Source organism: Photobacterium sp. AWH4_225 (assembly GCF_056158405.1).
In genome coordinates this window covers 2,247,748-2,363,090 of the sequence record NZ_JBSWTF010000001.1, presented here as the reverse complement: position 1 = coordinate 2,363,090, position 115,343 = coordinate 2,247,748, and the positions used below count along the sequence as shown (strand labels likewise).

104 protein-coding genes and 1 pseudogene (2 of these 105 only partly in view) are annotated in these 115,343 nt (G+C 46.3%); 59 read left to right on the top strand and 46 right to left on the bottom strand.

Annotation, left to right across the window (positions count from 1 at the left end):
* The 4 genes in view from ACXAD4_RS11150 to ACXAD4_RS11135 are tightly spaced (at most 18 nt apart) and all read right to left on the bottom strand, a layout consistent with a single transcriptional unit that may run on beyond the window.
* Positions 1 to 364 carry the 5' end (the start) of a heme/hemin ABC transporter substrate-binding protein gene (locus ACXAD4_RS11150; RefSeq protein WP_475241365.1) on the bottom strand. The gene continues 473 nt to the left of window position 1, outside the view, so the window shows 364 of its 837 coding nt (coding positions 1-364); it begins with the start codon at positions 362 to 364; its stop codon lies off the left edge, out of view.
* Entirely contained in the window at positions 361 to 783 is a 423-nt protein-coding gene (locus ACXAD4_RS11145) for an ExbD/TolR family protein (protein WP_475241363.1), read from the bottom strand. Before ACXAD4_RS11145 ends, ACXAD4_RS11150 begins: the two co-directional genes overlap by 4 nt.
* Complete coding sequence (locus ACXAD4_RS11140; protein WP_475241361.1) at positions 780 to 1,454, bottom strand: MotA/TolQ/ExbB proton channel family protein; 675 nt, start codon at positions 1,452 to 1,454, stop codon at positions 780 to 782. The genes ACXAD4_RS11145 and ACXAD4_RS11140 overlap by 4 nt, the downstream gene beginning before the upstream one ends.
* Before the next feature lie 18 nt (positions 1,455 to 1,472).
* A complete protein-coding gene (locus ACXAD4_RS11135; RefSeq protein ID WP_475241360.1) occupies positions 1,473 to 2,219 on the bottom strand; it encodes an energy transducer TonB in 747 nt (248 codons plus the stop codon).
* Between the two features lie 358 nt (positions 2,220 to 2,577).
* Here ACXAD4_RS11135 and hutW point away from each other — a divergent pair, with 358 nt between their 5' ends.
* From hutW to ACXAD4_RS11110, 5 genes are all read left to right on the top strand, one after another.
* The gene (gene hutW / locus ACXAD4_RS11130; RefSeq protein ID WP_475241358.1) at positions 2,578 to 3,963 is read left to right on the top strand and encodes a heme anaerobic degradation radical SAM methyltransferase ChuW/HutW; all 1,386 of its coding nucleotides are present in this window, start codon (positions 2,578 to 2,580) and stop codon (positions 3,961 to 3,963) included.
* A 51-nt stretch (positions 3,964 to 4,014) separates the two neighbouring features.
* Positions 4,015 to 4,533, top strand: coding sequence for a heme utilization cystosolic carrier protein HutX (hutX, locus tag ACXAD4_RS11125; protein WP_317521834.1), 519 nt, complete (start codon positions 4,015 to 4,017; stop codon positions 4,531 to 4,533).
* A gap of 90 nt (positions 4,534 to 4,623) precedes the next feature.
* A complete protein-coding gene (hutZ, locus tag ACXAD4_RS11120) occupies positions 4,624 to 5,181 on the top strand; it encodes a heme utilization protein HutZ (protein ID WP_475241356.1) in 558 nt (185 codons plus the stop codon).
* A 193-nt stretch (positions 5,182 to 5,374) separates the two neighbouring features.
* Positions 5,375 to 5,770 carry a hypothetical protein gene (locus ACXAD4_RS11115; RefSeq protein WP_475241355.1) on the top strand — a complete coding sequence of 132 codons (396 nt, stop codon included), beginning with the start codon at positions 5,375 to 5,377 and terminating at the stop codon, positions 5,768 to 5,770.
* A gap of 166 nt (positions 5,771 to 5,936) precedes the next feature.
* On the top strand, positions 5,937 to 6,128 hold the full coding sequence (locus ACXAD4_RS11110) for a hypothetical protein (protein ID WP_475241353.1): 192 nt from the start codon (positions 5,937 to 5,939) through the stop codon (positions 6,126 to 6,128).
* Between the two features lie 55 nt (positions 6,129 to 6,183).
* Here ACXAD4_RS11110 and ACXAD4_RS11105 read toward each other — a convergent pair whose 3' ends face one another.
* From ACXAD4_RS11105 to torC, 4 genes are all read right to left on the bottom strand, one after another.
* Positions 6,184 to 6,750 carry a hypothetical protein gene (locus ACXAD4_RS11105; protein ID WP_475241351.1) on the bottom strand — a complete coding sequence of 189 codons (567 nt, stop codon included), beginning with the start codon at positions 6,748 to 6,750 and terminating at the stop codon, positions 6,184 to 6,186.
* Positions 6,751 to 6,975: 225 nt separating this feature from the next.
* Entirely contained in the window at positions 6,976 to 7,629 is a 654-nt protein-coding gene (torD, locus tag ACXAD4_RS11100; RefSeq protein WP_475241350.1) for a molecular chaperone TorD, read from the bottom strand.
* A gap of 178 nt (positions 7,630 to 7,807) precedes the next feature.
* Positions 7,808 to 10,339 carry a trimethylamine-N-oxide reductase TorA gene (torA, locus tag ACXAD4_RS11095; RefSeq protein ID WP_475241349.1) on the bottom strand — a complete coding sequence of 844 codons (2,532 nt, stop codon included), beginning with the start codon at positions 10,337 to 10,339 and terminating at the stop codon, positions 7,808 to 7,810.
* Positions 10,340 to 10,410: 71 nt separating this feature from the next.
* Positions 10,411 to 11,577: a pentaheme c-type cytochrome TorC gene (torC, locus tag ACXAD4_RS11090; protein ID WP_475241347.1), complete on the bottom strand. Its 1,167-nt coding sequence runs from the start codon at positions 11,575 to 11,577 to the stop codon at positions 10,411 to 10,413.
* 201 nt (positions 11,578 to 11,778) lie between these two features.
* On the opposite strand from torC, the gene torR reads away from it, so the two are divergent.
* A complete protein-coding gene (gene torR / locus ACXAD4_RS11085; protein WP_475241346.1) occupies positions 11,779 to 12,492 on the top strand; it encodes a two-component system response regulator TorR in 714 nt (237 codons plus the stop codon).
* A gap of 474 nt (positions 12,493 to 12,966) precedes the next feature.
* On the opposite strand, the gene panP is transcribed toward torR, so the two are convergent.
* The 6 genes from panP to ACXAD4_RS11055 form a co-directional block, all read right to left on the bottom strand.
* A complete protein-coding gene (panP, locus tag ACXAD4_RS11080; protein WP_475241345.1) occupies positions 12,967 to 14,628 on the bottom strand; it encodes a pyridoxal-dependent aspartate 1-decarboxylase PanP in 1,662 nt (553 codons plus the stop codon).
* 76 nt (positions 14,629 to 14,704) lie between these two features.
* Positions 14,705 to 15,706, bottom strand: a complete 1,002-nt coding sequence (locus ACXAD4_RS11075; RefSeq protein WP_475241343.1) for a DUF2860 domain-containing protein — start codon at positions 15,704 to 15,706, stop codon at positions 14,705 to 14,707.
* Between the two features lie 161 nt (positions 15,707 to 15,867).
* On the bottom strand, positions 15,868 to 16,380 hold the full coding sequence (locus tag ACXAD4_RS11070) for a hypothetical protein (RefSeq protein ID WP_475241342.1): 513 nt from the start codon (positions 16,378 to 16,380) through the stop codon (positions 15,868 to 15,870).
* Positions 16,381 to 16,618: 238 nt separating this feature from the next.
* Positions 16,619 to 16,714 (bottom strand): MetS family NSS transporter small subunit, encoded by a 96-nt coding sequence (locus ACXAD4_RS11065; RefSeq protein ID WP_107298394.1) that lies wholly within the window; start codon positions 16,712 to 16,714, stop codon positions 16,619 to 16,621.
* Positions 16,711 to 18,198 (bottom strand): sodium-dependent transporter, encoded by a 1,488-nt coding sequence (locus ACXAD4_RS11060; RefSeq protein WP_475241340.1) that lies wholly within the window; start codon positions 18,196 to 18,198, stop codon positions 16,711 to 16,713. Before ACXAD4_RS11060 ends, ACXAD4_RS11065 begins: the two co-directional genes overlap by 4 nt.
* A gap of 407 nt (positions 18,199 to 18,605) precedes the next feature.
* Positions 18,606 to 19,199, bottom strand: a complete 594-nt coding sequence (locus ACXAD4_RS11055; protein WP_475241338.1) for a hypothetical protein — start codon at positions 19,197 to 19,199, stop codon at positions 18,606 to 18,608.
* A gap of 141 nt (positions 19,200 to 19,340) precedes the next feature.
* Between ACXAD4_RS11055 and cydH the strand changes: the two genes are divergently transcribed.
* Complete coding sequence (gene cydH, locus ACXAD4_RS11050) at positions 19,341 to 19,430, top strand: cytochrome bd-I oxidase subunit CydH (RefSeq protein WP_475241336.1); 90 nt, start codon at positions 19,341 to 19,343, stop codon at positions 19,428 to 19,430.
* Positions 19,431 to 19,531: 101 nt separating this feature from the next.
* Positions 19,532 to 20,746, top strand: coding sequence for a patatin-like phospholipase family protein (locus tag ACXAD4_RS11045; RefSeq protein ID WP_475241334.1), 1,215 nt, complete (start codon positions 19,532 to 19,534; stop codon positions 20,744 to 20,746).
* A gap of 63 nt (positions 20,747 to 20,809) precedes the next feature.
* Here ACXAD4_RS11045 and ACXAD4_RS11040 read toward each other — a convergent pair whose 3' ends face one another.
* Both ACXAD4_RS11040 and ACXAD4_RS11035 read right to left on the bottom strand, forming a co-directional pair.
* Positions 20,810 to 21,715, bottom strand: a complete 906-nt coding sequence (locus tag ACXAD4_RS11040; protein WP_475241332.1) for a manganese-dependent inorganic pyrophosphatase — start codon at positions 21,713 to 21,715, stop codon at positions 20,810 to 20,812.
* Between the two features lie 177 nt (positions 21,716 to 21,892).
* Complete coding sequence (locus ACXAD4_RS11035) at positions 21,893 to 23,353, bottom strand: EAL domain-containing protein (RefSeq protein WP_475241331.1); 1,461 nt, start codon at positions 23,351 to 23,353, stop codon at positions 21,893 to 21,895.
* A gap of 277 nt (positions 23,354 to 23,630) precedes the next feature.
* Between ACXAD4_RS11035 and ACXAD4_RS11030 the strand changes: the two genes are divergently transcribed.
* The 3 genes from ACXAD4_RS11030 (at position 23,631) to emrD (ending at position 26,486) form a co-directional block, all read left to right on the top strand.
* Positions 23,631 to 23,978: a hypothetical protein gene (locus ACXAD4_RS11030; RefSeq protein ID WP_475241329.1), complete on the top strand. Its 348-nt coding sequence runs from the start codon at positions 23,631 to 23,633 to the stop codon at positions 23,976 to 23,978.
* 309 nt (positions 23,979 to 24,287) lie between these two features.
* Entirely contained in the window at positions 24,288 to 24,887 is a 600-nt protein-coding gene (locus tag ACXAD4_RS11025) for a GTP cyclohydrolase II (RefSeq protein WP_107298387.1), read from the top strand.
* A gap of 417 nt (positions 24,888 to 25,304) precedes the next feature.
* Positions 25,305 to 26,486: a multidrug efflux MFS transporter EmrD gene (emrD, locus tag ACXAD4_RS11020; protein WP_475242761.1), complete on the top strand. Its 1,182-nt coding sequence runs from the start codon at positions 25,305 to 25,307 to the stop codon at positions 26,484 to 26,486.
* 72 nt (positions 26,487 to 26,558) lie between these two features.
* Here the strand turns inward: emrD and ACXAD4_RS11015 are convergent, their stop codons facing one another.
* The 3 genes from ACXAD4_RS11015 to ACXAD4_RS11005 all read right to left on the bottom strand — a co-directional run bounded on the left by ACXAD4_RS11015 (position 26,559) and on the right by ACXAD4_RS11005 (position 29,214).
* A complete protein-coding gene (locus tag ACXAD4_RS11015; RefSeq protein WP_107298386.1) occupies positions 26,559 to 26,885 on the bottom strand; it encodes an HI1450 family dsDNA-mimic protein in 327 nt (108 codons plus the stop codon).
* Between the two features lie 142 nt (positions 26,886 to 27,027).
* Entirely contained in the window at positions 27,028 to 27,597 is a 570-nt protein-coding gene (gene efpL / locus ACXAD4_RS11010; protein WP_317521795.1) for an elongation factor P-like protein EfpL, read from the bottom strand.
* 48 nt (positions 27,598 to 27,645) lie between these two features.
* The gene (locus tag ACXAD4_RS11005; protein ID WP_475241328.1) at positions 27,646 to 29,214 is read right to left on the bottom strand and encodes an EAL domain-containing protein; all 1,569 of its coding nucleotides are present in this window, start codon (positions 29,212 to 29,214) and stop codon (positions 27,646 to 27,648) included.
* Between the two features lie 243 nt (positions 29,215 to 29,457).
* Here ACXAD4_RS11005 and ACXAD4_RS11000 point away from each other — a divergent pair, with 243 nt between their 5' ends.
* Genes ACXAD4_RS11000 through cobT form a run of 3 tightly spaced genes read left to right on the top strand, consistent with a single transcriptional unit; the run spans position 29,458 to position 33,685 of the window.
* Complete coding sequence (locus ACXAD4_RS11000) at positions 29,458 to 30,228, top strand: nucleotidyltransferase domain-containing protein (protein ID WP_475241327.1); 771 nt, start codon at positions 29,458 to 29,460, stop codon at positions 30,226 to 30,228.
* Positions 30,229 to 30,257: 29 nt separating this feature from the next.
* A complete protein-coding gene (locus ACXAD4_RS10995) occupies positions 30,258 to 32,636 on the top strand; it encodes a DNA polymerase II (RefSeq protein WP_475241325.1) in 2,379 nt (792 codons plus the stop codon).
* A gap of 20 nt (positions 32,637 to 32,656) precedes the next feature.
* On the top strand, positions 32,657 to 33,685 hold the full coding sequence (gene cobT, locus ACXAD4_RS10990) for a nicotinate-nucleotide--dimethylbenzimidazole phosphoribosyltransferase (protein WP_475241323.1): 1,029 nt from the start codon (positions 32,657 to 32,659) through the stop codon (positions 33,683 to 33,685).
* A gap of 57 nt (positions 33,686 to 33,742) precedes the next feature.
* On the opposite strand, the gene ACXAD4_RS10985 is transcribed toward cobT, so the two are convergent.
* Positions 33,743 to 34,054, bottom strand: coding sequence for a hypothetical protein (locus ACXAD4_RS10985; protein WP_475241321.1), 312 nt, complete (start codon positions 34,052 to 34,054; stop codon positions 33,743 to 33,745).
* 265 nt (positions 34,055 to 34,319) lie between these two features.
* On the opposite strand from ACXAD4_RS10985, the gene ACXAD4_RS10980 reads away from it, so the two are divergent.
* From ACXAD4_RS10980 to ACXAD4_RS10965, 4 genes and pseudogenes are all read left to right on the top strand, one after another.
* Positions 34,320 to 34,574 (top strand): DUF1289 domain-containing protein, encoded by a 255-nt coding sequence (locus ACXAD4_RS10980; protein WP_475241320.1) that lies wholly within the window; start codon positions 34,320 to 34,322, stop codon positions 34,572 to 34,574.
* 164 nt (positions 34,575 to 34,738) lie between these two features.
* A complete protein-coding gene (locus ACXAD4_RS10975) occupies positions 34,739 to 36,145 on the top strand; it encodes an efflux RND transporter periplasmic adaptor subunit (RefSeq protein ID WP_475241318.1) in 1,407 nt (468 codons plus the stop codon).
* A gap of 80 nt (positions 36,146 to 36,225) precedes the next feature.
* Positions 36,226 to 36,846, top strand: a pseudogene (locus tag ACXAD4_RS10970) (ABC transporter ATP-binding protein); the annotation flags it as partial.
* Positions 36,843 to 38,069, top strand: a complete 1,227-nt coding sequence (locus tag ACXAD4_RS10965) for an ABC transporter permease (RefSeq protein WP_475241317.1) — start codon at positions 36,843 to 36,845, stop codon at positions 38,067 to 38,069. The pseudogene ACXAD4_RS10970 and the gene ACXAD4_RS10965, both read left to right, overlap by 4 nt.
* Positions 38,070 to 38,138: 69 nt before the next feature.
* Here the strand turns inward: ACXAD4_RS10965 and rplY are convergent, their stop codons facing one another.
* Positions 38,139 to 38,417 carry a 50S ribosomal protein L25 gene (gene rplY, locus ACXAD4_RS10960; protein ID WP_107298375.1) on the bottom strand — a complete coding sequence of 93 codons (279 nt, stop codon included), beginning with the start codon at positions 38,415 to 38,417 and terminating at the stop codon, positions 38,139 to 38,141.
* 356 nt (positions 38,418 to 38,773) lie between these two features.
* Here rplY and ACXAD4_RS10955 point away from each other — a divergent pair, with 356 nt between their 5' ends.
* A complete protein-coding gene (locus ACXAD4_RS10955; RefSeq protein WP_475241316.1) occupies positions 38,774 to 40,912 on the top strand; it encodes a TonB-dependent hemoglobin/transferrin/lactoferrin family receptor in 2,139 nt (712 codons plus the stop codon).
* A gap of 76 nt (positions 40,913 to 40,988) precedes the next feature.
* On the opposite strand, the gene ACXAD4_RS10950 is transcribed toward ACXAD4_RS10955, so the two are convergent.
* The 3 genes from ACXAD4_RS10950 to ACXAD4_RS10940 form a co-directional block, all read right to left on the bottom strand.
* The gene (locus ACXAD4_RS10950; RefSeq protein ID WP_475241314.1) at positions 40,989 to 42,140 is read right to left on the bottom strand and encodes a conjugal transfer protein TraF; all 1,152 of its coding nucleotides are present in this window, start codon (positions 42,138 to 42,140) and stop codon (positions 40,989 to 40,991) included.
* Between the two features lie 202 nt (positions 42,141 to 42,342).
* Positions 42,343 to 44,088: a DNA repair helicase RadD gene (gene radD, locus ACXAD4_RS10945; RefSeq protein ID WP_475241313.1), complete on the bottom strand. Its 1,746-nt coding sequence runs from the start codon at positions 44,086 to 44,088 to the stop codon at positions 42,343 to 42,345.
* 115 nt (positions 44,089 to 44,203) lie between these two features.
* A complete protein-coding gene (locus ACXAD4_RS10940; protein ID WP_475241311.1) occupies positions 44,204 to 44,698 on the bottom strand; it encodes a GNAT family N-acetyltransferase in 495 nt (164 codons plus the stop codon).
* Between the two features lie 298 nt (positions 44,699 to 44,996).
* Between ACXAD4_RS10940 and rsuA the strand changes: the two genes are divergently transcribed.
* The 9 genes from rsuA (at position 44,997) to ACXAD4_RS10895 (ending at position 53,758) form a co-directional block, all read left to right on the top strand.
* Positions 44,997 to 45,692, top strand: a complete 696-nt coding sequence (rsuA, locus tag ACXAD4_RS10935; protein WP_475241309.1) for a 16S rRNA pseudouridine(516) synthase RsuA — start codon at positions 44,997 to 44,999, stop codon at positions 45,690 to 45,692.
* A gap of 207 nt (positions 45,693 to 45,899) precedes the next feature.
* Positions 45,900 to 47,090, top strand: a complete 1,191-nt coding sequence (locus ACXAD4_RS10930; protein WP_317521782.1) for a Bcr/CflA family multidrug efflux MFS transporter — start codon at positions 45,900 to 45,902, stop codon at positions 47,088 to 47,090.
* A 9-nt stretch (positions 47,091 to 47,099) separates the two neighbouring features.
* Positions 47,100 to 47,765 (top strand): DUF2913 family protein, encoded by a 666-nt coding sequence (locus ACXAD4_RS10925; protein WP_475241307.1) that lies wholly within the window; start codon positions 47,100 to 47,102, stop codon positions 47,763 to 47,765.
* Between the two features lie 223 nt (positions 47,766 to 47,988).
* Entirely contained in the window at positions 47,989 to 49,209 is a 1,221-nt protein-coding gene (locus tag ACXAD4_RS10920; protein WP_475241305.1) for an extracellular solute-binding protein, read from the top strand.
* A 63-nt stretch (positions 49,210 to 49,272) separates the two neighbouring features.
* Entirely contained in the window at positions 49,273 to 50,142 is an 870-nt protein-coding gene (locus tag ACXAD4_RS10915; RefSeq protein ID WP_475241304.1) for a carbohydrate ABC transporter permease, read from the top strand.
* Entirely contained in the window at positions 50,139 to 50,951 is an 813-nt protein-coding gene (locus tag ACXAD4_RS10910) for a carbohydrate ABC transporter permease (protein WP_187460865.1), read from the top strand. Before ACXAD4_RS10915 ends, ACXAD4_RS10910 begins: the two co-directional genes overlap by 4 nt.
* A 12-nt stretch (positions 50,952 to 50,963) precedes the next feature.
* Complete coding sequence (locus ACXAD4_RS10905; protein WP_475241303.1) at positions 50,964 to 52,004, top strand: ABC transporter ATP-binding protein; 1,041 nt, start codon at positions 50,964 to 50,966, stop codon at positions 52,002 to 52,004.
* Positions 51,994 to 52,761, top strand: a complete 768-nt coding sequence (locus ACXAD4_RS10900) for an MBL fold metallo-hydrolase (RefSeq protein ID WP_475241301.1) — start codon at positions 51,994 to 51,996, stop codon at positions 52,759 to 52,761. The genes ACXAD4_RS10905 and ACXAD4_RS10900 overlap by 11 nt, the downstream gene beginning before the upstream one ends.
* Positions 52,754 to 53,758, top strand: coding sequence for a LacI family DNA-binding transcriptional regulator (locus tag ACXAD4_RS10895; protein WP_475241299.1), 1,005 nt, complete (start codon positions 52,754 to 52,756; stop codon positions 53,756 to 53,758). Before ACXAD4_RS10900 ends, ACXAD4_RS10895 begins: the two co-directional genes overlap by 8 nt.
* A 55-nt stretch (positions 53,759 to 53,813) precedes the next feature.
* On the opposite strand, the gene ACXAD4_RS10890 is transcribed toward ACXAD4_RS10895, so the two are convergent.
* Complete coding sequence (locus tag ACXAD4_RS10890; RefSeq protein WP_475241298.1) at positions 53,814 to 55,277, bottom strand: SDR family oxidoreductase; 1,464 nt, start codon at positions 55,275 to 55,277, stop codon at positions 53,814 to 53,816.
* Positions 55,278 to 55,536: 259 nt separating this feature from the next.
* Here ACXAD4_RS10890 and ACXAD4_RS10885 point away from each other — a divergent pair, with 259 nt between their 5' ends.
* The 12 genes from ACXAD4_RS10885 (at position 55,537) to ACXAD4_RS10830 (ending at position 70,020) form a co-directional block, all read left to right on the top strand.
* Positions 55,537 to 56,208, top strand: a complete 672-nt coding sequence (locus tag ACXAD4_RS10885) for an ABC transporter ATP-binding protein (protein WP_107298360.1) — start codon at positions 55,537 to 55,539, stop codon at positions 56,206 to 56,208.
* Positions 56,189 to 58,654, top strand: a complete 2,466-nt coding sequence (locus ACXAD4_RS10880; RefSeq protein WP_317521779.1) for an ABC transporter permease — start codon at positions 56,189 to 56,191, stop codon at positions 58,652 to 58,654. Before ACXAD4_RS10885 ends, ACXAD4_RS10880 begins: the two co-directional genes overlap by 20 nt.
* Entirely contained in the window at positions 58,654 to 59,757 is a 1,104-nt protein-coding gene (locus ACXAD4_RS10875) for a lipocalin-like domain-containing protein (RefSeq protein WP_317521778.1), read from the top strand. The genes ACXAD4_RS10880 and ACXAD4_RS10875 overlap by 1 nt, the downstream gene beginning before the upstream one ends.
* A gap of 36 nt (positions 59,758 to 59,793) precedes the next feature.
* Positions 59,794 to 61,131 (top strand): amidohydrolase, encoded by a 1,338-nt coding sequence (locus ACXAD4_RS10870; RefSeq protein WP_317521777.1) that lies wholly within the window; start codon positions 59,794 to 59,796, stop codon positions 61,129 to 61,131.
* A 73-nt stretch (positions 61,132 to 61,204) separates the two neighbouring features.
* The gene (locus ACXAD4_RS10865; RefSeq protein ID WP_475241296.1) at positions 61,205 to 61,837 is read left to right on the top strand and encodes an HAD family hydrolase; all 633 of its coding nucleotides are present in this window, start codon (positions 61,205 to 61,207) and stop codon (positions 61,835 to 61,837) included.
* 295 nt (positions 61,838 to 62,132) lie between these two features.
* The gene (locus tag ACXAD4_RS10860; RefSeq protein WP_475242760.1) at positions 62,133 to 64,304 is read left to right on the top strand and encodes an FUSC family protein; all 2,172 of its coding nucleotides are present in this window, start codon (positions 62,133 to 62,135) and stop codon (positions 64,302 to 64,304) included.
* A 58-nt stretch (positions 64,305 to 64,362) separates the two neighbouring features.
* Positions 64,363 to 65,964: a TolC family protein gene (locus tag ACXAD4_RS10855; RefSeq protein ID WP_475242759.1), complete on the top strand. Its 1,602-nt coding sequence runs from the start codon at positions 64,363 to 64,365 to the stop codon at positions 65,962 to 65,964.
* A complete protein-coding gene (locus ACXAD4_RS10850) occupies positions 65,965 to 66,174 on the top strand; it encodes a DUF1656 domain-containing protein (RefSeq protein WP_222550521.1) in 210 nt (69 codons plus the stop codon).
* 17 nt (positions 66,175 to 66,191) lie between these two features.
* Complete coding sequence (locus ACXAD4_RS10845; protein ID WP_107298477.1) at positions 66,192 to 67,091, top strand: HlyD family secretion protein; 900 nt, start codon at positions 66,192 to 66,194, stop codon at positions 67,089 to 67,091.
* A 32-nt stretch (positions 67,092 to 67,123) separates the two neighbouring features.
* Positions 67,124 to 67,795, top strand: a complete 672-nt coding sequence (locus ACXAD4_RS10840; RefSeq protein WP_475241293.1) for a potassium channel family protein — start codon at positions 67,124 to 67,126, stop codon at positions 67,793 to 67,795.
* Positions 67,788 to 68,939: an AI-2E family transporter gene (locus ACXAD4_RS10835; RefSeq protein ID WP_475241291.1), complete on the top strand. Its 1,152-nt coding sequence runs from the start codon at positions 67,788 to 67,790 to the stop codon at positions 68,937 to 68,939. The genes ACXAD4_RS10840 and ACXAD4_RS10835 overlap by 8 nt, the downstream gene beginning before the upstream one ends.
* A gap of 130 nt (positions 68,940 to 69,069) precedes the next feature.
* Positions 69,070 to 70,020 carry an SDR family oxidoreductase gene (locus ACXAD4_RS10830; protein ID WP_475241289.1) on the top strand — a complete coding sequence of 317 codons (951 nt, stop codon included), beginning with the start codon at positions 69,070 to 69,072 and terminating at the stop codon, positions 70,018 to 70,020.
* 75 nt (positions 70,021 to 70,095) lie between these two features.
* Here the strand turns inward: ACXAD4_RS10830 and ACXAD4_RS10825 are convergent, their stop codons facing one another.
* From ACXAD4_RS10825 to ACXAD4_RS10800, 6 genes are all read right to left on the bottom strand, one after another.
* Positions 70,096 to 70,854, bottom strand: coding sequence for a hypothetical protein (locus ACXAD4_RS10825; RefSeq protein ID WP_475241287.1), 759 nt, complete (start codon positions 70,852 to 70,854; stop codon positions 70,096 to 70,098).
* A 20-nt stretch (positions 70,855 to 70,874) separates the two neighbouring features.
* Entirely contained in the window at positions 70,875 to 71,435 is a 561-nt protein-coding gene (locus ACXAD4_RS10820) for a hypothetical protein (RefSeq protein WP_475241286.1), read from the bottom strand.
* Positions 71,436 to 71,858: 423 nt separating this feature from the next.
* Entirely contained in the window at positions 71,859 to 72,695 is an 837-nt protein-coding gene (locus ACXAD4_RS10815; RefSeq protein ID WP_475241284.1) for a CsgG/HfaB family protein, read from the bottom strand.
* Positions 72,696 to 72,707: 12 nt separating this feature from the next.
* Positions 72,708 to 73,112 carry a curli assembly protein CsgF gene (locus ACXAD4_RS10810; protein ID WP_475241283.1) on the bottom strand — a complete coding sequence of 135 codons (405 nt, stop codon included), beginning with the start codon at positions 73,110 to 73,112 and terminating at the stop codon, positions 72,708 to 72,710.
* 10 nt (positions 73,113 to 73,122) lie between these two features.
* Positions 73,123 to 73,584, bottom strand: a complete 462-nt coding sequence (locus ACXAD4_RS10805; protein WP_475241282.1) for a CsgE family curli-type amyloid fiber assembly protein — start codon at positions 73,582 to 73,584, stop codon at positions 73,123 to 73,125.
* Positions 73,581 to 74,249, bottom strand: coding sequence for a LuxR C-terminal-related transcriptional regulator (locus ACXAD4_RS10800; protein WP_475241280.1), 669 nt, complete (start codon positions 74,247 to 74,249; stop codon positions 73,581 to 73,583). Before ACXAD4_RS10800 ends, ACXAD4_RS10805 begins: the two co-directional genes overlap by 4 nt.
* Before the next feature lie 311 nt (positions 74,250 to 74,560).
* Between ACXAD4_RS10800 and ACXAD4_RS10795 the strand changes: the two genes are divergently transcribed.
* Both ACXAD4_RS10795 and ACXAD4_RS10790 read left to right on the top strand, forming a co-directional pair.
* Positions 74,561 to 75,694, top strand: coding sequence for a YcjF family protein (locus tag ACXAD4_RS10795; RefSeq protein ID WP_475241278.1), 1,134 nt, complete (start codon positions 74,561 to 74,563; stop codon positions 75,692 to 75,694).
* A complete protein-coding gene (locus tag ACXAD4_RS10790) occupies positions 75,675 to 77,234 on the top strand; it encodes a GTPase family protein (RefSeq protein WP_475241276.1) in 1,560 nt (519 codons plus the stop codon). The genes ACXAD4_RS10795 and ACXAD4_RS10790 overlap by 20 nt, the downstream gene beginning before the upstream one ends.
* 96 nt (positions 77,235 to 77,330) lie before the next feature.
* On the opposite strand, the gene cra is transcribed toward ACXAD4_RS10790, so the two are convergent.
* Entirely contained in the window at positions 77,331 to 78,329 is a 999-nt protein-coding gene (gene cra / locus ACXAD4_RS10785) for a catabolite repressor/activator (RefSeq protein ID WP_475241275.1), read from the bottom strand.
* A gap of 385 nt (positions 78,330 to 78,714) precedes the next feature.
* Between cra and fruB the strand changes: the two genes are divergently transcribed.
* From fruB to fruA, 3 genes are read left to right on the top strand one after another with little or no spacing between them, the layout of a single operon-like run.
* On the top strand, positions 78,715 to 79,833 hold the full coding sequence (fruB, locus tag ACXAD4_RS10780) for a fused PTS fructose transporter subunit IIA/HPr protein (protein ID WP_475241273.1): 1,119 nt from the start codon (positions 78,715 to 78,717) through the stop codon (positions 79,831 to 79,833).
* A 2-nt stretch (positions 79,834 to 79,835) separates the two neighbouring features.
* Positions 79,836 to 80,795 carry a 1-phosphofructokinase gene (gene pfkB / locus ACXAD4_RS10775; protein WP_475241271.1) on the top strand — a complete coding sequence of 320 codons (960 nt, stop codon included), beginning with the start codon at positions 79,836 to 79,838 and terminating at the stop codon, positions 80,793 to 80,795.
* A 21-nt stretch (positions 80,796 to 80,816) separates the two neighbouring features.
* The gene (gene fruA, locus ACXAD4_RS10770) at positions 80,817 to 82,574 is read left to right on the top strand and encodes a PTS fructose transporter subunit IIBC (RefSeq protein WP_475241270.1); all 1,758 of its coding nucleotides are present in this window, start codon (positions 80,817 to 80,819) and stop codon (positions 82,572 to 82,574) included.
* Between the two features lie 257 nt (positions 82,575 to 82,831).
* Here the strand turns inward: fruA and ACXAD4_RS10765 are convergent, their stop codons facing one another.
* On the bottom strand, positions 82,832 to 83,512 hold the full coding sequence (locus ACXAD4_RS10765) for a hypothetical protein (protein WP_475241268.1): 681 nt from the start codon (positions 83,510 to 83,512) through the stop codon (positions 82,832 to 82,834).
* A 245-nt stretch (positions 83,513 to 83,757) separates the two neighbouring features.
* Complete coding sequence (gene ppsR / locus ACXAD4_RS10760; RefSeq protein ID WP_475241267.1) at positions 83,758 to 84,591, bottom strand: posphoenolpyruvate synthetase regulatory kinase/phosphorylase PpsR; 834 nt, start codon at positions 84,589 to 84,591, stop codon at positions 83,758 to 83,760.
* A gap of 713 nt (positions 84,592 to 85,304) precedes the next feature.
* On the opposite strand from ppsR, the gene ppsA reads away from it, so the two are divergent.
* Positions 85,305 to 87,671, top strand: coding sequence for a phosphoenolpyruvate synthase (gene ppsA, locus ACXAD4_RS10755; RefSeq protein WP_475241266.1), 2,367 nt, complete (start codon positions 85,305 to 85,307; stop codon positions 87,669 to 87,671).
* Positions 87,672 to 87,737: 66 nt separating this feature from the next.
* Here the strand turns inward: ppsA and ACXAD4_RS10750 are convergent, their stop codons facing one another.
* Complete coding sequence (locus ACXAD4_RS10750; protein ID WP_475241264.1) at positions 87,738 to 88,619, bottom strand: hypothetical protein; 882 nt, start codon at positions 88,617 to 88,619, stop codon at positions 87,738 to 87,740.
* Between the two features lie 552 nt (positions 88,620 to 89,171).
* On the opposite strand from ACXAD4_RS10750, the gene ACXAD4_RS10745 reads away from it, so the two are divergent.
* From ACXAD4_RS10745 to ACXAD4_RS10705, 9 genes are read left to right on the top strand one after another with little or no spacing between them, the layout of a single operon-like run.
* Entirely contained in the window at positions 89,172 to 89,570 is a 399-nt protein-coding gene (locus ACXAD4_RS10745) for an ATP synthase subunit I (protein ID WP_475241262.1), read from the top strand.
* Position 89,571: 1 nt separating this feature from the next.
* A complete protein-coding gene (gene atpB, locus ACXAD4_RS10740) occupies positions 89,572 to 90,342 on the top strand; it encodes a F0F1 ATP synthase subunit A (RefSeq protein ID WP_475241260.1) in 771 nt (256 codons plus the stop codon).
* Between the two features lie 48 nt (positions 90,343 to 90,390).
* Positions 90,391 to 90,627, top strand: a complete 237-nt coding sequence (gene atpE / locus ACXAD4_RS10735) for a F0F1 ATP synthase subunit C (RefSeq protein ID WP_004730405.1) — start codon at positions 90,391 to 90,393, stop codon at positions 90,625 to 90,627.
* Positions 90,628 to 90,679: 52 nt separating this feature from the next.
* The gene (gene atpF, locus ACXAD4_RS10730) at positions 90,680 to 91,150 is read left to right on the top strand and encodes a F0F1 ATP synthase subunit B (RefSeq protein ID WP_475241246.1); all 471 of its coding nucleotides are present in this window, start codon (positions 90,680 to 90,682) and stop codon (positions 91,148 to 91,150) included.
* Between the two features lie 13 nt (positions 91,151 to 91,163).
* The gene (locus ACXAD4_RS10725; protein WP_475241244.1) at positions 91,164 to 91,712 is read left to right on the top strand and encodes a F0F1 ATP synthase subunit delta; all 549 of its coding nucleotides are present in this window, start codon (positions 91,164 to 91,166) and stop codon (positions 91,710 to 91,712) included.
* A 13-nt stretch (positions 91,713 to 91,725) separates the two neighbouring features.
* Entirely contained in the window at positions 91,726 to 93,267 is a 1,542-nt protein-coding gene (gene atpA / locus ACXAD4_RS10720) for a F0F1 ATP synthase subunit alpha (protein WP_475241243.1), read from the top strand.
* A gap of 53 nt (positions 93,268 to 93,320) precedes the next feature.
* Positions 93,321 to 94,196, top strand: a complete 876-nt coding sequence (atpG, locus tag ACXAD4_RS10715; protein ID WP_475241242.1) for a F0F1 ATP synthase subunit gamma — start codon at positions 93,321 to 93,323, stop codon at positions 94,194 to 94,196.
* Between the two features lie 21 nt (positions 94,197 to 94,217).
* The gene (atpD, locus tag ACXAD4_RS10710) at positions 94,218 to 95,603 is read left to right on the top strand and encodes a F0F1 ATP synthase subunit beta (protein WP_475241240.1); all 1,386 of its coding nucleotides are present in this window, start codon (positions 94,218 to 94,220) and stop codon (positions 95,601 to 95,603) included.
* A gap of 11 nt (positions 95,604 to 95,614) precedes the next feature.
* Positions 95,615 to 96,058: a F0F1 ATP synthase subunit epsilon gene (locus ACXAD4_RS10705; RefSeq protein WP_475241239.1), complete on the top strand. Its 444-nt coding sequence runs from the start codon at positions 95,615 to 95,617 to the stop codon at positions 96,056 to 96,058.
* Positions 96,059 to 96,888: 830 nt separating this feature from the next.
* Here the strand turns inward: ACXAD4_RS10705 and folM are convergent.
* The 3 genes from folM to folX are packed head-to-tail and all read right to left on the bottom strand — an operon-like array spanning position 96,889 to position 98,622.
* The gene (gene folM, locus ACXAD4_RS10700; RefSeq protein ID WP_475241237.1) at positions 96,889 to 97,608 is read right to left on the bottom strand and encodes a dihydromonapterin reductase; all 720 of its coding nucleotides are present in this window, start codon (positions 97,606 to 97,608) and stop codon (positions 96,889 to 96,891) included.
* Positions 97,605 to 98,243 (bottom strand): GTP cyclohydrolase I FolE, encoded by a 639-nt coding sequence (folE, locus tag ACXAD4_RS10695; protein ID WP_475241236.1) that lies wholly within the window; start codon positions 98,241 to 98,243, stop codon positions 97,605 to 97,607. Before folE ends, folM begins: the two co-directional genes overlap by 4 nt.
* A 1-nt stretch (position 98,244) precedes the next feature.
* Positions 98,245 to 98,622, bottom strand: a complete 378-nt coding sequence (folX, locus tag ACXAD4_RS10690) for a dihydroneopterin triphosphate 2'-epimerase (RefSeq protein WP_475241234.1) — start codon at positions 98,620 to 98,622, stop codon at positions 98,245 to 98,247.
* A 215-nt stretch (positions 98,623 to 98,837) separates the two neighbouring features.
* Between folX and ACXAD4_RS10685 the strand changes: the two genes are divergently transcribed.
* Positions 98,838 to 99,404, top strand: a complete 567-nt coding sequence (locus tag ACXAD4_RS10685) for a CIA30 family protein (protein ID WP_475241233.1) — start codon at positions 98,838 to 98,840, stop codon at positions 99,402 to 99,404.
* A gap of 88 nt (positions 99,405 to 99,492) precedes the next feature.
* On the opposite strand, the gene ACXAD4_RS10680 is transcribed toward ACXAD4_RS10685, so the two are convergent.
* From ACXAD4_RS10680 to ACXAD4_RS10660, 5 genes are all read right to left on the bottom strand, one after another.
* On the bottom strand, positions 99,493 to 102,567 hold the full coding sequence (locus ACXAD4_RS10680) for an efflux RND transporter permease subunit (RefSeq protein WP_475241231.1): 3,075 nt from the start codon (positions 102,565 to 102,567) through the stop codon (positions 99,493 to 99,495).
* A complete protein-coding gene (locus ACXAD4_RS10675; protein ID WP_475241230.1) occupies positions 102,564 to 103,676 on the bottom strand; it encodes an efflux RND transporter periplasmic adaptor subunit in 1,113 nt (370 codons plus the stop codon). Before ACXAD4_RS10675 ends, ACXAD4_RS10680 begins: the two co-directional genes overlap by 4 nt.
* 295 nt (positions 103,677 to 103,971) lie before the next feature.
* Positions 103,972 to 104,607, bottom strand: a complete 636-nt coding sequence (locus tag ACXAD4_RS10670; protein ID WP_475241229.1) for a response regulator — start codon at positions 104,605 to 104,607, stop codon at positions 103,972 to 103,974.
* Between the two features lies 1 nt (position 104,608).
* Entirely contained in the window at positions 104,609 to 106,006 is a 1,398-nt protein-coding gene (locus ACXAD4_RS10665; protein ID WP_475241227.1) for an ATP-binding protein, read from the bottom strand.
* A 167-nt stretch (positions 106,007 to 106,173) separates the two neighbouring features.
* Positions 106,174 to 107,613, bottom strand: coding sequence for a glyceraldehyde-3-phosphate dehydrogenase (locus tag ACXAD4_RS10660; RefSeq protein ID WP_475241226.1), 1,440 nt, complete (start codon positions 107,611 to 107,613; stop codon positions 106,174 to 106,176).
* 400 nt (positions 107,614 to 108,013) lie between these two features.
* Between ACXAD4_RS10660 and ACXAD4_RS10655 the strand changes: the two genes are divergently transcribed.
* Complete coding sequence (locus ACXAD4_RS10655) at positions 108,014 to 109,630, top strand: response regulator (protein ID WP_475241225.1); 1,617 nt, start codon at positions 108,014 to 108,016, stop codon at positions 109,628 to 109,630.
* An 80-nt stretch (positions 109,631 to 109,710) separates the two neighbouring features.
* On the opposite strand, the gene malZ is transcribed toward ACXAD4_RS10655, so the two are convergent.
* The 3 genes from malZ to ACXAD4_RS10640 all read right to left on the bottom strand — a co-directional run bounded on the left by malZ (position 109,711) and on the right by ACXAD4_RS10640 (position 113,417).
* Positions 109,711 to 111,567, bottom strand: a complete 1,857-nt coding sequence (gene malZ, locus ACXAD4_RS10650) for a maltodextrin glucosidase (protein ID WP_475242757.1) — start codon at positions 111,565 to 111,567, stop codon at positions 109,711 to 109,713.
* A 155-nt stretch (positions 111,568 to 111,722) separates the two neighbouring features.
* A complete protein-coding gene (locus ACXAD4_RS10645; RefSeq protein ID WP_475241223.1) occupies positions 111,723 to 112,172 on the bottom strand; it encodes a DUF4174 domain-containing protein in 450 nt (149 codons plus the stop codon).
* Between the two features lie 321 nt (positions 112,173 to 112,493).
* Positions 112,494 to 113,417, bottom strand: a complete 924-nt coding sequence (locus ACXAD4_RS10640; RefSeq protein WP_475241222.1) for a LysR substrate-binding domain-containing protein — start codon at positions 113,415 to 113,417, stop codon at positions 112,494 to 112,496.
* Between the two features lie 214 nt (positions 113,418 to 113,631).
* Between ACXAD4_RS10640 and ACXAD4_RS10635 the strand changes: the two genes are divergently transcribed.
* Together ACXAD4_RS10635 and tdh are read left to right on the top strand one after the other, a co-directional pair.
* Entirely contained in the window at positions 113,632 to 114,825 is a 1,194-nt protein-coding gene (locus tag ACXAD4_RS10635) for a glycine C-acetyltransferase (RefSeq protein ID WP_475241220.1), read from the top strand.
* An 80-nt stretch (positions 114,826 to 114,905) separates the two neighbouring features.
* Positions 114,906 to 115,343, top strand: partial view of an L-threonine 3-dehydrogenase gene (tdh, locus tag ACXAD4_RS10630; protein WP_475241219.1) — the 5' portion only. It continues 594 nt past the right edge of the window; the window shows 438 of its 1,032 coding nt (coding positions 1-438); it begins with the start codon at positions 114,906 to 114,908; its stop codon lies off the right edge, out of view.

The following is a 115,343-nucleotide window of genomic DNA, read 5'->3' as shown; positions in this document are numbered from 1 at the left end:
CGACTTGTTCGATACGTGCCAGTAAATCATCGACGGTTTCACCCGAGTTGACCACGTCCACTTCGATACCTGCTTGCTTAATCAGATCCAAGGTTGTGTTAGGTCCCATTTCAATTGAGCCAACCAGTCGAGTAGGGTTCAGGGCGATCAAGCTTTCAGCTGAGAGCTGACGGTGATAGCCCAATACAGGCATGCTATCTTTAACCATTGTTTTACTGGTGACATCAACGGCAACAAGTTGCTGTTGTGCTCCCATTGCATTGATGAGCTCAGTAATAGCGGCCCCTGCACTGATGATGCGCTCACTGGCATAAGATGAGTTAGCAGCGAGTAGTAATGCGCTAGCCAGAGCAATACGCTTCATGATTTATCCTCTTCCATTAATAATTGAGTCGCCTTGATTTCATTTTGTTGAAGAAAAGCGAGGAGTTTTAGCATGTTTTCAACCGAGCCTGCCTTGTCGGCACCGATCACAACGGGCTTATCAGGATTGGCTTTTACTTCCTTGAGAAGTGCAGTTTTGAAGGCATCCCAACTGTCGATTTCTGTGCCTTGCAGTGCCCAGTAGGGCTCTGTAGAAGTAATGTTGACAGTAATAGGATCTGATTCTGTTTCTTGCAGTGCCTGTGTCTCTGTTTGCGGTAGTTCGACATCTAAAGATTGCAGCTTCACACTGGCAGTCAGAAGAAGGAACACCATGACGATAAAAATGATATCGAGCAGGGGGGTAAGGTCGGGCTTTAGCTCATCATCACCCGTGACGCCTTGATGCGTTCGAATCATGATATCGCCTCTACCTTTTCGGCTTTTGGCTGGCAGTTGGCATCTAGGGATAAACCTTCTAGCCATAGGTTGCAGTGATTGAGGCTATGCTCAAGCTTAGCTGTAACCTTATCAGCCCACAGGCCGAGTAGTTGTGAGCCTGTAATGGCCGGCAGTGCAATGATCAAGCCTGCCGCTGTTGTGCGCATGGCTAGACCCAAACCATCAGCAAGATCGTTTGGTGTGACGGCGCCTGAACTCATTGCAATGCCCTTGAACATTTCAATCAAGCCAAGCACGGTACCCAGTAGCCCTAGTAACGGGCTGATCACGCCAATCAGGCTCAATAGGCGTAGTCCTGAACGAAGCTGAGAACGCTTTTGTTGCAGCCAGATACCAGCAGCATCTTCACGTAACGGTTTAGCAAAATGACGGTGTGAAATAAGCATAGAAACGCCTTTGAACAGTAAAGGGCGTTTTTCTTTTAGCGATGTCGCTAACTGGTCGAGCCCAGCCTCGTCGGTTCGGCTTTGTTTAGCCAATAGCGCATCAATTTTACTTCTGCCTACACCAGTGCATAGCAATACCTGGATACAGCGTTCGATGAGGATCATCAGCGTCAGTGCTGAACACAGCAGCAAGGGTGCTGTCATTAGGCCAAATTGGTTTTGTAGGGAGTGAAACATTTCCATGGGTGATTCCAATAATTGCTAGTCCAGCTTAAAGCGGACAGGAACTTGTACGCGATGGGCAATGGCTTGACCATCAACAATATGGGAAGAAAAACGCCAGCGCTTGATGGCTTCCAGCGCAGCATCATCAAGGATCTCTGTGCCCGATGATTTCAATAGATTCTGTTTTACCTGCTTGCCAGACTCATCAATCCAAATTTCAACCAAGACTTGGCCTTCAATACCGCGACGCTTAGCAATGCGAGGGTATTTAACAGGGCTCGGCCTTGTGGCGAAGGTTGGCTTGGTCACGAGCTGAGGCTCACTGTTCACCCCAGAAGCGGCTTGTGCCGGGGTAGGTGCAGCTGTCTTCGCCACTTCTTCAATAGCTTTAGGCTTATCGTTCTCAATGGGCTTCTTAACAGGTGTTGGTTTCTTTACGACCTTTTGTTCGACCTTCTTCTCAACTGTTTTTTTCGGTGCAGGTTTAGTGACCTTTTTTACCTCGGGTTTAGGCTCAGGCTGCTTTTTCTTTACCAGCTTTTTAACTGCTGTTTCTTCTTTGACAACTTTTTTAGGCGCTTCGACCGGCGCTGGAGGTGGTGGCTTGGCTGCAACGGGCTCAGTTGGCTGAGGAGCCGGTGCCGAGACGAGATTCAGCGAGACTTTGGTTGAGTCTGTACCAACCGGCATCGCCATCACCATTTTGTTAGGCACAGCTGAAAGCAATAGGCTGTGGGCAAGCACTGATACAACACCCGCTATGGCATATCTCTTTGCGTTCACTGTTTAACTCCAACCATGCAAAATAATGCTTTATGTGTTTGTAACTATTGATAAATTGTATAAACAGTAATTTATCAATTAGCCCCTCGAATCAAGAATGGTTATCATTATCCATGTAATCGAAATAATATCAATTATCATTTGCAATATTATTTAGGGGTGCTTATGATTGCCTGCAAATAAGAGTGGTTCTCATTCCATTTGATAAGTAGGGCTTAGCCCAAAAGAAAGTAGTCATGCACGTTTGCTCAACGTGGTGCTAGAAGTAAACAGCAAAGAACTGTTGCTCTAGTGAGTAAAACTGACAGGTATCAGCCTGTTGAGGAGGGGCTAGGTATCTAGCTCGACGAAGAAGTAGATGATTGAAGAACAAGCATTACAATCTGCTGTGTTGGCGCCGGAACTACTGACTGAAGCGGTGGTAGGAAAGCACACGCCTGACCCGCTTCGCTATGCATTTGCCAATAAGCGTTCAGCGCATGCCGGTGGTATGTCGGCAATGATCGCAGAGGAAGAGCGACAGGGTTTAGCGCTCAAGGTGCTAGCGACTGTGCCAGAAAGTCCTAACAGTCGATGCCTTTATATTCATATTCCATTCTGCCGTGTGCGTTGCACGTACTGTAATTTCTTCCAGTATGCTTCCAGCCAGTCTCTAATTGATGATTATTTCGATGCACTGATGGTTGAGCTGAAAGCAAAAGCGGCAATGCCTTGGACACAAGCAGCCCCGTTTCGGGCGGTCTATGTTGGTGGGGGTACGCCAACCGACTTAACGGCAGAGCAAGTGACGCGTCTGGGTAAAATGGTAAAAGCTCACTTTCCATTGACCACAGATTGCGAAATTACCCTTGAAGGCCGTATTAACCGCTTCGATGATCAAATGTTCGAAGGGGCATTAGAAGGTGGCTTCAACCGTTTTTCCTTTGGTGTGCAAAGCTTTGACACAACGGTACGTCGAAAAGCCAAACGTCTGGATGACCGCGAGCCAGTTATGGAGCGGATCCAATCTTTGAGTGCAACCAATGAAGCCCCCATTGTCATCGACTTGTTGTTTGGCCTTCCTTATCAAGATATGGATGTTTGGCAGCAAGATTTGAGTGATTTCTTGGACAGCGGCGCACACGGTGTCGATCTCTATCAGCTGATTGAGATGGGCGGCACACCAATGAAAGGCATGATTGAGAAAGGGCGCCTGCCAGAGCCTGCCGACACGCCGACCAAAGCATCTATGTTTGAATATGGCGTAAACTTTATGGCAGAGCACCACTTGCGTCGACTCAGCGGAAACCATTGGGCTCGCGACAATCGCGAACGCAGTATATACAACAGCCTAGCGAAAACCTCTGCTGAGGTATTGCCTCTAGGGGCTGGTGCTGGCGGTAACGTAGGCGGATTTGGGTTCATGCAGCACAGAACCTTGGAAGCTTACATTGAAGCTATCAAAGCCGAGCAACTACCTCTGGCGATGATGACTAAATCAAGCCCTCAAGCCGCATTGCATGCAGAGATCAAAGCGAGCTTTGATCGTGGTTTCTTGTCTGCAAGAGATTTTAAGCAGAAGTTCTCACAAGACATCTTTGCACTATGCAAGCCGCTGTTTGAAGCGTGGCAAAAGAATGGTTTAGTGAAGTTGGAAGGGCAGTACCTTTCATTAACGCTAGCCGGAACGTTCTGGTCTGTGACCTTGGCTCAGTCGATGATTCAAGTTTTACAACAGCATGTGATGCCAAAAGTCGCTACATAAACAAATATAACTAATTAACACTCGTACATTGAAGTACCTGGAGAGAAAAACGTGTTTGAGAAAATTTCCTTTGAATCGCTAAAAGCTCAGGTTGCAGAACAACTAGCTGCTGAACCTAAACTTCATGCAATGGCGATTGCCGAAACCCTAGGTGTCACTGAAGGTGAAGTTGTGATGGCTTTTCCTGAAGAGTTGGTGGTTGCATTGCCAGGTGAACATGCACAAACGATTCTTGAAGAACTGCCTACTTGGGGCCCAGTTACCACCATTGTTCACTCAATGGCTTCAATTTTTGAAGTAAAAGCGCCTTTCCCTAAAGGTAAAGAAGCACGTGGTTACTACAATCTAATGGGTAAAGAAGGTGAATTGCATGGCCACCTACGTCTTGATCTCGTGACTGACATTGCTTTGGTAAGCAAGCCATTTATGGGGCAGGAAAGCTACTTCATCGGCTTCTTCGCTAAAGGCGGTGAGTGTGTATTCAAAGTTTACCTGGGGCGCGACAAGAAACGTCAGCTGTTCCCAGAGCAAATTGAAAAATTCCAAGAATTAAAAACAAAGTTTAAATAATTAAAACAAAATCGATCAGACAAGCTGTTGGTATAAACCTTATTGACCATTTAGTTTGTCTTGATTGGGTAAAAAACGGAGAAAGTCAGAATGAATGCTGTAAAGCAAGAGCGCCTTCAAAACCGCCTAGGCCCAGAAATTAAAGAATTCCGCCAGTCTTGCCAGACTATTCAGTTGGCGACCGTTGATGCAGACGGTAAGCCAAACGTGAGCTATGCACCATTTGCCTTGCTTGATGACGGTTACTATGTGCTTATCAGCCAGATTGCCAAGCATGCGCGTAACTTGCTGGCTAACCCACAGGTTTCATTGATGATGATTGAGGATGAAGCATCATCAAAAACCATCTATGCACGTAAACGCCTCACTTTCGAAGCCAATGTGGTTGTCGTTGAACGCGAAACCGAAAAATGGCTGGCGGCGGTAGAAGAGTTGAAGTCACGTTTTGGTGAGATTATCGATGGTCTTAGTGGCTTGGAAGACTTCAAGTTGTTCCGCTTTGAACCGACTCAAGGTTTATTCGTGAAAGGTTTTGGTCAAGCATTCCAGGTTAGTGGTGATGATTTGGTTGATTTTGTTCACTTGCAAGAAGGCCATCGTCGTATCAAAGACGGTAGCGAAGTGACCCAACCGACCGAAGAGCTTTAATTCAAAGTAAAGTATTAACTTCCAACAGCCTAGGCCGCTCAACCTAGGCTGTTTTTTTATCTGTCATTATAAAGGACTATAACAGACAATAGCGGATAGGCTTGATCGTGATCAGCGTCTTGATTATCCAAACTTGATAGCGCAAAAATACGTGTGATAATTAGCATAAAGATAATTATCAACGGATAAAGTCATGTCTACTGATCCTCGCCGCGAAGTGCGCTTTGCCTATATTGCCAGCTTCCTCACCCCCCTGACTTTGATGATTTCAGGCATCATTGCTGTGATCTACTCAGCTTACAAGCTGAACAAGGGGACAGATGAGCTGAGCTACAGCCATTACTACACCATCATCCGAACTTTCTTTTACTTCTTTACCTTCTTTGTAGTGTTGGGTGTAACCGCAGCAACCACCACGGGTATCCTTGCTGGGGCTGAGTACTGGGTCTATAGTCCTGTACTGCACAAGATCTTACAGGCTATACCTGTTGTCGGTCTTGTTATCGCGCTGCTTGCCATCGTGAAGTGGTTTATCCAACATATCCAAGGTATGAAATTGCTTAAGGCAAATCAGCCGATGGAGCTGTAATAGCTAGTAGGACTTAGTGATTTCATTGAAAACCCGCCAGATAACGGCGGGTTTTTTTATGTATTACATTTATGTTTCGCGGCCCGGTTGGCAAGTTAATCTGTAGGGTATTAATCGTGCTTCTCTATAATATTAAGGATAAGAACGGTAACGAAGGAGCCTTGTTATGGCGGAAAAAATGCAAGCCCCAACTCATTCCCAAACAGAAAAAGACCTGTCGACACCGCAAGATAAAATGAGCATGCACGAAGGCATTGCCAACTGGTGTGACTGCTGTGTATGCGAAGCTGAGCCTTATTGGTCGGAAGTGGCTGAACAGATGGGAATCAACATGAGCGACTATGAAGACGGTCGATAAATAAATACCGCAGCGAAATGGCTGCGGTATTTGTTATGAATATGAGGAATGTTTCTTACTGAAGTGATTCAAGTAGACCATTTAGCTCCTGGATCAAGCTTTCAGTTTCTGGGTTGTTTGCTTTCATTGCAGCAAACGTATCAGCCTGCAGCTTTTCCTGCATTGCCATTAGCTTTTCATCTGCAAGGATACTCTCACGTTGTTCGGCTAGCTGACGCTTAGCGGCAGCGAATTCTTGAATCAACGCTTCACGCTCTTCTTCGCTGGTTTCAGCATTGCGTACTTTGTCTTGGATCTCTTGAGCCTGGCTGACGAACTCATCAGGGTTGTAACCAATTTCTTTGGCCTTCTCTTTGTAGGCCGCTTCAAAGGCTTTGGCTTGTTCGATCAGCTCTGGATTTGCCTGTAGCGTTTGCTGGCGGATGCTGGTCAAATCACGCTGAATTGCATTGATACGGTGTGTGACTTCTTTCTGGCTAGCAACTGTATCGGTTGCCGCATCACTGGCCTTCGATGCAGGGCTGAATGCGAACAAAGTCACAAGCATCAAAGGAAGGGCGTATTTCATTAGGTTGAATACTGAATTTGATTGTTGCAGGGTACGCGTTTTGCTGTTTTGCATAGTTTAACCTTTGTTGGTGGTTATCATCGCTATGACTGCAATGTATAAAAGCACCCAAAGCGGATTGTCAGTATTGTGTCATGTATGCTGGATACGAACTGAACAAGCAGAAGGCTGCCTTTGAAAGTGGGCGTTGCATGGAAGGCGAAGTATAAAAAAGCCGGCAATCCATGTGCCGGCAAATGAAGATAGTGTTTTTGAGTCGCTGGCTACTGCCAGTCAGGATTATTGTTCTTCGCCATTTAGGAACTGGGCGTCCAAATGGCAGAATGCGATTAGCACTTGTGCTGCTGCTGCATAAAAACCAAACTGGTCTCGCTGTTTGGCTTCAGCGGCAAAGGCAGGCAGCCAGTTAAGCAGCATGGTGTTGATGAAATCGAGCTGCGCCTGCATAACCGGCTCAGCCTGCTCCGGTGAACCTTGTTGGTTGGCCATGATGATCAGGTTGCCCATGAAGTCGAGCTCGACAGCCAAATGGTCGGCAGGCTCGTTGAACTCTTTGCGCTGGGCAATGCCATACTCTTCCATCAGCTTATTCATGTCTTGCGCTGGCTTGTCATTCATCAGGCCGCTTTCGCCGACATACATAGACGCATAGGGTAGGGCACCGGATTTTGGTGTGCTCAGGAACAGGCCACAGAAATCAGCAGCAAGCTCTAGCTGGGCATCTTCACGACTTTCCAAACGGTTTAGGGCATCACGGAAGGCTTCCACTGGCTGCTTTAGTTCCGGTGTCATTGCCAAGCCTGACAAGAAAGTGACCATATCGCCACCACGGTACTGTTCGATGTCCTGCTCGGTTAGCTCACGAGCGAAAAGGGATGACATCCACCAATAAATTTCTGCGCGCTGTTCGTTGAAAGCAATAAACTCTTTCATGATCACTCCAAATCAAGGCATACGGTGCTGTGCTCACCGTATTAAAAACATATTCAGGTAGAATATTGATGTATTTAATCTACTTATTATACGTGAATAGGTTCTTTAAACACACTGTTATAGAAGTAAAAATCAGTCAGGGACCGAAGCCCCTGACTGGGTATTAGCTGATATTAACTTAGTCTAGATCCATCGCTGGGAATAGTGGGTTAATGTCAGTTACGGCGGTTGGGCCATGGAAACCGGTCACCGCAGGTACTGTACCTGTATACTTCTCGATCTCTACCTGCGCCGCCGCCGCTGTTGTTGCCTGGGCAAGCTTTGATGAGCCAATATCCTGAGTCAGTACGTTCGGATCACCGTAAGTACAAATGGTACCTGGCTTACCACCTTCTAGCGGGCTGTACCATGCACCTTCGTGGATACGGCAAACCCCCGTCATGTAGTCGTCAGAAACTACGGCACCAGCCAATACTTCACCACGATCATTGAAAACGCGGACAATATCGCCAGACTTGATGCCACGTGCTTTGGCATCTTCGGTGCTCATATATACCGGCTCACGGTCAGCAACCGCATAAGTTGCACGGTGCTCAGTAGAAGAACATAGCTGCGAGTGCAGGCGATGTTTCGGGTGAGTACTTTGCATATTCAGCGGGAACTTGTCTGAACGAGGACCACCATGGCTACGTTCTTTCTTTTCGAACCACATTGGGTGGCCCTGACAATCGTCGTAATTCATATCGGCGATAGTCTTACAGTAAATCTCGATAAGACCTGTTGCAGTGCCTAGTGGCTCTAGATCTGGCTCATTACGGAATGACTCGTGACGGACCCACTCAGTACCCGCAGGGAACTCGATGAAACCTTCTTCTTCCCAGAACTTCTTGAAGTTGGACATACGCACACCGATACCACGGCCTTGCAGGCGGGCACCGTTGTAGAACTGCTCAATCCATTCCATTTGCGACTTACCTTCGGTGAAGGCTTCTTCACGATCATAGCGGCGGCATAGCTCACGGAAGATGTCGAAATCATCTTTTGCTTCGTACATTGGCTCTACCACTTTCGGCAGGGCAATGATACCGGCGTTGGAGTGGTTACCGTACTGCTCGATATCGTTACGCTCGTGCGTGGTGGTCGCAGGTAGAACGATATCGGCAAAGCGACAGGTTGCTGTCCACTGGTGGTCAACAGAAACAACCGTTTCCAGCTTGCGCCATGTCTTGATCATCTTGTTACGATCTTGGTGGTGGTGGAACGGGTTGTTACCACAGAAGATCGCCATTTTCATTTCTGGGAACTTAACTGGGTGACCGTTCCAGTCGATGGTTTTACCTGGGTTTTCGATACAGTCTACGAAACGTGCTACAGGGATAAAGTTAGAGTAACCCTTGTATGAGCCGTTGTGGATTGGGTCGACACCGGTTACACCGCTAAAGCCAGACATCAGAGGGCCTGCAGACGTTACCGAGCCGGCATCGTTGTAGTGCCAGCCGAAGCCAAAGCCACCACCTGGTAGACCAATTTGGCCCAGCATTGCGGCAACAACAACCAGCATCCATGCGTACTGCTCACCGTGCTGCATACGCTGTAGACACCAACCACCGATGATCTGGGTACGGCCAGAAGCCATCTGGCGAGCAAGTTCACGAATAGTATCAGCATCAATGCCACAGATTTTCGCTGCCCACTCAGGTGTTTTTGGCGTGCCGTCTTTCTCGCCCAATAGGTAAGGCAGGAATTTGTCGAAACCTGTGGTGTAGTCAGCAAGGAATTCTTTGTTGTATAGGTCCTCAGTGTATAGCGTGTGCGCAATCGCCAGCATCAAAGGAACGTCAGTTTGCGGGTTTACTTTAACCTGCTCACCACCAACAAATTTTTGGGTATCTGAAACAACTGGATCAACGTAGATAACTTTGATTTCGTTGTTTTTAACTTTCTCTGCAAGCTGATCAAAGTAAGCGTATGGGCTATGGTCTGGAACCAACCAACCTACTTGCAAGTTCTTAATTGGATCAGAACCCCAGATTACGATGGTATCTGAGTGCTCAAGAACCAGCGGCCAAGATGTCTGCTGCTCGTATACTTCCATTGCGCCGGCAACGTAAGGTAGTACCACCTGCGCCGCACCTGTTGAGTAGTCACCCATCTTGGCAAGGAAAGTACCGTGCAGGCCGATTGCACGCATCATCATGGTACCTGCAGAGTGCAGTTTACCTACTGACTGCCAACCGGTATGGCCGGCGTAAAGTGCGCTAGGGCCGTAGTTGTTCTGGATACGCTCCATCTCATGGTAGAAAAAGTCCAAAGCCTGAGACCAAGGCACACGAACGAAGCGGTTGTCACCACGCTGTGTGGTGTCTGACTTATAGCCGTGCTTCAGCCAATCTAGGCGAACCATCGGGTATTTAACACGTGCAGGGTTGTATACCACCTCACGCACACCATCGATCATTGTTGTTGGGTGCTTGTCTTTTTCGAACGGTACGGTATCAACCCATACACCGTTTTCTACTTTGGCGCGGAATGCACCCCAGTGTGAGCCAGACAGCACTTCACCCGAGAAGTTAGCTTTGGTATCAGTTGCAGCCATGGCGCTACGTGGTGCAAGTAGGCTAGTACCCACCACTGATGCAGCACTTGCTGCCACCATGCCAGACAGGAAGCGGCGGCGTGAAACGCCTTTATTTAGAATTTGAGTTGCCATTTAGCAATTCCTTTAATTTGAATTCTTTTGCTTGGGAGGGGGGAGTGCAATCCCCCCTCTGCTAATAGGAATTAATGTGCGCCAGCGCCGCCGGTGTCACTACCGTGGTTCTGAAGGTATTTCAGAAGGGTGCGCTCTTCAGTTTTGCTTAGACGGTAGTAGGCGCTCATGCCGTTCAGGCTTGAGATCCAACCGTTTGCAGTAAAATGGCCTGGTGCTGGGGCTGCGTGACAAGCGGTACAGGTTGAACCGTACATACCTTCTGCGTAGTTCCAGATTGGTTGGATGTCATCAATCATGTCATCTTTGGTGATCCAGCCTTCAACAGAAACGTGTTGCCATACAATGTTGGTTGATGCATCTGTCTGCTCTTCGATAAGCTGCTCAGACTCTTTCACGTCGCCGCGAATTGTCGCTTTGAATACACGTTTGCCCATGTATTCTGTCAGCACTCGACCACGGCCTTCCTTCTCAAGCCAGCCGTCAATCTTCACTTTCATCATGTCACCGTCGCGCTCAAGCACGGTCACTTCTGATGCCGGTAGAAGGCTGCCTGATACGGTGCTGTTTGCATCAGCAACGGCAAAGATATTCTTCTCGCTTAGTGAGTACAGGGTCTCTGCAACCGCACCTTGTGAGTTAGCCGTTGCCTGAAGTTCTTCGAAGTCTTTCTGGAAGCCGCCAGCCATGTTTGGCAATTCGTGGGCAATACCTTTGTGACACTCGATACAGTTCATGTCTTCAGCGGCTGCTTTGTTCATCTCGAATGCAGCTTGAGCAGACTGTTTGCTGTGATCCATAGCATCGTATGAGTGACAGCTCTTACAGGTCTTGGAGTTCTGGCTCTTCATTCGATCCCAAACGGCAGTTGCCAGTTCGAGACGGTGTTCTTCCAGAAGCTCAGGGGTATCAATTTTCTTAGTGATGAAGTGGTTGTATACGTCTTTCCACGCGCCCAGTTTACGCTGAAGCTTGCCTGGCAAATCTTTTGGCTGGTGACAGTCTACACACTCGGCACGAACACCAGAGGCATTTTTGAAGTGGATGCTTTGTTTGTACTCTTCGTAGTTCTGTTCCATGGTGTGGCAAGAAGTACAGAATTCTGTCGTTGAAGCGAATTCAAAACTCTTGTGAACGGTCAATACGCCCGCCAAGGTAATACCAATACCAACCAAGACCAGCGCAAGAATCGAGTACTTGCTGCTAGGCTTAGTCAACATTTGCCAAAGTTTTTTCATAGTGGAAGATTCCAATTTAGAATGAATGCCTGCCGTAAACTACGGTGACGTATAAATTTTTATGGGGTAATCTTAATTCCACGATGTGAATAAGGTTAATGGCGGCGGTGAACAGGATTTGCTGGATTATGACAAATTGTGAATAGCTGCCTCCTGTGCTAACGTTTTATAGAACAGTAAATAAGACATAAAGAGAAAGAAATGAGTCATCACGTACTTGTAGTAGAGGATGAAATTGTTACCCGTACCAAATTGGTTGGGTACTTTGAAAATGAGGGATATAAAGTTAGTCAGGCCGAAAGTGGCGCCCAGATGCGCGAAGTGATGGCCAGTGAAAAGATCGATCTGGTTATGCTCGATATCAACCTGCCAGGTGAAGACGGCCTGATGCTGGCTCGTGAGCTGAGAAGCCGTTCAGAAGTCGGCATCATCCTGGTAACAGGGCGTACAGACAGCATTGATCGTATCGTCGGATTAGAGATGGGTGCCGACGACTACGTGACTAAACCGTTTGAATTGCGAGAACTTTTGGTTAGGGTTAAAAACCTGCTGTGGCGTATCTCTCTCGTCGAAAAAGCACGTGATGAAACTATAGTTGAGATGCAAGAGGATAGCATTATTCGCTTTGGTGATTGGCAGTTTGATATTAACAAGCGTGCGTTAACGCACAATGGGGTACCGGTTAAACTGACCAAGGCGGAGTACGAGTTGCTGGTGGCGTTTTCTTCTCACCCGAACGTGGTTCTGAGCCGTGAGCGTATTTTGAATATGCTGAGCCATCGTGTTGAAGCGCCAAACGATCGTACCATTGATGTACTGATCCGCCGTATGCGCTCCAAGATGGAAGTTGACCCGAAAAACCCGCAGATTTTTGTTACGGTGCACGGTGAAGGATACATGTTTGCGGGTGACTAATTCCCCGGCATTGATGTACTGAAGCGCTGAAATAATTTGTAATAAATAGGCCGATATCCACTGGGTATCGGCCTTTTTTGTCTGTTTCAATCGGTGCTTTTGTTGATCTTGATCAATTATTATTACGTGATGTGAATGGTTGGAATAGTATCAATAATAAGACATTCACTTTTCATTTTGCATTTAGTAGCTAAAAGTTAAAGTTTGGTTGCTGTTGTGAGGTTTGTTTGTTGTTTTTTCAATGCTCTGCATTGGTAGTTATGTCTAGATGAAATGACTGTTCGGTCGTAATTTGAGCGGTCATGAGGTGTTTTATCGAGCGGTTAATTGCTTTGTGAAAATTATTTTGAGGTAATCGATGGTTTTTAAAGCAAGCTGTGAAGAAATATGAAATCAGCTCTCGCTGCTTTAGATGCAAAAAAGCCTGGCTTTCACCAGGCTTTCAAACTGTTTATCCACTTATCGCATGTTAATTTAGAGTGCAACTTGCTGATTAAGAATACTGTCAGTGAGCGTGTTGATTTTAGGGAAACTGATCAAGCTCTGCTTGGCAATGTCTTTTTGCTCTTGCAGTACATCTTTGAGTATCTGCTCTGTGGTTAGTGGGTTGGCTAGCACGACGCGGAAAACGGTTGTTAGCCTGCGGTCCCAAGCCTCAGGGGTTATACGGGTACGAGAAACAAACGACTTACCTGATTCACGCTGGCGCTTCTGGATGAACTTGGTCATATCATCAAGAGCTGCCAACAACTCTTCACGTTGAGCCGGATCGGCAAGGCGCAGCGCTTCTTGGGTTCGAGCAGGCGCATAGCGATAGGTCAACAAGCACAGCTCAGGTTCTGAAATTAATTCAAAATCCGGATCTTGATTAATCAATGAGGCAAAGTACTGGGCCTTCTCGATACTGGTGTTGATCAGCATTTCATAGCCCGGGCGGCTGATGATGTTAAGGCTGGCATACAGCAGCATCGCCATACCGCTTCTTGAGCCTTCAAGAGTATGGCTACCAAGGTCTTTGGAGCCCTTACGCAGAATATACTCAGCATGGTGCTCAATGGCCGTCATCAGGGCTGGGTTTTTGAAAATGACCATACCAGCCCCCATCGGTACATAGAGCTGTTTGTGGGCATCAATGGTGACAGAGTCAGCACGTTCGATCCCCTTCAATAGTGGGCGATAGGTGTTGGACATCAGTGTCGCACCACCCCAAGCCGCATCGACATGGAAATGGCAATCATATTCCTGAGCCAGATCAGCCAGCTCTTCAAGCGGATCAATATTGCCGGTTTCCGTAGTTCCGGCTACACCGACAATCGCAAAGGCTTTGATATTGTTCTGCTTGAGCTCTTCTAGCTTGGCACGCATTTCATCGACACGTACACGGTTGTGGCTGTCAGTCTTGATAGGGACCAAGCAATCTCTGCCTAAGCCCAATACGTCAGCGGCTTTCTTGAGCGAGTAATGGCCACGCTCGGAAACCAGCACCACCAGATCTTCGTAGCCATAATGTTTCATGGCTTTGAATAGCCCTTCCTGCGCGACACCTCTAAACTCACCATCCGGTTTAAGCGCACTATTACGTGCAACCCAAAGTGCTGTGATATTTGCAATGGTACCGCCGGAGCAGAAAGCCCCAAGTGAGTGATTGGCACTGTGCATCCACTGTTGGTAGAACGCTTCTTGCTCACCATAAATCAGGTTGTGAAGCATGCCCAGCACTTGGCGCTCCAATGGCGTAAACGCCTTGGAAGTTTCGATTTTCACCAGGTTCTGGTTCAAACCGATCATGATTTTGGACAGCGGCATCAGGAAGTAGGGCAGGGCCGATGTCATGTGACCGATAAACGTCGGCGCAGAGGTATGCACTGACTGCGCAACCAGCTTGTCCAATAGGAAATGGGTATGATCAGAAACAAAGCTCGGCGTCTCTGGAATATCGGCGGACGAGAAGTCCTTCTCGATTTCTGCCAGAGGTTTTTCGCGGGCAGCAATATGCGTTTGCAAAAACACATTGAGGTTTTCTGAAATGTCTTTTTCGATCCGACCTAACGTCGACTCGGGTGCTTCCGGCACTGTAAAAATGCGATGCAGCGACTCTTGGGTTGCATCGGCTTTTTTGTGATCCACTACTGCCATAACGATTAATAACTTGTAACTATTTCGGCAAATTGCAGCTAATTTAATGCAATTTGCCGCCGCTGTCGAAAAAAAATTAGAAACGGTAGTTCATACCCACGGTGAATAGTAAGCTCTCTTCATCATAAAAAGTGATATTTGAGTTACTTTGGTTATAGCCTATAAGCGAGACTAAGTTCCAGTTTTCCCAGCCCATAGGCGCATCATATTGCGAGGCTAGGAACACTCCCCATTTATCATCTTGTTGGGTACGCTCAAAGATAGGGTTTTGTTCATCAAAGTCCACATAGTTGTAACTGAAGGTCAGTGCGAAGCTGGCTTTGTTGACTCGCTGCACCACACCTAATTCAGCACCAAAGCTGTCACTGGCCATCGCCGAGCCCTGTGCGTCGTTACGGGTATAGCTGACCGCTGAGCGGATGACTTGAGTGCGGCTGATTGGCAAGAAATGACTTAGCTGGGCAAAGTAAATATCAGATTGGCGGTCGAGCAACTGCTTCTTCTCACCTGTCGGGTCGTCTGACAGGCTTGCGCCGCTGTTTTCTTCGTCAAGATCCTGGTTGCCGCCAGACAGCTCTAGCGAGAAATTACTGCCGAGGATCTGATTATATTGGAAACGCAGGCCTCTGATTGTACTGTCGGTCTTTGAGCGAGCTTGATCCAGCAAGTACGGGTCTTGCCAAGTTTCACTTGTCATCAACCCCGGTACGTAGCTAAAAATCAAGGTGCCGTTGTCTTTGAGTTTGTGTTTATAGCCGAGCTCTACATGAAAACGACCGAAGGCCAAGTCTGAACGGCTGGTACCAAAGTACACCTGTTTATCGAGTGCCTCATTGGTGTAGCTGATTGTGCCCAAAGGGGCGATAAGGAAATCACTCTCTTTACCCGCTTTGCCGTAATCACTAATCGTGTTGTCATCAGTGTTGAATGGGGAGCGGCTCTCTGAGTAGCCAGCCAAAATTGAAATATCAGCATTGAGGCCGGCAGACCAGGTCTGTGGCTGGTTGGCTAGCGCTTGAGTCGATAAACAAGCTGCGGGAAATAGAATGCATAGTGCGTTAGCGTACCGTTTTGTCATCTTGGGTCCTTCCTAATCAAAGGGATTCATGGCGAAAAAGGGTGGATTGACCGTAGCAAAAAACCGTTAATCTTGTATGAATCGAATAAGGTATGCAATTGAAAAAAATAAGAAACTGGCCCAATTTATATAAAATTTATATTGAGCCATAGACCGGGTGATTACTTACATTCCATTTCAGTAATCGCAGTCATTTTTTCGTTATAGGTATTAAGTGGCTTTTCAATGTTACCCGGATGCGTCAGTAACTCAGCAAAAGCACTGCGCAATGCGTAATTCTGTGGGTGTGGTTTGCTTTGGCGGTCATCAAAAGCCAGTTTTGCCGCTTTGCCTAACTCTGAGTCTTGCTCTGATAGCGATTTGACATCCTGTTGAGTCAGATTGAGCCAAGATTCAACCGGCAGGGATAGGGCGAGTTTCTCTTTGTCGTTGGCAAGGTACCAATCGAAGGCATCACGGTTTAGCTCAAAATGGTGTTTACGTCCTTTCAGAAACCAATCGCCGACTTCTTTGAGATCGGGTTCTTTTTCTACTGCTAGCTCGACGAGGTTTTCATACCAATTGAGCGAAGCGTCGATATATTGATGGTATTTTTCACTTTCGCAACTGGATGTAGACGCCAAAGCGATGGATGGGATGAGTGCCGTTGAGAGTACTAATGCTGCTAACTTCATTTCAAATCCTTGATTCTTATTTTCATTGGGCTCAACAGATAAATCTGGTCTGATGGCTTGTGTTGTTTACAGGCTGTTATTTTTCAGCTGCCATCTCATGAATTCCGATTGTAGCTATCTGATTGCCATAAGGAAAAGAATTCTTTATGAGAATGCATCATTGTTAACATAATTACTGTTGGCTTGGGACAAAAAAACAAGGAGGCGAAATGCCTCCTTGTTGACTCTTAGCCTTATATTATTGCTTTTTCATTGCAACGGAGATGCAGTATGCTGCGCCGCCCCATGTAATGCCCAAGCCGAAAAGCATCATGATAATCGCACCTGTGGTCATAGTTTGGCCTCCTGCTGAAGTTGTGGTTTAGACGAAACGTTGATGATGACGGCAACAACAAACATAGCTGCAACCAACCCCCAACCCAACATCAGTAGATCTGAGGTAGCATAGCCGCCATAGCCATCATTGAAGGTATTCACAAGGTTAGTGCCTAGAATAACGGCTAGCATCGCTGGGCTTAGGAAACGGATACAAATTTCAAACCATTTACCGATGCTGAATTCCGAAATGCTGTTTACGTAGTTACGGATGTCAGACACTTTCAGCAACCAGGCAATCACCACAAGCTCAACCAAGCAGCTGGCAAGCAGTGCAACGTTGTTAATGAAGTAGTCAACCAAGTCTAGGAGTAGCAAGCCGCCGTTAGTGGCAAATGCCATCGATACGACAAAGCCGATTCCGCATACCAAAGAGGCAGCAAGCTTACGCGAAATCTTCAGCTTATCGATGATGGCCGAGGTAACTGCTTCAATGATTGAAATATGCGAGCTGAGACCTGCCACGACCAGAGCCAAGAAGAACAGTGGGCCAAGGATAAACGGAGCCGGAAGCAGATTGATTGCTGCCGGGATAGTCACGAATGCCAAACCAACACCGGCTGAAACGACTTCAGTGATCGGTTTGGCTTGCTCTTGCGCCATGTAACCCAATACACCGAAGATCAATACACCTGCGGTGATAGAGAAGCCACAGTTGATCAGTACCGTCATGAAGGCGTTGTTGTTGATATCTGATTTCTCAGGCAGATAGCTAGAGTAGGCAATCATAATGGCGAAACCGACACTCAGGGTGAAGAAAATCTGACCGTATGCTGCTGACCATACTTTGGCATCCATGATCTTGCTGAAATCTGGTTGGAATAGGTAGTTCAGACCATCCAGAGCACCTGGCAGGAACACTACGCGGGCAATCAGTGCAAGCACCATGATAAAGAGAAGCGGCATCATGATTTTGCTGGCGCGTTCAATACCGCCTTTAACACCGGTAAACACGGCAGCAAATGTGATGGCCCATGCAATAGCCATTGGAATGGCGATATGGCTCTGCAGGCTACCTAGCTGACTAGGCGTGTTGTCACCGAGTTTGAGGTATTCACCAAAGAAGAAACCATTGGTGTCGGTTCCCCAACTTTGAGTGAAAGAGTAGCTTAGGTAGGAAATCGCCCAGCCGATAATAGCAACATAATAAACTGCGATGATGGCAGCGATGAAGACCTGGAACCAACCTAGCCATTCGAATTTCATACCTAGCTTAGAGAAAGCTCTTGGTGCGGCACCACGTAGTTTATGACCAAGGCTGAATTCCATGATCATAAATGGGATACCGGCGGTGAGCATGGCAAAAAGGTAAGGGATAAAAAAGGCGCCACCACCATTTTCATAAGCCATATAGGGGAAGCGCCAGATGTTCCCAAGGCCGATTGCAGAGCCTACAGCAGCAAGGATAAATCCTGCTCGTGAGCCCCATTGTTCACGTTTCATATACATCTCCTTATGTACTGCAAATCACTATAGAAATAGGATTAGTCAGAGAATTATTCCAATTAATATCGATACTTAGCGTGAGAATTGAAAGGTAAGACCACGCTGATGGGACGAGATTAACTAGAGTGATCATGTAAAGCAATAGAGAGTAAGGTTGTAAATCCTAAATTAGCCAGTTGTTAATTATTGGGTTTTAGTTAGTTTCCAGATGAGAAAAACTGTGATCGACTTCTTGCTGGTGGAAAAAACTATCAGGAGGGAAAATGTTTGGTTGGAAATATTATTTTACAAACTTAACGATAATGTCTGAATAATGGCCCAAATTCAGCTTTTCCACACATCAGCTGCACAATCTTGATGTGTGGAAGCTAGTTTGATAGCCGTCGAAACCGCCGCATTGATGCCTAGAATGAGAAGGTAAAGCCAAGGTTGGTCTGGAATTGGGTTAACCACTCAGAATTGACTTTGATGTTACAGGTTTGGTTTCCTTCCGGAAGGTTACAGATAGTGGTGGTATCACTTTCCATCAGGTTAACTAGCCAGCGTCCTTCAAATAAGACGGAAAAGTTTGGGCTAAATTTGTATTCCAGTCCGCCCAAGAAGCTACCAGAGAACACAAGATCTTGATCGCTCCAATCGGCATCGACAATCGTTGTACCAATACTCGCCCCAGCAAAGGTGTTAAAGTGCTGGAAAGTTTCGAAACGCAATGTGCTTTGGAAATGAACATAGGTAAAAGAGCCTGAACCAGAGAACGTCTCATAGTCGGTGGGCTGGTGGCTAACGAAAAGGCCGACACGACCTTTGTCCAAATCTGTTTCAATACTGATTGCGTAATGGGGATCGTTTTCAGGCTCTATTTTGGTCCCATTATCATCTTTGATTGAATTTGAAAAAGTATATCCAACATACGGGGTGACATAGATAGTATTCGCCGTAGCTGAGTGCGATGCCGTTATTAGTCCTGCGGCAATGATAAACAAATGTCCAGTTTTCATACCATTATCCAATAGCGCAAACATAATATTTAGTGTGACAGCTTTCGTATATTATTGCTTTTTCATTAGCCAGAATCTTGAACTCTCCCTAAAATAGAGTTAATAATTTGTTAAACACCTTGATGGAGTAAGGATATTATTATGGATTCTGATTTGAAGTTCGCTGTCTTGACTGCAATCATCACCATGACTGTTATTTTAGGCTTTGGCCTTGTTTCAGTAACTATGTAAGTTATTAATACATCGATAAATTGTAGTTGATATTAAGGTTTTATCAAACTAAGGACGGTATACTGGCTGAAAAGGATTTTTGTTGTCTGTGAGTCAGGGGTATGACAAATCATTTACCGTTTAGCCTAAAGGCCTTCGATTTACCTTTAATTAACAACTTTTCGCGCCAGTTGCTTAATGCGAAACAGAAAAAAATAGCGCTCGTTGTACAGGGAGGCGGACAGCGCGGCATTTTTACAGCTGGCGTTTTTGATGCTTTTTTGGATAGCGGTTTTGACCCCTTCGAGCTCTATATCGGCACTTCTGCTGGTGCACTGAATCTTTCCTCTTTCATTAGTCGCCAGCCTCGCTTTGGCTATGAATTCATTGTTAACTACACCACAGACAATGAATTTTTCAATTTATATAAATATTTGAGCCAACAAAAATCAATGAACCTTGACTGGGCGCTGGATGAAGTCCGTTCTCATGGTGCAATCCCGCTGGATGTATCGACTGCCCGTGATGTGCTAAGGCACCGTACAGCATTAGCGTGTGCAACGCGAAAGGATACCTTGCAAGATATCTATATGCCGATGTACGAGGAGAATTGGTGCGATGTGCTTCGGGCATCCTGCGCAATTCCCGTGATATATAACTTACCGGTCAATTTTGATGACTTGGAATGGGTTGATGGTGGCGTGAGTGCAGCGGTACCTGTTAAAGAAGCTTGGCAGCGTGGTGCTGATTTGGTGATTGTCGTCAGAACCGAACCTGTATCGCTGCCGGGTAATGAAAGTAGCCGCTTTGATGATTGGCGTAGCAAGGTAGAGACCGCGTTGCCGGAGTATATCGAGCGACTGAGTTTGAATCAGTCTCTGGATAAGGTGAAATCTCTTCATGGTGAACTGACGACTAAACTCGAGAGCTGGAAACTAAACTGGCGGGATAAAGAGCCTTTAGCTCAACCTGAGCAAGCGGAGCTTGATAGTGCCTCTATCACGGAGAACAAGGGGAAAGGGTGGAGCCTACTCTCGGCTGATAATATCGAGCGGTTCTTGACACTGACAGGGAATAGCAAACGGCTAGAGGTGATCGATATGCTCAACCGCTATTACTCCACTTATCAAGGTGCCCATCAGTTCATGCTGTCACCACCAAAAGGCTTGCAGGTTATTCAGATTGCGCCGGAAAAAAACCTAAGAAGCCGGGCATTGCTCAGCAGTAAAGATGATTTGGAAATAGATTACCGTGAGGGGAAACTGATTGGTCGTGAATTTGTCTCTCACTTTGCCGATATTTTGAATGAGACATCAGCGGTAAAACGCGGTGGGTAAGAGAGCATGTACAAAAAAGGAACGCCGAAGCGTTCCTTTTTAATAGCTTGCCTGTAATGACAATTAAGCCAGTACAGTTTGCAGCCAAGGCCAGCCTTGCTTCTTACGGCTAAGGGTGTTTTCCATCATTAGCATGCCGTCTTTAGCGTGGGCATCTAGCATTTCGTTCCATTCACCTTTGTATAGCAGGCGAGTAGTGCTTGTTGTGATGTCAGTAAGCATTAGTGCAGCCATTGCTAGGCCTTCTTCGTCACAACGACGCTGAAGGTCAGCTTCAAGATCAGCAATCATGTCTTCAACTTGCTCTAGGGTAGCAAGTTCGATCTGGCCAACAACAACGTTACGCTCTTTGAACGGGTATGCTTTCAGGTCTTTCTCTACTAGCTCAGCTGCAGATAGGCCTTTGATGTCAGTTTTAGCGATCAGTAGATCTTTGATGAACTGGTCTAGGTCTTCAACACCAGCAAGGGGTGCTAGCTCAGCAACTGCATCTTTGTCTTTTTGAGTACAAGTTGGAGAAGCAAAGCCAACGGTGTCGCTCAGGATCGCAGACATCATAAGAGTAGCTAGTTCGCGAGTGATCTCAGTGTTTTCCATCTTGAATAGGTTGAACATGATGGTACAAGTACAACCAACAGGCCAGATCCATGCTTCAAGTGGGTTAACAGTCATCACGTCGCCTAGGCGGTGGTGGTCAACAATACCTACGATTTCAGCTTCTGCGATGTCGTCTGGTGCTTGTGCCAAGTCAGTGTAGTCAACCAACCAAACTTTCTCACCAGCAACGCCAGTACACATTTCAGGCTGATCTACGCCTGCTGTTTCTAGGATGTGCTGAGTTTCGCGGTTAATTTCACCTTGACGAACAGCTTTAGCTTCAACGCCACGAGCTTTCAGAAGAGCAGCACCAACAAGTGCTGAACAGATGCTATCGCTATCAGGGTTTTTGTGACCAACTACTTGAATCATGTCGTTTCCTTTACTGCGTCAATCACTGCTTTGTTAGCAGCAAGACTAATTAATTTATCCTGGACCTGTAACATGACAGGTGTTTTAGGAATGTAACCGCGCAATTTTAGAGTTTCTGTCAGAAATAACAATTGAAGTTGCGCAAAAAATGTTTGGTTGATTAATATCACAGCTAAATTAGCCGTCCGATATCGCCAGATCTTGTTGTAAATACTGCCTAAATTCATCGAATGGCATCGGTTTGGCAAAATGATAACCCTGCATTAAGTAGATCTCTCTTTGATGCAAGTAGTCCACCTGCGCTTGGGTCTCCACTCCCTCAGCTATCACCTTTAATCCCGCGTGTTTGGCAAATAGGATAATGGAGTCAAGGATATTGGACTTCAAATCATTGGTACCGATTGTATCGACAAACATTTTATCGATCTTCAGCGTATCAATAGGTAGATTTTGCAGATAACTAAACCCACCATAGCCCGTGCCGGCATCATCCAGTTTTATCGAGATACCAAAGTCTGTCAGGTGCTGGATAATGCGTCTGGCTTTGGTGAGATCACTAAATGGGATCCGCTCTGTCACTTCGAACGCAAGCCTGTGAGCGGGAACATTCCTTTGCTTGAGCAAATTGATGGTTGTGCTGAGAAACTCATCGTCCTCCAATTGCTGCGGTGTGACGTTAATGCTGACATAAAAGTTACTGTCAGCAATGAGTTCGTCTTCAAACTGGTCGATAACCTGCTCAATCATGTAGTTGGTAAGCAGTTTAATTTGACCGTTGTGCTCAGCAATCGGGATAAATTGATTCGGTGAAATTAGCTCACCATCTGAACGTTGCCAGCGGATCAGCACCTCACAACAGGTTATGGTCCCTGTTTTACTATCGACAATAGGCTGGTAGTAGGGGATAAACTCTCTCTTCATTAACCCATAAGTGATCATCTCTTTCAGGGTTCGCTCAGGTGTGCGGTATAGGCCTATCGCCAAGCACACGGACAGCAGCATAAAAAAGAGTAAGAGCTGGGTGATGAATAGATCATTTTCGGTCACGTAAGTTATACCCTTGTCAGTGGCGTAGACATTGAAGGCATAGTTGGGCCCGAAATCTTTACTTGCGATATGAATGTACTGTTTGCTCTGGTGCTTTGGGTAGACCTGGATTTCTTTTTCGCCACGACTCAAGGTCATTGCAGTGCAGTTTAGGCATACTTCACTCTGGGTAAAGACGTTCTGAACAGGTTCGGTGATCAGAATTAAACTCGCATCGGGCAGGTGATAATGAACTTTCAGACGATGGTTGTGGTATGGCGTAACAAGGTAGCTGAAATCGTCATTTTCATGATCGATGAATGCATTGTCTTTATCGAAGTCTTTAATTAAGGGAACGTTTTTGCCGTAAACTGAGCAACTGGTATGTGCTGTCTGCATTTCTAGTAGCTGAATCCCAGTAGACTGCTCGATGGTATCGCGGAGTAGGGAGATGTCCTGCTGTGCGCAGTTGAACTGTAAACCTTTAATCAGCTCATAGAGCTCACGTCCAAGGTTAATATATCTTTCCTGATAGAAGATATGGATGTTTTCAAGTCGCTTCTCGACTTCATTCTTGAACAAGAAATGGCTAATCGCTTGTGATGAACTCATAATAGCTAACGCTCCCAGCAAGAAAACTAGGATAGGGGTTCGCCAGCGCAGCCAAAGAGTCGTGTCCATCTAATCAGTAATGAGTTGGTCAAAAAGGCCGCTATTGAAACATAACTCAATTAGATATTACAGGGGGAATGTATTGGCTTAGTGAAAAAAGTTGCACTTAGGTATTAATCCGTATTGCAGGCCATCGTCAACTGTTTGATAAGAAGATATAACTTTATAAATGGTAACTTAAGGTGTATATATAATACCTCTTATTGGGAGGTGTATTATGTTCTTTCGATTTGTCCCTATTGTTGTGAGTTTCTGGTTGCTTGCAGCACATTTCTTGCGCTTTGGTGCCATGCTGCCTTGTTTGATTTTACTCGCTTATCCTTTATTGCTGCTTATTCGTCATCGTTGGATTCCTTATGTTATGTCGCTGAGCCTGGGCTTCGTTGCGCTTAAATGGCTGATGGTGACATACGAGATGATTACCGAGCGACTGATGATGGGCGACGACTGGGTGCGGATGACTATGATTATGGCTGGGGTGGTGTGCTTTACCTTAATGTCGATTAGTCTTTTCCAGAGCCGGAAGCTAAAAGCGCTCTATGGCTTTAGTTCATCTAATCCTTAAGAATTTTATGGTTTTACCGTTGCTTGTGTTATGTTATAACATATCTCAATTGGTGAGGCCATTATTGCTCTGATAACCAGCAACCTGTGCCTTTACGCTGTTTTAGTGCGATAATTTTAGATATCATTGTGGGCTATCAACCCGAGTAAAAGAGTAATGCCTTAGCGATAGCTTTACTATCGAGTATTCCACCGCTGGGTGTTGTGTAAAGAATAGTCAGTCAAACAGTAAGCCTATAGCCTTAACCGTTAGGCTTGTGTCGAGTTGATTGCTGCTACTGGTTTGACTGTAGAAGTACTTAGGAACAACATGGTTAAAGTAAGGGCCCGTGTGCCTTTTAAAGTCGGTCAAAGAAGTGATATTCCTGCTGAACTGCTTTCATTTAACGGGTTAGAGTCAGGCAAAGAACATGTCGCTGTGATTTTCCAGAATGCCGATCAGCGCTCTATACCGCCACTTGTGCGTATGCATTCCGAATGCCTAACGGGTGATGTTTTCCATTCTTCACGTTGCGACTGTGGCGAACAGCTGGATGAAACCATCGAAAAGATGGGTGAGCAGGGCGGTGTACTACTGTATCTACGCCAAGAAGGTCGTGGAATTGGCCTTTATAACAAAATTGATGCTTATGAGCTGCAAAGCCAAGGCATGAATACCTATGAAGCGAATAACCACCTAGGCTTTGGTGATGATCTTCGTGATTTCTCTGAAGCGGCTTACATGCTAACGGCGTTAGGCTTGAAAGAAATTCGCCTGATCACCAATAATCCGAAGAAGATTCGCGAGCTTGAAGCGCTGGGTATTGTGATTAGCGAAGTGGTGGGCACTAAAGCGCACCTGAAAGATGGTAATGAAAATTACCTAAAAACCAAAGCGGCCCACGGTAAGCACCGTTTCCACTTTGATTAATCCAAAAATCAATGACTTCGAAGCCCTGCTTTTGCAGGGTTTTTTTTGCTTAAAATCTGACATTTTATTCACTCATGAAAGGATAATGGAGCGAGTAGACTTAAAGTGATAGATAATCAGTAGACAGAATAGCGCAATAATCCATTATTTTTTCTAATGCGATTGATAATAAACAATCGTGCTACACCCAGTGCTAACTGCTTGCCATGATTAGTGTTCAGCTATAATATTCCGCTCATCAAATCAGGGGTTGAATCTGATCATCCTTAACTCCTCGAATGTATACCCCGCGCTAACTCCAAAAAATAGCATTAAATTTTATTTGTTAATGAAATTCATCAAAGGTGGCGCAGTTTCCCAAAATATTATTCTGTAATGAGGATATTGGCTGTGAAACAGCAATCAACTTCTTCAAGCATGGCAAGATTGTTATTTTTAATAATCATTCTTGCGGCTGTGGGTCAAATGACTCAGACAATGTATGTGCCTTCTATTCCAGCGATGGCGGATTTTTTCTCAGTTAAATCGGCATATTTACAAGCAGTGATGGCGGCGTATCTGATCCCGTATGGTTTGTCGCAGTTTATTTATGGTCCTTTATCCGACAGAGTCGGTCGTCGACCAGTGATTATCGTGGGAATGGTGATTTTCCTTGTAGGTTCGATTGCAGCATTATTCTCACCGAACTTTGAGTGGTTCCTTGTGGCAACCTTCGTGCAGGGAATGGGAACAGGCTGTAGCGGTGCAATGTGCCGTACTGTCACCCGAGACTGTTTTGATGGCGATCAGCTTCACCGTGCAAACAGTTTGGTAAGTATGGGCGTGATTTTTTCACCATTGATCGCTCCGGTACTGGGTGGCTACCTATCTTCAACTTTCGAATGGCAGGCAAGTTACTGGTTCTTATTGATTTTCGGTACGCTAGTGACGATTGCAATGATGTTTAAGTTTGACGAAACGTTGCCGAAAGAGAACCGCCGTCACGAACGAGTCTGGGTGAGCTACCGTTATGTACTAGGTAACCGTCGATTTCAGGGTTACGTGCTATGTCTGATTGCAACGTTCGCAGGTATTGCGGTATTTGAAGCCGCGGCAGGCGTATTGCTGGGTAGTGTGCTTAAGCTGGATCCGAAGACGGTAAGTTTATTGTTTATCTTGCCTTTACCTGGTTATCTGGCTGGTTCTTGGTTGTCTTCGGTACTGGCCAAACAGATTGGCAACACCCGTGTAATGTATTTGGGTATGTTGGCGATCATTGCAGGTGCGCTGGCTATCTTTATTCCGGGTATGGCAGGTTTGGTAACTGTTAGCTCTTTAATTGGTGGGGCGTTTGTCTATTTCATTGGTGCCGGTGTATTGTTTCCTGCCGCAACAACGGCAGCTATCCAGCCGTTTCCACATCATGCAGGAACTGCCGGAGCCGTGCTGGGGGGACTACAGAACCTTGGCGCAGGATTGGCAACATTGGCTGCATCGATGATGCGAGCAGAAGATCAGTACAGTCTCGGTGCGGTAATGACCGTGATGGCAATTTTGGTTGTTCTTAGCCTACTGTGGGTTCGACATAGTAACCGTCGTGATACTCCGGTTCTGGTGTAAGCTGACATTATAGAAAAAGGCGGAGCCCATTAGTGGGTTCCGCCTTTTTTGTACTTCAAATTAGTTTCTGACTTAGTCACGCTTCCACAAGATGTGGCAGAACTTGTTGTCAGGATCACGGCTCACAAGAAGACGGGCAAAAACATCGTCCAGCTCGTCATTTTCTTCATTGACCAGACCAACACGCACTTCAGCATACACTTCTTTGTCAACGTCAAAGCCTACGTGCTCAGCCCAGTCATCTTTAGTTTCGACCAGCTCTGCAGCACCGCGCTCGTCGAATTGCATGGTGAAAAGCAATACGTCGGCAGGCTCTAGGTTATCAGCTGCCATCTCCAGGAAGATATCGTAGGCGGCATCGATAACGTCGTCATAAGAAATTAGGTTTGGTGTGTCCATGAACTCTATCTGTCATTTGTAAATTGAAACTGAAGTATACCCAAGCGATATGAAGGTGCAAGTTTCAGCTATTTTGAGAAATATGCGTAATAAAAAAGGGAAGCTCAAGCTTCCCTCATAAAAATAGTTTTGTGCAGATTAATTAATCAGCGCGGCTCATGAACTTACGTTCCTGAACGTTGACCTTAACTTTCTCACCAGTAGAGATGTATTCAGGTACTTGTACTGTTAGACCCGTCGCGAAACGTGCAGGCTTGGTACGAGCAGACGCTGAAGCACCTTTGATAGAAGGGTCAGTTTCTTCAATAACAAGCTCAACCGCAGACGGTAGCTCAAGACCAGCTGCTTTGTCATTAACAAGAATGACATGTAGGCCTTGTGTATCTTCAGTGATGAACAGCATTTCATCAGCAATTTCTTCGGCGTTGAAGGTGTACTGATCGAAGTTTTCTGTATCCATGAAGATGATGTTTTCGCCTTCAGCGTATGAGTAAGCAACAGGGTGCTTTGTCATCTCAACAGTATCTACCACATCGTCAGCTTTAAGACGCTCGTCAACACGGTGACCTGTTGTTAGATCGGTACAACGCATTTTGTAGATTTTTGTACCGCCACGGCCGCCAGGCGTTGTAACTTCAATATCTTTGACTAACAACGTTTTACCACCGGTAACAATGACAAAACCTTTCTTAATTTCACTAGCTCTTGGCATGGGCTATATCTTTCTGTTGGTAAAAATCGAAAATTATCACGGTTATCGCTAAACACCAACAATTTCCTGCACAGAATGGCTGACTTCTGAGGCAGGTGTTGAATGTATTTTGAATTTAGCTAAAAAACGTTCAAATGGCATAGGCCTCGCATAGAAAAAACCTTGGCAGCTTTGAATGTTCAGTGACTGTACATGCAGGGCTTGCTCTTGGGTTTCGACCCCTTCAGCGATAAGCTGGCATTTGAGTGTATGGCCAATTTGAGCAATATTGCCGAGAATCGAGTGCGTGACTGAATCCGTCACTGAGGCTGCAACAAACGCGCGGTCAATCTTGATTATGTCAAAGCTCAGTGCTTGTAGGGTAGAAAGACCAGCATAGCCAGTACCAAAATCGTCGAGCGCCCACTTGATCCCGTGATCGCGCAACGCTTGCATACCGTTTTGCAGCAAGGATACATCAGTGTTCGAAAAGTTCTCTCGTTCGGAGAATTCCATGACCACCCCGTTTTGCATAAGCGGATAGCGTTTGAGTAGTTCAATGACAGAGCCGACAAATGTAGGGGATGCAATCATGGATGCCGTTACATTGATCGATAGATAAAAGGGCTTATCAATCAATACCGCTCTGGCTTTATCCTGCGCGGCTTGCTCTATCAGTTGTAAGGTGATTTCGTTGATTTGCCCTGACTTTTCAGCCGCCGGAATAAATTCATCAGGCATGACTCTCTTTTTCTTCGGGTGAAGCCATCTCACCAGTAACTCTGCGCCGATCCACTGACCTGATTGGGCCGAGACTATTGGTTGATATTCAGCATAGAACTCTCTGTTATAGATACCTTTTTGGATTTCCGTGTACAAAGGAACACGTTTGAAAAAGAAGCAATGGACGAGTAGCGAGATACCGAACGCATTAGCCACGATCAACAGGATACCAGTAGATAAATATGACCAAACCAGATCTAACAACAGCTCTTTGGTATAGCCGACAGAAATTCCCACCGGATAGCGTGAAGACGATATCATGGTTTTATAAAATATGGATTCCCGTGAATTAATGTCATCAATATTTGAAAAATATTTACGATGCTTATCGTAGATATATGAATATACTTCATGATGACTGGATATTTCTTTTAACCACAGCTCTAAATAATTTTTTTCAAAGCGGATCTGATACCAGCCAGAGTCGATATACATCATGAAGAAAATAGCAGTTTTGCCAGATTTAATATCATGCATTTGATATGTAGCATAATGCTCGCCGGGCTCTAGCTTTTCTATTTCCAGATCGGCAATTTCTTCCTTCGTCAGCGTTGTGCTGCGATCGCTACAAATCATAGAGTCGCTTCTAATGAAGATAACTTCATTAAGCACGCTATTGTTTAGTGTAATATTTTCAAGAGCTTGACGGCTTTTTTCACTGCAATCTGGATATAAATCGGTTATCGTTGTTAATTGTTTTTCGATTGTAGTGATTTCAGTATCTATTGATGACATTAATACTTTAGCAGTATCTTCTGACTTTTCTGTCGCGTAGGCATTAATATAGGCAAAGAATGTCACTAAGCCTATGAATAACATACAAATAAAAATAAAAAACTGATTCTTTATATTCATTATATTGAGTGAAAGCGAAAAAGTACGCGAATACTATAATAGTTTCATGCTTAATTACATGGAAATGTGTAAATTTGTGAATATTTTGTCGTCTGGTCATTATATTGTCGGTTTGATTTATATGAATGACAATTATCTGTCATTATGATGAGCGTTTATTGTCCAACTAGCGCGGTGGTTGGGTATTGTTAGCCTGTGATTTGATATAATTTAATCCGTTAGAAAATCGTTAGAGGGATCACAGTGACACGTGCTTTACCTGCATTTGATTGTCCATCATCGCTTCAACCAGTATTCGGTGCCGTGGTGGATGATGTTGTTCATCTGTTCAAGCATTGCTTTTCAGGACTACACAGTCTGTATATTGCCGGGAGCGTTGCACGACTCCAGGCTGTGCCGGGAAAGTCGGATCTGAATGTCACCATGGTGGTATCACAACCGCTAACTGTATCCGAGCAAGCCGTACTCAATAGCATCATTGGCCGAATTGAACATCAAAGTCTCCAAGTGACTGCAATAAACGTTACGACGTTGGAAAAAAGTGAGGCGCTTGATATCGCAACGATTTTCAAGTGGGGCTTCTGGTTTAAACACTGCTGTATGTGCGTTTATGGTGATGATCTCTCCAGTCGGTTTGGCTGTTTTGAGCCAAGTTGGGATATCGGCAAGTCGATGAACCAAGATTTGGAGGAGCAACTGAATGATTACCGAAGGAAAATCATGGCCACCCGGGTTGTATCTCACTACCTGAGCTTTTGTCGAGAGCTTGCTAAAAAGATGATTTGGTCTTGTTACTCTTTGGTTTTTCATCGCTCAGGTAAGTTAGCTTTATCCATCGAACAAGCCGCACAACAATTTCTTTTGTATTATCCGCAACAAGAGGTGGCGATTGAGCGCTTGTTTCTTCTTGTTTCAGGAAAACAAGTCCCGAAAAAGGCCGTGCTATTTATGATCAATGACTTTGGTCAGTGGATCGTCTCTGAATTTGATAAGATTGAACGTAAGATTGGTTAAGCGTTTACCAGCAAGCTAATGAGGTTTTTTTGCAAACTCAGTCAAAAGGCTTTGTATTAACAAGGCAAAGCCGTGATGTTCGCGGCCAAACAGAGATTGTGCTTTGGGTTAGCACCGAAAATGGTCCGGCAAGGCTGGTGGTCAGCAACGATAAACCAGTGTGCTTTATTCGTCAGCAAGATCAAGCCGTGGCCCAAGCAGAGCTCCATAAGGCAGGTATACGTGTTGATTGGAAGCCACTTACGCTTAAAAACTTCCAACATGACCTTATGGCTGCTTGTTATTGCCAGTCAATAAAGGACAGTCTCCAACTCCCTCATGTTCTTGCTGCTGCCGGTGTAGAAGCATTTGAATCTGATATCCGTCTAGCTGACCGATTTTTGATGGAACGCTTTATATGTGGCAGCATTGCCTTTACCGGAGAGCGAAGTGTAAAGGCGGGTTTTGCGGAATACCATCAGGTCAAAGCCAAAGCGGCAGAGTATAAACCTCAGCTGTCCGTCGTTTCTTTGGATATAGAGTGTTCGGAAAAAGGCGTACTTTACTCGGTTGGGTTGCATAGCGATAAAGACAGTCGGGTTATCATGGTCGGGGATGCGTCCTGCGATCAGGAGGCTCATGACTGGATCCAGTGGGTGGACTCCGAGAAGGATTTATTGCTTTCCCTAGAAGCGTGGTTCCTGGAGTTCGATCCCGATATTGTGATTGGCTGGAATGTGATTGATTTCGACTTCCGCTTGTTGTTCAAGCGTGCAGAATGGAATGCGATCACACTACGGATGGGAAGGGGCAAGCAGCCGCCACATTGGCGAAAGTCAACCCAGAACCCGAACCAAGGGTTTATTTCTATTCCTGGCCGGGTGGTGCTGGACGGCATCGATACCTTGAAAACAGCCACCTACAATTTTCGCTCTTGGTCGCTAGAGTCTGTGTCACGAGAATTACTCGGTGAAGGGAAGGATATCAACAATGTTCACGACCGAATGGCTGAAATCAATCAGATGTTCCGTGAAGATAAAGTTTCACTCGCCAAGTACAACCTGCAAGATTGTAAGCTGGTGTCGCGGATATTTGACCATACCCATTTGCTCGACTTCGCTATCGAGAGGAGCTGCCTGACAGGTGTTGAGCTAGATAGGGTCGGCGGCTCGGTAGCCGCTTTCACTAACTTGTATCTTCCACAGCTCCACCGAGCTGGCTATGTTGCCCCAAGCCTGGATAGTGAAAATTGGATTGCCAGTCCTGGTGGCTATGTGATGGACTCCAAGCCTGGTTTGTATGAATCGGTGTTGGTACTGGATTTCAAGTCTCTGTATCCCTCCATCATCCGTACCTTCCGAATAGACCCGCTTGGCTTGGTAGAAGGCTTGCTACAGGAAGAAGGTAAAGACGATGATCAAGCCATTGCCGGCTTCAGGGGGGGGCGTTTCCACAGGACGAAACACTTCCTGCCGAAAATGATCGAATCGCTTTGGGCGGCAAGGGATCAAGCCAAGCGAGACGGTGAAAAAGCGTTTTCACAGGCGATCAAAATTATCATGAACTCGTTTTACGGTGTTTTAGGATCATCTGGCTGCCGGTTCTTTGATCATCGCTTGGCCTCGTCGATCACTATGCGTGGTCACGAGATCATGAAAACCACTCGTGAATTGATTGAAGCAAAAGGCTACGAGGTCATTTATGGTGATACCGACTCGACCTTTGTTTCTCTTAAGCATGCACACTCGGCGGACAAGGCTGATGAAATCGGTCATGAGCTGGTGGCTTATATCAACCATTGGTGGACCGAGCATTTGCGTGATGAGTACAGCGTATCCTCGGCGCTGGAACTGGAGTACGAAACCCATTATCACAAGTTCCTGATGCCGACGATCCGTGGTCAGGAGACGGGCAGTAAAAAACGCTATGCCGGTTTGGTGATTAATAATGGCGAAGAGGAAATGGTCTACAAGGGGCTGGAAACGGTAAGGACTGACTGGACCCGGTTGGCGCAGACCTTCCAGCAAACGCTTTATTATCGTGTCTTTCATGATCAGGAAGTCGAAGAATACGTCAGGCAGTATGTGGAAGACACACGAGCCGGTAAATTCGATGATGTGCTGGTGTATCGCAAGCGGTTACGGCGTAACCTTTCGGAGTATCAGAAAAATGTGCCGCCTCATGTCAGAGCGGCGCGAATGGCTGATGAAATGAACCAGCGTCAGGGACGTCCACTGCAATACCAAAATGGTGGCTGGATTGAGTATGTGATTACCATCAATGGTCCTGAACCAGTTGAAGCGCAACAAAGTCCAATAGATTACGAGCATTACATCGACAAGCAATTGAGGCCGGTAGCCGATGGGATATTGCCTTTCATAGGTAAGCATTTTGATGATATTACCGCGCCGCAGTTAGGATTATTTTAAAAATACAGCAAGGATATAGCATGTTTGACACCCGTTTTAGCGCTGAGATCCATCAGCGCATAGACCAAAAAACTAAACCCTTAGGGGCTTTGGGACAGTTGGAAAAAGTCGCTCACCAGCTAGCCTTGATCCAGAGTCAAGGTAAAGAGCAGGCAGTAGATAAAATTGCTATTGAGCAACCTACTGTTCTGGTCTTTGCCGGTGACCACGGTATTGCTGAAGAAGGGGTGAGTATTGCCCCGAGCGCGGTAACCCAGCAGATGGTGTTGAACTTTTTGGCAGGTGGTGCGGCGGTTAACTGTTTTTGTCGTGCCAATGATGTGGCGATCAAGGTTATTGATTGTGGCATTTTGCTACCGGTTGAGCAGGATACTCCATTCCTAGTGAAACAACGTCTTGGCGAGCGGACGGCTAACTTAGCTGTAGAGCCAGCCATGACAAAGGAGCAGGTTGAGCAAGGCATGACATTGGGCCGGCAGGTCGTAGAAAGTGTGATCAACCAAGGCTGCAACCTGATCATGTTCGGTGAAATGGGGATCGGTAATACCAGTAGTGCAGCAGCGCTATTGGCAGCTGCAACAGGTGAGCCGGCTGAGCAGTGTGTTGGCTATGGTACCGGAGTGTCAACTGAGCAACTGGCTAAGAAGAAGCGCTTGGTAAGCCAAGGTGCGGCACGTTGTGATACGACTGATGTGAAAACTGTACTGGCAGAGTTGGGCGGATTTGAAATTGTACAAATGGTAGGTGGTTTCCTTGCAGCTGCTGAGCAAGGGGTACCAGTATTGGTCGATGGTTTCATTGTCACAGTGGCAGCATTGCTGGCAAACCAAGTTGACCCTCGTTGTCGTGACTATCTTATCTTTGCCCATCAATCTCATGAATCAGGCCATCGTATTGCGTTGGAGCGATTAGATGCAGAGCCGTTATTGGATCTTTCCATGAGACTTGGTGAAGGCACCGGTGCAGTACTCGCCGTGCCATTGTTAAAAGCCGCGGCAGAGTTTTATAACAATATGGCCAGTTTTGCCGAAGCAGGTGTAACCGTATAACAGCAATAAAAAAACCGCATGTTAATGCGGTTTTTTTGTATCTGATATTCGGCAGGTTTAGCCGAAGTATTCAACGCTTGATACAGAAGTCTTCATCGCGTGTATAGGATCAAACTTGATCGCACCACGATTAGGCGTACAGATTTTGTATACTTCATCACACTCGAAGATCGCCAGTACGGTTTCGTCGGTTCTGAAAACTTCAGGAAGCGGCTTGCCAATCTCACAAGAACACTCGGCACCTTCATGTTGCCAAACAAGTTTGTAAATGCGTTGGTTTTGCTCGGGTGCAGAAACGTGGTTGGCGATTGAGTTGAATACTGCTTCTGCTTGCTGCGGGCTAGATGCCGATGGTACAAAGAAATCCATGGTTCCCTCCTGGTTGAACAGCAGTCGCTGGAAAGACGATTTGACTGCATAGTAGATAACGCTATCTATCCTGATAACCACAAAAGACTAGCAAAATTATCAGCAAAAGTACAAGGCTGTGAATGGACATTCATTCTGAGTGAGAAAATTCGCTCTAAACTCTACATTATCGCTATATCTATATTCCGCTATTGGATTTGGGAAATAAGCTTCAAGGGATTATTATCATAAGTAGTCATTACCCAACAAAGAATGGGGGAGAGGAATGGAACAACTCGATTTTTTCACTATCCCCAGCCCATGCGTAGGGGTGTGTCAGGCAAATAACCGAGGTTATTGTAAAGGCTGTTTTCGTAGTCGTGACGAGCGTTTTTATTGGCAGCAACTCACTAATGAGCAGAAGCGCAATGTCATCAGGCTTTGTAAACAGCGATACCAAAGAGTGATGCGAGCAAAAGCGCAGCAAAATATGCAAGGTGATTCTGGTAGCGATGCTTCCCCGCAGCAGGAACTGTTCTGATATTTATTGTTTTATTATTCCTACTGTTTATTCCTGCAGTTTATTTATTCCTGAAAAATGTTTCTGTTTTTGATTGGTGAGTAAAACACTGTAAATCCCGTTCTCCTATGCACTTACAGTTGTTAAGGTTTTCAATAGAATAATAAATATTGGGACCTTTCTTGATGAAAACCAAGCGATCCAAAATTGCCTTATCTATTGTCGCATTGGCCACTGTTGGTGCGATCTCTTTCTATACACTCACACCAGATAGTTTCAGTTCGAATAAGACTTCTGCCCAAACTTTTCGCACCGAACAAGTGACTATCGGCAATGTGAGCAACCGCGTCAGTGCCACGGGTTCGTTAACGGCGGTTAATGATGTTGTGGTCGGTGCACAGCTTTCCGGCCAGATCATAAAGATCCACGCAGATTTCAACGATCCAGTTGAAGAAGGCCAGTTACTGGCTGAAATCGATCCAGAATATTTTGCCGCGAAGGTTGCTCAGACACAGGCGCTCAGGGATAAAAGCGCGGCTGATATTGAGGCGCAGAAGCTGATGATTGAGCGCGCCAAGTTGAATTATCAGCGTTCGGTGAGAGAGCTGGCTCGGTCTCGCACTCTGTATAATAACAAGAGTATCTCTGAAGATGCGCTTGATGTGATTGAAACCAACTCCCAAATGAGCAAACTGGACTGGGAGCAAAGTATTTCTCAGCTATCTATTCTGCGGGCAACCCATGCTGCCAATGAAGCAAGCTTGAAGCAGGCCCAAATTGATTTGGACCGGACTCGAATTGTCGCGCCGATTTCTGGCTTTGTGATTAATAGAACGGTTGAGGCAGGCCAGACCGTCGCCTCGAGTTACAACACGCCAGAGCTTTTTACCCTGGCTAAAGATCTGTCGGAAATGGAGATTGAAGCTTTTATCGATGAATCCGATATCGGCTTGGTGAAGCTGGATCAGAGTGTTCAGTTTTCGGTCGATGCTTATCCTGAGCGCCAGTTTAGCGGCCAGGTGAGCCAGATCCGCAAGGCGCCACAAGATAATAGTGGAGTGATCAGCTATATCGTCATTGTCTCAGCGCGCAACCCGAATAATAGCTTGTTACCGGGGATGACCGCCAACCTGGATATTTCCATCGACAGCATTCGTGATGCTCAAAGAGTCAGTAATGCAGCTGTACGTGCGGCCAGCCGATATGCACCGAGCAGCCAGCAACAAGGAGGCCGGGGTGATATTCTTTCTCGCTTTGCGCACCTCAACTTGACTGATGATCAGAAGCAGGCCTTGAAACAGGCGTTGCCATCTTCGCCTTCTGCACAAGGCGGGCAGTCAAATACTGCGATGAGGCAGCAGCGTCAGCAGATGCAAAAAGTCTTGTCTTCAATACTGACCAAAGAGCAACGTGAATTGCAACGAAGGATCCGCAATGGCGAAGTTAAGGTTGGTCCGCTGCTAGTACTCAATAACGGAGAGCTGGAAGTCATTCACGCCGAATTCGGTGTCAGTGACGATAGCTATTCATCAGTGTTGAGTCCGGATATTTCAGGAATGCAGATCGTCACTCAGGTGAGGGATAACCGCTAATGGATGCCGCTATTGTATGTCGGTCACTGAGCCACAGTTTTCCTGTTGGGGAAGAGCATTTTCAGGTGCTGGATGACATTACGTTTCAGATCAACAAAGGCGAGATGGTTGCGATTATCGGGCCATCAGGGTCTGGTAAATCTACCTTGATGAACGTGATTGGCTGCTTGATGACCCCTGAGCAGGGTGATATTGAAATTCTCGGCAAGCCGACGCCTTCAATGTCCAAAGATCAGTTGGCAGAAATCAGGCAAAGTCATATCGGATTTGTGTTCCAGCAGTTTAACTTGTTGTCGCGGACCAGTGCGTTGGACAATGTCAAAATGCCACTGATGTATCGGGAGCAAAAGGTAGTTGATGCTAATGAGAGGGCAAAACACTGCCTTGAGCTCGTTGGGCTGGGGGATAAGCTGGATTCACACCCAAACCAGCTTTCAGGCGGTCAGCAGCAGCGGGTTGCGATAGCTAGGGCGATGATCAACCAGCCGGATATCTTGCTCGCCGATGAGCCGACAGGGGCACTGGACAGTAAAACCAGTGAAGATATTGTCGAGTTATTCAAGGAGCTTAATCGCCAGGGACAGACGATTGTGATTATCACCCACGATAATGAGGTCGCAGCCCAAGCCAATCGCATATTGCACATCAAGGACGGCAAGTTGGTTTTGGATCAGCAGAACCACTTGGAGGCGATAGCATGACGACTTTGATCACTGCGCTTACGTCGCTAAGAACACATTTGCTGCGCTCTATTTTAACCACGTTAGGTATCATCATCGGTATCAGTGCCGTTGTGATTATGTTTGCTCTCGGCGAGGGTGCCCAGCGAGAGGTTGAAAAGCAGATTGAAAGTCATGGTACCAACTTGTTGATGGTTCGAGCCGGTGCTATCCGCAGCGGTGGCGCGTCGTCTGCCGCTGGTGCAACTAACAGGCTATCGATGTCTGATGTTACGCAAATCAAAGCAGAAATACCTGAAATTATTGCTGCAGGCGCTAACGTTCATGGCCAGGCACAGGTGGTGTTTGGTAACCAAAACTGGAATACCTCCATCCAAGGTACCAATGCTGATTACTTGACGGCCAGTAACTGGGAAGTGTCGCAGGGGCGAGCCTTTACCGATGAGGATCTTCGTCGCAACGCCAAAGTTGCTCTAATTGGCCAGACGGTTGCCAAAGAGTTGTTCGACCATCCCGATTACGCATTGGATGAAGTGATACGTATCAACAAGGTGCCTTTGAGGATCATTGGCCTTTTAGATGAAAAAGGGCAGGATATTCGGGGTCAGGACCAAGATGATTTGATTATCTTGCCGCTGACGACGGCCAACCGCCGGGTAATTGGCCGAAATGATAATAATGCCAACCGGGTTAGCCGAATCACATTGTCGGTCGAGGACGAAAAAGACATGGATATGGTGGCGGAAGAGGTCGAGCGCCTGCTATTGCAAAAACACCGTGTTGCCTCGCACCTACCAAGCCCGTTTACCATTATGAATCTGACCGCGATGCTGCAAACCCGCGCGGAAGCTAACAAGGTGTTTTCGTTACTGCTCTCTGGTGTTGCTGCTGTTTCCTTGCTGGTCGGTGGCATAGGGGTGATGAACATCATGCTGGTAAGTGTTACTGAGCGAACTCGAGAGATAGGCTTACGTATGGCGGTAGGGGCGAAGCCTAAGCATATTCTGACTCAGTTTTTAATAGAGAGTGTGGTGCTGTGTTTACTGGGGGCGTTCATCGGTATCGCTTTGTCTTTATTGGCTGTTGTCGTACTTCAGCATGGTTTGGGTTGGCAGATGGTGGTTTCACCGATGATCATTGTAGTGAGCATTACGGCAACCGCCATGATTGGGGTAGGGTTTGGGTTCTATCCCGCTTTCAAGGCGTCGCAGCTTGATCCAATTGAAGCTTTGAGGCATGAATAAACGGGTTCAGCAGACATAAAAAAAGCGCCGTTAAGGCGCTTTTTATTATTGAGTATGAATCAACGGCTATTAAGCGCGTTTGAAGTCCATGTGCTCAACTTTTGGCTTGTACGCGTGACGCTGGATGTCTTGTGGCTTAACAGCAACTTCTTGACCGTCGATCACTAGAACGATACCTTCGTAGAACTCAGGCTTGTCCATCTGGTTGATCACTTCGTCGTGGTTTAGCTCGATAGATACAGGAGCTGCTTCACCACCGTAAACGATTGCTGGGAATTTACCTGCGTGACGTAGGCGGCGGCTCGCACCTTTACCTAGGTCAGTACGTACTACTGCTTCAAATTTCATGTTAAATACTCTTTCAATTAAATTCACTGAGTAATGCGACCTTACTCAATGTCGTAAAAACGAGCGCGAATATTAGCAGCGATCCCATTGTGCGGCAAGTGAAAAAATCGCACCTTTTATTCAATGACTTAAAAATTAGGCGATTGGCACAAAAAGGCGCGGCCTAGTATAAAAGCTCAGCAGACTCTATCAAAGAAAATAAGAGTGAATAGAGAGGAGGGGCACTATTGGAGAAAATTTGAGCAAAGATCTCATTAGAAAGAAAAATATATATGATAATGATAGTAATTCTCGTTTGTATTTGTAATAATCCTTGCCAGTTTCATTACCAACTAAAATATCAATAAGCAGGGAATATGAGTTACAAGCTTACTTTAGTGGCAAGTTCAGTGGTGCTTGCACTTTCACCTTCACTACACGCCCAAGAAGATTTTTCAGTATTTGATGAAGTGGTTGTTTCAGGAACACGTTCTGAACAAAGCATCAAAAACATTCCTTCTTCAGTATCGAAAGTCTCTTCAGAAGATATCGAACAAAACCTTTCTACCGATGTTAAAGATGCGCTGAAGTATGAGCCTGGCGTGCAGGTTAATGGCCAAGGTCGATTTGGCATGGAAGATTTTACCGTGCGTGGCATGAGCGGTAGCCGAGTGAAAGTGTTAGTAGATGGGGTAGAGCAACCATCATCTTACAACCCTGGCGCTGATGTAATGCGAAAGAACTCAAATACCTTTGAAGTTGATACACTGACGGCGATTGAAGTAAACAAAGGACCAACGTCTACGCTTTACGGCAGCGATGCTTTGGGTGGTACCGTTCTGATGCGTACCAAGAACCCAGAAGATTTGCTCGAAGCGGGTGATGATACTCACGTCGCGCTGAAAACCGGTTATGCGAGTGCTAGTGATCAGTACAAAGCTACGGTAGAGGTAGCTAACCGTACTGGCGATCTTGAAACCATGGTGATTTATACCTATCGCGATGGCAATGAAACAGAAACTCATGGTGACGGCGCTGATATTCTTGGCCCTGATCGCGGTGCTGCTGACCCATACAAGATTGAATCTCATAATGTACTGGCGAAAGCCTTTTACCAAGTTAACGATGCTCACCGTATAGGGGTAACCGGTGAGTTCTACACCCGAGATGCAAAAGGTGACATTCTTTCTGGTGAAGGTCGTGACGGTGGTATGCCGGGTTATATCTACACCAATGTTCGTGGTGAAGACAAAGACGATCGCTACCGCTTAGGTTTTGAGCATGAGTGGCAGGCTGATCTTGCAGCATTTGATAGCCTTGAGTGGAGCTTGAACTGGACTGAAAGTGAAACCGACCACAACAGCTTCGATCACACCGAAGCGAAAGGTAACCGAAACCGTGCCCGTTCTGGTAAAGATGAGAGTCTGCAGTTCGACTTGCAGATGCAAAAAGCCGTTGAACTAGCAACGAGTCGTCATGAGTTCACTTACGGCGTGGCAGCGTCGAATGACAAGTTCAAGTTATCTTACACTGACTATAACTTGGATACCGGTGCAGTTACACCGGGCAGTGAAGAAGTACCAAGTTCTGAATCAGAGAAGCGTGCTATCTTCGTTCAAGACCAAATGTTCTTCATGGATGACCGCATGGTTGTCACGGCAGGCCTTCGTTATGATGATTACAAGGCGACACCTGACAGCAGCTCTGGCCTATCAAAACACGAAAGTGATGCACTAACCTCACGCTTGGGTGCCGTCTACCACTGGAATAATAACTTGAGCACTTACGCCCAGTACAGTGAAGGCTTCCGCTCGCCAACCATCTACGAGATGTATTATGACAAAGATAATTCGATGTTCGGCTACCGCATCGAGGCGAATCCAGATCTGAAACCCGAAGAAAGTCAGTCATACGAAGTCGGTATCCGTGCCAATAACCACTTAGGTTCAGTAGAGTTAGCAGTATTCTACAATGACTACAAAAACTTCATTTCAAGCAAAACAACAATGGATGGCAGCGTAGAAGTCACCCGAAATGAAAATATCGGTAAAGCACGTATCTACGGTTCTGAGTTCAAAGGCAGTTTGTGGCTGGATGAAGCGTTTGGTGCTCCGATGGGAACCTATGCGCGTTTGTCTATGGCATATCTTGACGGTGAAGATCGTGAAACAGGCAACACGTTAGATACTATCGCGCCATTTACCACGGTTGCAGGCGTTGGTTACGATGCCCCTTCTGAGAACTGGGGTACGGCGCTAACAGTCACTGCGGTTGCGGCTAAAGATGAGTGGGAAGATAGCGATAACCTTGAAGCGCCAAGCTACACAGTTGTTGACTTGACCGGTTACTACCGTCCAACTCAAGATCTAACGCTTCGTGCTGGATTGTTCAATGCCTTTGATGAGAAGTACTGGCAGTATCAAGATCTTGAAGGTACATCAGCATCGACAGAAGGTGTTGACCGTCGTACTCAACCAGGACGTAACTGGGGTATCAACCTAGATTACAGCTTCTAATGGTTTAATGAGTTAATAAATTGAAGGTCTAGCCAAAGTGGCTAGACCTTTTTATTTTTGTTTACCTATGAGGAAATTAGAAGGTAAGGGTCATTTGGGCAGAGACGCCGTAATTGTCATCCTTGCCGACCTGTGCACCCAAGTCGATACCCATTAGACCAAATGGGCGGAAGCCCAAGCCAAGGGTAGCTAAGTCATCGGCGTAATCAGTCATACTATGCATGTAACCCATACGAAATTGTGCCCAGCCCCATGCGTCAAGCTCTGCTCCTAAACGAGCATACTGGGTTTTGTAGCCATATTCTTTAAAGTATTTCTTGGCATTGAGGTCAACATCAGCCGCAAGGTTTACCCAGCCACGGTTATGCGCAACGCCTAGCACGTATTCGGGGTTAACAATATAGGTTGCATTCATGCCATGCTGAGGGTTGGCTTTGAGAGTCTGCTTGATAAGGTTGCGACCTGTCAGGCCAATCATTGTTTTGTCATTGAGTTGGTATGCAGCACCGATATCAATGTTAAAAGCTGATTTCTCAACGTACTCATCAGCCCAGTCAAAATCTTCATCATCAAAGTCATCGACTGCTTCTATGTAATTGACTGCGAAAATACGTTGGTATTTTGGAGAAATACCTAGGTATAGCGGTTTGTCGTTTAGCTCAAACTCTTTACCAAAGGTAAAACCGACATCGACTGTCGCGCCACCAATTGCTTGTCCTCGTGAATTTAGCTCTGCATTTGATGGGTCATCCAAGGTCAAGTCATTTTCATCAACATCAAATGCGGCTATCACAGAAACTTGTGACTTAACAAAAAAGTTTGTACTTACGAAGCGATTAGGGATAGCGAAAACCATCCCTAAGTTAGCCTCAGCATTCACGGTCCCATCGTCCAGATCACGGAGTGCATTGCGCCACTGCTCAAGTGCTTCCTCGCTTGGGTCTGACTCAAGATTGCCATCCAGATCTTGGAAATGATCAAGCTTATCTATGGTGTTATCACCATCATGAACTCGGGCGCCAACCATTGGTAGGATCATGCCAAATGAGTCACGCTCACCATAGGCGGCGCTCAAGGCTGGGTTATGGAAGCTAGAGGTTAAATAGTTTGCCGAGGCAACCCCTGTGCCTCCCATACCGACACTTCGAGTATCAAATGCAGTCATTGCATTGGTAGTCAAAGGTGTGGCAATTGCTAGGAGCGGAAAAATAACCTTATTAAATTTCAATGTGTTATCCCTAAATCATTATTAGATATTATGAGTCGGGGCATTCTAATGATTGAAAAAGTCATATCTATGTTTCCTTGTTTGGAAACTAAACAACTAGATAGCTTTAGTCATTGAAAGTGTAAGGTTATATTCGAGTCTGTAAGTTTATCGAACCCATGTAACGAAGAGTAAGCTGTTGCACGGGTTAAGTGTATGATTATTAATTGTTTTGATATTGTTCTAAATCGAACAGTTTGTCGCGAATTGCCCAGAAACGTCCGCTTTTTCGGGCAATAACGATCTCCGGTGGTCGAAAGCGATGCTCGTTGTTGGCCACTTTGGTCGGCGCGGTATCAGTGAAAGGACGGTGACGATCAGCCAGATGCGGATTGACGAATTTCTTCATGAAGTTATCTTTCTGGCCCTTGGTCGATAGTGGCCATACTTCGCTGATTTCGGCACCTTCATTACTGATATAAATCACTTTGAGTTGAGGTTTACCAAACTTGTTCTTGCCCGGCTCAAGGCGCAGGTCATGGCAGTTCATGATCATGGCATCTTTGAGCTTGAGGGCGTCACGAAGTTTCTTGTCTGGGTCAACCATCACGGCATCACACACATGGCATCGCCTTGCCGCGATGTCATTATCCGCGCCACATTCTTCGCAGTATTTGGCCCGGAAACGATAACCACACTCTTCACGCTCGCCGGTATCATCGTCTTCGAAATAACCTTGGCAGCGACGGCCATAGTGTTCAATCAGGAATCCGGCAGGATCGAGTTTACCCCAGAAGCTGTTTTTGAAACCGCAGGCAGGGCAGGGCACCATGATTACTTCACTGTCGCTATTGGGTTTAGGATCGCCAACTTCCGGTTGGTACAGGTCATAACAATTGCCAGCGTACTCAAGTACTAAGCAATCACTCTTGCCTTCGAACAAACGTAACCCACGGCCAACAATTTGTTGGTAAAGACTGATTGATTCTGTCGGGCGTAAAATGGCAATCAAGTCGACATGAGGGGCATCAAAACCGGTGGTCAATACTGATACATTAACCAGGTACTTGATTTCTTGTTTCTTAAACTGATCTATGATGCGGTCGCGCTCGTCCAGCGGGGTATCGCCGATAACTAACGCGGCGTTTTCACCTTCAAGATAGCCCATGATCTCCTTGGCATGGTTGACGGTGGAGGCAAAGATCATGACCCCGCGGCGATCTTTAGCATAGTCAACAACCTGATCGATGATCATTGGGGTGGCCCGGCCGGATTGTTCAATTACGCTGTCGAGATCCGCCTCTTTGTAACGGCCGTTATTACCAGGCTTAAGTTGAGAGAAGTCATAGCCCAAGACTGCCATATCCATCATTTTTGGCTCGGTTAAAAAGCCTTCATCGAGCAAGAAGCGAATAGGTAATTCGAAAATACAGTCCCTGAAGAAACGTTCTTGTTCGGTGCGGACTTGGCCGCGGGTGTGGTATTTGTAAATCCAACCCATCCCTAAACGATAAGGTGTCGCGGTAAGGCCAAGGATCTTAATCCCGGGATTGATTTTCTGCACATGGGAGATCACCCGGCGGTAAGCGCTGTTTTCATCATCAGGAACGCGGTGGCACTCATCGATAACCAGCAGAGAAAACTCATTGGCAAACTGGTCGAGGCTGTTAACCATGGACTGCACAGAGGCAAAGACCACTTGCCTGTCGGTTTCTTTGCGCCCTAAACCGGCAGAAAAGATAGAGGCTTTGAGGCCATAACTTTCGTATTTGCTGTGGTTTTGCTCGACCAGCTCTTTGACATGGGTTAGTACCAGTACACGACCGCGGGCAATACGGGCAAGCTCGGCCACCACCAGACTTTTTCCGGCCCCGGTAGGCAGGGCTAGCACTGCAGGCGTGGAATTCTTTCTGAAATAATGGATGGTCGCGTTGACACTGTCTTGCTGATAGGGGCGAAGCGTATACATAAAGGTGTAAAAGCCGGAAGTAATAAAATACTGTGTAAGTGTACAGGTAGGACTGATGAAAGAAAACACCCGCTGACAAAAGCTTTTTCAACGGGTGTGTTATCTCTTTTGACGTTTAAGAAGCGATGTTCAGTGGCACTTCTTTAGGAGCAATAACCTTGGTCATCATGCAAAATTGACGGCGCGGTACGAAATCGTGTTTTTCATAAAACTTACGTGCCCCTTTGTTGCCGATATTCACCTCTAGAGAGAGTGCATGAACCCCAGCAGATGCCGCACGAGCTTCGACTTGAGGTATAAGAGCAGTACCAATGCCTTGTTGGCGCCATTCTGGCTTGAGATAGAATTGGTCGATGAGCCCGACGCGTCCCCCGTGCTCTAGGCTAAAGCTATAGCTTATGATGATGTGGCCCGCGATAAGCTTTTCACCATCGTTATCGACTTCTATAAACCAAGCTTGGCCTAGCTCAGGGTTAGTAAGTAAGTGCTGGATAGCCTGTTGAGTTTGTTCTTTCTTTTTAGGCAGTACTTCATAGTCAAAAAGCTCCTCAACCAGTTTGAGTAGCATGTCCATGGATGAAATACTTGGCGCAACAAGTGAGATGTTCATATCGTAACCTTCACAGTTAGTCGGTATAACCAATGCGTAGATGATACTTGTTATACGTAACTATTGCCTGAATACGTCCATTGAAATTTAAAGATACATCGAAAAATGTTCGAGACTTTGAGGTTAGTTACGTTCTGAGATTTTGCACTGAACTTTTGGGATTAAATTGTTTCACGAAGAGCCGCTTCGTGCGTTCGTTGTTCAGATGCTTCTATTTTAGCCCATTACGAGAAAGGGATAATGCCCAAGGGCGCTAGACTTGATATGATACGCGTTTTTGTACCATCTGGAGCCAACCATGAGGCTTGATAAGTTTCTTAGCACAACACTTGGAATTACCCGTAAAGAAGCCGGTAAACTATTAAAAAACAAACAAATTGAAGTTAACGGCGAGATTGTTAAGAACGGTTCCCAGAAAGTGACCAATGATTGCGATGTTGAATTCAACGGCCGTACGTTACGTTTTGATGGTCCGCGATACTTCATGCTAAACAAACCATCAGGTTTTGTGTGTTCGCATGTTGATGATTTTAATCCAACAGTATTCATCTTGTTGGATGTGGTCAGCCCGGAAAAACTGCATGTTGCAGGTCGTCTTGATGGCGATACTACGGGTTTGGTGCTGCTAACAGATGACGGCCAGTGGTCACACCGTATTACTTCGCCACGTCATGTTTGCGAAAAGGTTTACTATGTTGAAACCGCTGATCCTATTGCGCCTGAAACCGTTGAGCAGTTTGCTGAAGGTGTGCAGCTTCGCGGCGAAAAAGATCTTACTCGTCCGGCTAAGTTGGAGATCCTTGACGAGAAGGCTGCGCTGATAACCATTTCTGAAGGCAAGTATCATCAGGTAAAACGTATGTTTGCTGCAGTGGGTAACAAGGTAGAAGCCCTGCATCGTGAACAAATCGGCAGTGTTGAATTGGATGAAGAGCTTGAGCCGGGAGAATACCGTGCTCTGACCGCAGAAGAAGTGGCGTCATTTACTAAATAGTTGGTTGCCATATGGCAGTAAACTAGTTGATTCATACTAGAGGGATTATTCTGATGATCCCTCTTCATTCTATACATTCCTCCTTTTATTTACGCCTTACTAATATGACATGACAGAAACGCACTAATTCCTAGAGGGAAAGAGTGTATTCAGTTAATTCGTCGTACAATATAAGTCTTTGACTTTTTCCAGCACAACAGAGAACACATGACTGCGACAGACAGCCAGAAACTTAGTATTCAACTCATTATTATATTGGGGGCAATTGGTGCGCTAACACCTTTGGCCATTGATATGTATCTTCCGGCGATGCCGACCATCGCGAAAGATTTGATGGTCAATCCCGGTTTGGTGCAGGCAACGTTGACGGCCTATACCGCAGGTTTTGCTGTTGGTCAGCTGATACACGGCCCACTTGCTGATAGCTATGGCCGAAAACCTGTTTTGATTGTCGGCATTATTCTCTTCGCCATTGCTGCTGTTTTCTGTGCTGTCTCCGGTGACATTATCGAACTGACATGGATCCGTGCCGCTCAGGGCTTTGCTGGCGCGGCAGCGGCGGTGATTATTCAGGCCTTGGTTCGTGATATGTTCGAACGGGAAGACTTTGCCCGGATGATGTCTTTTATTACCTTGGTAATGACAGTCGCGCCTCTGGTTGCGCCTATGTTGGGTGGTTTTCTGGCAGTCTGGTTTGGCTGGCGCTCGATTTTCTGGGTATTGGCATTTTTCGCTGTTGTGATTGGTCTCGCTGTCGTCACCAGGATCCCTGAAACCCTGCCTAAGGAAAAACGCTTGCCGTTTCATCTTGGCTCGACGTTACGCAACTATGCCAAGATGCTGACTACGCCGGTGGCGGTGGGTTTGGTGTTTAGTAGCGGTTTCTCTTTCGCCGGCATGTTTACTTTCTTGACCGTGGGCTCGTTTGTCTACATTGATATCTACCATGTCAGCACACAACACTTTGGTCTGTTGTTTGGCCTTAACGTAGTGTGCTTGATTATGATGACCAGTATCAATGGCCGCATGGTGAAAAAGGTTGGCTCACACTGGATGTTACGTTTTGGTCTGACTGTACAGTTAATCGCCGGTATTGGCTTGGTTTGTGGTCAGCTGCTTGGCTTGGGCTTGTGGGGGGTAGTGATCCCTGTCATGCTATTTGTCGGAACCATCTCAATTATCGGTAGTAATACCATGGCATGTTTGCTTGCGCGCTATCCTCATATGGCGGGTACGGCATCATCTTTGGCGGGCACCTTGCGTTTTGGTACCGGTACCGTTGTCGGCGGTCTGGTGGCTTTGATGCACAATAACACGCCGTGGCCGATGGCGCTGACAATGGCTGGCTGTGCAGTGCTTTCAGCTTTGTTTTATTGGTTCCTTTCAAAAGAAGCATAAAGGTTATCAATGGCTACGTTTTATCAAGAAATCTATAAAGTTGTATCACAGGGATTGCAAGAGCTAACGGACTCTCAGCAGGCAGGCAAAACACCGAAGAATCCCGTGAGTGAGACTCTGTACCTCAATGCTTGGGTGACCAAGGTTATTAAGCAGCAGCGTTATGATCATGTGGTCGGCAAAACCTTGGTTGACTGGCAGAAACAGGCGCGCAGCATGGGTAAAAATGCCCAGCTGAAGAACCAGTTTGAGCAGATCAAGTCTTGCTATGAGGGCATTCCTCGTGATGGTGACTTAACGGATACGTTCAATGCCAAGATCTTGAATGACGTTCAACTAAAAGCGCTTTACGAGCAATTGGAAGACCAAGATTGGCTGGTAACTACTGAGTATGAAGTGAACCGCAAAGTGACCCATCATACCGATGGGCAGGCGTCTCTGGTTGTGTGCTCTACTCAGTATGCAGCGGCTTTCGATGAAGCAGGGGAGCTGGTCAAGCCGCTATCTTTGTTTGTTCGTGGCGATGCACGTGCGCTGGTTGATCTTGCTTATGAACAGGGTATGTTGCTGTACAAAGTGACCGACTACAAGTCGATTGTGAAATACCACGGCGAGTACAAGCTTTTCCCGTGTAACGCAGGTACCCATTTGCCTGAGTTGCCAAGCAATCAGTAAGCTAAAGCTGCCTGCATATCATTACAGTAATGCCAAACGGGAACCTATCGGTTCCCGTTTTTTGTCTCCATTGCCTCTCGTAAAACCTTCACTTTTGCTTCATGTAAGTGACATGTTCCGCCGTTAACTTTGTCTGCATTGATTTTGCACGCGCGTGCAAAATTTCAAAACACACTCACATACCAATGCCGTTTAGTTGAAGACGGAACAAGGAGCGAATTCCATGCTGCAACGCACATTACTGGCGACTGCCATGATCGGAGCATCATTCACCACTATTGCCGGAGAACTCGTTATCGCGGGTCGCGACAGTAGTTATGGCCAAGCCATGCAGTACATTGTCGACGAATACAAAAAGGAAAACCCTGATGCAAAGGTGACCTTGGTGCAGCGACCAAACAATGGCCTCTACGAGAGTATTGTGTTGTCTATGCGAGAAAAGACGGGTAATTACGATGTGGTCTTGATGGATGACACCTGGGCGCCGGAGTTCATGGCCAACCGTTGGCTAGCTCCTTTGTCCGAGTCAGTGGTTGATAACGATTTTGTCAAAGCCCCTTTTGATATTGGCCGCTACCCTGATGCATCTGGTGATCTCTACGCGATGCCGATGGTTGGTAATGTGGCAATGTTTGCCTGGAACCGGGCGACTTTTGAATCCCATGACCTGGCTGAACCAAATTCATGGTCTGATGTACTTCAGGCTGCTGCAAAAATTGATGCCACATCCGAGACCAGCGGTGTGGTATTCCGTGGCGTGAAGGGGAATCCGATCGTGACAGGATTCTTGCCAATTTTATGGGGCTACGGTGCCGATGTGGTAGGTAGCGATGGCAAAGCAACGCTCAATACTCCCGAAGCCAAGCAAGCGCTTGAAACATTCTTGGCAATGAAGCAGTACGCCCCGCGAGGTGTCGATGTGTACAACGCGGATGAAGTTCGGGATTCGCTGCAAAAAGGTACAGCAGCAATGGCGATAGAAGTTTGGCCGGCATGGGTGCCAAATCTCGATAACCCTGATATGTCGGATGTTGTCGGTGATATGGAAATTATGGCACCGCCTGCCGAGGTTGGTGCGCCTGCACCTATGCTGGGTATCTGGCAGCTGGCCGTTCCGGCAGATTCGAACAACAAACAAGAAGCGGAAGCCTTCCTGCAGTTTGCAACAAGTCCAGCTATCCAGAAAGCATTAGCACTGGAACACGGTATGCCGCCAACACGTGAAAGCGTCTACTTGGATGAAGAGGTTGTGGAGAAATACCGTTGGTACCCGCAGCAGGCAAAGGCCCTGACAACGGGCAAGGCCCGTCCTCGCATTCATAACTGGGCAGAGGTGGAAAGCGTATTGGGAGACTTCCTGCAAATGGCCATGATGGGCCAGATGACTGCCGAGCAAGCCCTGAACCAAGCACAGCGTCGTATTGAAAGCATTATCAAAGTGTAATTTAACCCCTGTCGCTGCCTCGTGGCGGGGCAGCGATTGGGTGTTAGGTTACTAAGGTGTCTTATGTTATTTGAAAACCGTAAACAGTTGGGTTTATTGCTGGCTCCAGCTCTGGTCATTCTGGGGCTGCTGACGGTTTATCCCATCTTGAGTGTGATTTATAACGCTTTTGGTGAGGTGGATTACGCCAATCAAACCTATCAGTTTGTCGGCATTGCTAACTTTACCGAGCTACTGGAAGATTTTTTCTTTATATCAGCAATCAAGAATACCTTTGTTTTCACCCTTGTTGCTTCTATTGCTCAGGTCTTGCTGGGGCTTTATTTGGCCTTGTTGTTTCAACGTCAGTTTCCGGGCCGCAAATTCGCTTTACCGGTGATAATTTATCCGATGATGTTATCGACCTTGGTGTGTTCGTCTATCTGGCGTTCTTGGTATCACTATGACTTTGGTCTACTGAACAATGTACTGGTGGGTATTGGGTTACCCGCCCAAGAATGGTTGTTTGATCCTAATCTTGCTCTTTATGCCATCGCCTTGGTTGACACATGGCAATGGACGCCGATGGCTTTTTTGATCATCTTAGCTGGCCTGCAGTCAATACCGAAGGATATCGGTGAAGCTGCAATGGTTGATGGGGCCAAAGGCTGGCGCAGCTTTGTTTATATCACTTTGCCTTTGGTACAAAAGCAACTGATGCTGGCACTGTTGCTCCGCTCGATCGATACCTTCAAGTTGTTCGATAAAGTCTATGTCATGACAGGGGGCGGGCCCGGCAATGCGACTGAAACCTTGTCGATGTTTGTTTACAAGTATGGCTTCCGCTTTTTCAACCTTGGGATGGCAAGTGCTGCAGCCTTGGTGATGTTGGCCATCTCTTTAGCCATGACCCTGTTCTATGCCCGCAAAGCACTGCAAGGAGGTAAGGCATGAACCGTTTTGTCCATTCGGTCCTGGTTTGGCTGGCAGTGGGATTGTTTCTTTTACCAATCATCTGGATGTTCGGTACGGCATTCAAACCACCGGGAGAAATCCTGCGTTCGGGAGCTTCACTGCTGCCATCCCAACTGAGTATTGAGGCCTTTAAGGCCTTATGGCAGGGTGATTTCCAAATATTGATCGGCAACACGGTATTGATTGCGCTTTCGGCAACCATGGTGTCTGTGATTGTCGCCTTTTTTGCTGCCTATGCACTGGTCCGTTACCAGTTTCCAGCCAAGCTCGACAATGTGTTTTTGCTGTTGGTATTGGTGATTAAAATGATGCCGCCAATTGTTGTTGCTATCCCGCTGTATTCATTGATGAATCAGCTTGGCCTGCTTAATAGCAAACTGGGTCTTATCCTAGCTTACCAAGTGTATACCCTACCGTTTTGTATTTGGATGCTGCTTGGCTTTATCCGCGATATTCCGTTGGAAATCGAGGAGGCAGGGGCAATGGATGGCGCCCATTTGTTTAACCGCTTAGCGCATATCGTGTTCCCGCTATGCGCACCGGGTCTGGTGGCTACAGCCATTTTCGCCATGATCCTTGGCTGGAATGAGTTTCTGTTTTCGCTGCTGTTCATCCATACCCCGGATAAATTCACCATCCCGCTGTTCATCTCTAACTTCATGACCGAAGACGGTACTGCATGGGGTGAATTAATGGCTGCCGGAATTGTTTCATCGCTGCCAATGCTGGCGCTGGCGGGCTATATGCAGCGCTATTTGCTGCGTGGCTTTTCGATGGGTTTGAAATAAGAGAAGAAGAAAATGACTAAATTAGCAATTAACAACCTAAAGAAAACCTACGGTGATAATCTGGTGATTCCAAATGTTGATTTGGGGATCAATGACGGTGAGTTTGTGGTGTTTGTGGGACCATCGGGCTGCGGTAAATCGACCTTGCTGAGGATGATCGCAGGCCTCGAGTCAATCAGTGGTGGTGAGATCAAGCTCAATGGTAAGTGCCTTAATGGGATTCACCCTTCAGAGCGGGAAGTGGCTATGGTATTCCAGTCCTATGCCTTGTATCCACATATGACTGTCGAGAAGAATATGGGCTTCCCGCTGAAGATGGCAGGTGTCGATAAGTCAGACATTAGCAACAAAGTCAAAGAGACAGCCCGCCACCTGCAGCTCGAGGCACTGTTGAACCGTCTTCCGGGGGAACTCTCAGGTGGACAGCGGCAGCGTGTTGCTATTGGGCGGGCGATAGTCCGTAACCCTGAACTATTCCTCTTTGACGAGCCATTATCTAACCTCGATGCCAAGCTTCGAGGGGAAATGCGTGTCTACCTCAAGCAACTCCATCAGCAACTCAATGCGACCATGGTTTATGTGACCCATGATCAAGTTGAGGCGATGACGCTAGCCGATAAAATTGTGGTACTCAACAAAGGTAACATCGAACAGGTTGGCGCACCGGAAGAACTATACAACCGCCCGGTAAACCGTTTTGTTGCCGCCTTTATCGGTACACCGGTGATGAACTTCCTGCCACATACTGCTCTGGGTATGATTGCACCGAATATGCCAATTCCCGAAGGAGTGAAAAGTATCGGACTTAGACCGAACCAGATAGTCGTAGATCCAACCGCTTATGATTGCGAAATGACCATCAATGTAGTTGAGCCACTCGGCCATGCCAGATTGTATTACGGTGAATTGGCCGGAGAAACCTTTGTCGTTGAAAGCGAATACGCATACGCTCAAGGTGACAAGTTACCATTGAGCCTGTCGAAGTCGGTTTGCCATTATTTTGATCAGAAAGAGCAAAGGATTGAACGGTCAGAGGTTGCCAATGCCGCATGACTTTTCTTTCCGGGTTGTCGGTAGCGGTGATGCCTATGATAGCGAACGAACTAATGCCAGCCTGCTGGTGCAGCAGTTCGATTTTTCGCTGTTGATTGATTGCGGGCCGTGGGTGCCTAAAGTACTTCTGGCGGGCTTGCTAGAGCCTAATCAATTAGATGCCATTTATATAACCCATAGCCATCCCGATCATTGTTCGGGGCTGACGACGCTGCTTAATTGGATGGATGCCAAAGGGCGCAAGAAGCCGCTGACTATTGTTGCGCAGCGAACCCAATGGGAGGTGCTAAAGCCTTTGGTTGAATTTGCCCATTGGCCCCGGGCAACGCTGGGTTTTGAGGTTGACTGGCTTGACAGCCTAAGTGTTGAGGCAATCGGTCCTTGGGCGGTTGAAGTCGCTCCGACTCAACATGCGGTGTCAAACCTTAGCGTGCAATTGAGGCTGCCCTCGGGGCAGGCGCTATTTTATTCCGGTGACGGTAAACTTCTGGAGCACGGAAGAAATCTGGCTGCACAGTCCGATTGGGTGTTCGTTGAATGCGAGACCTTGGCAAACCATCCTAGCCACGGCTCTTGGCAGGAAATAGAGGCTTATCTCCGCAAGCCCGGAAGTTCATGGTGGCTTTATCATATCGACCCACAATGTCGTGAGGTATTGAGGGCGCAGGCACAATCGAAGATCGGGTTGGATGTTGCTGAAGATGGATATATTTTTAAAGGCATTGCAAAGAAGGACTATTTAATATTCCATGAATAAAAAGGTTACAGCATTGGATGTTGCGGAATATGTCGGGGTATCGCGTTCAGCGGTATCCCGGGCGTTTACCGAAGGGGCAAGTATTAATGCTACGAAACGGGATGAGATATTAAAGGCTGCGCAAAAGCTGGGTTATCAGCCCAACTTTTTTGCTAGGACCCTGAGTACACCTGCACAAAAGGCCCGATCGAATTTGGTCGCGATATTGATAAGTGATTTCTCCAATCCTTATCAGTCCTATTTGTTCGAGACATTATCTACTGTGCTGCAGCGCTATGGTAAGCAACCCATGTTGCTCAATGTAAAACAAGCCGAAGACCTGGAGGCGGCATTGATGAGGCTGTCTGGTTATCAGGTTGATGGCGTGATTGCTGTGATGGGTTCACTACCTATCGAAAGTGTTGCCCAGTGCCAGAAATGGTCCCTCCCATTAGTCACTTTGGGACGTTCGGACCCTGCTGGAGAAAGTCCGTCAGTACAAACTGACAACTATTATGCCGGCCATTTAGCTGCCAACTATTTTATTGAAAAAGGACTTTCTCGAATTGGGTTTGTTGCCGGTAGAACGGATGGGCAAGCATCGAATGAACGTTTTAAGGGATTTTACGAGACGCTTTGCAAGAGTGGTATCAACGAGATTGTTCGCTTGGAAGCAGGTCGCTATGGTTATCGTGCAGGTTATGATATCGCGCAGCAGGAAGGCATGGCTTTGGGGCGGTTGGAGGGGGTGTTTTGTGCATCCGACGCATTGGCATTGGGTTTAATTGATTACTGCCGACAGGAGTTGGGCTTGGCTATACCCGGTCAGTTGAGTGTTATCGGGTGCGATAATGTTCCTCTGGCGGATTGGCAGGGTTACCAGTTGACTACCGTTGCCCAACCCGTCGAGGAAATTGCAGAGCAAGCCTATGTTTGTCTGGAGCAGGTATGGCAGGGCCAGTTAGAAAAAAATACCATAGTTCGAATCAAACCGGCCCTCATTGATAGGAAAACGTGAGGGGTGCAACCTAAATAATGATGATCAATTTTGATGGCCCTCTGAGGGAATAACCTTAAACCGTCTCGGTTTTCCCTTCTTGCGCCTTGGCCTGACATCGCTCGACCAGTGCATGGGTCATGCCCCTGAAAATAAACAGGTGGGCTGGCATCATGGCAAACCAGTAAAGCAAACCAGAAAACCCTGCCGGGTGCCACCATGCACGGATGTCTATTTCACGGTGGTCACCTTTGTCTTCTATAGTAAACTCCAAACGGCCAAGCCCCGGCGCTTTCATGCCAAACAGCAGGGATAAAAATTGGTTAGGGACGATGTTGATGACCTTCCAGGAATCAATTTTATCGCCCAGTTCAAGCTGTTCAGGATCGCGGCGATAGCGTCTGAGTGCATCTCCACCTATGACAAAGTCCATCCACTCACGGATCCGCCATAGATAATTGGCGTAAAAATAGCCTTCTTTGCCTCCGACGAGTTGCACCTGCCGCCAAAGTTGCTCGGTAGTGGCATCGGTTTTAAGTCGATATCCCGCTTGCTTGGGGTAATAACCGAAGCCAGGCTGCCAGCGGGCAAGCGCATCAGGGTCAAACCCCCAAATATCACTCCTGACGACTTCATTTTCGTGTCCAAGGCTTTCTTCTACTGCTTCGTCATAGCTAAGAAGCCGTTGGGGGATAAGAGACTGCAGAGCATTGCCATTGGCTTGTAAGTCATGACCTAGGCCCCCGATGAGCGCCTTAGCAATATTAGTCGGCACGGATGTGACAAGGTGTAGCCACCTTGCAGCGAACTTTGGTGTCAGGAAAGGAACCGCTAAGATCCGCGCTTTTTTACCGATATGTTCGCCGATAGTTCTTAGTTGCTGGGCGTAAGTAATGTTTTCAGGCCCAGCAACATCCATGATCTGATGTTTGGTCGGTTTGAAATTAAGCAGCTGCAGCAAATAATACAGCAGGTTACGAAGTGCAATAGGGGAGCTTTTTGAATACACCCATTTCGGTGTAATGAGCAGCGGGAAATGGAAAACAAAGTCTCGCATTACCTCAAAGGCTGCAGAGCCGGGACCAACGATAATACCTGCTCTTAATTCGGTGATGGGTTTTCCGCTTTCCCTGAGAATATCACCGGTTGCTTTACGGGCCTGAAGGTGATCAGAAGGCTTGCCGTCAGTAGGCTGTAGGGCGCCGAGGTAAATGACACGCTTAACGGTAGACTCTTTAAGGGCATCACTGAAGTTGTGTGCAGCCTCTAACTCAATATCAATAAAGTCATGACCATGGTTCATACCATGGACGAGGAAAAAAACACTATCGACACCTTCGAGAAGCTCGGGAAGTTTATCAGCTTGGTTGAGATCCAAGTGATGGATACTCACGTTTTCTAAGTTTTGCCAACCCCGTTTTTCTAACAATTTTAGGTTTCGGCCTGTTGCTCTGACTGTATAGCCCGCGCTGGCCAATTCGGGCACAAGATGGCTACCGATGTAACCGGACGCGCCGACGACTAAAATTGTTTTTTCCATAAACTACTGCTCCATGTAGCGGGTTAAAATGTTGGAAACAAAGACTGGTTTCCAAACAAAGGTATACAATAAAAATATACAACAGCAAACGGAGTTGTGTTGAGCGAATTTGTGAGGGGCATGTTCGGGCTTTGACGGAAATGTAGATCGATTGTAACGCATTAGGTGTATTTTATATCGATGTTCCGTAAAGGGCTTTATAGAACAATTGGTTTACTGTAAATTTCAGTTCAAAGACTTCCTATCTCTGGGGATAATAATGTTACGACTGGTTGACCTTTGCAAAGGCTATATGGATGGCGATGAATACCATTCAGTGTTGCAGGGTGCAGAACTGAATTTAAAGCAAGGTGAACAACTGGCGCTAATGGGAGAAAGTGGCTCTGGCAAGAGTACTTTGCTGAACCTGATCGCAGGGTTGGATACCGTCGATTCAGGAGAAGTATGGTTGGGTGATAAGCCCATACATACGATTTCAGAGCGTGAGCGCACTGCTTTTCGTCGTAACAACATTGGTTTGGTTTTCCAACAGTTCAATCTACTGCCGACATTGACAACGGCAGACAACATTCGATTTTGTCGCCAGCTTAAAGGGTTACCTGAAAAGCCTGCACTTTGGCGACAGATCATTGCCGCTCTCGACTTGATGCCACTGTTAGGCCGTTACCCTGAAGAGATGTCGGGTGGTCAGCAGCAACGTGCTGCAATAGCCCGTGCTTTGTATATGGAGCCGCAAATTCTCTTGGCTGATGAGCCAACCGGCAGTTTGGATGAGCGAAATGCAGCAGCAGTGATTAACTTGTTAACTAACCTAACGAAACAACTGGATTGTACTTTGCTATTAGTGACGCACAGTAAACAGGTTGCAGCCCATATGAATGGCTGCATTCGACTGCAGGGAGGGCACTTGCATGTCAAGCCCCGTAGCTAAAGCGCTCTGGGGACATTACAAGCGTCACCCTCTTCAAATTGTTCTTGTATGGCTGGGGTTAACCTTAGGCATTGCCTTGCTGGTCGGGGTAATGGGGGTCAACCAACAAGCCCGTGAAAGCTACCGTGACGGCGAGCTCCTGTTTTCTAATCCATTTCCTTATCGCATTCGTCACAGTCAACCTGCATTGAAAGTACCGCAGGGCTTTTATGTCCAGCTTCGCCGAGATGGTTTCAGCCAGTGTGTTCCGTTGGAAGAGCAGCGACTTCTGCTCGAAAACGGCCGCAGCATCGAAATTGTCGGTGTCGATCCTGTTGCGTTGTTTTCCAGCTTCCGCCGTAACACCATGTCGGGCAATGACGATCAGCAGCAGATGCTGTCTTTGATGGAGTCGCCATATCCTGTGCTAGTGGGTGATCAGCTCGCCAACTATATGGGGTTTAAAGACGGCCAGATGTTGAAACTGGATTCAGGCCGAACCCTTGGCCCTTTGCATGTCGTCAATGAAGAGCGGATAAAAGGGCCGAGGTTAATTGCCGATATGTCCTTGGTAAGGCAGCTTCAACCGGGCTCGGGGCTAACCGCCATCTTGTGTGGTGACCTAGATCCTAAGTCGCTCAAGCGGCTTGAAGATAAGTTGCCCGTTGCGCTCAAGCTTGAAAAGCAAGAAACCGCAGGGCTTGAGCCACTGACAGATGCCTTCCACCTGAACCTGTTTGCGATGGGAATGTTGGCGTTTGTGGTTGGCCTTTTTATTTTCTATCAGGCGATGTCTTTGTCGTTCTCACAGCGTCAGCCTTTAGTCGGATTAATGCGCCAGGCCGGGGTATCTTCTGGTCAACTGGTTCGAGCCTTGAGCCTGGAACTCATTGTTTGGATTGTCGTCGGCCTTGTTGGTGGTAACTTATTTGGTTTATTACTGGCTGAAAAGCTGTTGCCATCGGTCGCAGAGACGCTCAATGACCTCTATGGAGCCAATGTCAGCCTGATTGTCCGTTGGCAGTGGGAGTGGGGTCTGGCTTCAGTGCTGATTGCTGTCGGTGGCTGCCTGCTTGCCTGTGGCTGGCCTTTGGTGAGGCTTATCCGCACCCAGCCAGCCCGACTATCAAGCCGAATGTCCATAGTGCGCTTCAGTGGCCGTGAGTTTGCTTTGCAAGCGATTTTCTCATGTATGTTCATTGGTGCTGCGATTGCCGTTTATCAACTGCCGCATGGGCAAAAAGCAGGCTTTGTTCTTATCGCCTGTATTTTGATTGCGTCAGCATTGGCGATGCCATTTTTGCTGTGGCAGCTTTTCCGACTGCTGGGTGTGGTTGTACGATCAGCACGTCTGCGTTGGTTCTTCTCTGATGCAGCAGCAAGCTTGAGTTATCGTGGTGTGGCTTCAATGGCCTTCATGCTGGCACTGGCATCAAACATAGGTATGGAAACCATGGTCGGCAGCTTCAGGAATACCACTCAGACTTGGCTAGAACAACGCTTGGCTGCCGATATCTACATTCGTCCAGCGGTCAATATGGCTCCGAGAATGACCCAATGGCTGGAAAACCAAGACGAAGTGAAACAGGTATGGTGGCAATGGCGTAAAATGCTGCCAACTGAAGCAGGTACCCTGCAGGTAGTGAGCATTGGCGGTACCGCCGATGAGAAACAAGCACTTGCTGTAAAAGTTGCGATTCCTGAATATTGGCAGAAGCTTCATCACGACAGAGCTATTCTGGTCAGTGAATCCATGGCGTTGAAGCAAAACATCAAGCCCGGGCAGATTATCGACCTACCACCTCCACTGAATAAGCAATGGCTGGTGGCAGGGGTATTCTATGACTATGGCAATCCATATAGTCAGATCATTTTGTCGCAGAAACGTTGGAAAGCCGTCTGGCCCCATAAAGGGCAAGTCAGCTTAGCCATTCACCTCAATGACCATTCGCAGTCTACACAGATGATCCGATCCCTTGGTGAAACCTTCCGCTTACCACCGGAGAGGATCAGGAATAACAATGAGCTGATGCTGCAGGCAATGAACGTGTTTGACCGCACCTTCATTGTCACGGCAACACTTGGCAAGCTGACATTGTTTGTGGCGGTGTGTGGTTTATTCTTTGCTACCGTTGCGGGTGAGACATCGCGCTTGAGGCAATTTGCGCTGCTGCGGTGTATGGGAATGACCGGGCGAGAGCTCGCTTTGCTGGGCGGTGGCCAATTACTCATGATTGGCCTTCTGACAGCTTTGATTGCCTTGCCGTTGGGGTTGGTGTTGGCTCAGCTGTTGATTGATGTTGTCTTGAAGTACTCATTTGGCTGGACTATGCCAATAGAATACTTCCCGACTAACTATCTGTTCTCGTTGGGGTCCGCTTTAATTGTGTTGTTGCTAGCAGGTGCATGGCCTGTTTGGCGCTTGGTAAAACAGTCGGCAATTATGTCACTTAGGGAGTCGTTCTGATGAAGGGAGCGAGCTTTCCTCGTTGGTATTTGATTATTTCGGTCATTGCTGTTGCTACAGTGTTGGCTCTGCTTAGTTACGATCAAGAAGAAATCAGCGATAGCCCATCTGTTTCCATGATGGCGGACCCTGATAATGCACAATTCGCCCCTGTCGAGCCGGGCTATCAGTTTCATTTTCCCCGAGATCATCTACCGCATCCGGACTTCCGTGCCGAGTGGTGGTATCTGACGGCAAACTTGCAAGCTGAAGATGGTGAGCATTTTGGCTTGCAGTGGACTTTGTTTCGATTCCGTTCGACGACTGAAGAAGGACGGGGTTGGGAGAGCCCACAGCGTTACATGGCACACTTAGTTGTAACCGGTAAAGATAAAGTGTGGTCTGCTGAGCGTTTTGCTCGTGGAGGCATAGGCCAAGCAGGGGTATTAGGCCACCCGTATCGTGCTTGGCTAGATAACTGGGAGTGGCGATCCTATTCTGATTCGCCGTTTCCTGGTGTGTTGTCATTTGAAGATGCCAGTGGCATGGAAGGAAAGTTAGCTATCCAGCAAACCGGTGCTATCGTGCTCCAGGGGGAGCAGGGCTATAGTAAAAAGCATGCAACGGAAGATATTGCCTCTTACTACTTCAGTGCGCCTTTTTTGAATATTGAAGGGCGTCTAGAACTCGACGGTAAACAATATACGGTGAGTGGTGATGCATGGTATGACCGCGAGTGGAGTAGCCGTGGACTTGCCGAAACCCAGCTGGGGTGGGATTGGTTTTCTATCCACCTTGATGATGGAAGTGCATTAATGCTGTACCAGATCAGGGAAAAAGATGTGCGACCGTATTATTTTGGCTCGCTAAGCTGGCCAGATGGTACAACAGAAGTATTATCAGCGGATGATTTTCAGTTGTCACCAATAACGTTCTCGACCTATGGTGGAAAAACGTATCCGATTGTGTGGCAGGTAAAAGTGCCATCTAAAGATATTGAGCTTAAAGTGGATGTGGTCCGAAAGGAGCAATGGCTACCGTTTATCTTCTCTTATTGGGAAGGGCCGATAACGGTTTCAGGGAGTCACACTGGACAAGGATTTATGGAGCTGACTGGCTACTAAAGCCAAGGCTTTGTAAAAAATAGTAGGAACAAATTAGTGTCAAGTAACTTGCAATTCGATGAACAGACGCTGTCACAGCGTTTGATGAATCATCGCCGGGAATTCCATCGCTACCCGGAAGCCGCATGGCGGGAATTCTTCACGACTAGCCGAATCGCTAGTCACCTCGAAAACTTAGGCTATTCGCTGCACTTCAGTGATGAGATCATTCTTCGCTCCTCGATTATGGGACGTGATGAAGTGTTGGTTGCTGAAGCACAGGAGCGAGCAATCAGCTGGGGCGCAGATATTACCTATTTGGCCCACATGGATGGGATCACTGGAGTTGGCGCTGTATTGGATACCGGTAAGCCAGGTCCAGTCATTGCACTGCGCTTTGATATTGATGCCGTGGAAGTTATGGAAAGTGAAGAGGATGCACACCGACCACGTTTCCTTGGCTTTGCTTCGCTAGCCCCTGGTGTTGCCCACGCCTGTGGTCATGATGCCCACGCTTCGATTGGTTTGGGCATTGCAGAGGTATTGGCTGAAAACAAGCATCAACTGAAAGGTAAAATTAAGCTTCTGTTCCAACCTGCCGAAGAAGGCTGTCGTGCCGGTAAGGCGATTGCCGAGAGTGGCTGGCTGGATGATGTTGATTACTTCTTTGCCGCACACATCGGTATGAATGTGCCAAGTGGTACTTTGGTTTGCGATCCCCAACACTTTTTATGCAGCTCTAAGTTTGATCTTCACTTTACGGGAAAACCAGCCCACGCCGGTATCGAGCCAAATGCGGGCCAAAATGCCTTGGCAGCGGCCTGTACCGCAGTCAGTCAAATGTTGGCGATCCCGCGTCACCGTGACGGTATGACCCGTATTAACGTCGGGCAGATGCATGCAGGGGACGGGCGAAATGTGATCCCTGCCAGTGCAGTCCTACTGGGAGAAACCCGCGGCGAGAACCGCGCTTTGAACTCATATATGTTCCAGCAGGTCGAGAATATTGCCGAGGCGGCAGCCATGATGCACGGAGTGAAAGTAAAACTGTGTGCTCAGGGTGAAGCGATCGGGCTGGAAAACGACGCTGAACTTGTCGAACTGCTTGAATGTATTGGCCTGGAAAGTGGCTTTAGTGAAGTGGTTCGAGAAAAAGATTTCGGTGCCAGTGAAGATGCCGGCTATTTAGTTGATCGAGTGCAGTCCCGTGGCGGTAAGGCGATTTATTGTCTTGTCGGCTCTGACCTAACTGCAGGGCACCATAACGGTGACTTTGATATCGACGAGAGCCGTATGCTTCCTGCAGTAAAATTGTTGCTTAATGCGGTGAACGCACTGCAGCAACCGCCACTGGTGGAAGAGCCGATAGATGAGTCGTCGATAACAAGTAGTTAATTTTGAGCCCCAGTCTTTCACTGGGGCTTTTTGTATCTGGGGATCTATTTACATATAACACAGGGAAGAGAGAATGAAATACGAGACACTCATATTTGACTTGGACGGTACTATCAGCGATCCCAAGCTGGGAATAGTACGCTCAATGAACCACGCTTTAGCTGCGCATGGTTATAACACTCGTAGTGAAGAGGAAATCGCCCGATACATAGGGCCGCCTCTTGACCAAACCTTTATAGAGCTTGTTGAATCCCGCCAATCTTCATTGATCCTTGACCTAGTGGATACCTACCGTCAGCGATATGCAGAAATCGGTTACGCGGAGAATCACTTGTATGCAGGAATTAGGGAATCTCTCGATAAGTTGAAACAACAGGGTAAATACCGACTGGGTGTGTGTACCTCCAAGCGAGCCGATTTTGCCAGTCAGATCCTAGCGTTGTTTGATTTGCATGATCATTTTGAATTTGTTGATGGTGGTGACGTCGGGATCGAAAAGTGGCAACAGCTTCAGGCGTTAAAACAGAAAGGAGTGATCTCAGATAAGTCATTGATGATTGGTGATCGCTATGTAGACCTAACCGCTGCTCACCGCAATGGTCTGGAGTCTGCAGGGGTTTTGTGGGGCTATGGCTCAAAAGCTGAGCTTGAACAGCACTCACCGCGTTTCTTATTTGCCGAACCCAATGAGTTGACTCAGTTATGAGTGGAGTCTCAATGCTGCACGAACTGTTTTAGAGGGCTAACAGTTCGATAGATAAGACAAAAATTTGCTGCGCTTTATCAAAAACCTCCTAGGATTATTAATTATGCCAATAGGGGCATAACCGTCCTTACAGGGCGCATTCTAGGGGCGCAGCTTGAGCACTACCAATACTCAAATACTTCGCATCAGAGATAGGTTGTCGGTTTTCCAATTGAGAAACTGGCTGGTTCCCTTTTGCCTCAATGACAAGTTCAAATTTGCATTTAGGGTTGCCGTCAGCCTGACCCTCGCGTATATGATTCCCATGGCGTTGGGATGGACGCAACCCTCAACGGCGGCAACAACAGTCATGCTTATTGCCTCTACTGGCAGCCGCCGAGAATCACTGGCAAAAGGCACGCTACGAGTGTTAGGTACTATCGCTGGCGGCATCATCGGACTGATATTAGTTGGATTATTTGCCCAAGACCGATTGCTGTATATGTTGGCGGTCTCCTTGGTGATTGTGGTTGTCTTCTATATCCGTTCTGCCTACCTTAACGATCCAACTCTATTTATGCTGACCGGCGTCATGATCCTCATGATGTACAACGGTGGTGATCCCGAAGGGGCGTTTCTCTATGGTTTAGATCGCACTTTTATGACGGTATTTGGTGTTGTTGTGTATACCCTCGTTGGCGTGTTTTTATTCCCGCCAAAGGTTGAGCAGAACCTGCGGCAACTTGGCGATAATTTAGCTTCAGCACAAAGGGCGCTATTTGAAGCGATGAGCTTACCGCCCCAGCAACCTCAGGAGCCTCAGGAGCCGCAACAGGAGCTGAATGCAGACGATCTAGAAGAGACAGCGCAGATTGATGATGCTTCTGATCAAGAGCGAAAGAGTGAGGTAGAAGAAGAAGTCCCTCCGACCTTAGCTGAACTGAGCAAGGCATTGTTTGCTGCCCAGCAGGCCTTTGAAACCAGGTATCAGGCTCTCAACAGTGAGTGCAGTGAGATCTCGGCTTATAAAAAAGAGTGGGATGGCACAGTCGCTTTATTTAGCCAGATCACGGAAATACTTCTGTTCGCGGCGAAAGATCATTCACGATCCGGAGGGCATCCGGTTGATTACCTGCGTAACTTTGATGAGCTTCGATCAGAAGTGATCCAGCTATTTGACAGGTTGCCAGATGCTTGGGAAAAGCAAGATGCCCATGCTCCTCAACCTCTGGGGGATGTCGAATATGATGGTGAGAAACTGAAACAGGAAGGGCATTTATACCGTGGTGAAGCATTATCATCGGGTTATCTATTTAACCAACTCAGGGAGCGATTGACCAAGCTTGAAAGCTGTATTAGCAGTATTGATTCACTAACCGGTAATGTGGGTTTTGATTTACCGCCATTAAAATGTAAGCCAAATTTTAACTGGTGGGATGCCGAAAATGCTAAATCGGCTGTAAAAGTGTTCGTAACATTTTGGGTTGCTGGTACATTTTGGATTCAGTTTAATCCGCCCGGCGGCTATAACTTCGTTATCTTCAGTACCTTGTTTGTCTCGATCCTCTCTTTCCTGCCTTTCCACCCAGTCATGCTGTTCATTCTGTTTACGTTGGGGTTTGTCTTCTCTGTTCCTGCCTATGTATTTCTGTTGCCGCAATTGACGCTGGGAGCAGAGCTGGCGGTATTCATTTTCACCTATACCTTTGTTGGGTTCTATGTGCTCAAAGGCCCAGTAACTATCTTCTTTTTATTAGGCATGTTTACCCTCGGTATAGACAACAACATGGTTTATCACTTCGGTATCACCCTGACGATTGTCACCTTGTTCTATATGACCGTTTTGTCTGTGGTGATTTCGTATTACCTGCCATTCTCAAGTCGCCCCGAACATCTGCTGCTGGTATTCCGAGAGCGTTTTTTCCGCCATGCGACAGGAGTGATCCGGTTGTTGCAGGCCGACAAGTTATCGCTGTGGCAAAAGCTACAGCTGGTCTGGCGGATCACCACCATGGTTGTTGCACTAAAAAAAATGCAGGTGTGGGGATCCAAGTTCAAAACAGACCCATACCCGTCAGTGACCGGCGAACAGCTTGGCAGTTATATCGAACAGTGCGACTTGTTTCACCATCACTTAATGACGTTCATTAAGGCTCGCAAGAAGTTGGATGATAATCCGCTCCTTGTCGAGGCCAAACAAGGTAACCGGGATACGGTGGTCCCAGCATTGTCGCAGGCATTGTGGCAGCTAGATTCTTCTGGTGTTGAAGCGCTAAACAGCGAGCATTTGAAACAAGACTATCAAGCTTTGGAAGCAAAGCTGGATGAATACTTTTCACATCTCGAGTTAGAGAAGTATTCAAATTCAGACATTGCGGGTTTCTACATATTCCTAAACTTGAAGAAAAATATTTTTGAATCATTGCTCCAATGCAAGCAGGTGAGTGATGAGGTTGCTTGGGGCGAACTGCAGATGAAGCGGTTTTAGGGGGCGATGCGTGGGAAGTAAGATCAGCGTTTGTATAACAGTTATGTCCTTGCTTGTCATGTCAGGCTGTACAGTGCTGGGCCCGAAATTTGAAGGTGTCGCACCGGCTACCTTGCCTACGTCATGGACAACATGGGACCTTGATCGGAGCAAAACTAAAACAGCACGCTGGTGGCAGCAGTTCAATGATCCTGTGCTCAATGAGTTGGTGGAGAAAGCCAGCCAGCAGAATCTGGATTTGGAAGCTGCTGGGCTACGTATCTTACAGGCGAGGACGGCTGTTGGTGTCGCTGAGTCGTTCCAATTCCCTCAACGACAGAATGTGTCGGGCAGTGTGGCGAAAATCTATCAAAACGAAAACACCTTCGATAACGCTTCATTGAGTTTCGATGCTGCCTGGGAGCTGGATGTATGGGGGCGTTATGCGCTGGGTGTCGAATCAGCCGAAGCGACCTTGTACGCCTCTATTGCGTCCTATCATGATATTCTGGTGACGATCACCTCGGAAGTTGCCCGTAACTATATCAATTACAGGACATTTCAGGAGAGGGTACTGTTGTCTGAGCGCAATATTGAGATCCAGCGCCGGGTAGAGAGGATCACCGAGATCCAGTACGAATCAGGGGATGTGACCGAGCTCGATGTGCAGCAGGCTAGAACCCAGCTATATAACACCGAATCGGCGTTGCCGAGTTTGAAAATAGGCATGATGCAATCGCGCAATGCGATAGCTGTGCTGCTTGGGATTTTGCCTGAACAAGCCATGGTGCTGTTAGACAGCCCTTGGGTCAATGCCAAGGTAAAAGCCTTTGATAACAAATACGAAGGGACTCGCAGTAGCCGATTGACCAGCGATTACGATCAGTATTCACTGATCCCGGCAACCGTTCCTATCAGCACCCAGATTGAAGCTGGGCTGGTGCTGCGCCGTCCAGACTTGCAGCTTGCAGAGCTTCAGGCTCATGCCCAAAGTAGTCAAATCGGGATAGCAGAAGCTGATCTCTACCCGCAGTTTTCCTTGTTTGGGGTTATTGGCCTTAACAGCACCGTACCGGCCGGTAACGACTTTAGTTTCAGTGACTCACTAAACTTAACGCTTGGCCCATCATTTTCCTGGAACATCTTCCAATACGGCCGGGTAGAAAGTTCTATCCGTGCCCAAGACGCACGCTTTCAAGAGACACTAACCAATTACAACAAACAAGTGCTGCTAGCAGTACAAGAAGTCACTAACGCCTTGGAATCATACCGGCTCAACCAAGTTCAGAAGAAGTTGGCCTTTCGTTCTGTAGATGCTTCTGTACGGGCCTACAACATCTCTTTGACCCAGTATGAAAATGGCCAAATCAGCTTCGAGCGCTTGCTCAACTCGCTAGAGAAGATGACCAGAAGCGAGGATGCCTATGCAGTTGTGAAAGGGAATGTCGCCAATCAAGTAGTGGCGCTTTACAAGTCATTGGGTGGAGGCTGGGAGGCGGAGACAGGGCGCTCATACCTCAATGATGCAATTCGTTCACAGATGGAGAGCCGCAGTGATTGGGGGGAGATGCTCGAAGAAACGCAGTTGCCGGTTTTAGCGCCAAGCGAGGTGCCCAAGGCGAAGTCGCCTTTTGGTGAGCCTATTGACCCGGCCAAGCAAAGTTACCCAGGAGGTCCATAAATGGAAGTACCACACGAACTGTCCTGGGGAGACGTGTATTACTCACCCTTTTTGCTTGTCATCATCTTGTCGGTAATAGCGACTTGGATAACTGTGGTGATTTTGAATAAGACCCGCTTATCAAGGTTGATTGCGTATCCATCGATGACATTCATTGCTATTACGGTGCTCTATACCGTGGCGATAGATGCTTACTTTATCCAGTTTTAGGTGTGCCAATGAAGAGTATAAAAAAGCTATTCGTGATTGCGCTTAACCTCATCATCATTGGTGGAGCCATTTACTTCGGTTACCAAAAATACCAAGAGTATTTTGATAACCCATGGACCCGTAACGGACAGGTTAGGGCCAATATTATCAAAGTTGCCCCGCGGGTTTCTGGACCGGTGGTTTACGTAGCGGTGGTTGATAACCAGTTTGTTCGAAAAGGCGAGCTGCTATTTCAAATTGATCCAACGACCTATGAGAACACACTATCACAGGCAGAATCATCCTTAGAGCGGGCCAAAATAAGTTCCAAAGGCAAGAAGATAGAGCTGGACAGGTTGCTTGATATTCAACGCAAAGACAGGGGAGCTGTGTCGCTAAAAGACATTACCCGCCGCCAGATTTCCTATGAGGAGTCGTTGATCCAGATAAAGGTGTCTGAGCAAAAGCTGGAAGCCGCGAAATTGAATATGGAATTTACCCAAGTCTTTGCCTCGGTCGATGGCTATGTTTCCAATCTGGATATTCGTGAAGGGACCCAAGCGGTAGCCAACCAACCCTTGCTAGCGCTGGTGGATGTTAACAGCTTCTGGGTCTTTGGCTATTTCAGGGAGAACCAACTGGCCAATATCAAAATTGGGGATGAAGCCAAGGTGACCTTGATGGCCTATCCGGAGCAACCCATCGAAGCTGTGGTTGATTCTGTCGGATGGGGTATCGCCCCGCAAAATGGTGCGGTGGGCTATAACTTATTGCCGAGCGTTAACCCGGTTTTTCAATGGATTCGGCTTGCCCAGCGAATACCGGTAAAAATCACCTTGGCTTCATTACCTGACGGCGTGAGTTTACGCTTTGGTATGACGGCGTCGATTATGGTGATGGAAGAGCAGCAAAGCTCAGAGTCAGAACAAACTCAATAACTTGATATTTCATTACGTGGCGGGATGGGGAAATGGGTAAGAAAATCACCGAACAAAATAACTTTTACTACCTTACCATCGCATTGATTATTTTGCTGGTGAGCTCCTCATTGGATCAAGTGCTCCATGTCACTTGGTTGGATAAGATCATGCAAGGGATCACCTTGCTGACGTTTGTCGTCTGCCTGGTTAGTTTGCGGTTTGATTCAGGGTGGTACCGGTTTCTGATAAGTCTTGTTATCGCGTGGGTAGGGCTGATAGTGATTAAGGAGCTCTTTGCGTTCAAGCAAGTCGATATCGCGATGTTGGTATTGATGCTGACTTTCTTTTTCGGCACGTTCAAATCGATCATGCGGCAAATTTTGTTCACCGGGACCATTGATAACAACAAGGTCGTTGGCTCATTGGCGCTGTTCTTATTGCTTGGGTTGATGTGGGCCATCGCTTATCTGTTGATATTGGAATTTTCCCCTGAGTCCTTCACTGGTTTGGAGGCCAAAGACTGGGGAGATAACTTCTCCAATGCTGCTTATTTCAGTTTTGTCACCTTAACCACATTGGGCTACGGCGATATGAGCCCAATCTCTCCCGTTGCTCAGGTCATTGTGTATTTGGAAGCGATTGCTGGTGTGTTCTATATGGCAATTGTTGTAGCCAGCCTGGTCGGCGCTAGCCAAAACAGTCAGGAAAACAACGATGGATAAACAACTTGAAAAGTACAAGAGCAAGATATTTGTCAATAACATGTTGGAGTCATTTATCCGGATTGGCTTGTTAGTCATTCTGCTGGTATGGACGTACGACATTATCAAACCATTTGTTATCCCGGTTCTGTGGGGCGCAATCATTGCGGTAGCCTTGATGCCACTAACATTGAAGTTAGAAGGGGTGATGAAAGGGCGACGAGGGTTGTCAGCCACTGTCTTGGCATTGATTGGCATTGCTATTCTAGTGGTCCCACTGGTGATTGTTATGGGGTCTGTTTTTGATGGTGTGGTTGCTCTGACCAATTTCCTTCAAAGCGAAACCGTCAAGCTACCAGGGCCGCCAGCGAGGGTGGCTGAAATTCCTATGGTGGGTGAAAAGCTATATAGCACCTGGGCTTTGTTTGCCACCAATATGGAATCCGCGTTGATGAAGTACTCAGAAGAGGTTAAGGCGGCTGTGTCGGCATTTGCTGGCGCGTTGGGCAGTGGTTTAGCAACTGTGGTTATGTTCATTATTTCGTTGTTGATTGCCGCTGGTTTTATGGCTCACTCTGAATCAATGGCAACCGCAGTGAAGCAGATTTCAGTCCGTGTTGTAGGTAAGCATGGGGAAGAGTGGGCAGGTTTGATCGCTGCGACTATCCGTAGTGTGTTGCTCGGCGTAGTGGGTGTTGCCTTTATCCAGTCAATCTTGATTGGTGCAGCCATGTTTGTATTTAAGATCCCGGCTGCTGGGCTTATCACCTTTGTCGTCTTTATTCTTGCCATTGCCCAGTTACCAGCATTGCTGATTGTTTTGCCTGTTATTATCTATGTGTTCTCGTATATGGATACTACCCCTGCGACGATATTTACCGTGTGGGTTCTTTTAGCAGGGCTTTCAGATAACATCTTGAAGCCTATGCTGATGGGACGGGGAGTCGAAATCCCCATGCCTGTTATATTGATAGGTGCCATTGGCGGTATGATCTCTGCCGGTATTATCGGGCTGTTCCTAGGCGCCGTTATCCTTGCGATTTGGTATGAGTTATTCACCACCTGGATGAAAATGCCCCAGGAGGGAGTAGGAGATACAGAAGCTGACAAAACAGGGGTAGAACTTTCAGATACAGACCCAACCGTCCAACCTGATACGAAATAGTCACTAGAATGTCAGTTTAAGGGCTGGAATGATGGATGTCGCAGAGCATTCATGTTCCAGCTTTTCTTTGCTTGCAAGTTGAATAATTACTCTATACTTGATTGAACATAAGCCTAAAGGATTGAAGGTAATGGGTAATTTTTTTGACAAAGCAAGAAGGGCAATAAACCAATTGGAAGTGATGGTAAACACTATCTCTATGCCTAAGGTAAAAGCGGGTGAAGAGAATAACAGTGAACCACTTACTGAGCAGTTAAGCTCGTTATCTGGCAAAACGGTATTTATCAGCGGAGGCTCAAGGGGGATTGGTTTCGCGATAGCCAAGCGCTGTGCACAAGAAGGGGCAACAGTGATTATTGCCGCTAAAACCACCGAGCCTCACCCCACATTACCTGGAACCATTTATACCGCAGCAGAAGAGATCAATCAGGCAGGGCAGGGGAAGGCGATCCCTGTTGTATTGGATATTCGCGATGAGGCGGCCATTGTCAGCGCCGTAGAGCAGGCTGTCGAGCAAACAGGTGGTATAGATGTCGTTATCAATAATGCCAGTAGTATTCACCTACAGAACATGGAAAATACACCCAGCAAGCGTTTTGATCTGATGTTTTCGATTAATGTCCGTGGTACTTACCTGCTCACCCAAGCTTGCCTGCCGTATTTACGCAAAGCTTCAAATCCGCACATAGTGACTCTTTCTCCACCCATTGATTTAAGCCCGCAGTGGTTTAAGAATTACGGCGCTTATACCAGTTCGAAGTATGGAATGTCGATGATGACCATGACGTTTGCCAATGAGCTTAAAGAGTATGGTATTGCAGCCAATTCTTTATGGCCGAAAACCACGATTGCTACATCGGCGATATCCCACATGAAGAACGGCAAAACAATTATGGAGCACTCCCGGCACCCAGCTATTATGGCCGATGCGTGTTATGAAATACTCACTAGGGACGCCAAAGAATGTACCGGTCGGTTCTTTATTGATGAGGAAGTGTTGCAACACCAAGGTATAACGGACTTTTCAGATTATGCCTGCAAGCCGGGGGCGTCTTTGCAGCGGGATTTGTTTTTGAGTTAAGGAGCGTTCTTTAAGAGGAATATAAAAAAAGCAAGCGGCTGGTGCCGCTTGCAAAAGGTTGTATTGCAAGTAATGTTATAGTTGTGTGTTAGTTAGGTAGTTACCGCTTGAGCCGTTGTTAACTTCCATATATGAATAGTCATCACCAGTCTGAGTAATTGTTAGGTGGTTACCTGTAGTGTAGTCACCTTCAGCATCAATTAATGCGACAGCTTTAGCTCCATCTCCATACTGATTGATTGTCACGTAGTTGTAATCAGCGTAGCCGCCTAAGATATCAACATCTACATCATTGTCGTTACCTTCAGTGTTTGAGTAAACATGGTTGTAATCACCAGATTCAATATCAACTTCAGCCGTGTTGCTATCACCATCTTGTTTTACTGTCACATAGTTATGATCGGCATAAGGTTCAACTTCAATATCAATGTCATTGTAATTACCTTTTTGCTCAGCATAAATATGGTTGCCATCTGAGCTGTAATCTGCCTCTATGTATGACTTGTTGTCATAACCGAACTGTTTTACTGTAACAGTGTTGTAGTCAGACTTTTCATCAATATCGACTTCAGAGTCATTTTTTTTACCCCACTGTAGGACGTTCACAGTGTTATCGTTAGAATCATCGTCGATTTTTACTTTGGACTTATTTGCGGCATAAGTAGAGAATGAAACCTGCTTTACTGTTACAGTGTTATCATCACTGTCGTCAGTTACGTAAATGAAAGAGCGGTTGTCAGAATAATTGTAAGAATCTGCATATGGATTGTAACCTGAAGCCATTGCCGTACCAGAAACCATAGTTGCTGCGATAATCATTGCTAACTTTTTCATGATATTATCCTTAATTGTGCTTATTCAATAACGATATTTCTGCTCATACCGTTGATGATTACATGAGTTTGATTGTTACCCGTTTGGGTTATTTCAGAGTAATAACTTTTAACATTACTTTTTTGTACAATTAACGCGGTATTGTCATTTCCATATTGACTTATTTCTCCCTTATTACCCTTACCTTTTTGGACCAAAGCGGCTTTATTGTTATTGCCGACTTGTAAAATGAGCCCGGTGTTATCAACACCTGTCTCAGAAATATACGCAAGGTTGTAGTTACCATCTTGTTGGATTGCAGCCTTGTTTAGCGCACCTTGCTGTTCAATAATTGCTTTGTTTCCATTCCCCGATTGAGAAATCGCTGCCTTATTGTTTCCACCATTGCCAAAGCTTTTCTGGATAATTGTGGCCAGCCCATTATTACCGTTGTTGACTTTGATGTAGGCGTAATTATCGAATCCGTAGCTTATTTCATTAATATGACCCAATTCGTTTAGCGCAAGGTCACTTGAATTTACTTGGCTATGAAAACCCAATAGACCAATGTATATGATTACTGCCTTGTTTAACTTACTCATCACCACATCCGTCTTTGTTGTTTCGTTTTGTAACTTAATTATCGTTTTTGCAAAAAGATTCACATTAAACGATCAGTTGAAATAATCTGCGACGGATTAGTATTAATGCGTGAAGTTTCATAAATGGGATTTACATCTAAATGATGAGAAAAGCCTTTTGTACTGAACTTTGGTTTAGTTGATACAATGCAACCTTTTGCTTTAAAGGGTGTTAGCTTTGTTGGGCACTTCTACAGCAGTTTATGTGATCTAGAGCTATAACATTTATTGATATCAATTCGAGCTTTATGACAATAGATAAATTGAACTGCATGAACCCATGGAGGAGTGGTAACGTGGCGTTTGTAGGACAATCTGACTGAAGGTATAAATGAAAAGGCCCTCCAGGAGAGGGCAAAAGGTGGGACCTTAACTTAGTTAGAATTAGATTATCGGCTGATTCTTTTCCATATATTGCTGGATAATTGGGTGACTGAGATCTTCTTCTCGTAATGTTGTCCAAAGCCCATTTTGAATACCGTCAACGATGACATGAACCACGGCGGCATCTATGGCAGACATGACAGCAACATTGACCGGTTCATTAGTGGTGTACCCTAACTCAGCCTCAAGTAAATCTTTGTAATCGATGAACTTGAATACACCTGTTTGAACCTCTTGGGAATAGATTGTCTTGCTGGTGGTGACACTCAAGAGTATCCGTCCACTTCGTACATCGACAGCACGAACATTGACCGTCACCTGGTCGGCCCTAAATTGGCCTGATGCCCCAATACCTAAGTACCTCGCACCAGCACCGCCTGTTTTAATATTGGTATCGTAGGCAACGATGCCGCCTTCAAACATAATATTGGCAGATTCGAGTGAGGGCAGATTATTACCATGGTTGGCAACAACCTCGTCTTTTTTCTGTGCCGCCCGAATAATCTTCCTTTCAGTTAACAGGTTTTGTAGCCCTTCACGCTCTAATGGAATAAACCATTTAGAATCGAGTAATGATGTCATTAATAGGGCGGCAGCACCCTGAGGTACAGCCGTTGAGAAGTTACTGTTTGGCTGTGGTTTATATTGACCACTTTGATCCCGGAAGTCATAAACCGAGACATAGACTTTACCCCTGGGTAAAGGCAGGCTGACCAAATCATTATAAGTCGCCCCACGTGCCATTAAATTTGGCTTCTCATCAATATCTGGTGTACCCATAGATAATGAACAACCGCTCAATATAACTGAGAACAGAACTGCTAATGTGAATTTCATTGCTGTACTCCATTATAAATCTGGCACTAAGCCGCTAACTTGAATCGTGGAAGATTCACCGGTTTCTTTATCGGTGATTTGAATGGTTAACTCGCCGTTGTTATCGACAATATTAAGCAGGAAATCATCGGTCGAAAGTTGGCCGGTGTTTCCGTTGCCTACATCAGATAGCAACTGGCTGATTAGTCGGGATTCAAGGCTGGCTGCAAGCCGATCCAAATCGGATTGTTCGTCGAGTATACTACTGGCATCAGGATTCTTATGATCATTGATGGCATTGGCAATGCCTAATAAATGACCACTGTTTAATGGATTCCCACCAAAACTAGGATTGATAGGCCGGTAAGTCAGTTCAGTCGCTATTGAGCTTAAACTGAAGCAAGCTATACCCAGAGTACAGATAATTTTTCTTTTCATGATTGGTCCCTTAAATTTCATCATGATCAATATCAAAAGTATCTTTCAGGTAACGTTCAATTTTCCAGCGGACGACATAAGTACTGATTGCACTCACGGCATCGTTAACTTTTTGTTCTATTTGTGCACGGCCTGGCGATATTGCGGTGCGATATATCAAATTCTGGCGGTGATATACGCTCATAATACTGCCGCTCAGTGCTGTAGGCCGTTCTTTGACCGTTAAGTTTTCTGCTAGATTCTCAAATCTATCACTCATTTTCTGAGAGAATAGAGAATAAAATTGCTCACCCAAGTGGGTAAAGGTACGGTCAACAATAATGCCATCAATTTCAGTTAGGCTATCAAGAGTTTCAAGGCTGTCTTTACTTTCTAAAGGAGGTCCGTTTTCTAATGGTTTGTTCTCATTAGCGGAACTCGCACTGGACAAAAGCAGCGTTGTTGAAATTATTGATATAAATAACTTTTTCATATCGGCATGTCGTTGTAATAATTATTTTTTGCCCACATAAATGCTTGAACACGATTCTTCGCATTAATTTTCTTAAATACATTATGTAGGTGTGACTTAACTGTGTTTTCGCTGACAAACAGACTCGCGGCTATTTGTTCGTTTGATTCTCCTAGTATCAGTAAATCAAGGATTTCTTTTTCTCGTGTTGTTAGGTTAGTCCTTGGCTTTATGTTGAATTTAAGCTGTGAACGGTTTCTGTAAGATAGAATGATCTTCTGACTCAGGCTTCGGCTAAGCCACATTTCACCATCTAGAATACATTGCATACCTTTTTCAACAATGTCCAAACTGTTATCAGAATAAAAAACGCCGGTAATGTTTGGCCAACCTAACAATGTTTTGTAGTCAGTATCCTTAGGCGTATTAATTAATATCTCTTTGGTTTCTAATTCATTTGTTGTAACGAAGTTGTAGTACAAATGGTATTTTTCTTCAGTGATAAAAGTGAAATCAACAATGACAAGAGCAGAATCTGATTTCCCGTAGGATCTAGATGTGAATTTGTCAAATGTTGTCAATTCAATATTTTTATTAAGGGATTTCTCGAGAAAGTCCTTAAACAAACATGATTGAAGGCTTGAATCACATATGAAATAAATTTGCTTAAAATGACTGCGGGACATCAACTCTTCCTTTTCTTTTAGCATGTCAAGTCGCGCTTACATTCTTAAATTTAGAACAATAAAAACAAACATCAAGACAACAAAAAAGTTATATAAACTAATTAATGATAAGCGTATGAAAAAACACATAAAAAAATAGTCATTTTTTTGACAGTGACAAGATAGTTAAAGAAAAACAAAAAATTACCAACAAATTCTCATTGTTGAGGCAGACTTTCTCACATAGGCTAATATGCACCTTGTGCTTTATACTTTGCCACTCAAATGGGTGCCATGTATCATCGCGTTATGTAGTAGGCACCGAGGTATGGATGCAGCAGTTTTTTAAGAATATTTTCCAATATATCAACCCAGATAAGGATCCCGCGCTACAAGCTGCCAACCAGGAATGGGAGTCATCCCTACCTACACTGTGGCTGTTGGGTAAAACCGGTGCTGGTAAGTCTACCCTGGTTGCAACTGTCACTGGCAACGAGCTCGTGGAGGTGGGCAATGGTTTTCAACCTTGCACCCAGACTGCTGTCGAATACGCTTTTCCAGCAGAAAACCCGATATTGCGATTCCTTGACACCCGTGGTTTATCTGAGGCGGATTATGATCCTTCTGATGATATAGAAGCGTGTCAGGCTCAAAGCCATGCTTTGGTTATTGTGATGAAAGCTGAAGAGCCTGAGCAAAGTGATGTGTTAGCTGCACTCAAGAAGATCCGCAAAGATGGTCGAATAGATAGTGTGTTGTTGGTTCATACAGCTTGTCTATCCATTACAGACCCAGAGCAGCGACTTCAGGCTATTCGCTATAACCAAGATCAAGTGGAAAAAGTCTGGGGAACCACATTGATGTCGGTTCATGTCGACTTTCATGAAAATTCGACCGACAGCGTAGCGGGATATCATAATGAGCTTTTTGGACTATCGGCATTAAACACACAATTGGCTGAGCTGCTACCAATCATTCAATTAATGCAGCAAGCCAAGCAGCATGGCGATGCGGAACACAGTAATTTTCAAAGGCTTCAACAAGAAATTATGTGGTATGCAGGCAGTGCTGCGGCCTCAGATGCTTTGCCCGGTGTTGGACTAGTCTCTGTTCCCGCCATTCAAGGCAAAATGCTGCACAGTTTGGCCCGTCAATATGGAGTGGAGTGGAACCGTAAGCGCTTTACCGAGTTTGCCGGTTTGTTGGGCAGTAGCTTTGCATTGAAATATGTCACTAAACTCGGTGTTCGCCAATTGGCGAAGTTTATTCCTGTTTATGGACAAACGGTCGGAAGTGCAGTTGCTGTTGCTATCAGTTTCGGTATGACCTATGCCATTGGTAGAGCCGGATGTAAGTATCTCTATCACATCAGCCGAGGTGAGCCGATAGATGAAACAGATATTCGTCATATCTTCGAGCAAGCGTTGAAGCAGGCCAAGGAAAGCCATGAAAAAGACAATCAATAGTGTCAGTCTGATGAGCCGCTTTTCGGCTGGCTTTGTCCCTTTATTCTTTGCCTCGATGATCATACCTGTGCTGGTATTGGCGGGCTGGGGTCTGGTAAAGATCATCGAGGATGACCATTGGTTGTTCTTGTCCGCCCTGGTCGCGTTGTCATCGTTGATGGTCATTGCTGGTGCTATTTGGCTGCGGCATATTCGGCGAAGCGCTTCCGGTAAAACTCGGCGAAGTGCTTCTGGTGAAGATGTACAACTTGAAGGCGACTATGATGTCGCGCCATCTGGTGAGTGGGGGGAGTTTGACCGTAAAGTCTGGGATATCCTGAACCCTGAGATAGGAGGTTACCTAGCAAATGATGATAGTTGGACAGCATTAAGGGAGCATGCCTTAGCGCTGTCTATGGAGGTTGCCAGCCAATATTATCCGGAGCGTGATACCAAAGCCCTGTCATTTACGGCACCAGAATTCCTGTTGATGCTGGAGAAAGTCAGTCACCGATACCGTCATTTCCTTCTTAACCATGTGCCATTTGCTGAGACTTTGAAACTGTCGCACTTCCAGCAAGGCTATCAGCACAGGGATAAACTAGGGGCAGCGAAAAAGGCTTACGATGTGTACCGGGTATTCCGGGCGATGACACCTGCAGGTCTGATCGCTGAGGCTAGGGGACAATTACTCGGTCGCTTATTTGATGAGGTGAACGAGGAAGTACAGTTTACATTGAAAAAAGTATTGCTTCAGGAGGTCTTGTCTGTGGCAATCGATTTATACAGTGGCCGGTATAAAGCGGCTGAAGGTGAGTTAAAGAGCAGTGAAACAGATGACGGTCTTTTTGCCGAGGAGTTGGAACCGCTACGAGTGGCGATTGTTGGTCAGGTCAGTGCGGGTAAATCGTCGTTGGTGAATACTTTTGTTGGCAATATGGTCGCTGAGGTCAGTGCTATCCCTTCAACTGAAAATATTGTCCTTCACCGCTGTTATGTTGATGGGATTGATATTATTCACCTAGTGGATCTGCCGGGTATCGATGGGACGGATTCGACAAACAAGCTATTGGTCAAACAGATGGCGCAGAGTGATATCGTGTTGTGGATACTTAAGGCCAACCAGCCTGCGAGAAAGAGTGATGCGATTTTGCGTCAACAATTTGAAGAGTACTTTCAGCAGGAAGAAAATCGTAGCCGAAAGAAACCGAATATCATTATGGTGCTTAATCAGGTGGATCGCTTATCGCCAGCAATGGAGTGGCAACCGCCTTACGATCTCACTACGACACAATCGCCCAAGGGAAAAACCATTAAAGCGGCATTGGACTACAATATTGAGCAGCTAATGCCTGATGATGCAGTAGTGGTGGCTATGCCGCCGAATGACCAACCTTACAATATGGATAGCCTAGCTGAAGCATTATTGGCTGCTTTTCAAGAAGGGGTGAATACCCAGCTTAATCGACGAAGGCTAGAGCATAAAAGTGAGGCATTAACCCAACAAGCGAAGCGCTTGTATCGATTAGGCAAGGTTGCGGTTAAGCGCTATATGGTTTGATGCCAGAATTTACTAGACCCAAGACAGAAAGCCCAAGCTCTACTGCTTGGGCTTTTGTTTATCTATGGTTTGTTTATATAGTTTGATGAAGCAGAGTTAGCGACGTTTAATTTTTCGAGGGATCACTTCCACACCAGTACGATAGCGGCCAGCAATTGCGTTAAGGGCCAGTTCCAGTGCGTTATCGGCAATCAGTTCGAACTGCTGAGGGAGAGATTGGATTTTGATGGGTAAGAAATCCAGTAAGCGGTTATCACCAAAGGTGGCAAGGTGGGTTTTTTGCATTAAGTCCGGATTCGCCAGTAAGCAATCGAGCACGCCTTCAAACAGGGTATAAGAGGTGGCTAGAATGGCGTCAGGCATACTCCCGTCGTCAATCCAGCGTTGGACTTGCTGTTGCCCTTGCTGCTGGCTGAAGTGATCGCCATTGGCAATCAAGGTATTGGCTTCAGCTATCTGATGTTTGCTGCTGTAAGAACGGATTGCAGACAGAAAGCCTTGCTCACGTTCTTTGGAGACACCCAGCTCAGGTACCGCGCCGACAAGCCCGATACTTTCGACCCCTTTTTCCAGTAAGCTCAGGGTAAGATCAAATGCGCCGTCCAGATCTTCACTGATCACACTGGCAAACATTTCATCATTCATTGCACGGTCAATGGCAATAACCGGCACACCGCCATTTTGAATTCGTTGATAGAAGTCGCTATCGGTCGGCAGGGCACTGGCTACAATCAAGGCATCGATACGGCGGCTAAGTAGGGTTTCAGCCACCTTCATTTCAGTCTCAGCATCATCATCAGAGCAGGAAATGATCAGCTGGTAACCGGCTTTTCGCACATTACTCTCAAGCAGCTTTGCTAGCTTGGCATAACTGCTGTTTTCAAGATCGGGAATGATCAAGCCAAATGAGCGGCTGCTTCCTGCGCGCAAGGACGTAGCAGCGTGGTCAGGCCGATAGTTGTGTTCATTCACAACAGCCATGACTTTTTGCTGGGTCTTTTCGCTGATCCGGTATTTCTGCGCTTTACCGTTGATCACGTAGCTGGCTGTTGTACGGGATACGCCGGCAAGCTTTGCTATTTCATCTAGCTTCATTCTGATTCTTGTTGGTTACAGTTAGCGGGCGCCTTCATTCTACTGGTTCATACACAGAACAGAAAGAGGCAGGCTCGGTGAATAATATGCGCGTTATATCCGGATTACCTAGGGATATAGCCACTGTTTTGTGCGGCGGATCATAAAAACACTCATGATCTTCCAAGCACATTTGCAATATTAGCTGAAACCATTCAGCATGTCAGCTGAATGGTTTCAGCATTGATATAATTTTGAACTAGATTGTGCTGGAATTTTATTTTGACCAATAGCTGAATCGATTCAGTCAGCAAGGTATCAAGTTGGTCATTTAGGTTTATATTTGTGTAGACGGGGAGAGAAGGCCATCGGTCTTCACCAGGTTTAACGAAACTGGAGTAAACACATGCTGTCACTCTCAACAAAAGATATTCAGCTTAAACAATCAGCAGCGGATAAGCAGGAAGCCATCAAGGCGATTGCTGCGGGTCTTGAACAACAAGGCTTGGTCGAAACCGGCTATGTAAACGGCATGCTGGATCGTGAAGCTCAGAACTCAACATTCCTTGGCAACGGTATCGCAATTCCTCACGGGACAACCGATACCCGTGGCTTGGTGAAAGAGACTGGCGTGAGGGTTCATCATTTTCCGCAAGGTGTTAACTGGGGAGATGGCAAAACGGTTTATCTTGCCATTGGTATTGCCGCTAAATCTGATGAGCACCTAGGCATTCTTAAGCAATTAACTAAGGTGCTATCGGCTGATGGTGTTGAGGACAAGCTGAAGACGAGTGATAGCGCTGAGGGGCTTATTGCCATCCTCAATGGTGACGCGCAACTAGAAGCAGATTTTGATGAAAGCTATGTTCAGCTAGCTTTCCCTGCTACTGATCTTGTCCAGTTGACCGCGGTAGCTGCGGGCTTGGTGAAAAATCACCAGTCAGCCAGCAACGAAACCGTCGCTGACGCGATTGCCTCGGGAGCGACGTATCTAGGACAAGGCTTGTGGGTTGCAAAAAGCCATAAAGGCGTAAGCCGTACTGCTTTGTCATTTGTAACGCCGGCAGAATCTTTTGAAGAAGCAGGTTCTTCAGTAAAAGGCCTTTTATTCGTAGCAGCGTGTAATGGTGCCCATGTCAACAACATGAACTATTTGGCACAACTGTTATTTAAGAATCAAGCGAGTAAGTTGTTCAACGCGACTGCCGATCAGGTTGTAACTCTCCTGGCCGAAGAAGCGCTAGAAGGTAATACCGAAGTCTTCAAGATCCGCAACCCTCATGGCTTGCATGCCCGTCCGGGCGCGATGCTGGTCAGTGTTGCCAAGAAGTTCAACAGTAACATTCTGGTCGCCAACCTTAACGGCGAAGGCAAAGCGGTCAATGCCAAGAGTTTGATGAAAGTGATTGCTTTGGGCGTTAAGCAAGGCCACGAATTGCAGTTTACAGCGCAAGGCGACGATGCTGATGCAGCTTTGGCGGCAATTGGCCAGGCGATTGCTGACGGCTTAGGCGAGGGTAAATAGCCATGACTCAGACAAGTAATTCACAGCTGAAAGTTGTGACAGTGACACTCAACCCGGCATTAGACCTAACTGGTAGCCTTGAGTCACTGAATCCGGGCAACGTCAATCTGGTTAATACGGGAACACTTCACCCTGCGGGTAAAGGCGTCAACGTTGCCAAAGTGCTGGCTGAACTGGGCGCGGACGTGACCGTAACCGGTTTGCTTGGGGCGGATAACCAAGAACCATTTTGCCAGCTCTTTGAAGAGCTGGGTGCCAAAGATGCCTTTGTACGTGTGAATGGTGCCAGTCGTATCAACGTCAAGTTGGTCGAGCAGGATGGCCGAGTCAGTGATATCAACTTCCCGGGCGTGGAAGTGAGCGAGCAAGATTTAGCGGCGTTTGAAACCACACTGAAAAGCTTGGCTGAAAGCCATGACGTATTTGTGATTGCCGGTAGCCTACCTCGCGGTATTACTCCTGAGCAATGTGCGGCTTGGATTCAATGGCTGCATGACAACGACAAGCAAGTCTTCTTCGATAGCAGCAAAGCAGCATTGGCAGCCGGCTTGGATGCCTCACCTTGGTTGGTGAAACCTAATGACGAAGAGCTTGCTGATTGGGCGGGGCGTGAACTGACTTCAGAGCAGGACTTGCTGGCAACGGCAGAACAACTTTCAGCCAAGGGGATTGCCAATGTAGTGGTATCACTCGGTGCTGAAGGTGTGATGTGGCTAAACGGCGAAGGATGGCTTCGCTCCCAACCGCCAAAAATGGATGTCGTAAGCACTGTTGGGGCAGGGGATACATTAGTCGCTGGTTTGTGCTGGGGACAGCTGAACCAGTGGAACAAAGAAGAGACATTGGGCTTTGCCACAGCACTGTCGGCACTGGCGGTTAGCCAGGTTGGCGTCGGGGTTGAAGATATCAACCAAGTGCTGAAAGTAAAAGAAAATGTCCAAGTAAATAACGTGAAGAGCTGATTCGGATCAGAGGGTATTGAAATGAAAATTGCAGTAATAACAGCGTGCCCAAGTGGTATTGCAAATAGCATTATTGCCGCTGGCTTGATTGAAAAGGCAGCAGCAGAACTAAAGTGGACAGCAGCAGTAGAGTGCCAGTCATCAGTCGTGCCGGTGAAGGCGCTTAGCCAAACCGTGATTGACGAAGCTGATTGTATTGTTGTCGCCGCAAATACACCGGTAGATACAACCCGTTTCAAAGGCAAAAAACTATCCCAGACTGCCATCGAAGATGTACTGGCCGATCCGAAAGCCGCGCTTTCACAGGCAATTAGCCAAGCGACTGTACTAACCGAAGTGACATCTATTAGCGCAGCTGATGTTGCCACAGCAGACAGCAGTGATTCTGCTGCGAAGAAGATTGTAGCAATTACTGCTTGCCCAACCGGTGTTGCACACACCTTTATGGCTGCAGAAGCACTTGAAGAAGAAGGTAAGCGTCAGGGCCATCAAATCAAGGTTGAAACCCGTGGCTCTGTAGGCGCTAAGAACCAGCTGACCGCAGAAGAAATTGCTGCCGCCGATTTGGTGATTATCGCTGCTGACATTGAGGTTGATCTTTCTCGCTTTGCTGGCAAGAAGCTGTATAAAACCAGCACAGGTGCAGCACTGAAGAAAACAACTGAAGAGTTTGAGAAAGCTTTTGCGACAGCGACACCGTATCAGCACCAGGGCGGTTCACCGTCTGAAGGTGAAGCTAAGCAAGAGAAAGCGGGTGCCTATAAGCACTTGATGACAGGTGTATCGCACATGTTGCCACTAGTGGTTGCTGGTGGTCTATCAATTGCACTTTCATTTGTCTTCGGTATTACCGCATTCGAACAAGAGGGTACACTCGCTGCTGCATTGATGACTATCGGTGGTGGCTCAGCGTTTGCTTTGATGGTGCCAGTACTGGCCGGTTTCATTGCATTCTCGATTGCTGACCGTCCGGGCCTGGCCCCGGGTTTGATTGGCGGTATGTTGGCAAGTTCGACTGGCGCCGGTTTCCTTGGTGGTATCGTTGCCGGCTTCTTGGCTGGTTACAGCGCGAAGTTTGTGGCAGAGCACGTTAAACTGCCACAATCTATGGAAGCATTGAAGCCAATCTTGATCATTCCTTTGCTATCAAGCTTGGTGACTGGCCTTATCATGATTTACGTCGTCGGTGGTCCGGTATCAACTGCCATGACAAGCTTGACTGATTTCTTGAATAACATGGGCTCAGCAAACGCAGTACTACTAGGTATTATCCTTGGCTGCATGATGTGTTTTGACTTGGGCGGTCCAGTTAACAAAGCAGCATATACCTTTGGGGTTGGCCTGTTGGCATCTCAGACTTATGCACCAATGGCGGCAGTAATGGCTGCGGGTATGGTTCCAGCTCTCGGTATGGGTTTGGCGACTTTCCTAGCGAAGCGTAAGTTCAACGCCAGTGAAGCAGAAGCGGGTAAAGCATCTTTTGTACTGGGTCTATGCTTTATTTCTGAAGGTGCGATTCCGTTTGCAGCCCGAGATCCAATGCGTGTTATCCCAAGCTGTATGGCGGGTGGTGCACTAACTGGCGCACTATCTATGCTATTCGGCGCTAAGTTGATGGCTCCGCATGGTGGTTTGTTTGTACTGTTCATCCCGAATGCGATTTCACCAGTGTTGATGTACCTAGTTGCTATTGCCGCAGGTACAGTGGTAACCGGTGTGACCTATGCATTCTTGAAGAAATCTGACGAAGAACAAATGGCGGTTGCGGAAGCAAAATAAGCGTTAATTTTTGATTCACAAGATAAAGAAAGCCCCGGCATAAATGCCGGGGCTGATGCCACCGCTGCCTACGGTATTCTTTGCGTTTGCCCCAAAACCTTCAATAGGTTAACAGAGTTATCTTTCCATGAAATAAAATTTTTATTTAGTATCTCTGTTAAGACAGACGTATATTATGTAGGCATTCCCTGCGTGTTATAAAAAGCGCATTTTATATTTATTATTTACCCTGAATTTATTGTTTTAAATTTATTGTTTTATTTCTCTTCTGCTGCTAATAGCACATTTTCCCCATCAACTATCAATAAATAAGATTTACCGATTTCTAACTCACATATATCTATTTGGTTTGCACTTAAAATAAGTTCTTTGTTGCAATTATCTACAAGTAACTGGTTTGAAAAATTACCTTTAGATAAGTTCGTTACTGAGAAGGCGGTAGAATTAACTGTCACTGTAACGTCTTCAGTTGCAAACACTCTTAAACTGTACTTGTCTTCAACCGGAGAAGGTTCTTGATTTCCTGTAGACAAAGTTAGCTTACCTTCGTCGCTCCATGCGATAGCCCATAACTTTTCCTTGTTATTCAGTAGGATACCTTCTTCTAGAGTGCTAGTTGTTTGGTTGTTGGTTTCTATTGTGCCAATATCAAGTTCCATTGGTGTTGCAGTAGTCCAACTAACAGAATGATAGTAAGAACTAAAATTAAGCACTGATGAAACTTTATTGTTTTCGTCAAATAACGGGCTAGATCCACTCGACTCTTTAACAAAGAAGTCTGCAGCTGAACCAGAAATATTGACGAGATCTATACCAAGTGTTCTAACACTGACTTCATCCATGGAAATGGGCGATGTGTCAGGTTCGCTGGAAGAGCTTCCACCTCCGCACGCGAATAAAAATAATGTTGTTAATGTTGTAAGCGCAACCCTAATCATCTTGGAACCTCGTTATTATTTTTCTGAAGCTCACGATAAGCATATTTCAAGAATTGATAATTTTTTGATGAATAATAGGGAGAAAAATAAGAAATTAATAAGTGATTGAATAGTTGTACTTTTTTAGCTCTCAATATTGAGATTTTGCGGTAAGATAGTGATATTCATCCTCATTAACAATGGCGAGTAGCAAAAAACAGAATACTCGCCGATAAACGTTAAGTAAGACGATTACCTCAAAAGTGTTAGCACATCTTACGTTTTAGACCGCTGATGTCGAGTAGACGAGTAGCAATCTCTTCTACCGATAACCGACTGGTATTGAGATAGGGAATTGCCTCACGGCGGAACATTGACTCTACTTTGCTTAACTCACTCTCGCATTGTTCCATGCTGGCATAGTGACTATTGGCGTAACGTTCGTGGCGAATTTCAACCAATCGCTCGGTATCTATTGTCAGGCCATAGGTTTTGTATCGGTAGGGTTCGATTGCTTTTGGTAAACGTAGCTTACTCATATCTTCTGCGATGAACGGGTAGTTAACCGCTCGAATGCCAAATTGCATCGCAAGATAGAGACTGGTCGGGGTTTTACCACAGCGAGAGACACCTAGTAAGATGATGTCGGCTTGGTCAAGGTTATTGAGAGAAACACCGTCATCATGGGCTAGGGTATATTCTATTGCTGCAATGCGGTCTTGATAGCTATCGGCATCTTTGGCGATGCTGTGAGAGCGCTGTAGTTGCGGTTGCGGGGCCATTTGTAAATCTTCACTCAATGGGGTGACAAGCGCATTAAGCACATCGTAAAAGTGGGCCTTGCTCTGTTCGATGACCGCTTTTACCTCTGGTAGGACAATGGAGTAAAACACCAGAGGCTCAGCCCCTGTTTCTTCATAGGCTCTATCAATCTGTTGTTTAACACTGTTGGCACGCTCAATGCTTTCAACAAAAGGTAGGGTGGTTTGACGCGTCGTGATATCAAACTGACCAAGGACTGCGTGGCCAAGGGTCTCAGAGGTGATAGCTGTCCCGTCAGACACGAAGAACACGTCACGAAAATTGGTCTTGGATTGCATTAAAAGTTTAATCCTTGAAATTATTTTTAGCTAAAAGCATAAGTGCACTCAATATAATCATCTGATACACAAGTTTCCAGATTCGATGTCACACTTTGGAGCAATCTTGTTTTTGTCTTGATCACATCCCGTTTTAGAGGTTTTTACAACATTGAGCTTTGGATGTCATATCTGCCAAGATAACTCAATTGGATTTGAAAGTGTCGATAAATTCATCATTGATGATTTAACAGCCAATATAATGGTGGGTGATTTTTTAAGTTTATGATATTTAATGGTTTATAACGTGATTTAACTAGGTCTCTCTGATGCCCTACCAATGTTGAGCTAGATCAAAAACCTGATGCGCTTCAAATTTTTTTGATAACTTGCTAGATAATTTTTATGAGAGGTGGAAAACTGAATATAGCAATTCGGTGCTACAGGGTATGATTCAAGTGTTATGTATCTGCAGGCCGAATAAGAAAATGTCTATGTATGTGTGTATATCCAGCTGTATCGCATATAGATATACGTTTTCAAGTGATTGAAAATGAAAAAGATTTGACAGAATTTTAGCAATTAATTTTATAACAATAACCTACAGGGTAACGGAGGATGATTAGCGTTTTGCTCTGAAAATGTACATTTTTCGCTTTTTTTTGTGGCAAAAAGCAATCGTTTACCAATGGGTTACCTGCTTTAAACTGTTGAATCCAATAAGGAGAATTGCCGTGCAACAGAATGTTGTTTGGTACGATGCTTTATCAATGAACGATGTTGATAAAGTCGGTGGTAAGAATGCATCTCTAGGCGAGATGGTGGCGAACTTGGCTAATGCGGGCGTAAAAGTCCCAAACGGTTATGCGACAACATCCCATGCCTTCAATCAGTTCTTGGAAGCCAATTCGCTTAACGAGCGTATTTATAAGCTTCTGGATGAACTTGATGTCGAAGATGTACATGCCTTGCAGCACGCTGGCGAGACTATCCGTAATTGGGTTCTAGAAGCACCGCTTCCACAGGATCTGGAACAGGATATTCGCGAGTGTTACCTTGAGCTGGCTCAGGGTGATGAGATGCTGTCTGTGGCTGTTCGCTCATCGGCAACAGCAGAAGACCTACCTGATGCCTCATTTGCAGGCCAGCAAGAAACTTTCCTCAATGTACGTGGTATTGATGCGGTAATCGAAGCGGTTAAACACGTTTTTGCCTCGCTATTTAATGACCGTGCAATTTCGTACCGTGTCCACCAGGGCTTTGACCATAAAGGTGTTGCACTATCGGCGGGTATCCAGCGTATGGTCCGCTCCGACAAAGCCTCTTCCGGGGTCATGTTTACCCTAGATACAGAATCTGGCTTTGACCAGGTGGTATTTATCACATCATCTTGGGGGCTTGGTGAGATGGTTGTTCAGGGTGCGGTAAACCCTGATGAGTTCTATGTTCACAAGCCAACGCTTCAGGCGGGTAACCCTGCCGTAGTGCGCCGTACTATTGGCTCTAAACTATTGAAGATGGTTTACACCGAGGACACTTCACTGGGTAAGCAGGTTGAAATTCTTGATACCAGCAAAGAAGAGCAATCGCAATTCTCTCTAACAGACCAGGAAATCGAATCCCTTGCTAAGCAAGCGATGATCATCGAGAAGCACTATGGCCGACCAATGGATATCGAGTGGGCGAAAGACGGTATTACCGGTGAGCTACTGATTGTTCAAGCCCGCCCGGAAACCGTGCGTTCGCGCGATGATGCCAATGTGATGGAGCGTTTCCACCTTAACGGTACAGGTCATGCCCTTATAGAAGGTCGCGCGATCGGCCAGCGTATTGGTAGTGGTGAAGTTCGAGTCGTGTCCGATCTGTCTCAGATGGATCAGGTACAAACTGGCGATGTGCTGGTGGCTGACATGACTGACCCTGACTGGGAGCCGGTAATGAAGAAAGCGGCGGCGATTGTGACCAATCGTGGTGGCCGTACTTGCCACGCGGCAATCATTGCCCGTGAATTGGGGATCCCTGCGGTTGTTGGTTGTGGTAACGCGACAGATTTACTGCAAACCGGCCAGAAAGTAACGGTATCTTGTGCACAAGGTGAAACGGGTTACATTTACGAAGGTGAGCTGGACTTTGAAATTCGCCGCTCAGAAGTGGATGATCTGCCGGACTTACCGCTCAAAGTGATGATGAATGTTGGTAACCCGGACAGGGCATTTGACTTCGCTTGTATTCCTAACGAAGGGGTAGGTTTGGCAAGGTTGGAATTTATCATCAACAAGATGATCGGTATCCACCCTAAAGCCTTGCTCAACTACGACCAGCAATCGGATGAGCTCAAAGCTGAAATCGACCAGCGTATTGTCGGTTATCCTGATCCGGTTGAGTTCTACATCCAAAAACTGACCGAAGGGATTTCAACACTGGCTGCCGCGTTCTGGCCAAAACGCGTTATCGTGCGTATGTCTGATTTCAAGTCGAACGAGTACCGTAACTTGGTAGGTGGTGTGAACTTCGAGCCGACGGAAGAAAACCCGATGATCGGTTTCCGTGGTGCGTCTCGCTATATTTCAGAGCAGTTCCAAGATTGTTTTGCTCTTGAATGCGAAGCTATCAAGCGCGTTCGTGAAACCATGGGATTGAAGAACGTTGAAATCATGATCCCGTTTGTCCGTACTGTCAGCGAAGCAGCCTCGGTCATTGATCTGTTGGCGAAGTTCGATCTACGCCGTGGCGAGAATGGCCTTAAGGTTATTATGATGTGTGAGCTGCCTTCGAATGCCATTTTGGCCGATGACTTCCTCAAATATTTTGACGGGTTCTCTATTGGCTCAAACGATATGACCCAGCTGACGTTGGGCCTTGACCGCGACTCTGGTGAAATAGCCCACATGTTCGACGAGCGAAACGAAGCCGTCAAAGCAATGTTGGCAATGGCAATAACAGCGGCTAACAAAGCGGGTAAATACGTTGGGATCTGTGGCCAGGGGCCATCGGATCACGATGACTTAGCCCAGTGGTTGATGGAGCAGGGGATCGACTCGGTTTCCTTGAACCCTGACACCGTGGTCGAGACCTGGCTGCACTTGGGTGAGCAGTCATAACTTACAGGTTCAATTAATGAAAAAGCTCGCTATCTCAGCGAGCTTTTTTATTGGCCGGTTTTCAGACTACGTCGTTATTTGCATTAGACGAGAAGGAAGAGCTCGAAGGCACAAAGCGACTAATGGGTAATCCTTCAATGGCTTAAATGTTATCAATGACAATGGCTTCATTATGGGTGATTGACGGCTCTCTGACGCGCAATGGGGACAACCGTTACCCGCTAAATGGTTATAGGGGTGCTGTTCGAACACACCATGAATCGCACACGTGATTTTACCTTTGGTTCTGGCATTCACGTATTCGAAATGCTCGTAACTATAGCGTTGTCGATGCATCCGTAGTGCTTGAAGGACAAACTCATCCGTGGTTTTTTTTCGGTTATGTTTAGCACATACAGGGCATCCCGCACCGCGAAGGTGTGTATCTGGTCGCTGTTTAAAATCCCCATGTAAAGGGCAAGTGATTGTTGCCTTGGTTAGCGCACCTGCATAGACAAAATTATCGTATTGATATTTACCATGGTGAATAGAATTGGCACGCTGAACAAACTGCTCTTGAGTCACCGGACTAGACCGTGAACATTGTGGACAGCCCTTGCCTGCGAGATGAGAGTTTGGGCGCTGTTCAAATTCACCATGTATAGGGCATATAATGATGCCTTTTTCTAACGACCCACGGTATATGAACTTCTCGTAGTTGTATTTATCTTGATGAACAGTTTGCGCTTTTTCAACGAACTCTTCTTTTGTCCGCTTCTTTTTACCTGAACACTGTGGACACCCTCTGCCGGCTAGGTGGGCATCAGGTCGTTGTTCAAAGTCGCCATGTATAGGGCAGGTGATGAAGCTTTTGGTTTTAGCGTTTATATACACGAAATTTTCATAAGAGTATTTTCCATTATGAAAAGCCCGTGACTCGTCAACGAACATCGCTTTGGTCTTTCTCATATCTACATCTTCGTAACTATCTCTTGCCTGCGTTCTACGATTGCAAGGCAGGAATCTCTACTTTTCCAATCGGAAAGGTTTGATTTTATAGTAGTTATTGTAATTTTTATTTGGATATTTCTTGAATATTTATTCGCGAGTCATGTGCATACTCCTCCTATACGCCTTAATAATCAACCACCAAAAATGAAAATCAATGATTGCAAAATTTGTTGTTCTAATCATATTTACGTGAGCGCAAATTCTTCATCCTTTTTATTTGTAGAATTGAAATGAATATATGCCTTGATGGTTAAATATTAAATATCCTTCATAATACAACATCCGTTGTTCATTATTTAATATGTAAGCTGCTATAAACCTTTGGATGCTTAAAAATGGAATGTGTTTTATTTGTGGAAATAAGAAAATATTTAAAAAATAATAATTTTGGGGTGACATTCAAAAATAATGTGTTAAGTTAAAAAAACATTTTGGCGCTAAGGATTAAATTCTTTTGAATATATCGGGAGGTATTGGTACACATATTAATTAATGTAAGAGGATATATCTATGGAAGGTCACTCTCCGTGCTCTGATATTATTTCTGTAGTGAAATCTTTGTTCTTAGCACAATCTATAATTGGTACAATTGTTGTTTTGTATGAACTTGTATCGAGTGATTATCTGAGTGTTAAGTCAGCATTAACCGGTGTAGCTATTGCTGTTGTTCCCTCTTTATTAGGCTTGCTTGCTGTTGCATTTAAAGTTAAGCGGAATAATAGAAGTAACATCAACGAACTGGCATGGTTTAATGAAGTAATCAAATGGACGTACACAGCGTTACTGATGCTATTGGTTTCAAGGGTTATTGAAATCAATGAGGTAGTAATGCTTGTGGCTTACTCGCTGACTTATCTGGGAAGTTGTTTAACCCCTATGCTTAATAAACCTCAATTTAGGATGACGTAAGGTGGAAATAGTTACTACTGCTCATGAATATATTGAGCACCATCTGACATTCCTTACTGCAGGCGAAGGGTTCTGGAGTATTAATCTCGACTCCATGTTCATGGTCTGGGTGTTAGGTTTAACATTTATTGGTGTGTTTAGGTATGTTGCAACAAAAGGAACGAGTGGTGTTCCTGGTCGATTGCAATGTTTAATTGAAGTCACATTTGAATTTGTTAATAACCTAGTAAAGGAAATATTTAAAACAGAAGATAAATTGATAGGCCCTCTGTCATTGACCATATTTGTATGGGTTTTCTTAATGAATGCCATTGACTTATTACCTGTCGATTATGTGCCAATGTTTACACGTGTTTTAGGGTTGGAGCATTTCAGGGACCTACCGTCTGCTGATGTCAATGTTCCTATGTCTATGGCACTCGGTGTATTCATCCTTATTATTGTTTATACGCTGAAAAATAAAGGTTTAGTCGGTTTCATTAAAGAGTTAACGACGCAGCCTTTTACACATCCACTGTTGTATCCAGTGAACTTTATTTTGGAATTAGTCACACTCATTTCCAAACCAATTTCACTTGGCTTGCGACTGTTCGGAAATATGTATGCAGGTGAGATGATTTTTATTCTTATCGCATTGATGCCGTGGTGGATGCAATGGGCGCTGAGCGTGCCGTGGGCACTGTTCCACATCTTGATTGTGTTCTTGCAGGCTTTCATTTTCATGGTACTGACCATTGTTTACCTGGGAATGGCTGTAGAAGAGCACCATTAAATTTATTTTCTTAAGTTACGTTTTTCATAATCTAATTCGGAGTTTTTCATGGATATTGTTAGTGCGGTTCTTTACGTTGCGGGTGCACTGCTAATTGGTCTAGGTGCTGCTGGTGCGGCAAGCGGTATTGGTAACTTGGCGGGTAAATACCTTGAAGGTGTCGCGCGTCAACCTGATTTGACCCCAATGCTACGTACTCAGTTCTTCATCATGATGGGTCTGGTTGATGCGGTACCAATGATTGGTGTGGGTATCGGTCTTTACATCATCTTCGCGGTGGCATAAGTCATTCAACCACTCGATTAATTTACATTGGGTTACCAAAAGAGAGGATGGAATGAACTTAAATGCCACCATGCTGGGACAGGCACTGTCATTCGTGATTTTTGTCTGGCTTTGTATGAAATACGTCTGGCCTCCTTTGACGGCTTTGCTTGATGAGCGCCAGCGAGTTATCGCCGAAGGTTTATCTCACACCGAGTTTGCGGCGAAAGAACTGCAATTGGCCAAAGCCAATGGCGCAAAGTTACTGGAAGAAGCTAAGCAACAAGCGAGTGGCTTGGTTGACCAGGGTAACAAGCGTCGTGCACAGATCATCGACGAAGCCAAGCTAGAGGCTGAGCAAGAGAAGGCACGCATTATTGCCGAAGGGCAAACGGAATTGGAAAGTGAGCGTCACCGTATTCGCGAAGAATTACGTCAAGAAATGACGGCCTTGGTGATTGAAAGTGCTGAGAAGCTGATCAGCCGCCAGTTAGATACGGACGCCAACCGGGCTTTAGTCGATAAGATCATTACCGATCTGTAGCAAGGAGCCAAGAATGTCCGATCCACAAACCATTGCTTACCCATATGCAAAAGCGGCCTTTGACTATGCCCGTGATGCGTCCCAGCTAGAAGCTTGGGAAAAAATGCTGGTAGTGATGAAAGAAGTTGTTGAAGCACCGGCTGTAGCAAGCCAGATCGAAGCACTCGATATGCTCGGCCCGGATGCACACGAGGCATTTACCCTGTCATTTCTGGCTATTTGTGATGGCTTGATTGATGAACATGGGCAAAACCTGGTCAAGCTGATGGCCGAAAATGGCAGGCTGGAGGTACTTCCTCAGGTGACCGAGCTTTACCAGACGTTTAAAGCTGACTTTGAACGCACAGTGGAGGCTTGTGTCACTACGGCTCAACCATTGGATGAACAGCAAAAAGCTAGCTTGAGCCAAGCGTTGGAGCGGAAATTAAACCGCACTGTTGCCCTGACATGCCAGATTGATCCGTCACTGGTTGGGGGAATGAAAATCACCGCCGGAGAGTTGGTGATTGACGGCTCGCTGAAAAGCGCTATTCACAGACTAGCTAGCCGCCTAGAGGCGTAATTAGGTACTAGACATGCAATTGAACTCAAATGAAATCAGCGATCTTATCCGACAGCGGATCGCGACCTTTAACGTAGCCAGCCAGGCTCGTAATGAAGGCACAATTATCTCTGTTAGTGACGGCATTATTACCATTAATGGTCTTGCCGATGTGATGCAAGGGGAGATGATCGAACTGCCGGGTAACCGCTATGCATTGGCGTTGAACTTAGAGCGGCACTCGGTGGGTGCGGTAGTCATGGGCCCGTATGCTGACCTGGCTGAAGGTATGAAAGTGAAAGGCACAGGCCGCATTCTTGAAGTCCCTGTGGGTAAGGGCCTGCTGGGCCGAGTTGTGAATACCTTAGGTCAACCGGTAGACGGTAAAGGTGCCATTGAAAATGACGGCTTTGCGCCAGTAGAGATTATTGCCCCTGGGGTTATCGATCGTAAGTCTGTTGATCAACCGATTCAGACTGGCTACAAGGCGGTTGACTCGATGGTACCTATCGGCCGAGGTCAGCGCGAATTGATCATCGGGGACCGTCAAACCGGTAAAACAGCGATGGCCATTGATGCCATCATCAACCAGAAAGATTCTGGTATCTACTCTGTCTATGTCGCGATTGGCCAGAAGGCATCGACCATTGCCAATGTGGTTCGTAAGCTTGAAGAAAACGGTGCCCTACAAAATACCATCGTCGTTGTTGCCTCGGCTTCAGAAGCGGCGGCCCTGCAATACTTGGCTCCTTATGCCGGTTGTACCATGGGTGAATATTTCCGAGACCGTGGTGAGGACGCCTTAATTGTCTACGATGATTTGTCCAAGCAGGCCGTCGCCTACCGACAGATCTCCCTGCTACTCAAGCGTCCGCCGGGTCGAGAGGCGTTCCCTGGTGACGTCTTCTATCTTCACTCGCGTTTGCTAGAGCGTGCAGCTCGAGTTAATGAAGATTATGTTGCTCGCTTTACCGATGGTGAGGTGAAGGGCAAGAGTGGCTCGTTAACCGCATTGCCGATTATCGAAACCCAAGCGGGTGATGTGTCTGCATTTGTACCAACCAACGTGATTTCGATTACCGATGGCCAGATCTTCTTGCAGACTCACTTGTTCAATGCTGGTCTGCGTCCGGCGGTTGATCCGGGGATCTCGGTATCACGTGTAGGTGGCGCTGCCCAGACCAAGATCATCAAAAAGCTATCGGGCGGGATCCGTACGGCATTAGCGCAATACCGTGAGCTGGCGGCCTTTGCTCAGTTCTCATCTGATTTGGATGATGCAACTCGCAAACAGCTGGATCACGGTGAGAAAGTAACGGAGCTGATGAAGCAAAAGCAGTACTCTCCAATGTCTGTTGCCGAGCAAGCCATCGCGATTTTTGCCGCCGAGAAAGGTTATCTCAATGACGTCTCGCTAGCTCATATCGGTGAGTTCGAAGCTGAGCTGATGGCTTTTGCCAAGAGTACCCAACCTGATTTGCTGGCTTCGATCAATGCATCGGGCGACTACCATGATGAGATTGAAGCCAGCCTGCACCAACTGTTGAAGACCTTTATGGACACCCAGTCGTTTTAAGCGGCAGGGCAAGCCGCACAGCGGCATAGTAATGAGGTAGACAGGAGCGAAAAATGGCAAACGCAAAAGAGATTCGCACCAAGATCAGTAGTGTCCAGAACACCCAGAAGATCACCAGTGCGATGGAAATGGTTGCCGCGAGCAAAATGCGTAAGGTGCAAGACAACATGGCAGCAACGCGCCCCTACGCAGACAACATGCGTAAGGTGATTAGCCATGTTGTATCAGGCTCGCTGGAGTACCAGCATCCATATCTCGAAGAACGGGACGCAAAACGGGTTGCGTACATCATCATCTCCTCGGATCGGGGACTGTGTGGTGGTTTGAATAACAACCTGTTTAAGAAAGTGTTGGTAGAAATGCAGCAGTGGCGTGACAAAGGAGTCGGCGTGGATACAACGCTGATTGGCTCCAAAGCCATCTCTTTCTTCCATCGCTTCGGTAATGTAGTCGCTCAGGCCTCTGGCCTGGGTGACAAACCCAAACTGGAAGAAGTGCTTGGCCCTGTCACAGCCATGCTACAGCAGTATGATGAAGGCCAAATAGACCGCCTTTATTTGGTGTACAACGAGTTTGTGAACACCATGGTTCAAAAGCCGCAAGTGGTTCAACTGCTGCCACGGCCAGAACTGGCGCAGGCTGATGACAGTGAAAGCGAGAAGCTAAAAGGTCGCTGGGACTATATCTATGAACAAGATCCCAAGGCGCTATTGGATGAGTTAATGCTGCGTTACATCGAATCGCAGGTCTATCAGGGAACGGTAGAGAGCAGTGCGTGTGAGCAAGCTGCCCGGATGGTGGCAATGAAGGCGGCAACAGACAACGCCGGCACCCTGATTAACGATCTCCAACTGGTTTACAACAAAGCCCGACAGGCCGCAATCACTCAAGAGCTGAGTGAAATTGTGGCGGGTGCCCAGGCCGTGTAATAGAAATTCCGAGGATAACAAATGAGTACGGGTAAAATTGTCAAAGTCATCGGCGCGGTCGTTGATGTGGAATTTGACCAGAACAGTGTGCCACGTGTGTATGACGCGCTGAATATTATCGATGGCGATCATGCATCGTTGGTACTAGAAGTCCAGCAGCAAGTTGGTAGCGGCATCGTTCGTTGTATTGCGATGGGTTCATCAGACGGCTTGCGTCGTGGTTTAACCGTAAAGAACACGGGTGCCCCAATTTCTGTCCCTGTCGGTGAAGCAACATTGGGGCGGATCATGGATGTATTGGGTACGCCGATTGATGAATGCGGTGAAATTGGTGAAGACGTGACTTACGCCATTCACCGTGAAGCCCCTTCCTATGAAGAGCAGGCAAACAGCACTGAACTATTGGAAACCGGGGTAAAGGTTATTGACCTTATTTGTCCGTTTGCTAAAGGCGGTAAGATCGGCCTATTCGGTGGTGCTGGTGTAGGTAAGACCGTAAACATGATGGAGCTTATCAACAACATCGCTAAAGCACACTCAGGTCTTTCTGTGTTTACCGGGGTAGGGGAGCGTACTCGTGAGGGCAACGACTTCTACTACGAAATGAAAGAGGCCGGGGTACTCGACAAGGTTGCGATGGTATATGGTCAGATGAACGAGCCACCGGGTAACCGCCTGCGTGTTGCGCTTACTGGCTTGACGATTGCAGAGCGTTTCCGCGATGAAGGTCGTGACGTTCTGCTCTTCATCGATAATATCTATCGCTATACCCTAGCCGGTACTGAAGTATCCGCTTTGCTGGGCCGTATGCCATCAGCGGTGGGTTACCAGCCGACATTGGCTGAGGAAATGGGGGTACTGCAGGAGCGCATTACATCGACCAAGAAAGGCTCGATCACTTCGATCCAGGCCGTTTATGTTCCTGCGGATGACTTGACGGATCCATCACCGGCAACCACCTTCGCTCACTTGGATGCGACCGTTGTGCTATCACGAAACATTGCCGCACTCGGTCTTTACCCAGCGATTGACCCATTGGACTCAACGTCTCGCCAACTTGATCCACTCATTGTGGGTCAGGAGCACTATCAGGTTGCTCGTGGTGTACAAACCGTGCTGCAACGCTACAAAGAGCTCAAGGATATCATCGCTATATTGGGGATGGATGAGCTGTCTGAAGAAGACAAGCAAACTGTTGCTCGCGCCCGTAAGATTGAACGTTTCTTGACTCAGCCATACCACGTAGCAGAGGTTTTCACTGGCCAAAAAGGGGTGTTTGTTTCTCTGAAAGAAACTATTCAAGGCTTTAAAGGGCTGTTAAGCGGTGAGTATGACGATATTCCAGAGCAGGCATTCCTGTACTGCGGCAATATCGATGAAGTTATTGAAAAAGCGAAGCAGATCTAAAGGAGTAAGTTATGGCAATTGGCGTTACTCAGAATACGTTCCAGCTCAACATTGTGAGTGCCGAAGGCCCGCTGTTTTCTGGTCCGGCCCATGCGCTGGCGATTGCAGGGTTCGATGGTGAATTGGGTATTCGCCCAGGCCACTCTCCTTTGCTGAGCCGGATCAAACCAGGTGTGGCGAGTTTCGTTACCGATCTAAAGGATCCTGAAGAAATCCTTTATATCTCGGGCGGGATTGTTGAAGTGCAACCTTCAGTAGTAACCGTGCTAGCCGATACGGCCTTGCACGGGAAGGATATCGACAAAGCTCGCGCGGACGAAGCACGTCGTGCAGCCGAAGAGAACATTGTTAAGCATGCAGACGATGTGAACTTCGCACAGGCGCAGATGGATTTGGCAAAAGCAATGGCACAGCTTCGTGCTGTTGAACTGAGTCAAAAACAAATGCGCCGATAAACTGACATTGATGCTGGGCACGGCTTACCGACCGGCAGCCCAGTTATCAACAAGGTTTCAGAAAAGCTTATTAAATTCCATTTTTTATAGTTGTTTTGCCCCGGACATTGAACGTTCGGGGCTTTTTTATCTTTATTAGGTTTACCGTTTCTAATCTTAATATCAATAAGATTGTTGATTCATATTTATTGCTAATGATTTGTGGGTTAATAATTGAACTGGATGTGCACTAGCGCTTAACAGATAGTGTTTAATATTTAATCGATTAAAAATGAATGGGCAAATTTGCTTGTAATGCCTGATCGAAATCCATACAATCCGCGGCGAAAATTTACTCTTATTGTTTTATATCTGACTTGTTAAGTCAGGGTGTTCACGTGCTCATTAAAAAATGATTAAAAGCACAAATTATAATTTTACGTTGTATTAGTTGGTTAGTTGAAATGAAAAAGCTGTTCTTACTTGTATCTATTCTAATCTCAGGTCTTGTTACTGGTTGTTCTTCGGTTAAGAGCGGTATGGAATCTCTACCATATTAAGAGCCTACAACAGAAGGCCAGAAAGTTGATCACACTATTGAGCATGCTCGTACTGCTCAAATGATGGTGTAAAATACTGCGCCTAAGCTTATGTTTTATAAGTAAATAATTAAAAATAAAAATTCCATGTGAATGGAAATAATATAATCATCAATATCTGATAGTGATAATTATCTAGTTTAAATGTTCGCATCTGCAATAATGCACAGGCTTTGATTAAGCTTTAAGGCAATTATTTTTATCATCATTGGTTTTGCTTCTCTTGTTGGATTGCTGCAAGAGAAGCTTTTTTTATTTCAAATGACGACCACCATCAAATTGTAGGTTTCTGCCTGTCATGAAACGACTATTTAGCAGCATCCTAACGCCCTCTATGATTTCATCGAACCCGGCTTCCCTTGGCAGTAGTGCTTTGGCGAGCGCTTTTTCTTTATAAGCTTCTCCATCTTCAGGGTTAAACTTGAGTAATGCGGGTGAAATTGAATTTACTGTGACTTCGGGGGCAAGTAGTGAAGCAAATGACAAGGTTAGGTTGTTCATAGCCGCTTTACTTGCGGCGTAAGCGATGTGTTTCTTACTGCCTTTCTCTGCCACGTAGTCGCCGATATGAATAACATCAGAATGACCATTCTCCCTGAGCTGGTCTTGTAATGCTAAGTTGATTTGGTAGGGGACTGCGACGTGGATCGCCATCATCTTTTGCATGACCTCAGCGGCACTTGTTTGTGTGTTCTCTATACCTTTTGGATCGGGCATCCAATCTGAGGCATTGTGAATAATGGCCCTGATTGTTGGATAGCGCTTTGACAATATCGCTATAAGGCTGTCAACCTGCTCTTGTTGGTAAAGGTCTACCTGATGCAATTCAGCGCCTAATTCTCTGAGTTCACATAGCTTTGTATATTCAGTGCGATATGTTCCCACAACATCATAGCCTTGTTGAATAAGTGTATGGGCTAGCTGGAAACCTAGGCGTTTTCCTACCCCAGTGATGACGACGACTTGGCTCATTGTAAGAACTCCGCACGAGTCTGTGGGTTAGTTTTGAATTGGCCACCTAGTGCAGTGGTGGTCGTACTAGAGTTAACATCCATCACACCTCTCGACTTCACACAGTAATGAGTTGCATCAATGGTTACGGCGACATTTTCTGTTTCAGTTAAGGTCTGAACAGCGACCAAAATCTGCTGAGTTAAACGCTCTTGTACCTGGGGGCGCTGGGCAAAGAAACGCACGATCCGGTTGATTTTGGATAAGCCAATAACTTTTGATTCTGGTAAGTAAGCGACTTTTGCGACACCGTCGATGGTGACAAAGTGGTGCTCGCAGGTGGAAGTGAGACTGATGTCCGACACTTTCACCATCTCATCGACACGCATTTTGTTTTCGATAACGCATATGTTGGGAAAGTTGTCGTAGTCGAGACCAGAGAAAACTTCATTGACGTACATCTTAGCGATTCGGTGTGGCGTTCTCGCAAGGCTATCATCTCTGAGATCTAACCCGAGCACTCCAATCACCTCTGTCAGTAGTCCTTTGATGCGCTCATACTTTTGCTCAGGGTTCATTTCGTTGGGTAACATGGGAGTTTCCAGCCCTTGCTGGATTAATGCCTGTTTAACCAGTTTTGCTTCGATATTCATCATGCTACTCACTTACACTTTCATCAGTGGAATAATTTAATGTTAGGGAGACTGAATCTGCAAATCGTAATGCGTGGGGTTTATCTATGGTCACTTGGGCATAACTTACCCATGGATGGTCAACACACAAACCAAGTACATCACTGGTGAGTTTTTCCAGTAACAAGAATTTTCCGTTCTCGACGTGATGGATGATGTTTTTGCAGATGGTTTTGTAATTTAGGGCGTTTTCAACATCATCGCTCAGGCACAAATTATTTGCGGGATAATGGATTTCAGCATTGATGATGATGTCTTGCTGCTTCTGCTTTTCTTCTTCATTAAACCCGATATACGTTCTTAGTCTGAGATTTGTAATCTTAATAATCGCGTTGTGTTTCATGATCGATTCTCGCAGTATTAGGTCTACCTTTAACGCAAGAGAGCTCGAAAAGGATCATGAACTTAGTCAACGGACTTAGTTGTGGATATCTACTTGTGTTCATTGATCTCTATGGTCGTTTAAGATGATCTTAGAGAGGGGCATAATCGTAACTAGCTAATGAAAACAAGATAATACGAGCATTGCTCGCTTAGAATTATTAGCCGGGGTGATTAATGGGAAAACTATTTTTGCTTGTTGCTTCCTTCATCTTCACAAACACAGTATCTGCATCAGGGGCGATAATGATTGACTTAACACAACCTAGTGAATACCAGAACTGGCAATCAACTAATGACAATGTGATGGGGGGGATTTCACAAGGGCAAATGACTTTTGATGGTCAGTCTAGTCTTTTCTCGGGGGAGTTATCACTAGCTAATAATGGTGGCTTTAGTTCCATTAACCGGCCAATAGAATCAATGCCTGCTGAGGTGGATCGAGTCGAACTCACATTTATCGGTGACGGTCGCCTTTACCAAATGAGGCTTGCGACATGGAAAAATGGTAATCGAATTACCTACAAGCACGAGTTTTCGACCGTTAAGGGGCAACAACAGAAGAAGGTATTTGATCTGAATAACTTCCAAGCGGTGTTTAGAGGACGAATTATCTACGATGCACCTGAACTTGCCACACGGGATATCAAACAAGTTGGGGTATTGATAGCAGATAAGCAACCTGGGCCTTTTTCAATTAATCTTATTCAGATTCAATTTCAAACCGTGCGCGAAACTGAATAGTTAAATGACTTAAAGTATTGCTCCAGTGGAAACAAAAGAGGCTCTGAATAATGTCAGAACCTCTTAAAGGGCTATGATTTTTCTGGCGTTATTTTGCTTTTACTCTGAAAAATACTGCATAGAGTACCGGCACAACCCCCAAGGTTAATAGGGTTGCACCTAGCAGGCCAAAGATAATGGCAATGGCCATTGGCTCCCACATAATACCTCCTCCAAGCCAGAGTGGGATCATGCCAACGACTGTCGTTGCTGTCGTCAGCAGTATAGGGCGCATACGCCGCTTTGCTGCTTCAATAATGGCATCGTAATGTTCAAAGCCATGCTCTCTCTCGATGTCGATACGGTCGATTAAGACGATGGCGTTGTTGATAACGATACCAGCGAGCGAAATGATCCCAAGTAAGGTCATAAAGCCAATGTAGGATTGGGCTAGGTGCAATCCTACTGCAACGCCAATTAATCCCAATGGAATTGTCATCAGAATAATGCTGGTTTTGCGGATACAGTTAAACTGCGCCATCAACAACAGCAAGATAATAACGGCAGCAATTGGCAGCTTGTCAAAAATAGACTTGTTGGCATTACCAGAAGACTCCGCCACACCTCCTAGCTCCCAGCGGTAGCCTGTCGGCCAGCTTTGTTGCTGAGCATTAAGCCATGGCCTAAGTTGCTTGTTGACCTCTGCAGCGGTGAGGTTAGGTGCCAAACTGGCCGAAACTGTTATGGCTTTCATCCTATCACGACGTGGGATCAATGCCGGCTGCCACTCTAAGTTGGCTTTGGCGACATGGCCAAGGGGAATGGAATCGAGCGTGCGGGTCAACACGTTCATGCTGGTTGGCAGATCTTTGCCATTGTATTGCTGGGAGCTGGCTTTAAGCATGATGGGGATAATCTCCTCATTCTCCCTGTATTCAGATATTTGGATACCTGTCGTGCTAGCTTGGATAACCTGCGCAATGTCGGAATTGTTGATCCCTAAGCGTTGGGCTTGGGCTTCATCAATATTGACGAAGAGGTTTTTGGTCTTGTTGCCCCAATCATCATTGATAGAACGAACACCGTTAATGGCGCTGAGTTTTTGTTTGACACTATCAGCAAGGCTAAATAGCTGCTCGGTGTCACTGCCCATAATCCTGACTTCGATAGGGTTCTTGATGGCAGCGCCATTTTCAATTTTTCGTGTGCTGTGAACGACATCGGGATACTGGCTGAAAATGTGCTGGTCGATATCAGCCATGAGCTTGTCGACCACTTCGCCGCTGGTGGTATTGAGTAAATAGACCGCGTAGTTAGGGCTTGCTGGCTTGGAAGTGTGGGAGAGCACATAGCGTGGCCCACCATTGCCAATAAATGCAGCCCAATTAGTCAGCCCTTCCTTATCTTTTGTTGAGTCAGATTTTAATGTCTCAAGATAGGCATCGATATTTTCTGTTACTTCCACGGTTTTACTCAGCGGAGAGCCAACCGGGAGCTCTATTTCTAGCTTGAATGTCGGATCTTCTGATGGCGGGAAGAAGATGACGGGAATAAACCTAAAACTGTAAACGGCGATGCCAAAAGCCACGACGACCACCGAAAGAGTTCGGTAGCGGTATCTCAACAGCGCCGACAATGCTTGGCTGTACAGCTTTTCTGAGCGGTTATCTTGCGGTATTTCTTGAGCTGGTGGTGTCTGTGCTGATTTTTTCACCTTCAAGAAAAGCAGGCAGAGCATAGGAATCATCGTTAATGAGAAGAACCATGATGCTAGCAAGGTGATGGAAACCACTTTGAATAGCGGGGCGGTGTACTCTCCGGTCGTTGATTCGGCAAGAAAAATCGGCAGGAAGGCGGCTGAGGTCGTCAGGGATGATGTTAGCAAAGACAGCTTGAGTTCACCGGCAGCATTGATTGCCGCATCAAATGCTTTCTGCCCACGCTCCATCCTGGTCATGATACTTTCCGCCATGACGATAGAGTTATCGACCAACATACCGAGCGCTATCATCAAGGCCGCAAGCGAGACCTGATCAAGACCGATTTGTAGCCAGTACATGATGCCGATAGTGGCGGCAATGGTCACTGGGATCAAGCTTGCGACAATCAGTCCAGTTCGAAGCCCGAGTGTGACAAGCATAACACCGGACACAACGGCGATGGCCTGGAATAGGTTGCTGACAAAACTATCGACGGTATTTTCTACCAGTTCGGGCTGGTAGGCGATGATTTCGAAATTGACTCCCCATGGGTAGGTTTGCTCCAGTTGCTCTAGCAACTCGTCGACTTGCTCGCCCAGTTTTACAATGTTCCCGCCGTCAATCATGGCGACGGCGAGAGCAAGGCTGTTGTCGCCATTGGTTGTTACCATAGAGCGCGCAGGCGTTTCGTAACCTCGGTAGATATTGGCGATGTTGCCAAGCGGGAGTACTTCCTGGGTGTTTGGTAACGGAACGAAAGTGCGTTTTAGTGACTCTACTGATTCAAGGTTGCCGCTTGGCTCAATACTCATGACCTCGTGCTCGGTATGCCATTCCCCACCGCTTAAGAGGGTGTTTTTGCTGGCTAAGAACTGCGCCAGATAATTGGGGGAAAGCCCGAGCTCTTGCAGGTGACTATTTTCGTACTCAACGAATATTCGTTCTTCCTGTGCGCCATAGATATCGACCTTGCCGACCAACGGCAGGCGTAAAAATTCATCACGTACTTGGTCGGCAATATCCTTCAGTTCACTGTAGTGATAGTCATTGGCAACGACCGATAGGACGATGCCGTAGACATCACCGTATTCATCATTGACAGAAGAGCGCCCCGCGGCGGCAGGCAGCTCGCTTTGCACGCCATCGACTTTACGGCGGAGAGAGTCCCAAACGGGGCGAAGGTTCTTATAGCTGTCTTTGATATCGACGGTGATAATCGACACACCATATTTCGACAGGCTGTTGACGCTGTCTAGCTCAGGCATTTCCTGAATCGCCTTTTCCAGCTTGTCGGTAACGAGCTCTTCAACATGTTTAGGCGATGCCCCTGGAAACGACGTGATCACTTGGGCAGTACGGATCGGAAAGCCAGGATCCTGAGCTTGTGGTATGGAAAGGAAAGAAGTAATGCCGAGCATAACAGCTGCTAGGATTATCAGTCCCATCAGCTGTTTTTTCTGCAAGGCTAGTTGAGTAATGTTCATGAGCGGCTATCCTCGACCAGCATCAAGACCTCCTGACCGTCATAGATCTGATTGAGCCCTGCGGTAATGACTTTTTGACCTTCAACCAGCCCTTGGGTGATCTCTATGGAGCCTGCAACAAACTTACCGGTTTCTATCTCTACTTTTCGAACGATGCCCCGGTTGTGATCTGTCGGCTCGAAGGTCATGACATAGCGTTGCCCATTAGACTCATTGACCGTATTCATCGGTACCCAAAGGCTGTCATTATTGACAAGGAAGTCACGGCTAATTAGCAACTCTGCGGCCATACCGGGGCGCAGTTTTGTATTGCGGGTGTCAATTTGTGCGGTGACAAAGTAGGTACCGTTGGTACCAGTGTTCAAACCAATTTCACTGATATGGGCGTCTAGGGGCTGCGACTGAGCAGCTGTGATAATGGCTTCAACAGGTTGGCCGATCCTAAGGCTTGAAACTGTGGCTTCAGAGATATTGGCTTTAACTTCCATAACACTGCCGCAACTCATCACGGCAATCAATTGTCCGGCTGAGACATTCTCGTTCTCGGTGACATAGGTTTGGGTGACCGAGCAATGCGCTTCACTGGTATGTAGCGTCGCGTAGTGAATTTGCTGTTGGCTTAAATCGACAGCCTGCTGCGCCTGATCGACCTTGGCGAGGTCCACCTGATGTTCGGCATTTGCAACGTCATAGTCCATCTCTGAAATCAGCTGCTTGGCATGGAGTTCTTTCATCCTCTGATAGCGGGATGTACTGGCTTTCGCATTGGTGGCCGCTTGCTCAAGCAAGGCTTCATTTTTTTTCAGCGCAAGCTGTAAGTCATCATCATTGAGAGATGCAATGACATCACCGGCACGTAGTCTGGTGCCAGCTTTTGCTGGAAAGTGCTCAATGGTGCCAGAGACCTGGAAGCTCAGGTTGGTCGTCGAGGCTGAAACCGTGGTTCCGGCAAAACGGTGTTGAAAATCTGCCGGGCTATTGGTGGCGGCTGTGATTCTAACGGGTCTTAATGGTGTTTGTTCTTCTTGAGGCGAATTATCTTGACAGCCAGCCAAGAGCATAGCGCCCATCATGATGGGCAGGGCAATGAATTGCAAACGATATGTCATAAATTTCTTTTCACCGAATGTATTTAGTGAGGAGAGAAAAACCACTTCGGCAGTTTCTGAATATACCAATAATTATCAGTTGAAAGCGAAATATATGAAAGGTGAGTGTGGTTAACAACACTCGATATTTATTTTGCAGACGATGTCATGAAATAGACTTAATAATAAATTAGGTTGAATTTATATTTGGTTAATTAAAATAATGACATCCGTTCAGGTATGATAACTCAAGCTATCAGATCATTTATTACTGATAGCTTGGGTTATCTTGATTTATTTTATTGTTGCTATTCGACTAGCGGTTAACTTGATGACGGAAGATTTGTGCGCCAGCTTTAGACAAACGATAGACCCGGTTGTCATCTTGAATAATCAGCCCAGTTTTCTTTAGTTGCTGGATGTGAAAGTTGAGTTTGGTGTGATCCTCGATATCCAGTAAATGGAATATTTCCATGAACTTCAACTCTTTGTTATCGGTGAGCTGCTTGATGATTTCACGACGGATCGGGTTAGACAATGCTGAGTAGACTTTATCGAGATTGAGTTCACTGTCTTCAGGGAAAAAAGCTTTCTCTGCAATACAGCGTTTAACTGTCATCAGCAGTTTAGCGCTATTGAATGGTTTGGCGATGAAGTCATTCGCCCCTTTTTGCATGGCATCAACGGCGATATCGACTGTAGCAAACGCGGTGATTAATACGATTGAGAGGTTAGGGTTTAGCTGGCGTAAGTTGGATATCGCTTCAGTGCCCGTCAAGCCTGGCAGTAAGTAGTCTAGGATAGCGAGGTCAAAAATATGCTCTTGGCACAGTGCCATTGCCGGCTCGGCACTTTCTGCTTGGTAAACATCATAGCCGGCATCTTCGAGAATATCGGTGATGTTTTCCCTTAAAAGCTGATCGTCCTCGACCACGAGAATTTTATGGCTCATATTAGATCTCCTTGGCCAATGTTGCGATGACGGTAGTGCCAACCCCTTTGGTGCTGTTAAATGTTAGGCTACCTTTTTGGTCTGCCGCTATTTGTGCGCAAATGGCCAGTCCTAACCCTGTTCCCTTACCGATAGGTTTGGTGGTAAAGAAAGGTTCAGCTGCTTTGTCTTGTGTTTGTATATCCATTCCGCATCCGTTGTCGGTGACTGATAAGAGAACATATTCATACCCATCAACAACCTTTTCCTCGAAACTTATCATAATGTCTTTATTATCATCTGAAGCATCAATTGCATTGCTGACTAAATTAATAATGAGCTCTTCAAGTTTTATAGGGTTGCAGAATAGATAAATAGTGTCGTTACCGCAAACAGAAATATTATAGCTTCTCGCTTTATGAGCCAGTAATTGCAGAGCAGAGGCGACAGCTTTACTGACGAGTGTTTTTTGGTTCACCTCTTCTGCTGAGCGAGAATAGTTGAGCAGGGCAGTACAAATTGTTGCTGCTCTATCTATTCCCAGTCGGGTTCTTTTCACCAAATCCAGTTGCTTTTGATCAGTTAAGCGGCTTTCCAGCATATCAAGTGAAAGTGTCGATGATCCCAGTGGGTTATTGATCTCATGGGCAACACCAGAGGCTAATTGGCCGATGGCTTTGTACTTGTCCGTTAAGTAGGCTTGATGGAGTTGGGACTCTACTAACCGCTCTTTCTCTTTATCGAAAACATTAAGGGCCAGATAGAGAAAAAGCAGTAGCAAATAGGCAACCCCGACACGTAAATAGAAAAAGCTGCTGTCCATTTCCACCGGAAAAGCACCAGCACTCAGGCTCATGAACAAGAAGGTATAGCCGGTGTAACGGAAGTAGCGACCGTAGGCTTTTTTATCGTCAGCGAGTTGGCGGCCGTAGCTGATCATGCACGCTCCGGCGATGAGGGTCGCCGGGAAGGCTAGGATAAACCGAGCATAAAGCTCAAGGCTCTCAATGGCATCTTTGTTTAGCTGGGCGCTTGATAGGCCATTGATAAAAATCATTAGATAAGCTGTAGAAGCGACAAGCAACACGACTCTCATGAACTGGCGTGTTTTTTTGCTCTGAACCACAGTTACCATCCAGGCAAACACCAGCAGGAACAGAAAGGCCAAGCTCAGTTTACTTAACCGCAGCCATTCAACGTAGATGGATTTGGGCTCTTGTATGCGGTCACCAAACAGGTTGACGTAGAGCTCTGACCATTCGTAGAACGCATACGCAAAGCTGAATGCGGCAAGCGCCCACAAGCTATGGGAAATGGTGAGCTTACTGTAGCGAAAGTTACGAAACAAAATGGCGCAGCCGATAGAGAAGAAGGCAAGGCCATAAAATAGGTAGACGAGGAATGTCGAGAAGTAGCTCATTTCAAACGAGTCCGAAGTGAAGTGCCGCTTCTTGAGGGTATTACGGTTTACGCAATTTAATCAACCTAAACAGTGTGAATGCAAAAAGAAAGCCGCCAGGAAACAGGCGGCAAAAGTGCTAGGAATATTATTGTTGTAGTGGTGTCGCTTGAAGTGATTAGCCAGTGCTATTTCACTTCAGGGTAAGTCTTATAACGGACGCCCATCATTTGTTCCATACAGTGGACAACCTGGCAGCTGTAGCCAAACTCGTTGTCATACCAAATATAAAGAACACAGCGTTTATCTTGGGCGATAGTTGCTGCGCCGTCGACAACACCGGCATGGCGGGAGCCAACGATATCACATGACACAATTTCGGTTGATTCGGTGTAATCAATTTGCCCTGATAGCGGCGAGTTAAGTGCCATGTCACGCAGGTAGGCATTCAGCTCGTCTTTCTCTGCCACGCTGTTTAGGTTTAGGTTAGCGACGGCCATCGAGACATTCGGGGTAGGAACGCGGATAGCATTGCCGGTGAGTTTACCTGCCAACTCAGGAAGTGCTTTAGCAACCGCTTTTGCTGCGCCGGTAGAGGTCAGGACCATGTTCAGCGAAGCGGAACGACCGCGGCGCTCGCCTTTATGGAAGTTATCAATCAGGTTCTGATCATTAGTGAACGAGTGCACCGTTTCGATGTGACCGGAATCAATGCCGTACTTGTCATTAATCGCTTTCAGAATTGGCGTAATGGCATTGGTGGTACAGCTTGCTGCTGAAACAATGGTGTCATCTTCTTGAATGACTGTTTCGTTGACCCCGAATACCACATTTTTCAGGTCGCCTTTACCCGGAGCGGTCAGCAGGACTTTTTCCGCGCCGTTGCAACCTAGATGCTGGCTCAGTCCTTCTCGGTCTCGCCACATACCAGTATTATCAACGACGAGCGCGTTATGAATACCAAATACGGTGTAATCCACTTCAGCAGGGCTGTTGGCATAAATGACCTGGATGTAATTGCCGTTGACGATAATCGCCTTGCGGTTTTCATCAACAGTAATGCTGCCGTTGAACGGGCCGTGCACGGAGTCACGACGGAGCAGGCTAGCACGCTTTTCCAAATCGCCATCTTTACCGCCACGCACCACAATGGCTTTTAGCCTAAGTGGGTAGCCTTGGCCACTCTTTTCAACCAGCAGTCGAGCTAGCAGACGGCCGATACGACCAAAGCCATACAGAACCACATCGCGGGTTTCTACAGATTGCGTGCTGTTTAGCGATTCCAGTAAGGCGGTCTGTAAGAAGTCACTGATATTGCTCTCATCGTCATTGGTAGACCAGTAGCTATATGCAAGCTGGCCAACATCGACACGGCATGGAGAGAGATCAAGCGTTGCCAGGGTTTGGAACAATGGCAGCGTTTGGGCTGGTGATAATTCAGAGCCGGTGTAGCGGCGGGAAAGACGGTGGGATTTAACGATATCGATAACTGAGGTATTTACGATTTGCTTGCCGAACATCAGGACTTCTACGCCTTTCTGTCGGTACAGCTGACCCAATAATGGGGAAATAGATTCAGCATTGGTTTGGCTTGTTTGCCAGTCTAGAAGGTATTTTTCTGGACTCATCGTTAGTTAGGACCTTTCACGTTAGGGAAGAGACCGCTAAGCGGTTTGTAATGTTTTTGTTATAGATTTTATGGCGGAGAGTGTAACGTTTGCGCGGTTTTTATCCTAGTAAAATTAACGGCTTAGAAATGTGATCTTGAGCAAGTTGAAACAGTGATGTAACGCAAGCTTTTAGTTGCTGTTATCTTGTGGCCCGTAAAAAATGCTCAGACTTATTTTTGAGCGATAACAAATCGTGTTAGCAATTTGACTCTCAATTTGGTGATGATTTCTTAAGAGGGAGTCTCTTGTTATTTTTCTATTAAATAACAATCGGTTAAGTATATGGTTTGTTGGCGCATATTTTGCTTGAGTGAATCTGACAGGTTCTAAGCCTTCACGATTTTACAGGAGTAATATAGTGGATAAACGTGCAGTAACAGCATCTGAAAAAAGTGCTTCGTTATTATCCTCTGCAATACTAGGGTTGTATCAGCATTTGTTAACCCGCAAGTGTATAGTCATAATGGGCGCAGTATCTTTGAGTGTGTTCTTGATGACATCTGTGCTGATGCTATTTAATGGTGGGGATAGTCCTTTATCATCAATATTCTTTTCGATTAAGCTATTGCTTTCGCTCATTCTAGTGGCTGCGGTTGCGATTTATGTTTTTCACACTCAGGTGACTCGTCCCATTGCTTTAATGACAAAGCAACTTGCACTCGTTGGGAAGGGGGAGGTTGATCTGCAAGAGTTGACCGACAAAGACTCTGAAATCGGCCATCTTGCTCGTCAAATCCAGTCAATTGACTCTAAGTTATTCTATCGGAATAACAAGTTATTACAGCTTAATAAAGCTTTGGAGCGTCAATCAATACAACTCAATAAAGCCCATCGGGTAAAGTCTGAATTTATGGTTAACATGAGTCATGAATTGCGGACACCAATGAATGGAATATTGGGGTTCATTCAATGCTTGCAGCAAAAGAATTTGGGCCGTGAATCGAATCAGCAGGTTGAGTATATCAAGGACTCTGCTTTTTCACTGCTAACACTTATTAATGAAGTACTTAACTTCTCCCGATTAGAAAGCAATCGGGTCGAACTCTGTGAAAGCAATTTTAATTTATGTCGGCTGGTTAAATCTTGCGTCACTTCAGTAGTGCAAGAAGCCAGTGGAAAAGGGCTAAACATTGAGGTAGTTACACCTACTGAAACGGATTGTGATTTTCATGCTGATGAACAACATCTACGCCAAATAATGACAAACTTATTGAGCAACGCGGTGAAGTTTACCGAGCAAGGGTTTGTTAAGGTTAATGTGGATTGGTTGAGAGAACTGGACGGAGAGGTCGAGATCTGTATCCGAGTGATTGACAGCGGTATTGGTATTCCTGAACGACAGTGCGAAGATATTTTTGATTCATACAAGCAAATCGATGGGACTATTTCTCGTAAATATGGTGGTACGGGATTAGGACTGGCGGTGTCTAGCAGACTATGTGAATTACTCGGGACTAAACTGCGGGTGAATAGTCTGGAAGGGGTCGGGAGTGAGTTTTCTTTCCGGCTGATGTTGAAAAAGGCGGAGAGTACCACCTCCCCTCAGTCGGTTGTTTTGAGTGATGATGTGGTATGCGACTTATCAAGCTATTCTCGGTGTCGGATATTGGTTGTTGAAGATCAGTATGTGAATCAGCAGCTGGTCATCGCTTTTCTTAAATCTATGGGGCTGTGCAATATAGATGTGGTCGACAATGGTGAAGAGGCGGTTAACTATCTTGAGCAAACCTTGCCAGATCTTATTTTGATGGACTGCCAAATGCCTATTATGGGGGGATTGGAAGCAACAAGAAAAATCCGTGAAAAGCAAAACTGCGAGCAGATCCCCATCATAGCGCTAACAGCCAATGTATTGGAAAGTGAAAAGCAACAATGCTTTGATGCAGGAATGGATGCTTATTTGGCAAAACCCATTATCAAGATTAACTTATTTAGCACTTTGCTCAGTGTGTTGAGTGCGGATGCGGTAAGTTAAAGCCCTTATATGAATAATAAGGGCTTGAACAAGGTTTTCTGACTGAGAGTAATACTGCTAAGCAGTCAGCTTATACACTCTTAGTTATGGCTAAGTAATAGGCCTTCTTTACCGGCTAAGGTGATGTTTAATACACCGTCTTTACACTCCCACTCGTCGCCAGTTAACAGGTCGGTTAACACCGTATCTTCCGGCAAACCTAATTGCCAAACAGGTAGAGAGAGCGCTTTGGAAGAGCCACTATTGTTAATCAGAGTGATTAAATGCTCTTCTTCAAGCTTGCGGGCATAAGCCAGTTGTTGTTGCTCGGCATGCAGCCATTGAATGCTACCTTCCTGTAGCGCCAAACGGGACTTACGTGTCTCGATAAGCTTGCTGACGAAATCAAAGGTGGCGTTAGGCGCTTCTGTCCGTTCCCAAGGGAAGCAACGGCGGTTATCGGGATCATGTCCGCCTTCAAGTGCAACTTCGGTGCCGTAGTAAATACATGGTGTGCCCACATAGGTAAACAGCATCAACAGGGCAAGCCTCATGGTGTCTTGATCACCGTTTAGGGTGGTCAAAAAACGCATGGTGTCGTGGCTGTCCAATTGGTTGAGCTGGGCTAACTGGTTATGCCATGGCACTTTGCCACGCACTTCTTCTAACCAGTCGGCGAACTCGGCTGCGTCGATTTTACAGTTGTGATAGGCAATATCTTTATTAGCAAAGAAGGCACGAACCGGGTGGGCAAAGCCGTAGTAGTTCATGGCACCATCTTCTTGATCGCCCTCCAACCAGCTTGAGGCTTCGAAAAAGTGTTCACCCAAAACATAACATTCAGGGTTCACTGACTTGGCTGCGTTACGGAATGCTTTGACGTAATGGGCATTGTTCGCTGCACCGACACCTTCACCAAGCATATGGATGACATCAAAGCGCCAGCCGTCAATGTTGTAGGGTGGGCGCAGCCACTGCTTAATGACGGCGTCATCACCTGCATAGATGTAATCTTGTACTTCTGGGTTAGAGAAGTTGAGTTTTGGTAAGCTATCAATGCCTTTCCAACCTATGTAGTTGTCACTATCGCCATCGAACTGGTAATAGTCGCGGAAAGGAGAGTCAGGGTTGCTAAATGCCCCTGCAGTTTCTTGCGGTTGTTGGTAGCGGTTAAACCATGGGTGGTTGACTGATGTGTGGTTATACACGGCATCAAGCACAATTTTCATTTCGCGCTGGTGCAGGTTTTCAACCATATGGCCAAACTGTTCGTTTGTACCTAGGTGAGGGTCGATACGGGTGTAGTTAGTGGTATCGTATTTGTGGTTACTCGGGGCCTGGAAGATAGGATTGAAATACAGTGCTGTGACACCTAGCGCTTGTAGGTAGTCCAGCTTATCTTCGATACCTTTCAGATCGCCACCATAAAACTCGTTCGGCCCATTGCTATCATGGGAGTCCGACACTGGCGTTCCCCACTCTTTGGCGATGGTTGGTCGCTTATTGCCTTTCAGGAAATACTCGCTGTTCTTAACACTGATGGATGGATCGCCATTGTTAAAACGGTCAGGGAAAATCTGGTAGAACACCTGATTCTTGACCCATTGAGGAGGCTGATGTTGAGAATTGAACTTGAAGTGGGATTCTCGGCCCGGCATACGAGGGCTGATCCCTTTACTGTCCAACCACCATTGGCGGCTGTTCTGCATTACTTTGAAACAGTAGTGGGTTAATGCTTTGTCTTGATTGAGTGGGATTTGTCCGTGCCAGTATTGGAGCCTGCCATCGGTTTTCCCTTTTTCCATATCTATGAGCATTTCTTCATTGTCTGGCTCGCAGCGAATGAAGATAGTGGAAATGAGGGTGTCAGCTTCGCTAACGAGTGTCAGAGTTAGGGTATTCTCTGACACTGTTACCCATTGTTTGTCCTGTCCGTGGTAAAAAAAAGGCTTAGTCATCATTGTTATTCCGCCCTCAGAAGTCGATGTTCCCACTACATTACTGCTTTTATTTAAAAAATGAATCCTCCCGATTCAAAAATTTCAGGCGTAGCGGGGGGCGTAGATAAAATTGCGAGTGATTCGTGTTTATGCAGGGTGTAGACAAGTCGCTGCTAAATAGAGCAGCGACTGCTAGGTGAGTAAGCAATTTCTTTTTTGCGCATTGGCATGTTATCAACCAGTTGGGTAATGTGCTGCCAATTGGTTTGTTCATTCCAACGGTATTTCTCCAAACCGTCTTTACCAATCAGGATGGCAGTGTGTTTGTTTCTGGAGACTTTGTAGAGCTTTTCCAGTCTGACAATTTCATCTGGGCTGAATACGTCAGAGGGTTTGTTGAAGCCGTCTTTGGTCATCACGACGACCACGATATCCCGCTCCTGCAACATGCAGTCATGCATTAAAGATTCTTTGATAAAAGCATTAACGTGTTGATCTTTTTCAGGGGCGAAATAGAGAATACTACGGTGATTCCAGTGCATGGATCCCATAGGGTAACTGAGTGCGTTTGCACTAAATACCAATACAACTATCGCTAACAGGCTCTTTAACAGCTTACTCATTGTCGTCTTCCTTCCTAATGGTACGGTGGAAAGCCGGTGATGGCGCTGGGTAACAATCAACGCTGCTGCCAATAACTAACGACATACATGTCGGATTGGATCAAAGGTGCAAATCTTGTCTCATTGTTGTGCCTTTTAGTATATACCAAGTGGTGGAGGGGAGTGGTGAAGCGATAGCTCGGTAGATAGGTAGATAGATAGCTAGGTAGTTTGTAAGTAGATAAGTAGATAAGTAGATAAGTAGATAGGCAGCTAGTTAGATAGGCTCCCACCATAGCAAGTGGTTTGGGAGCGTGATCTGTAAAGTAGGAAAGGGCTGCTTTATGAAACGGTATATTTCGCCATATGCTCGGCAACATAGTCGATAAATACGCGCAGGCGGGCCGGCATGAACTTGGTTTGGGCAAACTGCAGGGCAATATCCCCTTGGTAATTGCCTTTGATTGTCCAATCTTCTAATACCGGTTTAACTTCACCTTTAGCAAGGGCTTGTTTGATAACAAAGTCTGGGAAAATACCAATCCCCAATCCATCCATAACGCCACGAAGGCGCATTTGCGAATGGTTTACGGCATAGCGCCCTTTTACTGGGATCGTGTGCATTTCGCCATCTTTGACGAAATCCCAAATATGGTCTGTGGTGGTTTCACCTAAATAGAGGCAGTCGTGGTTCAATAGCTCGGTAGGGTGAACGGGTGTGCCACGGCGTTCCAGGTAGTCTGGGCTGGCACATAGGCTCAAGCTGACTTTGCCGAGCTGTTTTAATACCAAGCCTTCAGTGGGTTTTTCCGTTAGGCGGAAAACCACATCGATGCCTTCTGAGATCAAATCAATATCACCATCACGCGCTTTGAGCTTTAGCTCAATATCAGGGTACTGGGTCAAGAAAGGCAACACCATAGGTTGTAGCACGATACTCAGGAATGCTTTCGGCGCCGCAACAGTTACCGAGCCTGAAGGGGTCTCGTGCTCAGAACTGGTAAATTCGACCACTTGCTTGGTAGCCTCTAATAAAGCGCAGCATTGATCGTAGATGCCTTTGCCTGACTGGGTAATGACCAGTTTACGAGTGGTTCGCTCAAGCAGTTTGGTTGAGAGGGTTTGTTCTAATCGGGAAAGCTGCTTGCTCAGGGCTGAAGGGGTAACGCCGAGCTTTCTTGCCGCAGCGGTAAAACTACCTTCATCAACCACAATTTTAAAGACTGCCAATTCAGGCATTAAGGCGATTAGTTTATTTGTGTCCATAATTCACGAGACCTTTTCCACGAGAGGGGATAATAGTCTGATTGCTCTTTGATTAGAATGGCTAAAGTTCAAAGATCCTGTGAAATTGCATTAATTGCAGGTAAATCACCTAATCTATAAATGGAAATATTGCTCAAATAGGCGTTTTGCACGCGTATTTGTGCCAGTTGTCAATCGGTGGTGACTGGCAAACGATATTATTGTGAGGAACATCATGTCTGCCGCATTCTATGATCAAATCAAACAGCAAATAGAAGAAGTAAAAGCTGAAGGTCTGTACAAATCTGAGCGTGTAATCACATCTCAGCAAAAAGCTGCTGTTGAAATCAGCACGGGTGAAGAAGTGCTTAACTTCTGTGCCAACAACTACCTTGGTCTTGCTAACCACCCTGAGCTAATCAAAGCAGGTCAGGAAGGTATGGATAAGCACGGCTTCGGTATGGCATCTGTTCGCTTTATCTGTGGTACGCAAGACATCCACAAAGAGCTTGAGCAGAAACTATCTGAATTTCTAGGTAAAGAAGATACTATTCTTTACACATCTTGCTTCGATGCCAATGCTGGCTTGTTCGAAACTATTCTTGGTAAAGAAGATGCGATCATCTCTGACGCATTGAACCACGCATCAATTATTGATGGTGTTCGCCTTTGTAAAGCAATGCGCTTCCGTTACGCGAATAACAACATGGAAGAGCTTGAGCAGCAACTGATTGCCGCTAAAGAAGCGGGTGCCCGCAATACGCTTATCGTAACTGACGGCGTATTCTCTATGGACGGCGTTGTTGCCAACCTACCTGCAATCTGTGACCTTGCTGACAAGTACGGTGCACTTGTAATGGTTGATGATTCTCACGCTGTTGGCTTTATGGGTAAAACCGGTGCCGGTACACACGAGTTCCACAATGTGGTTGACCGTATCGACATCATCACAGGTACCCTAGGTAAAGCAATGGGTGGCGCATCAGGCGGTTATACGTCTGGTAAGAAAGAAGTGATCGACTGGCTACGTCAGCGTTCTCGTCCATACCTGTTCTCTAACTCTGTGGCTCCAGCTATCGTTAACGCATCTATCCGCGTAATCGACCTGCTGAAAGAAAGCGGTGACCTTCGTGACCGTCTATGGTCAAACTCTGAGCATTTCCGTACGCGTATGGAAGCTGCTGGCTTTACTATGGGCGGTGCTGACCACGCTATTATCCCAATCATGCTGGGTGATGCAAAAGTGGCAGCTGAGTTTGCTGAGCGTGCACTAGCGAAAGGCATCTACGTTATTGGCTTCTCTTTCCCTGTAGTGCCAAAAGGCCAAGCGCGTATCCGTACTCAAATGTCAGCGGCTCACTCTCCAGAGCAGCTAGACAAAGCTATCGATGCATTCATCGAAGTAGGTAAGGACATGGGCATCATCTAAGCCCATAATCCAGAAGTTCAAGGGCTAAGGGCTGGCAATGTATCAGCCCTTGCAATTCTACCCTGCAGTAGGAACAAATAATGAAAATCAAAGCACTTTCGAAACTAAAGCCTGAACAAGGCATTTGGATGACTGAAGTGGACAAGCCTGAGCTTGGCCATAACGATCTTCTTATCCGTATCAAGAAAACGGCTATCTGTGGTACAGACGTACACATCTACAACTGGGATGAGTGGTCACAAAAGACGATTCCTGTTCCTATGGTTGTAGGCCATGAGTATGTGGGTGAAGTTGTTGGTATCGGCCAGGAAGTCCGTGGCTTTGAAATTGGCGACCGTGTATCGGGCGAAGGTCACATCACATGTGGTCACTGCCGTAACTGCCGTGGTGGCCGTACTCACCTTTGCCGCAACACCACGGGTGTGGGTGTTAACCGTGAAGGTGCATTTGCAGAATACCTAGTGATCCCTGCATTCAACGCATTCAAGATCCCTGAAGGTATCTCTGATGACCTAGCG

Excerpts from the sequence above, each read along its gene's own strand:
- rplY (WP_107298375.1), bottom strand. The coding sequence starts at position 38,417 with ATGAAATTTGAAGCAGTAGTACGTACTGACCTAGGTAAAGGTGCGAGC.
- ACXAD4_RS11045 (WP_475241334.1), top strand. The coding sequence starts at position 19,532 with ATGACAAATCATTTACCGTTTAGCCTAAAGGCCTTCGATTTACCTTTA.
- ACXAD4_RS10675 (WP_475241230.1), bottom strand. The coding sequence starts at position 103,676 with ATGACATATCGTTTGCAATTCATTGCCCTGCCCATCATGATGGGCGCT.
- ACXAD4_RS10925 (WP_475241307.1), top strand. The coding sequence starts at position 47,100 with ATGGCTACGTTTTATCAAGAAATCTATAAAGTTGTATCACAGGGATTG.
- ACXAD4_RS10750 (WP_475241264.1), bottom strand. The coding sequence starts at position 88,619 with ATGAGAAAGACCAAAGCGATGTTCGTTGACGAGTCACGGGCTTTTCAT.
- ACXAD4_RS10765 (WP_475241268.1), bottom strand. The coding sequence starts at position 83,512 with ATGATTAGGGTTGCGCTTACAACATTAACAACATTATTTTTATTCGCG.
- ACXAD4_RS11065 (WP_107298394.1), bottom strand. The coding sequence starts at position 16,714 with ATGACCACAGGTGCGATTATCATGATGCTTTTCGGCTTGGGCATTACA.
- ACXAD4_RS10985 (WP_475241321.1), bottom strand. The coding sequence starts at position 34,054 with ATGGATTTCTTTGTACCATCGGCATCTAGCCCGCAGCAAGCAGAAGCA.
- ACXAD4_RS10880 (WP_317521779.1), top strand. The coding sequence starts at position 56,189 with ATGTCAAGCCCCGTAGCTAAAGCGCTCTGGGGACATTACAAGCGTCAC.
- ACXAD4_RS11105 (WP_475241351.1), bottom strand. The coding sequence starts at position 6,750 with ATGCAAAACAGCAAAACGCGTACCCTGCAACAATCAAATTCAGTATTC.
- ACXAD4_RS11040 (WP_475241332.1), bottom strand. The coding sequence starts at position 21,715 with ATGATTCAAGTAGTTGGTCACAAAAACCCTGATAGCGATAGCATCTGT.
- ACXAD4_RS10840 (WP_475241293.1), top strand. The coding sequence starts at position 67,124 with ATGGGTAAGAAAATCACCGAACAAAATAACTTTTACTACCTTACCATC.
- ACXAD4_RS10980 (WP_475241320.1), top strand. The coding sequence starts at position 34,320 with ATGGAACAACTCGATTTTTTCACTATCCCCAGCCCATGCGTAGGGGTG.
- ACXAD4_RS11140 (WP_475241361.1), bottom strand. The coding sequence starts at position 1,454 with ATGGAAATGTTTCACTCCCTACAAAACCAATTTGGCCTAATGACAGCA.
- ACXAD4_RS10920 (WP_475241305.1), top strand. The coding sequence starts at position 47,989 with ATGCTGCAACGCACATTACTGGCGACTGCCATGATCGGAGCATCATTC.
- ACXAD4_RS10830 (WP_475241289.1), top strand. The coding sequence starts at position 69,070 with ATGGGTAATTTTTTTGACAAAGCAAGAAGGGCAATAAACCAATTGGAA.
- torA (WP_475241349.1), bottom strand. The coding sequence starts at position 10,339 with ATGGCAACTCAAATTCTAAATAAAGGCGTTTCACGCCGCCGCTTCCTG.
- atpG (WP_475241242.1), top strand. The coding sequence starts at position 93,321 with ATGGCAAACGCAAAAGAGATTCGCACCAAGATCAGTAGTGTCCAGAAC.
- fruA (WP_475241270.1), top strand. The coding sequence starts at position 80,817 with ATGAAAATTGCAGTAATAACAGCGTGCCCAAGTGGTATTGCAAATAGC.
- ACXAD4_RS10975 (WP_475241318.1), top strand. The coding sequence starts at position 34,739 with ATGAAAACCAAGCGATCCAAAATTGCCTTATCTATTGTCGCATTGGCC.
- folX (WP_475241234.1), bottom strand. The coding sequence starts at position 98,622 with ATGAAACACAACGCGATTATTAAGATTACAAATCTCAGACTAAGAACG.
- ACXAD4_RS10910 (WP_187460865.1), top strand. The coding sequence starts at position 50,139 with ATGAACCGTTTTGTCCATTCGGTCCTGGTTTGGCTGGCAGTGGGATTG.
- efpL (WP_317521795.1), bottom strand. The coding sequence starts at position 27,597 with ATGCCAAGAGCTAGTGAAATTAAGAAAGGTTTTGTCATTGTTACCGGT.
- ACXAD4_RS10895 (WP_475241299.1), top strand. The coding sequence starts at position 52,754 with ATGAATAAAAAGGTTACAGCATTGGATGTTGCGGAATATGTCGGGGTA.
- ACXAD4_RS11070 (WP_475241342.1), bottom strand. The coding sequence starts at position 16,380 with ATGAAGTTAGCAGCATTAGTACTCTCAACGGCACTCATCCCATCCATC.
- ACXAD4_RS10800 (WP_475241280.1), bottom strand. The coding sequence starts at position 74,249 with ATGTCCCGCAGTCATTTTAAGCAAATTTATTTCATATGTGATTCAAGC.
- malZ (WP_475242757.1), bottom strand. The coding sequence starts at position 111,567 with ATGACTAAGCCTTTTTTTTACCACGGACAGGACAAACAATGGGTAACA.
- ACXAD4_RS11115 (WP_475241355.1), top strand. The coding sequence starts at position 5,375 with ATGTCTACTGATCCTCGCCGCGAAGTGCGCTTTGCCTATATTGCCAGC.
- ACXAD4_RS10875 (WP_317521778.1), top strand. The coding sequence starts at position 58,654 with ATGAAGGGAGCGAGCTTTCCTCGTTGGTATTTGATTATTTCGGTCATT.
- ACXAD4_RS10745 (WP_475241262.1), top strand. The coding sequence starts at position 89,172 with ATGGAAGGTCACTCTCCGTGCTCTGATATTATTTCTGTAGTGAAATCT.
- cydH (WP_475241336.1), top strand. The coding sequence starts at position 19,341 with ATGGATTCTGATTTGAAGTTCGCTGTCTTGACTGCAATCATCACCATG.
- torD (WP_475241350.1), bottom strand. The coding sequence starts at position 7,629 with ATGAAAGAGTTTATTGCTTTCAACGAACAGCGCGCAGAAATTTATTGG.
- ACXAD4_RS10795 (WP_475241278.1), top strand. The coding sequence starts at position 74,561 with ATGCAGCAGTTTTTTAAGAATATTTTCCAATATATCAACCCAGATAAG.
- pfkB (WP_475241271.1), top strand. The coding sequence starts at position 79,836 with ATGACTCAGACAAGTAATTCACAGCTGAAAGTTGTGACAGTGACACTC.
- ACXAD4_RS10835 (WP_475241291.1), top strand. The coding sequence starts at position 67,788 with ATGGATAAACAACTTGAAAAGTACAAGAGCAAGATATTTGTCAATAAC.
- ACXAD4_RS10825 (WP_475241287.1), bottom strand. The coding sequence starts at position 70,854 with ATGAAAAAGTTAGCAATGATTATCGCAGCAACTATGGTTTCTGGTACG.
- ACXAD4_RS11025 (WP_107298387.1), top strand. The coding sequence starts at position 24,288 with ATGGTTAAAGTAAGGGCCCGTGTGCCTTTTAAAGTCGGTCAAAGAAGT.
- ACXAD4_RS10725 (WP_475241244.1), top strand. The coding sequence starts at position 91,164 with ATGTCCGATCCACAAACCATTGCTTACCCATATGCAAAAGCGGCCTTT.
- cobT (WP_475241323.1), top strand. The coding sequence starts at position 32,657 with ATGTTTGACACCCGTTTTAGCGCTGAGATCCATCAGCGCATAGACCAA.
- radD (WP_475241313.1), bottom strand. The coding sequence starts at position 44,088 with ATGTATACGCTTCGCCCCTATCAGCAAGACAGTGTCAACGCGACCATC.
- ACXAD4_RS10805 (WP_475241282.1), bottom strand. The coding sequence starts at position 73,584 with ATGAAAAAGTTATTTATATCAATAATTTCAACAACGCTGCTTTTGTCC.
- ACXAD4_RS11030 (WP_475241329.1), top strand. The coding sequence starts at position 23,631 with ATGTTCTTTCGATTTGTCCCTATTGTTGTGAGTTTCTGGTTGCTTGCA.
- torR (WP_475241346.1), top strand. The coding sequence starts at position 11,779 with ATGAGTCATCACGTACTTGTAGTAGAGGATGAAATTGTTACCCGTACC.
- panP (WP_475241345.1), bottom strand. The coding sequence starts at position 14,628 with ATGGCAGTAGTGGATCACAAAAAAGCCGATGCAACCCAAGAGTCGCTG.
- ACXAD4_RS11060 (WP_475241340.1), bottom strand. The coding sequence starts at position 18,198 with ATGAAACGTGAACAATGGGGCTCACGAGCAGGATTTATCCTTGCTGCT.
- ACXAD4_RS10820 (WP_475241286.1), bottom strand. The coding sequence starts at position 71,435 with ATGAGTAAGTTAAACAAGGCAGTAATCATATACATTGGTCTATTGGGT.
- hutZ (WP_475241356.1), top strand. The coding sequence starts at position 4,624 with ATGAATGCTGTAAAGCAAGAGCGCCTTCAAAACCGCCTAGGCCCAGAA.
- ACXAD4_RS10660 (WP_475241226.1), bottom strand. The coding sequence starts at position 107,613 with ATGAGTCCAGAAAAATACCTTCTAGACTGGCAAACAAGCCAAACCAAT.
- ACXAD4_RS10965 (WP_475241317.1), top strand. The coding sequence starts at position 36,843 with ATGACGACTTTGATCACTGCGCTTACGTCGCTAAGAACACATTTGCTG.
- ACXAD4_RS10885 (WP_107298360.1), top strand. The coding sequence starts at position 55,537 with ATGTTACGACTGGTTGACCTTTGCAAAGGCTATATGGATGGCGATGAA.
- ACXAD4_RS10665 (WP_475241227.1), bottom strand. The coding sequence starts at position 106,006 with ATGAGCTACTTCTCGACATTCCTCGTCTACCTATTTTATGGCCTTGCC.
- ACXAD4_RS10915 (WP_475241304.1), top strand. The coding sequence starts at position 49,273 with ATGTTATTTGAAAACCGTAAACAGTTGGGTTTATTGCTGGCTCCAGCT.
- ACXAD4_RS11075 (WP_475241343.1), bottom strand. The coding sequence starts at position 15,706 with ATGACAAAACGGTACGCTAACGCACTATGCATTCTATTTCCCGCAGCT.
- ppsR (WP_475241267.1), bottom strand. The coding sequence starts at position 84,591 with ATGCAATCCAAGACCAATTTTCGTGACGTGTTCTTCGTGTCTGACGGG.
- torC (WP_475241347.1), bottom strand. The coding sequence starts at position 11,577 with ATGAAAAAACTTTGGCAAATGTTGACTAAGCCTAGCAGCAAGTACTCG.
- ACXAD4_RS10900 (WP_475241301.1), top strand. The coding sequence starts at position 51,994 with ATGCCGCATGACTTTTCTTTCCGGGTTGTCGGTAGCGGTGATGCCTAT.
- ACXAD4_RS10865 (WP_475241296.1), top strand. The coding sequence starts at position 61,205 with ATGAAATACGAGACACTCATATTTGACTTGGACGGTACTATCAGCGAT.
- atpF (WP_475241246.1), top strand. The coding sequence starts at position 90,680 with ATGAACTTAAATGCCACCATGCTGGGACAGGCACTGTCATTCGTGATT.
- atpD (WP_475241240.1), top strand. The coding sequence starts at position 94,218 with ATGAGTACGGGTAAAATTGTCAAAGTCATCGGCGCGGTCGTTGATGTG.
- hutW (WP_475241358.1), top strand. The coding sequence starts at position 2,578 with ATGATTGAAGAACAAGCATTACAATCTGCTGTGTTGGCGCCGGAACTA.
- ACXAD4_RS10810 (WP_475241283.1), bottom strand. The coding sequence starts at position 73,112 with ATGAAAAGAAAAATTATCTGTACTCTGGGTATAGCTTGCTTCAGTTTA.
- ACXAD4_RS11110 (WP_475241353.1), top strand. The coding sequence starts at position 5,937 with ATGGCGGAAAAAATGCAAGCCCCAACTCATTCCCAAACAGAAAAAGAC.
- ACXAD4_RS10905 (WP_475241303.1), top strand. The coding sequence starts at position 50,964 with ATGACTAAATTAGCAATTAACAACCTAAAGAAAACCTACGGTGATAAT.
- ACXAD4_RS10685 (WP_475241233.1), top strand. The coding sequence starts at position 98,838 with ATGGGAAAACTATTTTTGCTTGTTGCTTCCTTCATCTTCACAAACACA.
- ACXAD4_RS11055 (WP_475241338.1), bottom strand. The coding sequence starts at position 19,199 with ATGAAAACTGGACATTTGTTTATCATTGCCGCAGGACTAATAACGGCA.
- atpA (WP_475241243.1), top strand. The coding sequence starts at position 91,726 with ATGCAATTGAACTCAAATGAAATCAGCGATCTTATCCGACAGCGGATC.
- fruB (WP_475241273.1), top strand. The coding sequence starts at position 78,715 with ATGCTGTCACTCTCAACAAAAGATATTCAGCTTAAACAATCAGCAGCG.
- ACXAD4_RS11035 (WP_475241331.1), bottom strand. The coding sequence starts at position 23,353 with ATGAGTTCATCACAAGCGATTAGCCATTTCTTGTTCAAGAATGAAGTC.
- ACXAD4_RS10855 (WP_475242759.1), top strand. The coding sequence starts at position 64,363 with ATGTCAGGCTGTACAGTGCTGGGCCCGAAATTTGAAGGTGTCGCACCG.
- ACXAD4_RS10850 (WP_222550521.1), top strand. The coding sequence starts at position 65,965 with ATGGAAGTACCACACGAACTGTCCTGGGGAGACGTGTATTACTCACCC.
- ACXAD4_RS10955 (WP_475241316.1), top strand. The coding sequence starts at position 38,774 with ATGAGTTACAAGCTTACTTTAGTGGCAAGTTCAGTGGTGCTTGCACTT.
- emrD (WP_475242761.1), top strand. The coding sequence starts at position 25,305 with ATGGCAAGATTGTTATTTTTAATAATCATTCTTGCGGCTGTGGGTCAA.
- ACXAD4_RS10670 (WP_475241229.1), bottom strand. The coding sequence starts at position 104,607 with ATGAGCCATAAAATTCTCGTGGTCGAGGACGATCAGCTTTTAAGGGAA.
- ACXAD4_RS11015 (WP_107298386.1), bottom strand. The coding sequence starts at position 26,885 with ATGGACACACCAAACCTAATTTCTTATGACGACGTTATCGATGCCGCC.
- ACXAD4_RS11005 (WP_475241328.1), bottom strand. The coding sequence starts at position 29,214 with ATGAATATAAAGAATCAGTTTTTTATTTTTATTTGTATGTTATTCATA.
- atpE (WP_004730405.1), top strand. The coding sequence starts at position 90,391 with ATGGATATTGTTAGTGCGGTTCTTTACGTTGCGGGTGCACTGCTAATT.
- ACXAD4_RS10680 (WP_475241231.1), bottom strand. The coding sequence starts at position 102,567 with ATGAACATTACTCAACTAGCCTTGCAGAAAAAACAGCTGATGGGACTG.
- ACXAD4_RS10705 (WP_475241239.1), top strand. The coding sequence starts at position 95,615 with ATGGCAATTGGCGTTACTCAGAATACGTTCCAGCTCAACATTGTGAGT.
- ACXAD4_RS10940 (WP_475241311.1), bottom strand. The coding sequence starts at position 44,698 with ATGAACATCTCACTTGTTGCGCCAAGTATTTCATCCATGGACATGCTA.
- ACXAD4_RS10790 (WP_475241276.1), top strand. The coding sequence starts at position 75,675 with ATGAAAAAGACAATCAATAGTGTCAGTCTGATGAGCCGCTTTTCGGCT.
- folM (WP_475241237.1), bottom strand. The coding sequence starts at position 97,608 with ATGAGCCAAGTCGTCGTCATCACTGGGGTAGGAAAACGCCTAGGTTTC.
- ACXAD4_RS10640 (WP_475241222.1), bottom strand. The coding sequence starts at position 113,417 with ATGGACACAAATAAACTAATCGCCTTAATGCCTGAATTGGCAGTCTTT.
- ACXAD4_RS10890 (WP_475241298.1), bottom strand. The coding sequence starts at position 55,277 with ATGGAAAAAACAATTTTAGTCGTCGGCGCGTCCGGTTACATCGGTAGC.
- ACXAD4_RS10635 (WP_475241220.1), top strand. The coding sequence starts at position 113,632 with ATGTCTGCCGCATTCTATGATCAAATCAAACAGCAAATAGAAGAAGTA.
- folE (WP_475241236.1), bottom strand. The coding sequence starts at position 98,243 with ATGATGAATATCGAAGCAAAACTGGTTAAACAGGCATTAATCCAGCAA.
- ACXAD4_RS10645 (WP_475241223.1), bottom strand. The coding sequence starts at position 112,172 with ATGAGTAAGCTGTTAAAGAGCCTGTTAGCGATAGTTGTATTGGTATTT.
- ACXAD4_RS10815 (WP_475241284.1), bottom strand. The coding sequence starts at position 72,695 with ATGAAATTCACATTAGCAGTTCTGTTCTCAGTTATATTGAGCGGTTGT.
- rsuA (WP_475241309.1), top strand. The coding sequence starts at position 44,997 with ATGAGGCTTGATAAGTTTCTTAGCACAACACTTGGAATTACCCGTAAA.
- ACXAD4_RS10860 (WP_475242760.1), top strand. The coding sequence starts at position 62,133 with ATGATTCCCATGGCGTTGGGATGGACGCAACCCTCAACGGCGGCAACA.
- cra (WP_475241275.1), bottom strand. The coding sequence starts at position 78,329 with ATGAAGCTAGATGAAATAGCAAAGCTTGCCGGCGTATCCCGTACAACA.
- ACXAD4_RS11145 (WP_475241363.1), bottom strand. The coding sequence starts at position 783 with ATGATTCGAACGCATCAAGGCGTCACGGGTGATGATGAGCTAAAGCCC.
- ACXAD4_RS10930 (WP_317521782.1), top strand. The coding sequence starts at position 45,900 with ATGACTGCGACAGACAGCCAGAAACTTAGTATTCAACTCATTATTATA.